Source organism: Amycolatopsis xylanica (assembly GCF_900107045.1).
In the GTDB taxonomy this organism is placed as follows: domain Bacteria; phylum Actinomycetota; class Actinomycetes; order Mycobacteriales; family Pseudonocardiaceae; genus Amycolatopsis; species Amycolatopsis xylanica.
Genome location: NZ_FNON01000001.1, coordinates 745,328 through 860,670, shown reverse-complemented (window position 1 = coordinate 860,670; position 115,343 = coordinate 745,328). Strand labels below are relative to the sequence as shown.

104 protein-coding genes (2 of these 104 running past the window's edge) are annotated in these 115,343 nt (G+C 69.3%); 49 read left to right on the top strand and 55 right to left on the bottom strand.

Annotation, left to right across the window (positions count from 1 at the left end; all coding sequences use genetic code 11):
- Positions 1–840: the 5' portion of a hypothetical protein gene (locus tag BLV57_RS03715; protein ID WP_143046972.1), read on the bottom strand. 486 nt of this gene lie to the left of the window's left edge; the window shows 840 of its 1,326 coding nt (coding positions 1–840); its start codon is at positions 838–840; the stop codon falls past the left edge of the window.
- Between the two features lie 153 nt (positions 841–993).
- Here BLV57_RS03715 and BLV57_RS03710 point away from each other — a divergent pair, with 153 nt between their 5' ends.
- From BLV57_RS03710 to BLV57_RS03700, 3 genes are read left to right on the top strand one after another with little or no spacing between them, the layout of a single operon-like run.
- A complete protein-coding gene (locus BLV57_RS03710; RefSeq protein WP_091286548.1) occupies positions 994–1,533 on the top strand; it encodes a thiamine pyrophosphate-binding protein in 540 nt (179 codons plus the stop codon).
- Positions 1,530–2,123, top strand: a complete 594-nt coding sequence (locus tag BLV57_RS03705; protein ID WP_143046971.1) for a thiamine pyrophosphate-dependent enzyme — start codon at positions 1,530–1,532, stop codon at positions 2,121–2,123. Before BLV57_RS03710 ends, BLV57_RS03705 begins: the two co-directional genes overlap by 4 nt.
- A complete protein-coding gene (locus BLV57_RS03700) occupies positions 2,111–3,457 on the top strand; it encodes a DUF6002 family protein (RefSeq protein WP_091286543.1) in 1,347 nt (448 codons plus the stop codon). Before BLV57_RS03705 ends, BLV57_RS03700 begins: the two co-directional genes overlap by 13 nt.
- Before the next feature lie 3 nt (positions 3,458–3,460).
- On the opposite strand, the gene BLV57_RS03695 is transcribed toward BLV57_RS03700, so the two are convergent.
- Entirely contained in the window at positions 3,461–4,201 is a 741-nt protein-coding gene (locus BLV57_RS03695) for a hypothetical protein (protein WP_091286540.1), read from the bottom strand.
- Between the two features lie 110 nt (positions 4,202–4,311).
- Between BLV57_RS03695 and BLV57_RS03690 the strand changes: the two genes are divergently transcribed.
- The gene (locus BLV57_RS03690) at positions 4,312–4,626 is read left to right on the top strand and encodes a hypothetical protein (protein ID WP_091286538.1); all 315 of its coding nucleotides are present in this window, start codon (positions 4,312–4,314) and stop codon (positions 4,624–4,626) included.
- Positions 4,627–4,702: 76 nt separating this feature from the next.
- Positions 4,703–5,242 carry a GNAT family N-acetyltransferase gene (locus BLV57_RS03685; protein ID WP_091286536.1) on the top strand — a complete coding sequence of 180 codons (540 nt, stop codon included), beginning with the start codon at positions 4,703–4,705 and terminating at the stop codon, positions 5,240–5,242.
- Here BLV57_RS03685 and BLV57_RS03680 read toward each other — a convergent pair.
- The 5 genes from BLV57_RS03680 to BLV57_RS03660 are packed head-to-tail and all read right to left on the bottom strand — an operon-like array spanning position 5,219 to position 9,218.
- The gene (locus tag BLV57_RS03680; RefSeq protein ID WP_091286533.1) at positions 5,219–6,199 is read right to left on the bottom strand and encodes a VOC family protein; all 981 of its coding nucleotides are present in this window, start codon (positions 6,197–6,199) and stop codon (positions 5,219–5,221) included. The genes BLV57_RS03685 and BLV57_RS03680 overlap by 24 nt on opposite strands.
- The gene (locus BLV57_RS03675; protein WP_091286530.1) at positions 6,196–6,408 is read right to left on the bottom strand and encodes a 2-hydroxymuconate tautomerase; all 213 of its coding nucleotides are present in this window, start codon (positions 6,406–6,408) and stop codon (positions 6,196–6,198) included. Before BLV57_RS03675 ends, BLV57_RS03680 begins: the two co-directional genes overlap by 4 nt.
- Positions 6,408–7,157, bottom strand: coding sequence for a 2-keto-4-pentenoate hydratase (locus tag BLV57_RS03670; RefSeq protein WP_091287861.1), 750 nt, complete (start codon positions 7,155–7,157; stop codon positions 6,408–6,410). The genes BLV57_RS03675 and BLV57_RS03670 overlap by 1 nt, the downstream gene beginning before the upstream one ends.
- A gap of 44 nt (positions 7,158–7,201) precedes the next feature.
- Positions 7,202–7,771, bottom strand: a complete 570-nt coding sequence (locus tag BLV57_RS03665; protein WP_091286528.1) for a 2-keto-4-pentenoate hydratase — start codon at positions 7,769–7,771, stop codon at positions 7,202–7,204.
- Complete coding sequence (locus tag BLV57_RS03660) at positions 7,758–9,218, bottom strand: aldehyde dehydrogenase (RefSeq protein WP_091287860.1); 1,461 nt, start codon at positions 9,216–9,218, stop codon at positions 7,758–7,760. The genes BLV57_RS03665 and BLV57_RS03660 overlap by 14 nt, the downstream gene beginning before the upstream one ends.
- 288 nt (positions 9,219–9,506) lie before the next feature.
- Between BLV57_RS03660 and BLV57_RS03655 the strand changes: the two genes are divergently transcribed.
- Genes BLV57_RS03655 through BLV57_RS03635 form a run of 5 tightly spaced genes read left to right on the top strand, consistent with a single transcriptional unit; the run spans position 9,507 to position 14,939 of the window.
- The gene (locus BLV57_RS03655) at positions 9,507–11,042 is read left to right on the top strand and encodes an FAD/NAD(P)-binding protein (RefSeq protein WP_176968483.1); all 1,536 of its coding nucleotides are present in this window, start codon (positions 9,507–9,509) and stop codon (positions 11,040–11,042) included.
- Between the two features lie 13 nt (positions 11,043–11,055).
- A complete protein-coding gene (locus BLV57_RS03650; protein WP_176968482.1) occupies positions 11,056–12,585 on the top strand; it encodes a 4-hydroxyphenylacetate 3-hydroxylase N-terminal domain-containing protein in 1,530 nt (509 codons plus the stop codon).
- A gap of 12 nt (positions 12,586–12,597) precedes the next feature.
- On the top strand, positions 12,598–13,062 hold the full coding sequence (locus BLV57_RS03645) for a flavin reductase family protein (protein WP_091287858.1): 465 nt from the start codon (positions 12,598–12,600) through the stop codon (positions 13,060–13,062).
- Between the two features lie 12 nt (positions 13,063–13,074).
- Positions 13,075–14,265, top strand: a complete 1,191-nt coding sequence (locus BLV57_RS03640) for an aminotransferase-like domain-containing protein (RefSeq protein WP_091286524.1) — start codon at positions 13,075–13,077, stop codon at positions 14,263–14,265.
- The gene (locus BLV57_RS03635) at positions 14,265–14,939 is read left to right on the top strand and encodes an RraA family protein (RefSeq protein ID WP_091286522.1); all 675 of its coding nucleotides are present in this window, start codon (positions 14,265–14,267) and stop codon (positions 14,937–14,939) included. The genes BLV57_RS03640 and BLV57_RS03635 overlap by 1 nt, the downstream gene beginning before the upstream one ends.
- Positions 14,940–14,986: 47 nt before the next feature.
- Here the strand turns inward: BLV57_RS03635 and ahcY are convergent, their stop codons facing one another.
- Positions 14,987–16,447, bottom strand: a complete 1,461-nt coding sequence (gene ahcY / locus BLV57_RS03630) for an adenosylhomocysteinase (RefSeq protein WP_091287857.1) — start codon at positions 16,445–16,447, stop codon at positions 14,987–14,989.
- A gap of 109 nt (positions 16,448–16,556) precedes the next feature.
- Here ahcY and BLV57_RS03625 point away from each other — a divergent pair, with 109 nt between their 5' ends.
- Entirely contained in the window at positions 16,557–17,852 is a 1,296-nt protein-coding gene (locus tag BLV57_RS03625; RefSeq protein WP_091286520.1) for an ATP-grasp domain-containing protein, read from the top strand.
- Positions 17,849–19,075 carry an MFS transporter gene (locus tag BLV57_RS03620; protein ID WP_091286517.1) on the top strand — a complete coding sequence of 409 codons (1,227 nt, stop codon included), beginning with the start codon at positions 17,849–17,851 and terminating at the stop codon, positions 19,073–19,075. Before BLV57_RS03625 ends, BLV57_RS03620 begins: the two co-directional genes overlap by 4 nt.
- A gap of 41 nt (positions 19,076–19,116) precedes the next feature.
- Here the strand turns inward: BLV57_RS03620 and BLV57_RS03615 are convergent, their stop codons facing one another.
- Together BLV57_RS03615 and BLV57_RS03610 are read right to left on the bottom strand one after the other, a co-directional pair.
- Positions 19,117–20,130, bottom strand: a complete 1,014-nt coding sequence (locus tag BLV57_RS03615) for a right-handed parallel beta-helix repeat-containing protein (RefSeq protein WP_218134580.1) — start codon at positions 20,128–20,130, stop codon at positions 19,117–19,119.
- A gap of 22 nt (positions 20,131–20,152) precedes the next feature.
- Positions 20,153–22,063: a glycoside hydrolase family 55 protein gene (locus BLV57_RS03610; protein ID WP_245757137.1), complete on the bottom strand. Its 1,911-nt coding sequence runs from the start codon at positions 22,061–22,063 to the stop codon at positions 20,153–20,155.
- 591 nt (positions 22,064–22,654) lie between these two features.
- Here BLV57_RS03610 and BLV57_RS03605 point away from each other — a divergent pair.
- Genes BLV57_RS03605 through BLV57_RS03570 form a run of 8 tightly spaced genes read left to right on the top strand, consistent with a single transcriptional unit; the run spans position 22,655 to position 33,061 of the window.
- Positions 22,655–24,763, top strand: coding sequence for a HAMP domain-containing protein (locus tag BLV57_RS03605; protein WP_143046970.1), 2,109 nt, complete (start codon positions 22,655–22,657; stop codon positions 24,761–24,763).
- Between the two features lies 1 nt (position 24,764).
- Complete coding sequence (pgsB, locus tag BLV57_RS03600; RefSeq protein WP_091286513.1) at positions 24,765–25,952, top strand: poly-gamma-glutamate synthase PgsB; 1,188 nt, start codon at positions 24,765–24,767, stop codon at positions 25,950–25,952.
- The gene (locus BLV57_RS03595; RefSeq protein ID WP_091286510.1) at positions 25,949–26,431 is read left to right on the top strand and encodes a poly-gamma-glutamate biosynthesis protein PgsC/CapC; all 483 of its coding nucleotides are present in this window, start codon (positions 25,949–25,951) and stop codon (positions 26,429–26,431) included. Before pgsB ends, BLV57_RS03595 begins: the two co-directional genes overlap by 4 nt.
- Before the next feature lie 12 nt (positions 26,432–26,443).
- Entirely contained in the window at positions 26,444–27,322 is an 879-nt protein-coding gene (locus BLV57_RS03590; protein ID WP_091286508.1) for an NlpC/P60 family protein, read from the top strand.
- Positions 27,319–28,152 carry a hypothetical protein gene (locus tag BLV57_RS03585; protein ID WP_245757136.1) on the top strand — a complete coding sequence of 278 codons (834 nt, stop codon included), beginning with the start codon at positions 27,319–27,321 and terminating at the stop codon, positions 28,150–28,152. The genes BLV57_RS03590 and BLV57_RS03585 overlap by 4 nt, the downstream gene beginning before the upstream one ends.
- An 11-nt stretch (positions 28,153–28,163) precedes the next feature.
- Entirely contained in the window at positions 28,164–30,428 is a 2,265-nt protein-coding gene (locus BLV57_RS03580; protein WP_143046969.1) for a CapA family protein, read from the top strand.
- Positions 30,425–31,378 (top strand): NlpC/P60 family protein, encoded by a 954-nt coding sequence (locus BLV57_RS03575; protein ID WP_143046968.1) that lies wholly within the window; start codon positions 30,425–30,427, stop codon positions 31,376–31,378. The genes BLV57_RS03580 and BLV57_RS03575 overlap by 4 nt, the downstream gene beginning before the upstream one ends.
- Positions 31,379–31,393: 15 nt before the next feature.
- Positions 31,394–33,061, top strand: a complete 1,668-nt coding sequence (locus tag BLV57_RS03570) for a S53 family peptidase (protein ID WP_091286503.1) — start codon at positions 31,394–31,396, stop codon at positions 33,059–33,061.
- 32 nt (positions 33,062–33,093) lie between these two features.
- On the opposite strand, the gene BLV57_RS03565 is transcribed toward BLV57_RS03570, so the two are convergent.
- Positions 33,094–33,699 carry a YdcF family protein gene (locus BLV57_RS03565; RefSeq protein WP_091286501.1) on the bottom strand — a complete coding sequence of 202 codons (606 nt, stop codon included), beginning with the start codon at positions 33,697–33,699 and terminating at the stop codon, positions 33,094–33,096.
- 100 nt (positions 33,700–33,799) lie between these two features.
- On the opposite strand from BLV57_RS03565, the gene BLV57_RS03560 reads away from it, so the two are divergent.
- The 3 genes from BLV57_RS03560 (at position 33,800) to BLV57_RS03550 (ending at position 37,898) form a co-directional block, all read left to right on the top strand.
- Complete coding sequence (locus BLV57_RS03560) at positions 33,800–34,375, top strand: TetR/AcrR family transcriptional regulator (protein ID WP_091286499.1); 576 nt, start codon at positions 33,800–33,802, stop codon at positions 34,373–34,375.
- A gap of 107 nt (positions 34,376–34,482) precedes the next feature.
- Positions 34,483–36,627: an RICIN domain-containing protein gene (locus tag BLV57_RS03555; RefSeq protein WP_091286496.1), complete on the top strand. Its 2,145-nt coding sequence runs from the start codon at positions 34,483–34,485 to the stop codon at positions 36,625–36,627.
- A gap of 104 nt (positions 36,628–36,731) precedes the next feature.
- A complete protein-coding gene (locus BLV57_RS03550; RefSeq protein ID WP_091286494.1) occupies positions 36,732–37,898 on the top strand; it encodes a glycoside hydrolase family 64 protein in 1,167 nt (388 codons plus the stop codon).
- A gap of 607 nt (positions 37,899–38,505) precedes the next feature.
- Here BLV57_RS03550 and BLV57_RS03545 read toward each other — a convergent pair.
- Together BLV57_RS03545 and BLV57_RS43160 are read right to left on the bottom strand one after the other, a co-directional pair.
- Positions 38,506–39,765 carry an HNH endonuclease signature motif containing protein gene (locus tag BLV57_RS03545; RefSeq protein ID WP_091286492.1) on the bottom strand — a complete coding sequence of 420 codons (1,260 nt, stop codon included), beginning with the start codon at positions 39,763–39,765 and terminating at the stop codon, positions 38,506–38,508.
- A 547-nt stretch (positions 39,766–40,312) separates the two neighbouring features.
- Positions 40,313–40,465 carry a hypothetical protein gene (locus tag BLV57_RS43160; protein ID WP_176968481.1) on the bottom strand — a complete coding sequence of 51 codons (153 nt, stop codon included), beginning with the start codon at positions 40,463–40,465 and terminating at the stop codon, positions 40,313–40,315.
- Positions 40,466–40,770: 305 nt separating this feature from the next.
- Between BLV57_RS43160 and BLV57_RS03540 the strand changes: the two genes are divergently transcribed.
- Positions 40,771–41,385, top strand: coding sequence for an ATP-dependent Clp protease proteolytic subunit (locus tag BLV57_RS03540; protein ID WP_245757135.1), 615 nt, complete (start codon positions 40,771–40,773; stop codon positions 41,383–41,385).
- On the opposite strand, the gene dapA is transcribed toward BLV57_RS03540, so the two are convergent.
- Positions 41,367–42,215 (bottom strand): 4-hydroxy-tetrahydrodipicolinate synthase, encoded by an 849-nt coding sequence (dapA, locus tag BLV57_RS03535; RefSeq protein WP_091287852.1) that lies wholly within the window; start codon positions 42,213–42,215, stop codon positions 41,367–41,369. The genes BLV57_RS03540 and dapA overlap by 19 nt on opposite strands.
- 73 nt (positions 42,216–42,288) lie before the next feature.
- On the opposite strand from dapA, the gene BLV57_RS03530 reads away from it, so the two are divergent.
- From BLV57_RS03530 to BLV57_RS03515, 4 genes are all read left to right on the top strand, one after another.
- Positions 42,289–43,188 carry a LysR family transcriptional regulator gene (locus BLV57_RS03530; protein ID WP_091286488.1) on the top strand — a complete coding sequence of 300 codons (900 nt, stop codon included), beginning with the start codon at positions 42,289–42,291 and terminating at the stop codon, positions 43,186–43,188.
- A gap of 5 nt (positions 43,189–43,193) precedes the next feature.
- Positions 43,194–43,550 (top strand): hypothetical protein, encoded by a 357-nt coding sequence (locus tag BLV57_RS03525; protein WP_143046967.1) that lies wholly within the window; start codon positions 43,194–43,196, stop codon positions 43,548–43,550.
- A gap of 70 nt (positions 43,551–43,620) precedes the next feature.
- A complete protein-coding gene (gene secD / locus BLV57_RS03520; protein ID WP_342741156.1) occupies positions 43,621–45,798 on the top strand; it encodes a protein translocase subunit SecD in 2,178 nt (725 codons plus the stop codon).
- A gap of 171 nt (positions 45,799–45,969) precedes the next feature.
- A complete protein-coding gene (locus BLV57_RS03515) occupies positions 45,970–46,893 on the top strand; it encodes an MEDS domain-containing protein (protein ID WP_091286482.1) in 924 nt (307 codons plus the stop codon).
- Positions 46,894–46,909: 16 nt separating this feature from the next.
- Here BLV57_RS03515 and BLV57_RS03510 read toward each other — a convergent pair whose 3' ends face one another.
- A complete protein-coding gene (locus BLV57_RS03510; protein ID WP_091286481.1) occupies positions 46,910–47,413 on the bottom strand; it encodes a helix-turn-helix domain-containing protein in 504 nt (167 codons plus the stop codon).
- 83 nt (positions 47,414–47,496) lie between these two features.
- Between BLV57_RS03510 and BLV57_RS03505 the strand changes: the two genes are divergently transcribed.
- From BLV57_RS03505 to BLV57_RS03495, 3 genes are read left to right on the top strand one after another with little or no spacing between them, the layout of a single operon-like run.
- Positions 47,497–48,519, top strand: coding sequence for an NADH-quinone oxidoreductase subunit B family protein (locus BLV57_RS03505; protein WP_091286478.1), 1,023 nt, complete (start codon positions 47,497–47,499; stop codon positions 48,517–48,519).
- 5 nt (positions 48,520–48,524) lie between these two features.
- Complete coding sequence (locus BLV57_RS03500; RefSeq protein WP_091287851.1) at positions 48,525–48,992, top strand: hypothetical protein; 468 nt, start codon at positions 48,525–48,527, stop codon at positions 48,990–48,992.
- A complete protein-coding gene (locus tag BLV57_RS03495) occupies positions 48,989–49,531 on the top strand; it encodes a DUF5947 family protein (protein ID WP_091286476.1) in 543 nt (180 codons plus the stop codon). The genes BLV57_RS03500 and BLV57_RS03495 overlap by 4 nt, the downstream gene beginning before the upstream one ends.
- Here the strand turns inward: BLV57_RS03495 and BLV57_RS03490 are convergent.
- Genes BLV57_RS03490 through BLV57_RS03460 form a run of 7 tightly spaced genes read right to left on the bottom strand, consistent with a single transcriptional unit; the run spans position 49,506 to position 59,170 of the window.
- Positions 49,506–50,843, bottom strand: a complete 1,338-nt coding sequence (locus tag BLV57_RS03490; protein ID WP_218134579.1) for an MFS transporter — start codon at positions 50,841–50,843, stop codon at positions 49,506–49,508. The genes BLV57_RS03495 and BLV57_RS03490 overlap by 26 nt on opposite strands.
- Positions 50,840–52,876: a molybdopterin-containing oxidoreductase family protein gene (locus BLV57_RS03485; protein ID WP_091286474.1), complete on the bottom strand. Its 2,037-nt coding sequence runs from the start codon at positions 52,874–52,876 to the stop codon at positions 50,840–50,842. Before BLV57_RS03485 ends, BLV57_RS03490 begins: the two co-directional genes overlap by 4 nt.
- A complete protein-coding gene (locus tag BLV57_RS03480) occupies positions 52,866–53,861 on the bottom strand; it encodes a hypothetical protein (RefSeq protein ID WP_143046966.1) in 996 nt (331 codons plus the stop codon). The genes BLV57_RS03485 and BLV57_RS03480 overlap by 11 nt, the downstream gene beginning before the upstream one ends.
- Before the next feature lie 5 nt (positions 53,862–53,866).
- On the bottom strand, positions 53,867–55,213 hold the full coding sequence (locus BLV57_RS03475; protein ID WP_091286469.1) for a DUF6002 family protein: 1,347 nt from the start codon (positions 55,211–55,213) through the stop codon (positions 53,867–53,869).
- Positions 55,210–57,150 (bottom strand): FAD/NAD(P)-binding protein, encoded by a 1,941-nt coding sequence (locus BLV57_RS03470; RefSeq protein ID WP_091286466.1) that lies wholly within the window; start codon positions 57,148–57,150, stop codon positions 55,210–55,212. Before BLV57_RS03470 ends, BLV57_RS03475 begins: the two co-directional genes overlap by 4 nt.
- The gene (aepY, locus tag BLV57_RS03465; RefSeq protein WP_091286463.1) at positions 57,147–58,274 is read right to left on the bottom strand and encodes a phosphonopyruvate decarboxylase; all 1,128 of its coding nucleotides are present in this window, start codon (positions 58,272–58,274) and stop codon (positions 57,147–57,149) included. The genes BLV57_RS03470 and aepY overlap by 4 nt, the downstream gene beginning before the upstream one ends.
- On the bottom strand, positions 58,274–59,170 hold the full coding sequence (locus BLV57_RS03460) for an isocitrate lyase/phosphoenolpyruvate mutase family protein (RefSeq protein ID WP_091286460.1): 897 nt from the start codon (positions 59,168–59,170) through the stop codon (positions 58,274–58,276). The genes aepY and BLV57_RS03460 overlap by 1 nt, the downstream gene beginning before the upstream one ends.
- 159 nt (positions 59,171–59,329) lie before the next feature.
- On the opposite strand from BLV57_RS03460, the gene BLV57_RS03455 reads away from it, so the two are divergent.
- Genes BLV57_RS03455 through BLV57_RS03445 form a run of 3 tightly spaced genes read left to right on the top strand, consistent with a single transcriptional unit; the run spans position 59,330 to position 61,390 of the window.
- The gene (locus BLV57_RS03455; protein ID WP_091286457.1) at positions 59,330–60,211 is read left to right on the top strand and encodes an NAD(P)H-binding protein; all 882 of its coding nucleotides are present in this window, start codon (positions 59,330–59,332) and stop codon (positions 60,209–60,211) included.
- Positions 60,208–60,804, top strand: a complete 597-nt coding sequence (locus tag BLV57_RS03450; protein WP_091286454.1) for a CPBP family intramembrane glutamic endopeptidase — start codon at positions 60,208–60,210, stop codon at positions 60,802–60,804. Before BLV57_RS03455 ends, BLV57_RS03450 begins: the two co-directional genes overlap by 4 nt.
- 58 nt (positions 60,805–60,862) lie before the next feature.
- Positions 60,863–61,390 (top strand): phosphotransferase-like protein, encoded by a 528-nt coding sequence (locus BLV57_RS03445; RefSeq protein ID WP_091286452.1) that lies wholly within the window; start codon positions 60,863–60,865, stop codon positions 61,388–61,390.
- Between the two features lie 1,176 nt (positions 61,391–62,566).
- On the opposite strand, the gene BLV57_RS03440 is transcribed toward BLV57_RS03445, so the two are convergent.
- From BLV57_RS03440 to BLV57_RS03400, 9 genes are all read right to left on the bottom strand, one after another.
- Positions 62,567–63,064 (bottom strand): hypothetical protein, encoded by a 498-nt coding sequence (locus BLV57_RS03440; protein WP_218134574.1) that lies wholly within the window; start codon positions 63,062–63,064, stop codon positions 62,567–62,569.
- A 90-nt stretch (positions 63,065–63,154) separates the two neighbouring features.
- Entirely contained in the window at positions 63,155–63,985 is an 831-nt protein-coding gene (locus BLV57_RS03435) for a dioxygenase family protein (RefSeq protein WP_091286450.1), read from the bottom strand.
- Between the two features lie 71 nt (positions 63,986–64,056).
- Complete coding sequence (locus BLV57_RS03430) at positions 64,057–64,965, bottom strand: helix-turn-helix transcriptional regulator (protein WP_176968480.1); 909 nt, start codon at positions 64,963–64,965, stop codon at positions 64,057–64,059.
- A 37-nt stretch (positions 64,966–65,002) separates the two neighbouring features.
- On the bottom strand, positions 65,003–65,425 hold the full coding sequence (locus BLV57_RS03425; protein WP_091286447.1) for a hypothetical protein: 423 nt from the start codon (positions 65,423–65,425) through the stop codon (positions 65,003–65,005).
- A gap of 34 nt (positions 65,426–65,459) precedes the next feature.
- Positions 65,460–66,371: a MarR family transcriptional regulator gene (locus BLV57_RS03420; protein ID WP_143046965.1), complete on the bottom strand. Its 912-nt coding sequence runs from the start codon at positions 66,369–66,371 to the stop codon at positions 65,460–65,462.
- 342 nt (positions 66,372–66,713) lie between these two features.
- Entirely contained in the window at positions 66,714–68,069 is a 1,356-nt protein-coding gene (locus tag BLV57_RS03415) for a GH1 family beta-glucosidase (protein WP_176968479.1), read from the bottom strand.
- A gap of 2 nt (positions 68,070–68,071) precedes the next feature.
- A complete protein-coding gene (locus BLV57_RS03410) occupies positions 68,072–68,887 on the bottom strand; it encodes a carbohydrate ABC transporter permease (protein WP_091286443.1) in 816 nt (271 codons plus the stop codon).
- Positions 68,884–69,852 (bottom strand): carbohydrate ABC transporter permease, encoded by a 969-nt coding sequence (locus BLV57_RS03405; RefSeq protein ID WP_091286440.1) that lies wholly within the window; start codon positions 69,850–69,852, stop codon positions 68,884–68,886. Before BLV57_RS03405 ends, BLV57_RS03410 begins: the two co-directional genes overlap by 4 nt.
- 4 nt (positions 69,853–69,856) lie before the next feature.
- Positions 69,857–71,161 carry an ABC transporter substrate-binding protein gene (locus tag BLV57_RS03400; protein ID WP_091287846.1) on the bottom strand — a complete coding sequence of 435 codons (1,305 nt, stop codon included), beginning with the start codon at positions 71,159–71,161 and terminating at the stop codon, positions 69,857–69,859.
- A 126-nt stretch (positions 71,162–71,287) separates the two neighbouring features.
- Between BLV57_RS03400 and BLV57_RS03395 the strand changes: the two genes are divergently transcribed.
- Entirely contained in the window at positions 71,288–72,307 is a 1,020-nt protein-coding gene (locus BLV57_RS03395; RefSeq protein WP_281244381.1) for a LacI family DNA-binding transcriptional regulator, read from the top strand.
- A gap of 284 nt (positions 72,308–72,591) precedes the next feature.
- On the opposite strand, the gene BLV57_RS03390 is transcribed toward BLV57_RS03395, so the two are convergent.
- Together BLV57_RS03390 and BLV57_RS03385 are read right to left on the bottom strand one after the other, a co-directional pair.
- Positions 72,592–73,038, bottom strand: a complete 447-nt coding sequence (locus BLV57_RS03390; protein WP_143046964.1) for a hypothetical protein — start codon at positions 73,036–73,038, stop codon at positions 72,592–72,594.
- A gap of 453 nt (positions 73,039–73,491) precedes the next feature.
- A complete protein-coding gene (locus BLV57_RS03385; RefSeq protein ID WP_091286435.1) occupies positions 73,492–74,499 on the bottom strand; it encodes a hydroxyacid dehydrogenase in 1,008 nt (335 codons plus the stop codon).
- A gap of 182 nt (positions 74,500–74,681) precedes the next feature.
- Here BLV57_RS03385 and BLV57_RS03380 point away from each other — a divergent pair, with 182 nt between their 5' ends.
- From BLV57_RS03380 to BLV57_RS03330, 11 genes are all read left to right on the top strand, one after another.
- Positions 74,682–76,010, top strand: a complete 1,329-nt coding sequence (locus tag BLV57_RS03380; protein WP_091286432.1) for an ABC transporter substrate-binding protein — start codon at positions 74,682–74,684, stop codon at positions 76,008–76,010.
- Positions 76,007–76,966 (top strand): carbohydrate ABC transporter permease, encoded by a 960-nt coding sequence (locus BLV57_RS03375; RefSeq protein WP_091286429.1) that lies wholly within the window; start codon positions 76,007–76,009, stop codon positions 76,964–76,966. The genes BLV57_RS03380 and BLV57_RS03375 overlap by 4 nt, the downstream gene beginning before the upstream one ends.
- Complete coding sequence (locus BLV57_RS03370; RefSeq protein ID WP_091286427.1) at positions 76,963–77,829, top strand: carbohydrate ABC transporter permease; 867 nt, start codon at positions 76,963–76,965, stop codon at positions 77,827–77,829. The genes BLV57_RS03375 and BLV57_RS03370 overlap by 4 nt, the downstream gene beginning before the upstream one ends.
- 25 nt (positions 77,830–77,854) lie before the next feature.
- Entirely contained in the window at positions 77,855–79,138 is a 1,284-nt protein-coding gene (locus tag BLV57_RS03365) for an alpha-L-fucosidase (protein WP_091286425.1), read from the top strand.
- Between the two features lie 13 nt (positions 79,139–79,151).
- Complete coding sequence (locus BLV57_RS03360; RefSeq protein ID WP_091286422.1) at positions 79,152–80,594, top strand: polysaccharide lyase 6 family protein; 1,443 nt, start codon at positions 79,152–79,154, stop codon at positions 80,592–80,594.
- A gap of 26 nt (positions 80,595–80,620) precedes the next feature.
- A complete protein-coding gene (locus BLV57_RS03355; protein WP_091286420.1) occupies positions 80,621–81,649 on the top strand; it encodes a LacI family DNA-binding transcriptional regulator in 1,029 nt (342 codons plus the stop codon).
- A gap of 66 nt (positions 81,650–81,715) precedes the next feature.
- Positions 81,716–82,858, top strand: a complete 1,143-nt coding sequence (locus BLV57_RS03350; RefSeq protein ID WP_091286417.1) for a Gfo/Idh/MocA family protein — start codon at positions 81,716–81,718, stop codon at positions 82,856–82,858.
- Complete coding sequence (locus BLV57_RS03345; protein ID WP_245757134.1) at positions 82,855–83,616, top strand: sugar phosphate isomerase/epimerase family protein; 762 nt, start codon at positions 82,855–82,857, stop codon at positions 83,614–83,616. The genes BLV57_RS03350 and BLV57_RS03345 overlap by 4 nt, the downstream gene beginning before the upstream one ends.
- Positions 83,613–84,308: an SGNH/GDSL hydrolase family protein gene (locus BLV57_RS03340; RefSeq protein ID WP_091286415.1), complete on the top strand. Its 696-nt coding sequence runs from the start codon at positions 83,613–83,615 to the stop codon at positions 84,306–84,308. The genes BLV57_RS03345 and BLV57_RS03340 overlap by 4 nt, the downstream gene beginning before the upstream one ends.
- A 476-nt stretch (positions 84,309–84,784) precedes the next feature.
- The gene (locus tag BLV57_RS03335; RefSeq protein ID WP_245757133.1) at positions 84,785–85,930 is read left to right on the top strand and encodes a PucR family transcriptional regulator; all 1,146 of its coding nucleotides are present in this window, start codon (positions 84,785–84,787) and stop codon (positions 85,928–85,930) included.
- A 21-nt stretch (positions 85,931–85,951) separates the two neighbouring features.
- Positions 85,952–86,656, top strand: a complete 705-nt coding sequence (locus BLV57_RS03330) for a class I SAM-dependent methyltransferase (protein WP_091286411.1) — start codon at positions 85,952–85,954, stop codon at positions 86,654–86,656.
- On the opposite strand, the gene BLV57_RS03325 is transcribed toward BLV57_RS03330, so the two are convergent.
- From BLV57_RS03325 to BLV57_RS03300, 6 genes are read right to left on the bottom strand one after another with little or no spacing between them, the layout of a single operon-like run.
- Complete coding sequence (locus tag BLV57_RS03325) at positions 86,657–87,487, bottom strand: DUF3592 domain-containing protein (RefSeq protein WP_245757132.1); 831 nt, start codon at positions 87,485–87,487, stop codon at positions 86,657–86,659.
- 20 nt (positions 87,488–87,507) lie between these two features.
- Positions 87,508–88,035: a hypothetical protein gene (locus BLV57_RS03320; protein WP_091286407.1), complete on the bottom strand. Its 528-nt coding sequence runs from the start codon at positions 88,033–88,035 to the stop codon at positions 87,508–87,510.
- Between the two features lie 58 nt (positions 88,036–88,093).
- Positions 88,094–91,102 (bottom strand): hypothetical protein, encoded by a 3,009-nt coding sequence (locus BLV57_RS03315; RefSeq protein ID WP_245757131.1) that lies wholly within the window; start codon positions 91,100–91,102, stop codon positions 88,094–88,096.
- Complete coding sequence (locus BLV57_RS03310) at positions 91,089–92,132, bottom strand: hypothetical protein (RefSeq protein WP_091286401.1); 1,044 nt, start codon at positions 92,130–92,132, stop codon at positions 91,089–91,091. The genes BLV57_RS03315 and BLV57_RS03310 overlap by 14 nt, the downstream gene beginning before the upstream one ends.
- Complete coding sequence (locus BLV57_RS03305; protein WP_091286399.1) at positions 92,129–93,421, bottom strand: hypothetical protein; 1,293 nt, start codon at positions 93,419–93,421, stop codon at positions 92,129–92,131. The genes BLV57_RS03310 and BLV57_RS03305 overlap by 4 nt, the downstream gene beginning before the upstream one ends.
- A gap of 45 nt (positions 93,422–93,466) precedes the next feature.
- Positions 93,467–94,225 (bottom strand): hypothetical protein, encoded by a 759-nt coding sequence (locus BLV57_RS03300; RefSeq protein WP_143046963.1) that lies wholly within the window; start codon positions 94,223–94,225, stop codon positions 93,467–93,469.
- A gap of 147 nt (positions 94,226–94,372) precedes the next feature.
- On the opposite strand from BLV57_RS03300, the gene BLV57_RS03295 reads away from it, so the two are divergent.
- The gene (locus BLV57_RS03295; protein ID WP_091286396.1) at positions 94,373–94,717 is read left to right on the top strand and encodes a hypothetical protein; all 345 of its coding nucleotides are present in this window, start codon (positions 94,373–94,375) and stop codon (positions 94,715–94,717) included.
- 86 nt (positions 94,718–94,803) lie between these two features.
- Entirely contained in the window at positions 94,804–95,265 is a 462-nt protein-coding gene (locus BLV57_RS03290; RefSeq protein WP_091286393.1) for a group II truncated hemoglobin, read from the top strand.
- A 21-nt stretch (positions 95,266–95,286) separates the two neighbouring features.
- Here the strand turns inward: BLV57_RS03290 and BLV57_RS03285 are convergent, their stop codons facing one another.
- The 5 genes from BLV57_RS03285 to BLV57_RS03265 form a co-directional block, all read right to left on the bottom strand.
- Positions 95,287–96,267, bottom strand: a complete 981-nt coding sequence (locus BLV57_RS03285; protein ID WP_091286391.1) for a VWA domain-containing protein — start codon at positions 96,265–96,267, stop codon at positions 95,287–95,289.
- Positions 96,264–97,202 carry a DUF58 domain-containing protein gene (locus BLV57_RS03280; protein WP_091286389.1) on the bottom strand — a complete coding sequence of 313 codons (939 nt, stop codon included), beginning with the start codon at positions 97,200–97,202 and terminating at the stop codon, positions 96,264–96,266. The genes BLV57_RS03285 and BLV57_RS03280 overlap by 4 nt, the downstream gene beginning before the upstream one ends.
- Positions 97,202–98,263 carry an AAA family ATPase gene (locus BLV57_RS03275; RefSeq protein ID WP_091286386.1) on the bottom strand — a complete coding sequence of 354 codons (1,062 nt, stop codon included), beginning with the start codon at positions 98,261–98,263 and terminating at the stop codon, positions 97,202–97,204. Before BLV57_RS03275 ends, BLV57_RS03280 begins: the two co-directional genes overlap by 1 nt.
- Before the next feature lie 117 nt (positions 98,264–98,380).
- Positions 98,381–98,929, bottom strand: coding sequence for a molybdenum cofactor guanylyltransferase (gene mobA / locus BLV57_RS03270; protein ID WP_091286383.1), 549 nt, complete (start codon positions 98,927–98,929; stop codon positions 98,381–98,383).
- The gene (locus BLV57_RS03265; protein WP_091286381.1) at positions 98,926–100,251 is read right to left on the bottom strand and encodes a C40 family peptidase; all 1,326 of its coding nucleotides are present in this window, start codon (positions 100,249–100,251) and stop codon (positions 98,926–98,928) included. Before BLV57_RS03265 ends, mobA begins: the two co-directional genes overlap by 4 nt.
- Before the next feature lie 321 nt (positions 100,252–100,572).
- Between BLV57_RS03265 and acnA the strand changes: the two genes are divergently transcribed.
- The gene (gene acnA / locus BLV57_RS03260) at positions 100,573–103,383 is read left to right on the top strand and encodes an aconitate hydratase AcnA (protein WP_091286378.1); all 2,811 of its coding nucleotides are present in this window, start codon (positions 100,573–100,575) and stop codon (positions 103,381–103,383) included.
- A 65-nt stretch (positions 103,384–103,448) separates the two neighbouring features.
- Here acnA and BLV57_RS03255 read toward each other — a convergent pair whose 3' ends face one another.
- The 11 genes from BLV57_RS03255 to BLV57_RS03205 all read right to left on the bottom strand — a co-directional run.
- Positions 103,449–103,901: an MgtC/SapB family protein gene (locus BLV57_RS03255; RefSeq protein WP_091286377.1), complete on the bottom strand. Its 453-nt coding sequence runs from the start codon at positions 103,899–103,901 to the stop codon at positions 103,449–103,451.
- Positions 103,902–104,147: 246 nt separating this feature from the next.
- Entirely contained in the window at positions 104,148–105,140 is a 993-nt protein-coding gene (locus tag BLV57_RS03250; protein ID WP_245757130.1) for a cytochrome P450, read from the bottom strand.
- Positions 105,141–105,496: 356 nt separating this feature from the next.
- On the bottom strand, positions 105,497–107,092 hold the full coding sequence (locus BLV57_RS03245; protein ID WP_091286373.1) for a phospholipase C: 1,596 nt from the start codon (positions 107,090–107,092) through the stop codon (positions 105,497–105,499).
- 11 nt (positions 107,093–107,103) lie between these two features.
- Positions 107,104–108,249 carry a Dyp-type peroxidase gene (locus BLV57_RS03240; protein ID WP_091286370.1) on the bottom strand — a complete coding sequence of 382 codons (1,146 nt, stop codon included), beginning with the start codon at positions 108,247–108,249 and terminating at the stop codon, positions 107,104–107,106.
- A complete protein-coding gene (locus tag BLV57_RS03235; RefSeq protein ID WP_245757129.1) occupies positions 108,246–109,373 on the bottom strand; it encodes an EfeM/EfeO family lipoprotein in 1,128 nt (375 codons plus the stop codon). Before BLV57_RS03235 ends, BLV57_RS03240 begins: the two co-directional genes overlap by 4 nt.
- 148 nt (positions 109,374–109,521) lie before the next feature.
- On the bottom strand, positions 109,522–111,156 hold the full coding sequence (locus tag BLV57_RS03230; RefSeq protein WP_091286367.1) for an alpha/beta hydrolase: 1,635 nt from the start codon (positions 111,154–111,156) through the stop codon (positions 109,522–109,524).
- A 129-nt stretch (positions 111,157–111,285) separates the two neighbouring features.
- The gene (locus tag BLV57_RS03225; RefSeq protein ID WP_245757128.1) at positions 111,286–111,759 is read right to left on the bottom strand and encodes a nitroreductase family deazaflavin-dependent oxidoreductase; all 474 of its coding nucleotides are present in this window, start codon (positions 111,757–111,759) and stop codon (positions 111,286–111,288) included.
- A 113-nt stretch (positions 111,760–111,872) separates the two neighbouring features.
- On the bottom strand, positions 111,873–112,847 hold the full coding sequence (egtD, locus tag BLV57_RS03220) for an L-histidine N(alpha)-methyltransferase (RefSeq protein ID WP_091286364.1): 975 nt from the start codon (positions 112,845–112,847) through the stop codon (positions 111,873–111,875).
- Positions 112,847–113,614 (bottom strand): ergothioneine biosynthesis protein EgtC, encoded by a 768-nt coding sequence (gene egtC / locus BLV57_RS03215; RefSeq protein WP_091286361.1) that lies wholly within the window; start codon positions 113,612–113,614, stop codon positions 112,847–112,849. Before egtC ends, egtD begins: the two co-directional genes overlap by 1 nt.
- A gap of 3 nt (positions 113,615–113,617) precedes the next feature.
- Complete coding sequence (gene egtB, locus BLV57_RS03210; protein WP_091286359.1) at positions 113,618–114,958, bottom strand: ergothioneine biosynthesis protein EgtB; 1,341 nt, start codon at positions 114,956–114,958, stop codon at positions 113,618–113,620.
- Between the two features lie 13 nt (positions 114,959–114,971).
- A protein-coding gene (locus BLV57_RS03205; protein WP_091287841.1) for a glutamate-cysteine ligase family protein crosses the window boundary here: on the bottom strand, positions 114,972–115,343 show its 3' end. 879 nt of this gene lie beyond the right edge of the window; 372 of the gene's 1,251 nt are visible here — the last part of the coding sequence; its start codon lies beyond the right edge, outside the window; it ends in the stop codon at positions 114,972–114,974.

Below are 115,343 nucleotides of genomic sequence, written 5' to 3'. Positions count from 1 at the left end.
CAGCGCGAGCACCTTCTTGGTGTCCAGCAGCCGCGCGGTCTGCGACGGCACGGCGGTCAGGCCGGCGCCCATCGCCGAGGCCAAAGGTGAGATGTCCCAGCCGAATCTGGCGGCCTCGCCCTCGCTGAACTGGACGACGCCGAGCACGTTCCCCAGGTCTTCCACCCGGCCGAGGTCCCGCAGTTCGGTGAAGCGCGCGTGGACACCGTGCTCGCGCAGCAGGCCGAGCTGGGCGTCGACGTAGGCGCTGGTCGTCTGGAGGTCGTCGGAAGTGTCGATCAGCAGCACCTCGGGCCCGACCCCGAGCTCCTTGCAGCTGCGCTTGAGGACTTCCGCCAGCGGCGCGTAGAGGTCGGTGCCGGTCAGCACCGGCTTCCCGGCTTCGGACGCGAGGTCGCGCCAAGCCCGCCGCAGCCGCTCGAACTGCGCCATGCAGCCGACGCTCGCGCCGACGTTGAACTCGAGGAACCGCGGGCCGTCCGCGCCGATCATCACGTCGGCACGGGCCACGTCCGTGGCGTGGCCGAGCTCGAACGCCTCGTCGGCGGTGAATCTCGGGAACAGCGCGGGATCGGCCTTGAGCGCCGTCATCCTGCCCGCCGTGTCCGGCGCGAGGTTCGCCACGGCGACGCGATGCAGTTCCAGCAGTCGCGCGGTCGCGTCGAGCAGGCTCCGATACGACTCCCTCGGCACCACGACGGGCTCGGCCGCGAGCGGGAATTGGCCGCCGGGACTGATGCGCATGGCCTCGCCGAGCATTTCGGCCACCCGCTCCGGGGAATGCCCGCTCTCGTAGGGCTGATATGGGCCGAACCACGAATGAAGTGCGGTGGATGTCATCGGCAGTGACTCTCCCGGAAAGGCGGCGCTGTCAATTCCCACAGTGCGGCGCCGGCATCTCCGGAAACAAGGGAGTCGATTCCCGGAATATCGGGAAGATCTCCCGCCCGGCTCCCATTGTCAGCACGCGGGCCACACCGTGAAACTGAACCAATGAGCGAAGAGGAGCCTCTGCCGACTCCCTCGTATGCCACCACCGTTCTCGGCCCGGAACGCGTCGTCGCCGACGCGTTCGCGGCACGGGATCTCGGGCCGTATCTGGCGACGCCGTGCGGCGTGCTCGCGCCGTTGCTGCGAGAACTCGGCCAGAGCGTGATCACGGTACCCAGGGAGGAAACGGCGGTCGGCCTGGCGGCCGGGGCCGCGCTGGGTGGCCGGCGGCCCGTCGTGCTCATGCAGAACTCGGGCTTCGGGGCCAGCGTGAACGGGATCGCCTCACTGATCCGGCCGTACGAGATCCCGATCCTGCTGGTCATCAGCCTGCGCGGCGTCGCGCCGGATCACACCAGCGAGAACCTGGTGATGGGCAAGGCGACGGAGCCCATCCTGGACCTGCTCGGCGTGCCGCACCGGACGCTGCGGCAGGACCGGCTCGCCGAGCACCTCGGCTGGGCCGCCGACACCTTGGCCACGCGCCGCGGCGCCGTCGCGCTGCTCGTCCCGCCGGATCTCTTCGGGTGGTCGCCGGCATGACCGCCAAACCGGCCGCGATCCAGGCCGTGATCACCGCGGCGGCGCGGGTGCCGATCGTGTTCACCACCGGCTACACCAGCCGCATCGCCTGCGGGCTCGCCGACCGGCCGAACCACTTCTACATGACCGGTTCCATGGGACTGTGCGCGTCCGTCGCGAGTGGACTGTCGCTGGCCACGGGCCAGCCGGTGGTCGCCGCCGACGGCGACGGCAGCCTGCTGATGAATCCGTCCACTTTGGTCATGGCGGGCTCACTCGCCCCGCTCCCGCTGGTGCACGTGCTGCTCGACGACGACGCCTACGACTCCACCGGCGGCCAGCTCAGCGGCTCCGGTGACGTCGATCTGTGCGCCTGGGCACTGGCTTGCGGCTATCGGACGGCACGCACCGTGCCGACCGCGGCCGCTCTCGGCGACGCCGTCGCCGCGCACATCGCCGACGGGCAAGGCCCCGTCTTCCTCCGCTGCCCGCTACGCACCGAGGCGACGTCCGTTCCCGGCCGGGTCACCGACGACCTCGCGGGCCACGCCAGGCGGTTCGCCGCCCAGGTCGCCACCCTCCAACCCAAGGACCCACGATGCATCAGCTGACGGCGCACGCCCGCTCCACCCGTTCGCGGGTGGCCGGCAGTACCAACGTGCTCATCCGGTACTACGAGGAGATCACCGGCGCCCAGCCGATCCCACCGGGCGAAGGCTTCGAACCGGGGTTCGCGTTCCCCGCGCTCGACGACCGGGTCGCCGCCTTCCTGGAGCCCGCGACGGTCACCCACCACGTGCTGGACGAGATCGCCGGCGTCCGCCTGCGGCTGCTCGACCTCCGCCGCAACCCCGCGACCCAGACGACGAAGACCCTCGCCTCGCTCCTGCTGGTGGCGCGCGCCGTCGAGCACATCCGGCGCACCGGCGAGCCGATCCTGATCTTCTCCCCCTCGTCAGGCAACAAGGCGGTGGCACTGCGCGACGCCGTGGAACGGGCGCTCAGTAACGGCCTCGCCGAACCACATCAGCTGCGGATCGTCACGCTCACCCCGGCTTCGACGACGGCGAAACTGCGTGCCTCCCGGCTTTCCGACGACCCGGAACTGCGCCGCCTCAACCCGGTCGTCGTGCTGCGCGGCAGCCCGCCGGAGGCGGTCAAGGCGATCGGCGCGGAATTCGTGCGCGAGTACCGCCGCGGCGCACAGCGGGCTGGTCAGGTGTGGGCGACCCTGCGGCTGGACAACTACCAGCAGGCGGACGTGGTCCGCGCGTTCACCGACCACGAGTTCGGCGCGACCGGACCCCGCGTGATCCACGCGCACGCGGTCTCCAGCGCGTACGGCCTGCTCGGCTACCAAGCCGGTCTGGACCGCCTGCGCGCCACCGGGGCCGACGTCGACCAGCCCGGCTATCTGCTGGTCCAGCACCTGGCCACCTGCGACATGGTCCTGCACAGCCTCTTCGGCGACCACGACCGCGCCCGCATCCCCCGCTATCACCTCGACAAGGGCCTGTGGCGCCAGCACGAGTCACCGCATTTCCCGGCCACCACCTGGTCCCCCGCCGAAACGCTGGAAGAGACGTTCTACACCCGCGAACCGGTCACCTCCGCCGCGATGAGCGGCCTGATCGCGCGCCACGGCGGCTCCGGCCTCGCGGTGTCGCTGCACGAGTGCCTCCAGCGGTACGCCGAGTGCCGGGATCTGCTGCGGGACACCGACATCACGTTGCCCGACGACCCCAGGGACCTGCGCGAATGGTCGCTCGTGATGGCGCTGACCGGCGTACTCACCGCACTCGACCGCGACCTCGTCCCGAACACGGACGAACTGGTCGTGCACGCGTCCGGCAGCTACGGCGTCGGCGACTACACCCCGCTGCCGCCGGAGCACATCGTCACCGTCGAAGACGCGGCCGGTCTGGCGGCCACGCTCGGCGAGTAGCGCTCACGCCCCGGCTTCGTGGACCATCCAGACGTTGGGTCCCCAGTACTCACCGGTGTCGGCCGCGCGGTCGATCCACACCGGAGCGAGCCCTTCGGGGAAGATGTAGTAGCCCGAGTCCGGGAACGCCATGCCCGTCCACGACTCCCATTCCGCCACGGTCCCGGTGACCCGGAACGACCGGGCGACGGGCGCGCCGGCGCGGCCGCCCAGGCGTTCGTGGACCCGCATCCACGGGTCGAGGAACAGCCCGTCCTCGCGTCGCCAGTGGACATAACGCTCGATCGGCGTCAGCGGATAGCGTGCCTTCCACGAAGGACGCACCGGGACGACGACGTGGCCGAACCCATGCCTCGCGGCGAGCGAGCGCATGCCCGACATGATCAGCGCCGCCAAGCCGTTCCCCCGTTCCGCGCGCGGGATCTCCGCCGCCAGCGCGCACAACGCGGTCGCACCCGCTCCCCCTTCACAGAAGACGCGTTCGATGGCCGCGTCGAACCCCGCGGGCAGTGACTTTTCGTCGCCGTCCCAAGCGAGCGGGCCCGCGTAGCCCTGGGCGACCACCCGGTCCGTCTCGTCGTCGTGCAGCACGAACTGGAAGTCGGCGAACTCCTCGTCCAGCAGGCTCCACCACCGCTGGACGGCCTCGCCGCGGGTCTGGTATTCGGGCCACACGTCCACGGCCCTGATCCGGTGCTCCCAGAGATCGGGCCGCTCGGCGGCGGTGTGCGTGCTGATCGCCATCCACCCATCCAACACGCCCGCTTTTCCCCGCGATCCGGGAATTCTTCCCGATCGCCCGGGACGCGGCGGCCGCCGGTGATCTTGTCACCCGATGCGGTTAACTGTCCGCCATGTCACACCCGGAAGTCCCCGAACCGTCCCTACCGCAGACCACGCAGCCCCGGCAAGGCCACGGCCTGCTGAGCTTCGCGATCCTCGTCGCCGGACTCGGCGGCGGCCTGCTGGCCTGGCACCCATGGGTCACGCCCCCGGCGCCGGAACCGCCCAAAGACCCGCACCACATCACCATCCAGCACATCGGCGACCAGGAGGACGTGACCAACTCCAGCGCCTCCCAGCCGGTCTACTGCATGACCAACGAGACCGGCGGCCTGTACTGCATGGTCATGCCCAACCACAACACCGACATCCGGGAACGCAAATGACCCGGGTCGTGAGTGGTATGGCCGGTTCTAACCGGTCACGCCACTCACGACCCGGCGATTGTGGAAGCATTGGCGCATGGTCGAGTTCAGGGACGCGAAGCTCGCCGACGCTCGTGGCATCGGCGAGCTCCTCGTCCGATCCTGGCGAGCCGTCTATCGGGGGCTGATGCCCGACGAGGTGCTGGCGGGGCTGTCCGTCGACGACCGGGAGAAGTTCTGGGCTGGTGTGCTCACGAACCGCCCGCCGCGCACCGACATGGTCGTGGCGACGAGTGCGGGAGCGGTCGTCGGGTTCGCCGCGACCGGGCCCCCGCTCGTGGCCGCCGATGGCGACGATCCCACGCTCGGTGATCTCTATGCGCTCTACCTCGATCCGAAGATCTGGCGGCTCGGTGTCGGCACCGACCTGCACTCCGTCGCGCTCGACAGGCTGAGGTCCCGTGGGTTCGCCCACGCGGGCCTGTGGGTGCTCGGCACCAACGAGCGCGCGCTGGGCTTCTATGCGAGCGCCGGGTGGACCGACACCGGGCGGACCCAGGTGGACACTCGGATCGAAGGTGTCGAGCTGCACGAACGGCGGCTTCACCGCGACCTAGGCGGCGGCCTGCTCGGGTGAGTCGAGGGGCGGGGTTCCGTAGGTGAAATAGGTCTCCTGGGGCAGGGTCGTGCCGCCGATGGCGGTGACCACGTCGATGTTGTCCATCGTCCACGTCTTGGTCTCGAAGTCCGGCTCCAGCTCGAGGAAACCGCAGTCCCCGAACAACTCCACGCGGTTGCCGCCCGGCTCGAACACGTAAAGGAACGCGCCCTGGCTGAGGCCGTGGCGGTCCGGGCCCGCCTCGATCACGATGTCGTACTCGCGGAACATCTCGGCCGCGTCGACGTTGTGCTGGGGATTGCCGTAGTAGAACGCGATGTGGTGTAACCGGCCACGGGCGCCGAGTGCGTCGCGCATGATCGCGACCTCGTGGCCGAGGATGTTGCTGCTGAGCCAGGCGCCCGCCTCGACGTCGCCGTCGACCAGGCGCTCGCGGGTCTGCATGCCGAGGTGGCGCTCGAAGGAGCGCTTGACCGGGGTGACGTCGCTGGCCAGCAGGTTGAGATGGTCGATGCGCTTGACCGGGATGCCCCGCAACGGCTTCTTCGACGCCCTGGTCAGGATCTTGCTCTTCAACTCCTCGGGCGCGCGGTACTTCTCGGCCTCCCACAGCAGGCGCACGTCGTGGCCGTCCGGGGTGGTGAACTCGTAGGTCTTGCCGTAGCCGAACTCGCCGTCGGTCCACTTGCCCTCGAGATTGCCGTCCTTGAGGGACTTGGCGCGGCGCTCGAGCGCTTCCGGGGAGGAGGTGCGCAGTGCGGCGTGGTCCATCCTCGCGACCGGGCCTTCGGTGACCTTGAGGCTCCACTGGTACGGGTCCTCGTACCCGCGCAGGTAGACCGACTGGCCCTCTCGCCGGGTCTCGTACATGCCGAGGAGGTCCTTGAAGAACCACAGCGTGCCGTCGGGGTCGGGGGTGTGGATCTCCACGCGCGCGAGGTGCGCTATCTCGTGGCGGATGTCGTGCCGCGTCATGGCTTCTCTCTTTCGGTGGACGCCTGCCGCTCCGCGATGGTCACGCCGCCTGCCGCCCAGAGGTTCGGGTCGACCTCCCTGACGATGACGCGGATGTTCGCCAGCGGGGCGCCGATGGCGTGGTGGGTCGCTTCGGTCAGCTCGGTGATCAGCCGCCGGATCTGCTCCGGGGTGCGGCCACTGCCGAGGCTCACGTCGATCAACGGCATTACTCGCCTCCGGGGATCGTGATGCTGCCGAGGTTCGAAAAGTGCGCGGCGACGCGGGCGCCGGGCCGCACGTGGACCGCGTCGGTCATCCCGCCGGTCAGCACGATCCAGCCCGCTTCGATGGCCAGGCCACGTGCGCCGAGGTGGTTGGCGGCCAGCGCGAGCGCCTCCGCGGGGTGGCCCTGGACGGCCGCGCCGGTGGCCGCGTCGACGATCTCGCCGTCGACTTCGAGCAGGCAGGCCTCGTGCGACAGGTCCAGGTCGAGGGCACTCTTGCCGACGGGGCCCTGTACGAACAGGCCGGACGAGCTGTTGTCGGCCACCGCGTCCGCCAGGGTGAACTTGAAGTCCTGGAACCGGCTGTCGATGATCTCGACCCCGCCGTAGACGCGGTCGACGGCCTTCAAAGCCGTTGACGCCGTCACGCCGGGACCGGCGAGCCGCTCCCCCATGACGAAGACGATCTCCGGTTCGGCACGCGGGTGGATGAGCCGCTCCCGCGGCAACGGCTCGCCGGCGGGCAGCACCATGGCGTCGGTCAGCCAGGCCAGCGACGGCGAGTCGATGCCCATCCGGATCTGCTTGGCGCGCGACGTGAGGCCGAGCTTCACGCCGATCAGCGTCTCGCCTCGGCGCTGCCGCTGACGCAGCGCCTCATACTGCACGGCGTACGCGGTGTCGAGGTCGAGATCGGGCCACTGCTCGGTGATCGGGCCGCGCGCGGTCACGCCGGCCTCCGCGGCCAGCATGACCTCGGCGGCGCGTTTCAGGTCGCCGGAACGGATCTCAAGGCTCATGACTGCTCTCCCGAAAGGACCGCGGTGACACTGCCGAGGCCCGCGACACTCGCCAGCACACTGTCGCCCGGCACCACCTCGACCGGCGGGGTCAACGCGCCGGACAGCACGATCTGACCGGGTTCTAGCGCGCCGACGGTGTTGGCGAGACAGACCAACGCGTTCAACGGCGACCCGAGCACCACGCCGCCCGCCCCGGTCGCGGCGACCGAACCTCGGTGGTACAGCACGCACCCCGCCAGCCGTAGGTCCACAGTGGACAGGCTCGCCGGAGTCGCGCCGAGCACCACGGCGCCCGCGATCTCCAGCGCGGGCAGCACGAGGTCCACGGCCCGCAGGGCGTCCGCCACGGTGGCGCCCGGGCCCGCCAACCGCGAACCGAGCACGAAGGCGATCCCGGCTTCGGCCGTGGGCTTCTCAGTGTCGACAGGGATCGGGAAACCCTCCGTGCGGAATGTATCCGCGGACAATGTTGCGAACGAAGGCTCTGTCAGCCCCAGCTCGCGGCGTGACGCGACCGACCCGCCCACGAGCCGCCAGCCGTGGACGGCCTCAGTTTGTTCCATGATTTCCCCTTCTCAGCCGCAAGGTGACGGCGCGTGGCTCGGTGAAGAACTCGCGCGAGAACCGCCCGCCCTCGCGGCCGAGGCCGCTGCTGCCCTCGCCGCCGAACGGCAGCCGCAGGTCGCGCACGAGATAGCAGTTGACCCAGACGGTGCCCGCCTTCCAGCGCGCGGCCATCCGGTGAGCGCGATCGAGGCTGGTGGTGAACAGCAGCCCGGACAGGCCGTACGGGTTCGCGTTCGCCAGCCGCAGCGCCTCGTCCTCGGTGTCGAACGGGATGACCGTCTCGACCGGGCCGAAGATCTCCTCTCGCGCGGTCCGGGAATCGTTGCCCAGCCCGGAAATCACGGTCGGCGGGTAGTGGAACCCGGCGCCACCGAGCGGTGCGCCGCCGGTCAGCACCGTGCCGCCTTCGCGCTGGGCGAGTTCGACGTACCCGTGGACCTTGTCGAGATGCCGCCGCTCGATCAGCGGGCCCAGCTCCGTGGCGGGGTCCTTCGGATCACCGACCACCAGCTTCTCGGCCGCTTCGGTGAAGCGCGTGAGGAACTCGGGCAGGATTCCGCGCTGTACCAGCAAACGGGAACCCGCGAAGCACATCTGCCCGTTGCCCGCGAAGATCCCCCTGATCGACTCGGGCACCGCCACGTCCAGGTCGGCGTCGTCGAACACGATGTTCGCCGACTTGCCGCCGAGCTCGGCCGAGACGGGCGTCAGGTTCGGCGCCGCCGCCTGCAGGATACGGACGCCCGTCGCGGTCGAGCCGGTGAACGTGATCCGATCGACCCTCGGGTCGGTGGTCAACGGCCCCGCGACCTCGTCGCCGCCGAAGCCGTGCACGATGTTCAGCACGCCCTCCGGCAGGCCCGCTTCCAAAGCCAGTTCGCCGAAACGGGCCGCGGTCAGCGGTGTCTGCGGCGCTGGCTTGAGGATCGCGGTGTTCCCGAAAGCCAGCGCCGGGGCGAGCTTCCAGCTGGCGAGCATGAGCGGGGCGTTCCAGGGGCTGATCGCCGTGACCACCCCGGCGGGCGGATAAAGCGTGTAGGACAGCAGATCGCCGTCGGGATAGGCCTCGTTGCCCGCCATCGCGGCGTAGTCGGCGAAGAACCTCAGGTTGTGCGCGGTCCGCGGGATGTCGGCGTGCCGCGACTGGGTGATGATCTTCCCGCTGTCGCGGGTCTCCAGCATCGCCAGCTCTTCGAGGTTGTCCTCGACGGCGTCGGCGACCGCGTGAAGGATCTTATGCCTTTCCTTGGGTGACATGCGCGGCCATGGGCCTTCGTCGAAAGCCGAGCGCGCGCTTTCGATCGCGCGCTCGGCGTCGGCCGGTCCGCCGCGCGCCACGGTGCCCAGCAGGGAGCCGTCGTGCGGGTCCCTGGTCTCGAAGGTCTCGCCACTGAAGGATTCGGCCGGATGGCCGCCGATGAGATGCCGAATATCAATGCTCATGCGGGGAATCTCCCAATTCGAGCAGAGCAGAACGTGCACAGTAAACGTGGGCGGCTCAGATCAGGTCAAGCCGTCTTAAGGAACCCTTTAGCGCTTTCCAACTTTCCCCGATCTCTTCAAATCTGCGCTCCGGCAACGACGGCCTGTCGAGCGGCCGCGCGGGCGCGGTACCGTCGGTCGAGGGCGAACAAACGGGGGTTCACCCGGCGAAGCCGCCGGATTTCCGGCGTTCTGGGATTTCTTTTTATTCGACAATGGCGCATTTCGCCGGAGACGATGAGAGACTCGATGAGATACCCACGAGCAACCGGCACGTCCACGCTCGACCAGGGCCGCCAGATCGCCGTCGTCGGCGGCGGCGTCTCGGCCGTCTGCCTGCTCGACGCGCTGGCCGAGTCCGGCGGGGAACCGGGCGGCATCACGGTGTTCGAGACGTCGTGCCAGCTGTGGCGCGGCCGGGCGTTCCAGCTGGACCTGGAGACCGTGCGGGTCAACATCCCGCCGGAGGGGATGTCGCTGCGGTTCGGCGACACGACCGTGTTCCGCGAGTGGCTGTCGGACCGGGGCGGTGGCCAGGACTACCTGGATCCCTTCTGTGGCATCAGGTTCGTCCCGCGCGGCCTGTTCGGCGACTACCTCGCCGAGTCCGCGATGGCGATACTCGCCAAGCTGCGCCAGCAGGGCTGGCGGATCCACGTGGTCAGGGAATCCGTGCTCTCCGCCGAGCGGCTGGGCGACGGGCTGGTGCTGGAAACCGAGTTCGGCAACCAGTTCCAGGCCGACCACACCGTGCTCTGCGTCGGGCGCGGCAAGCCCACCGACATCTACGGACTGGGCGACGCGCCGGGATTCGTCCCCGAGCCCTATCCGCTCAGCCGGACGCTGGCGAGCATTCCGACCGACGCCGAGGTCGCCGTGATCGGCAGCGGGCTGACCGGTATCGACGTCGTGCTCGGCCTGGCCCAGCGTTCGCACCAGGGCCGCATCCGGCTGCTCTCGCGCAGCGGCGTGCTGCCGATGGTCCGCCAGCGCCCGTTCTCCTACGAACTCAAGCACTTCACGCCGGAGACGTTCCGCGCCATCGCCGCGCGCGGCGAGCGGATCGGGATGGACGACGTCATCGCGGTGATGCGCGCCGAATTCGCCGCCGCGGGCGAGGATCTCGATGCCATCGTCGGCGAGATCCTGCGGCAGGAGCACGAAGATCCGGTGGCACTACTGCGGCGGCACTTGGCGGAGGTCGACTCGTCGAGCCTCGGCCTGCGCATCCTGCAGCGTGTGGTCCCGGTGACCGGGCCGGACGTCTGGCCGGTGCTCACCGAGCGGGACAAGAACAAGCTCATCCGCGAGCACTACCGCGCGGTGATGAGCGTGTGCTGCCCGATGCCCCCGACCACCGGCAACAAGCTGCTCGGCCTCATCGACTCCGGGCAGCTCAAGGTCGGCGCCGGGCTGCGCGACGTCGAAGCCGCGCCCGGTGGCGGGTTCGCGATCACCACCGACACCGGGCCGCTCCATGCCGATTACGTGATCAACGCGGTCAACGTGCCCGCCGACAAGATCCCGGCGAAGGCCGAACCCCTGATCAGCTCGCTGCGTGACGCGGGGCTCGCCGAGCAGCACCCGCGCGGCGGCGTCCACGTCGAGCGCGCCACCAGCCGCCTGACCGTGAACGGCGTCCCGGACCCGCGCCTGTACGCGCTCGGCGACCTCGCCTCGGGCAGCCTCTTCTTCACCTTCGGGCTGCCCTCACTCGTGGACCGCGCCTACGACATCGCGGGCGCCGTCACCCAGGAATCCCCCGCTTTGCGCAACGTCGCCTGACTGGAGCGAAACCATGACCACGAACGCCATCCGGCCGATGACCGGAGCCGAGTACCTCGAGTCGCTGCGCGACGACCGCGAAGTCCACCTCTTCGGCGAGCGGGTCAAGGACGTCACCACCCACCCCGGCTTCCGCAACAGCGCCCGCTCGATCGCGCGGCTCTACGACGCGCTACACGCGCCGGAAGCCGAAGGCGTCCTACGCGTGCCCACCGACACGGGCAACGGCGGGTTCACGCACCCGTTCTTCAAGACGGCGCGCTCGTCGGAAGACCTCGTCACCGCCAGGGACGCGATCGCGGCTTGGCAGCGGCAGGTGTACGGCTGGATGGGCCGCACCCCGGACTACAAGGCCTGCCTGCTCGGCACCCTCGGCGCGAACTCGGGGTTCTACGGCGAATACGAGCCGAACGCGCTGCGCTGGTACAAGGAAGCGCAGGAGCGGGTGCTGTACTTCAACCACGCGCTCGTCCACCCGCCGATCGACCGTGCCAAGCCCGCCGACGAGGTCGCGGACGTGTGCATCCACGTCGAGAAGGAGACCGACTCCGGCCTCATCGTCTCCGGCGCGAAGGTGGTCGCGACCGGCTCGGCGCTGACGAACGCGAACTTCGTCGCGCACCACGGGCTTCCGGTCAAGGACAAGCGGTTCGGCCTGGTGTTCACCGTGCCGATGAGCGCGCCGGGCATGAAACTGTTCTGCCGCACGTCCTACGAGATGGCCGCGGCCGCGATGGGCAGCCCGTTCGACTACCCGCTCTCGAGCCGCTTCGACGAGAACGACGCCATCATGGTGCTCGACAAGGTGCTGGTGCCCTGGGAGAACGTCTTCATGTACGACGCGGAGGCGGCCAGCGGCTTCACCAGTGGCTCGGGTTTCCTGGAGCGGTTCACCTTCCACGGCTGTACCCGGCTCGCGGTCAAGCTCGACTTCATCGCAGGCTGCGCGCTGAAGGCCGTCGAGATGACCGGGACCTCGGGTTTCCGTGGCGTGCAGGCGCAGATCGGCGAGATCCTCAACTGGCGTGACCTGTTCTGGGGCCTGTCCGACGCGATGGCCAAGTCGCCGAACGCCTGGATCGGCGACGCCGTCCAGCCGAACCTGAACTACGGGCTGGCGTACCGGACGTTCATGGGCACCGGCTACCCGCGCATCAAGGAGATCCTGCAGCAGACGCTCGGCAGTGGCCTGATCTACCTGAACTCGCACGCGAGCGACTGGAAGAACCCCGAGATCCGGCCGTACCTGGACAAGTACGTGCGCGGCTCCGGCGGGATCCAGGCGATCGACCGGGTGAAGCTGCTCAAGCTGCTCTGGGACGCGGTCGGCACCGAATTCGGTGGCAGGCATGAGCTTTACGAGCGGAACTACGCGGGCGACCACGAGACGATCCGCCTGCACACGCTGATCGCGTACCAGCAGACCGGCCAGGCCGACCCGCTCAAGGGCTTCGCCGACCAGTGCATGGCCGAATACGACATCGACGGCTGGACCAGGCCGGACCTGATCAACGCCGACGATCTCAAACTCGTGCGGGAGTGAGCCGTGGACACCATGAGCGTGCGCAAGACGCTGGGCCGATTCGCCAGCGGGGTCACCGTGGTGACGACCGCGCGGGGCACGACCGGTGAGGTCCACGGCATGACGGCCAACGCGTTCACGTCCGTGTCGCTGGATCCGCCGCTGGTGCTCATCTCCGTGTCCACTTCGGCCAAAATGGACAGACGCATCGAGGAGACCGGCCGGTACGGCATCTCGGTGCTCAGCGGCGAGCAGAAGCCGTTGTCACTGCACTTCGCTGGCGCGGCGCACGAACCCGACCTCGTCGATTTCGTGTGGCGCGACGATTTGCCGCTGCTCGATGGCGCGCTCGCGCACCTGACCTGCTCGGTGCGCGCGTCCTATCCCGCGGGTGATCACACGCTGCACATCGGGGAGATCGATGGGCTGTGGCACCGCGACGGCGATCCGCTCGTCTTCTTCAGCGGTGAGTTGCGCTCACTCGTCAGTTCGCGTTGAGAGGGGTGTCCCGTGTGGCAGGACCTGTTCGCCCGGAGTGTCGCGAGCGGCGCGGGCAACGAGATCACCGCGATCCTCAGCCAGGCCGGTGACGACCGGATCATCGCGTTCTCCGGCGGTTACCCGCATCCCGACACATTCCCGCGAAAAGCTTTGGAGCAAAGCTTTTCGCGCGTCGTCGCCGACCCGGCCGCGCTGCAGTACGCGCCGACCGCCGGGCTGCCGGGGCTGCGTGACTGGTTCACCGGCTGGCTCGGCGAGCACGACGGCCTGCGCCCCGCCGAGGACGAGTTCATCATCACCAGCGGCGGTATGGAGGGTTTGAAGCTGCTGACCGCTTGCCTGCTCGATCCGGGCGACCGGGTGCTGGTGGAGGGCCCGACGTTCATGGGCGCGATCATGGCCATCCAGAGCGCGATGGGCGTGATCGAGGCCGTGCCGATGGACTCCGGCGGGCTCGACGTCGACGCGCTGGAGCGAGTACTTTCGTCGTCTCCCAGTGCGAAATTCCTTTATGTCATCCCGGATTACCAGAACCCGATGGGCGTCAGTCTCTCGGCCGAGCGGCGGCACGCACTGATCGCGCTGGCCAGGCGGCACGGCCTCCTGATCATCGAGGACGTCGCCTACCGCGAACTCGGGTACGACGGTGACCGGCGGCCGAGCCTGCGGACGCTCGGCCCGGACGTGGTGGCCCAGCTCGGCACGTTCTCCAAGACGTTCTCCCCCGGCCTGCGGATGGGCTGGATCTCGGCGCCCGCTCCCCTGGTCGCGGCGTTGTCCGGCGCCAAGCAGTTCACCGACCAGTGCACCGGCGCGCTCGGGCAGCTGCTGCTCGAGGACTACGGGCGCTCCGGCGGGTTCGACGACGGCATCGCCGCGTCCCGCGCGTTCTACCGCCGCCGTCGTGAAGCGATGCTGAGCGCGCTCGACGCGCATCTGCCGGAGTGGGTGCGGTTCACCCGGCCGGAAGGCGGGTTCTTCAGCTGGCTGACCGTGCCGGACGCCATCGACACGCTCACGCTCGCGGAACGGGCGCTGGCCGACGGGATCACCTTCGTCCCCGGCGGGATCTTCTATCCCGGCGACCGCGGCGCCCACGAGCTTCGGCTGGCGTTCAGCAAGGTGCCCGAGGAGAAGATCGACGAGGGCATCGTCCGGCTCGGGAAGATCCTCAGCAACTTCGACCGGAAAGGACAGTGATGAAGACCGTCCACAATGAACTCGTCCGGCCACCGCAGGAGCTCGTCGACGCCTTCGTGGCGATGACCCGCGAGTACAGCCCGAGCTGTCTCGTGGCCGACTCGACCGCGCGCGTCGGCGTGATCGGCGGGCTGCGGCCGGTCAAGCGGGAGCACAAGATCGCCGGCCCGGCGCTGACCGTCCAGCTGCAGGCGGACGAGCTGGTCGACTGCCTGCCGGTACTCGGCACGGCGAAACCCGGCGACATCATCGTGGTCGCCTGCCAGCGGTCGCCGCGGCTGGCGATGTGGGGCGGGCTGATGTCCACGCTGTCGCGGATGGCGGGGATCGCGGGCGCGATCATCGACGGGATGGTCCGCGACGTCGACGAGGTGCGGGACCTGGACTTCCCGGTGTGGTACCACGGGACGCTGCCCCGGCGGTGCCCGGCGATCACGCACGATGGCACGGAACCCTTGCAGACCAACGTTCCCGTGGTGATCGAGGGCCAGGTCATCGAGCCGGGCGACATCATCGTGGCCGACGAGAACGGTCTCGGCATCGTGACGCCGTCGGTCGCGCAGACCGTGCTCGACGACACCCGCGAACTGCTGGGCCGCGAGAACGTTATCCGCGACAAGATCATCGCGGGCGCCACGCTGCACGAGCTGCTGGCCGAGTTCGGTGCGCTCTGATGGTCCGCCATCTGCCGGCAGATGGCGGACCATCCGGGGAGCCTCGGTCAGTAGCGGTAGTGGTCGAGCTTGTACGGGCCGTCGACGTCGACGCCGATGTAGTCGGCCTGCTCCTTGGTCAGCTTGGTCAGCTTCACGCCGAGCGCGTCCAGGTGCAGCCTGGCGACCTTCTCGTCGAGGTGCTTGGGGAGCCGGTAGACCTCTTTGCCGTACTCACCGGGCTTGGTGTGCAACTCCAGCTGGGCGATCGTCTGGTTGGTGAACGAGTTCGACATGACGAAACTCGGGTGCCCGGTCGCGTTGCCGAGGTTCATCAGCCTGCCCTCGGACAGCACGATCAGCGAGTGGCCATCGGGGAACTGCCACTCGTGGACCTGCGGCTTGATCTCGACCTTCTTGATGCCGGGGATCTTCGCCAGCCCGGCCATGTCGATCTCGTTGTCGAAGTGGCCGACGTTGCCGACGATCGCGTTGTGCTTCATCTTGGCCATCTGGCCGGCCATGATGATGTTGAAGTTGCCGGTGGTGGTGATGAAGATGTCGCCGTCGGCGAGGACGTCGTTCAGGTCGACGACCGGCAGGCCCTCCATCGCCGCCTGCAGCGCGCAGATCGGGTCGACCTCGGTGACCACGACGCGCGCGCCCTGGCCGCGCAGCGACTCGGCCGCGCCCTTGCCGACGTCGCCGTAGCCGCAGATCACGGCGAGCTTGCCGGCGATCATCACGTCGGTGCCGCGGTTGAGACCGTCGATCAGCGAGTGGCGGATGCCGTACTTGTTGTCGAACTTCGACTTGGTCACCGAGTCGTTCACGTTGATCCCGGCGAACAGCAGCTCGCCGTCGGTGGCAAGCTTGTAGAGCCGCTTCACGCCGTTGGTCGTCTCCTCGGTGACACCGAGGATCTCCTTCGCCATCCGGGTGAACCGCTGCCCGTCCTTGGCGATCGACTCGGCCAGCGTGCGCAGGACCAGCCGGTACTCCTCCGGGTCGTTCTCGCCCGGCGCCGGGACGGCGCCCGCCGCCTCGAACTCGACGCCCTTGTGCACGAGCAGGGTCGCGTCGCCGCCGTCGTCGAGGATCGCGGTCGGCCCCTGCCCGCCCTCGAAGCGGAACAGCTGGTCGGTGCACCACCAGTACTCCTCCAGCGTTTCACCCTTCCAGGCGAACACCGGGGTGCCCTCGGGCTTGTCCGGGGTACCGTGCGGGCCGACCACGACCGCCGAGGCCGCCTCGTCCTGCGTGGAGAAGATGTTGCAGGACACCCAGCGCACCGAGGCGCCCAGCTCGACCAGCGTCTCGATCAAGACCGCCGTCTGCACGGTCATGTGCAGCGATCCGGCGATCCGCGCGCCTTTGAGCGGCTTGGCCACGCCGAATTCACGGCGGGTCGCCATCAGGCCCGGCATTTCCTGTTCGGCCAGCCGGATCTGGTGCCTGCCGGATTCGGCCAAGGACAGATCCGCCACGGCGAATTCGACACCGTTGATCTTGCGCAACTGGGAATTCATCATTTCCTCTCCTTGACACCCCGACCGGACAAGAATCGTACCACCGGGCGTAAAAACACTATTCACGTCGAAACCATGACGGATTCATATCCGCGGCAAAGGAAATCTCATGTTCAATCAGCGTAACGCGAATGACGACCGCTACCTGCTCGTGCTCGGCGCCGACATCCTCCTGCGTGAACGCGCGATCGTCTCGGCGTTGCGCACCTATCCCGGGCAGGTGCTGGGCATGGCCCCGACACCGGACGGCCAGAACCGCTTCTTCGACGACGTGCTGCGCGCCGACTACTACAACGCCGAGGACGCGCTCGCCGCCGTCAAGCGCTACGAACTCGAAACCGGCCTCCGGCCCGCGGCGGTGGTGCCCATCATCGAGATGACCGTGCACGTCTCCGTCGCCATCTCTCAGCATTACGGCCTGCCGAGCCTTTCCGAAGAAGCGGTGGGTCTCTCCCGCGACAAGCACACGATGAAGGCCGCGTTCGAAGCGGCCGGAGTGCCGTGCGCGCGGCACCGCACTTTCTCCACTCTTGCCGACTTGCGAGAGGTTTCCGAGGAATTGACGTTCCCGCTGGTGCTCAAGCCCCGCGACTTCGCGGGCAACACCGGCACGATCAAGGTGGACTCCCCCGACGGCCTGCCCGCCGCCTACGACCACTGCCGCGACGAACTCCTCGCGATCGCCCCGCTGTACGACTTCAGCGACGGCCGGTTCCAGGCCGAGGAGTTCGTGCGCTCGACGCACGAGGTCTCGGTCGAGGTCCTCAACTACGGCGACCAGCGCGCGGTGCTGGCGGTGACCGACAAGTCCAAGCTCCCGGCGCCCCACTTCACCGAGATCGGCCAGCTCGTCCCGAGCCGCGAGAGCGACAACGACGCCGTGCGCGACCTGGGCATCAAGGCCTGCGAGGCGCTCGGGATCACCCGCGGCATCGCGCACGTCGAAATCCTGGTCAACGGCGCGGACCTGAGCGTGGTCGAGGTGGCCGCCCGGCCCGGCGGCGACGGGATCATGGACCTGATCGACCGCGTGTACGGCTTCAGCCCGTACGACCTGCACTACGCGTCCTACCTGAACACACTCGACGAACTCCCGAAGATCCCCCGCGAACCGCGCGGCATCGGCGCCATCCGCTTCCTCAAGGCGCCGGTCGGCACGATCACCGCCGTCAACGCGGTCGAGCAGTTCACCGACGAAGAACTCGCGTTGTACGTCACCGCCAAGGCGGGCGACCGCTCGCACACCGCTTCTTCATATCTGACCCGTGACGGCGTCATGGAATTCTTCCGGCCTGGTGCGAAGGCGGCCGCCGACCCCGTAGCGTTCCAGAAGGCGGTGGCCGAGCTCGCCGCCTTCAGGACCAAGGCGGTGTTCACCGTCGCCGAGGAAGGGGACTCGCGGTGATCGGCACGACCTTGCGCACCGTCGCCGGCCTTAACCGTGAGCTGCGCACGCTCTTCACGGTGACGCTCCTGTTCCGCGCCGGGCTGATGGCTTTTCCCTTCCTGTCGGCCTATCTGCTCATCGGCGGCGCGTACAGCCCGGTCGACGTCGGCTTGATCATCGGCGCTTTCGGGCTGGGCGCGCTGCTCGCCGACATCTCGGCGAGCGTGCTGCTCGGCCGGATCCCCGCCCGCACGGTGATGGTCACCGGCCTGCTGCTCCACACGCTCGTGCTGGCGCTCGTCCCGGCACTGCACGGCGTCGGCGTGCTCGCGGCGGCGACCTTCGCGTGGGGCTTCACGTTCGAGATCTACACGCCCGCCTCGTATTCCCAGATCATCGACCGCTCCTCCCCCGAGGAGCGCAAGGTGGCGTTCGCCTGCAACCGGCTGGCGATCAACGTCGGCATGGGCATCGGCCCCGTGCTCGGCGGCCTGATCTTCGCACTCGCCCCGGTTTCGCTGTTCTGGATCAACGCGGCCTGTGTACTCGGCGCGACGGCGTACCTCCTGGCAGGCACCCGCCGGGGCGGCGTGGCCGAGGCCGCCGCGCGGTCCCCGCGCCGGATGATCGCGTCCACCGTCCGCGAGGAGACCCGGTTCTGGACGATCTTCGGCCTGTCCCTGCCGATCCACCTCGCGTACGCGTTGCCACCGGTGCTGGTCAGCGCGTACCTGATCCAGGGGCTGGGCCTGCCGAGCTACTGGGTGAGCGTGGTGTTCGTGGTCAACGCGGGCATCGTGATCCTGTTCGAGGTCCCGCTGAACAAGGCGATGGACTCGCTCTCGCACTCGCGTTCACTGCTGATCGGCTACGCGGCCGCGGGCACGGGTTTCGCCGCGATGGGCCTCTCGTCGTCGCCCGCGGTCATCGTGGGCGCGACCGTGCTGTGGACGGTCGGCGAGATGATCGTGTTCCCCAGCCTCCTGAGCTACGTGAGCGACCTGTCGGGCCGGGACATCGCGGACCGGAACATGAGCCTGTACTCGGGCGGGGTGAGCATCGGCGTGATCGCGGCTCCCGCGGCCAGCCTCGCACTGACCACCCACGGCGGCCCCGCGACACCGTGGCTGGTCATCGGCGCCATCGTCCTGGCCGCCTTCGCCCTCCTGGCCGCCGCCCGCCTCAGCACCTACACCTGGCGCACCCCCGCCGAAGACCCCGCACCCGCGCTGGGGTCGTGAGTGTTGCGGGCGGTTAGAACCGCCCGCAACGCTCACGAGCCCTAGGTGCCTGGGGTGACGGGGGTCTTGGAGACGCCCTTGCCGCCGGTCGCGGTGTTGGAGGCGCCGATGACGTTGGGCGACTTCTGCGAGACGCAGGAACTCTGGTTGGTGGCGTTGACGCCGTAGCCGTTCGAGTTCGTCAGCGTGAAGGTGTTGTTCTTGAAGACGTTGCCGCAGCCCGTCTTGCCCCACACGTTGTGCACCTGGAAGCCGTCCAGGTACGGGTGGGTCACCTTGTTGCCGGTGATCGTGTACTTGTCGCCCTTGACGTCGATGGTCGAGTCGCCGGAGTTCTGGTTCTTCTCGCCGGTGCCGTCGAGGGTGTTGCCGGAGATGACGCCGTCGTGCGTGCCCTCCTTGATGTCGATGCCCTCGGCCGCCACGTTCGGGCCGATCTTGTTGTCGAGCGCCTGGCCGTAGTCGCTGGCGTCGGGGCCCTTGCCGCCGTTGGTGCCGAAGCAGGCCCAGTTGCTGTTCGCCGACCCGAAGTAGACGCCCTCGCCGTAGCCGGGCTGCTCCTTGCCGGTGTTGTAGATCGTGGAGTTCTTGATGACGCCGTACGCGCTGCTCTTGCGGAAATGCACCGCCTCGGCGCCGACGTCGTGCACGGTCACGCCGTCGATCGTGACGTGGGAGGCGCCGTCGAGGACGATGCCCTTCTTGGAGTCCTTGACCGAGATTCCCTTGATGTTCCAGTAACTCGCGCCCTGCAGCCACAGGCCGTAGCCGGTCTGGCCGGACGGGCAGTCGGTGTCGCCCGGCTTGAACAGCGGGTCGTGGAGCACGGCCTTCGCGCTGCCGGTGAGGGTGATCGGGGCCGAGGCGGTGCCGGGTTTGGCCGCGACGAACTGGCCGCTGTAGTCGCCGTCCGCCAGTGCGATCGTGACGCCGGGTTTCGCCGCGGCGAGCGCCGCGGTCAGCTCGGCGGCGGTCTTGACGTTGACCGTGTCGGCGGCGGGCTGTGCGACGAGCTGGCCTGCCATCGCAACGGCCGTGAGGGTCTTGATGATCACGTGGAATGTCCTTTCAGGACGGTCAGTTCTTGAGGAACAACGACTTGGCCTGGCTCGTCTTCGACGCGTCGACGCCGTGACCACCGGTGTAGTCGGCCTGTTCGTTGTGCGCCCAGTCGGCGATCGGCTTGCCGCCGATGTCGAGGTGGTGATACGCCGCGCCGTCCGAGCCGAACACGTAGATCTTGTGGTGGTCCGGGTAATACGGCGTGTACGCGGCGCCCGAAGTGACCTGTTTGGACATCGAGTTGTTGAAGAAGACGTTGCGGTAGCCCGAAGAGCCGGACCACTTGACCGCCTTCTGGCCCGTCGACCAGTAGATCGGGAACCACGTCGAGTCGTCGGGGCCGCTGTTGCCCTCGTCGCCGCAGTGCGCCGTGCAGGAACCGGAACGGTGGTTGTAGGCGACCTTGTTCGTGTTCTGCTCGAACAGGTTGTTGCGCTCGTAGCCACCGTGGATGTTGAAGTCCGAGTCGATGTCGTTGCCGATCACCACGTTGCCCGAAGCCGACCACTGGAACGTGAAGTGCCGCAGATTCCGCGTGGTGTTACCGGCGTAGAGCGAGTCCCACACCCGCGAGCCGCGGAAATACCCGTTGCCACCCTTGCCCTTGTTCCACGAGCCGTCCAGCTCGTTGTTCACGAACTGCAGGTTCTTGGCCTCCTCGGTGACGATCGGGTGCGACCCGGTCATCATCGAGTGGATCCCCCGCACCCAGGAGTTCGCCGCCCACTTGAACACGATGCCCTGCATCGCCTGCGAGGGCGCCAGGTTGCCGTAGTTGTTCTTGGCCTGCTCCGGGGTGAGGCCGTCAATGGCCTGCGTGAACGAGAAGTCCTCGAAGCCGACGCCGACGATCGGGTCCACGATGGGCGAAGCCTTCGAAGCGTAGGCGGTGCCGTCGATCGGCTGCGAACCGTCCGAAGTGGAGTCGACCGGCACGTCGTACTCGAGTGGCTTGTCGATCGACACCGTGTGCTTCGCGGCGTCCACCGCGGTGATCGTGAACCATTGCTGGCGCATGTGCAGGTTCTGCAACGGCCAGGTCGTCGGCACCGCGTTCATCGACTGGTAGAACTTCATGCTGTTGGCCGCGCGGATGTTGATGAACCCGCCGACCTTCATGTTCGTGGTCTTCGCGCCGCTGGCCAGATAGACCGTCTTGTCGCCGGTGCGGGCCGCGAAGCCTTTGTCGCCAGGCTTTTCCGCCAGTTTCGCGCCCACCTTCCAGTGCACGTTGACGGTGCCCTCGAAGATGTCCTTGCGGTTCGCCGGCGCGCTCTTGTACTGGCTGGCGTAGCTGGGATCCACGCCTCGCGACTGCACCCGGAACAGCCCGCGACCCGGCCACAGCCACCCGCCCGAGCCGTCCTCGTAGTTCATCTCGTGCTGATCCCACTGGTCGCCGTCGGGCGTCACCACGTCGTATTCGGTGTTCTTGTCCGGCTTGTAGACGAACTTCGTCTTGTCCATGCCCGCGCCGCGCAGGATCAGGTAGTTCGCGTCGACGTGGATCTCATGCGTGACGTTCAGCGTGCCCGCCGGGAAGGTGATCAGGCTCAGCTTGTCGTAGCTCGCCGAAGGTGAGCAGGTTTGGTGGATCTTGTCGATCGCGGCCTGGATACCGGCCGTGTCGTCGGCGCCGTCATCCGGCTTTACCCGGTATGTGGAGGCGAGCTGGGCCGCAGTGATCTGGCACGCCGCGCTCGGATTGACGGCGCTCGCGCCGGGGATGTTCTGCCCGCCGCGGAAACCCGCCTTGCTCCAATCGTAAAGACCTGGAACCGGCGTCGCGCGGTTTCCCGCCGAAGTGTCCAAAGTGGTCAGTGCGCCCGGGCCGGGCGCCGCCGCGCCGGTCGGGCTCAGGCCGGTCAGCCCGGCCGTGACGCACGCGGCCGTGGCCAGCAGGGCGGCCATTTTTCTGCGTGACAAGGAAACCTCCGAGAAGGGGATGAAATCGGGCACCGTGGACGAAAACGGGCCCGCGAAGAGGGAGCGCGCCGAAACCTCAGCCGAAGCGAGGACAGCGCGGAGAAATACTGCTCAGTACGAGCAGCCGGCGGCTCTTCCGGTCGCGAATGGTCGCGGCACCGCGAAGCGGGCGCGCGGTTCGGCAGGGGCCGGCGAGGCGATCGCCTGTCTGGTCAACGGTTCCTCCGTAGCTGACTGGTTCGCACCAGGACTGCATGAAGGCGGCGGATGCGTCGGACGATACCGCTGACCGGATCATTAGTAAAGAAGGCTTCCAAACTTGGTCGGGAAATAACCAATATCAACATCGACGGCTACCGAGGGGGTTGACACGCTCACCGGGACAGGATCATCCTGGTGGCCCGTTAGGAAAGAAACTTTCCAAACAAAGACCGCATCCGACCACCAGCGTCCGGCCCACCACGCCGGGGGCCTGGTGAGCCGCGCTCTGCGTCTCCCCTCCCCGTCACCGTGGACGGCCGTCGGCCGCCCGCTCTAGGAGCGTGCATGCGCACCTGCGGCACAAACCCTTCCCCGAGGCCGAATCCCGGCGTGGACAGAGCCGGTGGCCGGACCGAAAAACTCTCCGACCAGCTGCCCGAGGCCGGTTTTCCCCGTGGCGCGGGTGTCGCCTCGGCGGCCGGGCTCGCACTGCTGGTCCTCACAGCCCTTTTCTGCCTACTGGGCCTCACCACGGCGGGCCCGATAGCCGCACTGTTCGATGACACCAAGCCGGTCGTGCCGTCCGGGGTCGCCACGGCACAGCGCCGCGACGCGGAGGCGTTCGCCAAGACAGTCGGCGCTTCCGCCACCTCAGCGGCGCACGATCTGCAAGCCGTCGCGGACTCGCATATGCTCGACGACGGCCGATCACTGGGCACGCTGAGCGCGGTTTACCCGTCCTGGCGCGGAATCGCGCTGCTCGAAGCCGCCTCCCGCACACTGATCGACGCGCACGGTGAACCCGTCCAGGCCGACGCGCTCGCCGGCGCCGACCTCGGCCGCCCCACCGTGCGCCCGTACACACCGCCCGGTGGCGTGCCGCTGATGCTCAGCACGGTCCCCTTGCCCGGCGGCCGCGTGCTCGTGGCGTCCACCGCGCTGAAGATCGCGTTGCCACCGCCGGGCGGAGCGCTGCGTCAGCATCTCCGGCTCGTGTCCGACGATGGCACCATTCTCGGCAATGTAGGCGCGGACGTCTCCGCCGACGCCGAAACACGCGATCTGCTCGGCACCGCCGCGAGCGCGGCCCGCGCCGGTTCCGGAGTGCTCACCGGAGCCGCGGCGACCGGCTCCGTCCCGTTCGCGGCGGTCGTCGCCTACGCCCCGGTCACCACCGGCGCCGGCGCGCTCGGCCTCTCGGTGGTCACGGCCACCTGGCTGCCCGCCGACACCGCACCGGCGCGCTGGCCCGGCCTGGTTCCGGCGCTCGCGCTGCTGGTGCTCGCCCTCGCCGGCACCATCCTGCTGCGCCGCGGGCTGGTGTCCCCGATCCGGCGGCTGCGGGACGACGCGCTCGCCGTCGCCTCCGGCACCGCCACCGGCCCGGTCCGCCAGGCCGGAACCATCGAGGTCAGCCGGATCGCCGCGGCGCTCGAACGGTGCCGTCTCCGGCTGCGCGACGACGAACTCGAGCCCCGGAAGCCGCGAGGCATACCCGCGCGCCTGCTGATCGGCCTGGTTATGGTGTCGCTGCTGAGCTGGTCGGCCGCGGTGTTCTTCACGCTCGGCCAGCACTCGGCCCAAGTCCCCGCGACGCTCGTGACCGAACAAGGGCTGCGCCTCGCCCGGTCCGCCGACGCACTCCGCTCGGCGGTCACCAGCGGCCTCACCGGACTGCGCGCGGCGGCCCGGCTGAACGCGGGCAAGCTCATGATCGACCGGCTGGCCGGCGACCCGGCGTTCCGCAGTGTGTACGTCCTCGACCCCGCCGGCGCGGTGTCGCAACGCGCGGGCAAGCCGCCGTTGCGCGACGGCCCGTTGCCGGCGGACTCCCCCACCGAGGGCCTGCACCAGCACAACACCAGTGGACGGCTGCCCGTGGTGTACGCCCATGTCCGGCTCGGCGACGGCCGGGCGCTCGTCGCCGAGTTCGACATCACCCGGCTCACCCAGCCACTCCAGTCGGCGGGCGCGCGCGTGCGCGTGGTCGACGAGGCCGACCGCACGATCGTCGACACCCACGGCTACCTGGCTTTCACGCCGCTGGCCGACCCGGCGCTCAAGGCGGCGGCCGCCGCCGCGCGCACCGGGCGGCCGGCGGGCCAGGTCGACGACGACACCATCCTCGCCGCCCGCTGGGTCGCGTCACGGGGTCCCGCGACGGCGCTGCGCTGGACGGTCGTGGCGGAACAGCCGATCGGCGCGCTCGGCGTCGCCGACGACACCCTCCGCGACCGAGCCAGGGCCGCCGCGCTGCTCACGGTGGTGCTCGCCGTGCTGCTCGGCGGCTGGCACGAGCTCGTGGTGGTGCGCCCGCTGCGCCGGGTCGCCGCGGCGGCGGAGCGGGTCGCGGCAGGCGAGCTCACCGAAACCGTGTACCCGCAACGGCAAGACGAGATCGGCACCGTGGCGTCCTGTGTGGACATGTGCCGCCAGGCACTCGTCGCCCGGCCACCCGCGCCCGTGGCGGAGCGGCGGCTCACCGGAAGCAGGTCTTGAGATGGTGTTCCTCTACGGTGTTCTCCTGCTGGGCGCGGGAGCACTGCTCACCGGCGGGATACTGGAACAACGCAAGCACTACGCCAGGCTGCTCGGCATCCCGAAACGCGTGCTGGTCAACGGAATCCGCGGCAAGTCGTCGATCACCCGCCTCTGCGCGGGCGCGCTGCGCGGCGGCGGGCTCGTCACCACGGCGAAGACCACCGGCACGGCCGCCCGGTTCATCCACCCCGACGGCAGCGAGGAGCCGGTCTACCGCAAGTTCGGCATCGCCAACATCGTCGAGCAGATCGGCATCGTCCGCCGCGCCGCCGCGTACCGCCCGGACGCGCTGGTGATGGAGTGCATGGCCGTGCTGCCCGATCTGCAGGAGATCAACCAGAGCAAGCTCATCCGGTCCACCATCGGTGTGCTGTGCAACGTCCGCGAAGACCATCTCACCGAGATGGGCCCGACACTCGACGACGTCGCGCGGTCGCTGTCCCGCTCGATGCCCGAGGGCGGAATCTGTGTCACCGCCGAACAAGAGCGGCTCGAAATCCTGCGGGAGGAGGCGGCCAGGCGGGACTGCGAACTCATCGCGGTCGACCCCGAGTCCGTCACCGACGAGGAGATGCGCGGCTTCGGCTGGATCACCTTCAAGGAGAACGTCGCGATCGCGCTGGCCGTCGCCGACCTGCTCAACGTCAACCGGCAGCTCGCGCTCGAAGGCATGTGGGCGGCGCCGCCGGATCCCGGCGTACTGCAGGTCCACCGCTATCAAGCCGGACGGACGCGGCTGCGGTTCGCGAACGTCTTCGCCGCCAACGACCCCGAATCGACGCTGATGAACATCGAGCAGCTGCGCGGCCAGGGCGCGATCGGCTCCCCGCTGCACGTGGTGATCAACTGCAGGCCGGACCGGATCGAGCGCAACGGCCAGATGGGCGCGCTCGTCCCCCGCGTCGCGCCGGACCGCGTGGTGCTCATCGGCGAGCCGACCCGCAGCGCCCGCGCCGCCGTCCCCACCGAGTGGCAGGACCGGGTGCTCGACCTCGGCGGCAAGCGGACCGCCGAGGACCTGGTCAAGGACCTGCTCACCGGTCATGACGGCGACGAGCTTTCGGTGGTCGCCATCGGCAACATCCACGGCCAGGGCGAGCTGCTCATCGAAGAGCTCGCGAAACTCCAGCTCGAGCAGCTCCGGTGAACGCCGCCGAGCTGGCCCCGGAGGTCGCGACCATCGGCCTCGCCATCGGCCTGCTGCTCTCCCTCGTCTGTTATCTGACCACCAACCTGTCGCCCGGCGGCATGATCACCCCTGGCTGGATCGCGCTCACCCTGATCGAGGACTACCGCCGCGCGGCGATCATCGTGTTCATGACCGCGCTGACCTATGGCGGCACGAAACTGTTGCAGCGCTTGGTGATCCTCTACGGCAAGCGGCTGTTCGCCGCGGTCGTGCTGCTCGGTGTGGTGCTGCAGACGACGTTGCTGCTCTTCCTGCAGGCCGATCTGCCGCTGTTGTTCGTGCACCAGACGCTCGGGTTCGTCGTGCCGGGACTCATCGCCTACCAGCTGGTCCGCCAGCCTCCCGGCCCGACGCTGCTGGCCACCGGCGGCGTCAGCCTGGTCAGTTACGCCACGCTCGCCAGTGGCGTCCTCATTGGACTCGTCCCGTCTCTCTGAAAGGAAACCTGCATGCGTGGCAAGGCTTTCGTGCTGGCAACGGTCCTGACGGTGTCGGGGACCGCGGCGGTGTACTACGCCGCGCAAGGTCGGGACGGCATGAGGCTAGCGCCCGCCGCCGCGGTGGCGGCGCCGCGCGGTGGCGAGAAGTTCACCCGGCTCACCGACCCGCCGCGGACGGTCGTCACCACGGCGAACGGCGCGGTGGTGGCGACGCTGACGGACGGGTCGCGCACGGTCGTGCTGACCGGGCCGGCGCGCACCTTCTCGGAACTCCGCTCCGCCCAGGCCACGGTGACGACCACGGCCTGGGTCCGCCTCGCACCCGAGCCCTGGTCGCCGGGCACCGAGCGCGCGCCCTGGTTCAAGCCATGGCTGACGGCCGCCTCGGCCGACACCACGCCCGACGTGCTCGCGGTCGGCAGCCAGTACCTCGACGGCGCCCCTGCCGTCCGTGACCAGGCCGGCCGGCGCATCGCGGGCGACGCGGCTTTCGGCCGGGACGCGGACTACGACGACTACCTCGGCACCGGCGCGCTGGACAGCGCGGGCTTCGTCCGGCTGGTGTACGGCTACCGCGAAGGATATCCGTTGCGGGACAACGGCTTGCCCCGCACGGCGGCGGCGATGGCCGGACCGGGCCCTGGCACCCCGGTCGTGCCCGACTCCGGCAGGCACGCCACCGACTACTCCCATCTCCAGCCGGGAGACCTGCTGTTCTTCACCAAGGCACCCGCAGCCGGTGAGGTCACCCGCGTCGGCATCTACCTGGGCTTGGACGACGACGGCCACCGCCGGGTGCTGGCCAGCTCCGCCGACACCGGCGGTCCGTCGTTCTTGGACACCGGCGCCGACTACGCGCGGACGTTCCGTTCGGCGAAGCGCCTGTGACCGGCACCGGGCTGCGCGTGCTGACCTGCGCCGTCGTGGTCACCGCGCTGATCGTCGCCGTCGACGCGCCGCCCGAGACCGGGCTGGACACCGTGGTCTCCGACTTCACCGCGGGCCTGTCCCCGCGCCAGGTGTACCACCGGCCGCAGCCGGGCGACCTCACCGCGGCCGCGACCGGGTTCGCCGCGACACTCGACCGCCGTCGCACGACGGACTTCACCAAGCTGGGCTTTTCGGTGCGCGACGGGACCGATCCGGCGACCGGGCGGCCGTACACGATCGCGGTGAACGAGCGGGCGTGGGGGATGTACGTGATCGACCGCTCGGCGCCGCCGTCGGTGGCCGTCGAGGTGCCGCATCCGGCCTCCGACCTGCGGACCGAACTCATCGGCGTCGACCTGTTCCGGCGCGAGCCCGGCGCGGTGCTGCTGGTCGCGGGCACGCACCGGAAGGCGGCGGACGTCGCGCACGAGCCGGAGTCGGTGTTCCACACGGTCGCGACCGTGCTGGCCCGGCGAGGGCTGGCTCAAGTCCAGTTGCACGGCTTCGACGACCAGAACCTGCCCGCGACGGACATCGTGCTGTCGTCCGGGATCGGCGTCGCGGGCGAGACCGCCTGGAAGACGGCGAACCGGCTGGCGGCGGGCGGGTTCGCCGTGTGCCGCGCCTGGCGCGAGGGGTGCGATGGGCTGGAGGGCATGACGAACATGCAAGGAGAGATGGCCGCGGCGGCCGGGACGGTGTTCCTGCACGTCGAGATGAGCCGGACGGTACGGGAATCCCCCGCGCGGCGGGCGGACGCCGTCCGGGCGCTGAGCGAAGCCGAGTAGGAGGCAGGTTCGTGAAAAGGCCGTACGTGCTGGCAGCAGGCACGCTCGTCGTGGTCGGCACGACCGTCGCCGTGGCGTGGCCGGGTCCCGACGCCGGGGGCACGACCGCCGCTCCGCCGACGGTGTCGCTCTCGGTCGTCGACGAGGCAGGCGCCCCGGTTCCGGCCACAGTGGACATCGGTGACGGCGCGAAACCCGTTGCCGCGCGGGTGGAGTTGCGCTCGGGTCCCGTGCTCGCGACCGTGTCCGCGCCGGGCCATCTCGCGGAACCGGTGCCGCTCGGGCTCGAGGACGCGGGCAAGACCGTCCCCGTGCGCCTGCTCTCCGACCATGGCGGGAAGCGGTATGTCCTGCATTCCGCGGGTGACGTCATGTTCGGCCGCCGCTATCAGGACGCCCCGGAGCCGCTGGTCCCGCGCACCGACGCCGGGCGCGGCGCCGAGTCGGTCGTCGACGCGATCGCGCCCGCGTTCCGGCTGGCCGATCTGCGCACGGTCAACCTGGAGTCGGTGATCAGCGCCGCGCCACGCGAAGCCGCGTATCCGAGCAAGCGGTTCATCCTGGAGTCGCCGCCCGCCACGACCGACGGTCTCAAGAAGCTCGGCGTCGACGTGCCCTCGCTCGCCAACAACCACACCCGCGACTTCCAGGACGCCGGGCTGGCGGACACGACGACGGCACTCACCGCGGCCGGGTTCCCGATCGTCGGGCTGGCCGACGGCGACCGGCCGCAACCGGCCTACCACAAGCAGATCCGCGGGAACGAGGTCACGATGCTGGCCTACACCAGCGTCGACGGCAGCTTCGTCAACGACAGCTACGCGCGTTCCCCCGAGGGCGAGGCGTGGCAGAACGAACGCCGCCACTGGCAGTTCGGTACGCGGGTGCCCGACGCCGCCAGGACGATCGGCGAGGCTTGGCAGATCTTCGACCGGCTCGAAGCCAAGCTGCCACCGTCCGAAGTGGCCGCGCTCTGGACGTCGATCACGCAGGTCTACCCGGAACTCCAGGACTGGGTCGCGCGCCGGGGGCACGGCGGCGCGGCGCCGTGGAACCCGAAGACCTCGCCCGCCGAGATCTCCGCCGCGAAGAAGGGCCTCACGGTCGTCCAGCTGCATTCGGGCTTCCAGTTCCAGACCGCGTCCGGCAAGAGCACCCGGGAGATGGCGCGGGCCGCGATCGACGCGGGCGCGGACCTCGTCATCGCGCATCATCCCCATGTGCTGCAAGGCATGGAGTGGTACAAAGGGCACCTGATCGCCTACAGCATGGGCAACTTCGTGTTCGACCAGGACTTCCTGGCCACGTTCTCCAGCGCGTTCCTGCGCACGGTCTGGGAAGGTGATCAGCTCGTCGAGGCGCGGGTCGTGCCGGTCGAGATCGACGGCTACCGCCCGGCGGCCGCCACCGGCGGCGCGGCCCGGCGCACGCTGAACGGCATGTGGGCCAACGGTCTTCGCGACGTCCAGGCCCAGCGTGAGCCCGACCAGAGTGTGTCGACGACCCCGTTCGTCCGCGATCAGTACTCACGCCCGGCGCAGTTCCGGTTCGAGCACGGCACGGCCCGCCTCACCGCCGACGCCCCGCCGGAAAGCCCGGTGCCGGTCACCGTCCCGCCGCATAGTGACGCCGTAATCCCGTTCGACGGCCTCATCCGGCCGGAGGGTCCGCTCTCCGTGGGCCGCGATCTGTTCGGCTGGGGCCATTTCGAGGACGACACCGCCGACGGCGACCCCGACGCGGCGACGCACTGGCCGCCGAGCACCGGTCCGCTCATCGGCGGCGGCGCGCTCGGCGACGCCGGTTATCTCCAGCTCAGCGGCAATCCCACAGGGAAGCTCGCGCGCCCGGTCGCCCGGATCGCGCTGCCCCGGCAGCCCGAGGCCGCCTACACCGTCCGTGCCAAGGTGCGCGTGTCACCCGGCGCGACGCCGCTGCTGCGGGTCACGTCGTATCACTTCGACGACAGTGATCCGACGGAAGATCCGGATTCCCGGCTGCTGCGGGACATCGACCGCACCACCCAGGTCCCGTCCGACGGTGCCTGGCACGAGATCTCCTTCGACCTCACACCGGCCGAACTCGGCGAGGGCGGCAACATGGTGCTCCTCTACGCCGGGGTCCGGGGCGACTCGGCGATGGACACCGTCGACCTCGACGACCTGGAGTTCGTCGAATGGCGTCCGGCTACCGGCGACTGGGCAGGCTACGACTACGTCCGCAACCACGGCGACACCGCGGTGACCGCCACCTTCCACGGCATGGGAAGTCGATGAAACCGTCCACTGTGCTCACCTTGGCCATCCTGACCGTCCTCTTCGGACCTTCGGTGCCCGCCTCGGCCGCCGGGCCACCGCGTTACCACTACGAGCGAGCCGAAAACCCGGGCCGCACCCTGGTCGTCACCGAGTCCGGGACCACCGTCGCCACCCTGACCGACGGGTCGCGGACCGGCGTCTTCCGTGGTCCCTCCCGGACCTTCGCCGAGCCGGAGGTGACCAGCGCGACGGTCACCACCCGGGACTGGGTCCGCGTCGCGCCGCTGCCGTGGCGGCTGGGCGGCGAGCACGACGCGGCGCTGGGCCGGTGGCTCACGACCATGCTGACCGACCGCTCCCCCGACGTGCTGGCGATCGCGATGCAGTACCGCCGGGGCACCGAGAACCTCTTCGACCCGCGCGGAGTCCGCTATGCGGGCCGGGCGTTCTTCGGCCCGATGGTCGACGGCGAGCGGGTGACCGACTCCGACTTCACCGACTACCTCGGCGTGCCCTGGACCTATGTGGACGGTACTGTGCGGCGCCCCGATCCGATCCGCAAGGATTCCCTGGACTGCAGTGGTTTCCTGCGCATGATTTACGGCTACCGCGCGGGCTATCCACTCGGCTGGACACCGTCGGACGGCCGGTTGCCCCGGCAGACCAACGACATCGCCACCGTGGGCCCCGGCACGCTGATCGTCCCGAACTCCGGCGCCCAGCCCCCGCCGGAGTCGCTCGCGCGGCTGCGTGCCGGTGACCTGCTGCTGTTCGACCTCGACCCCGAGGACGGCCCGCTGATCGACCACTCCGCGATCTATCTCGGCCTCGATTCGGCCGGGCAGCCGCGGTTCATCTCCAGCCGCAAGCGCTACAACGGCCCGACCATGGGCGACCGCAACGGCGCCTCGGTGCTGACCGGTGACGGCGTGTTCGCCCACGTATTCCGGGTGGCCCGCCGCATCTGACCCGAAAGGAACCCCATGCGACTGCGCAGCACCAGTCTCCTGCTCGCGTTCGGCCTGTCGCTGACCGCCGCGCCCGCGCTCGCCGCTCCCCCGCCGCCGAAGTCCTTCACAGTCGTGCTCAAGCTCCGCGACGGCGCCGAGCGGTTCGCCCTCGACGTGTCCACCCCCGGGAATCCGCTCTACGGCAAGTTCCTTAGCCCCGCCGAGTTCACCGCCCGCTACGCCCCGACCGCCGACCAGGTCACCCGCGTCCGGGCGCTCTTGGCCAAGTCGGGGTTCACCGTCGGCGAGACGGCGGAAGGCAACCGGTGGATCTCGGCGACGGCTTCCCCCGCGCGGCTCGCGCGAGCGGCGAGTCCGGACATCCTCGCGATCGCCGAGAACACCCCGTCGGTGGTGTCCACTTCGGACGCTCCCCGCAGCGCTGGCTGCTCGGGTTTCTGGGGTCAGCAGCACCAGGATCTCCCGGCGGCGTACGACCGGACGTCGTTCCCGACCACGCTGTGCGGTTACGGCGCCGATCAGCTGCAGACCGCCTACGACCTCAAGCCGTCTCTCGTCGCCGGGCGCGACGGCCACGGCGTCACCGTCGCGGTCATCGGCGTCTTCGACTCACCCACGGGGTTCAAGGACGCCAACGCCCACGCGACGGCCTACGGCCAGCCGCCGTTCGCCTCCGGCCAGTACACCCGCAAGCTGTTCAAGCCCTTCAGCCCGAGCGCGCCGTGCGGCGGCCGCAGCGCTTGGTACCGGTCGCAAACCCGTGACGTCGAAGCCGTCCACGCGGTCGCGCCGGGCGCCAAGGTGCTGTACGTCGGCGCGCGGGACTGCGCCGAGGGCATCGACGAGGCGCTCAACTGGGTGGTCCAGAACAAGCCCGCGACCATCGTGAGCAATTCCTACGTCTACCGCGGCGAGAACCTTCCGGCCGCCCAAATCCAGAAGACCCACTCACTGCTGGTCCAGGCGGCGGCCGAGGGAATCGGGTTCGTCTACGCCTCGGGTGACTCCGGCGACGAGACGATCAACGGCCTCCCCGCGCAGCCGGACTATCCGGCGTCGGATCCGCTGGTCACCGCGGTCGGCGGCACCAGCCTGGCGATCGACCAAGCGGGCAGGCGCCAGTTCGAGACCGGCTGGGGCACCGCGCTCAACCGCGTCGTCGCCGGCGCCTACCCGCTGCCCCAGCCGGGAACGTTCACGGCGGGTTCGGGCGGCGGCACGAGCACCCTGTTCGCCCAGCCCGACTACCAGCGCCGCAAGGTCCCGGCCGCGCTGTCACGCCGCTACGGCAGCGCTCCGATGCGCGTGACCCCGGACGTCGCGGCGGTCGCCGACCCGTACACCGGGTTCGTCATGGGCCAGACCGTCGGCGGCCAATTCGGGCTCTCCACGACGGGTGGAACCGAACTCGCCAGCTCGCTCTTCGCGGGGATCTTGGCACTGGCCAGCACGGACCGGCCGACGCCGATCGGCTTCGCCAACCCGTTGCTGTACAGCCTGAAAGCCGCTTCGTTCCACGACATCCTGCCCGACCGGGTCCCGCTCGGAGCGTCCACACCGGACGGATCCGCGCTCGTGACGTTCGACCGCGACTCCTCACTGAGCACCGGTTACGGATACGACGCGGTGACCGGCCTCGGCACCCCCGACGCCGGGTTCGTCACGGCGCTGGGGTCGTGAGTGTTCCGGCCGGTTAGAACCGGCCGGAACACTCACGAGGCTTCACCCCGTGAGGCGAGCTTGCGCTGGGTACGCGCAAGATCCCGAAGGCCGTAGAGCGCGAACAGCGGCTTGAGCGGCCACGCCTCCCCGAGCCGGTAGTCGGCGGCCCGCACCAGGCGTCCGGCGAGATCGGGACGCAGCTCACGCAGGTAGAGACGCGCCTTCTGGGCGTGCAGCGGGTTGGACACGATCTTGATCTGGTCGGCGTGCTCGATCAGCGGGACCACGTTCTCGACGTTCTGCCAGGTACTGCGCGACTCGGTCTCCACCTCGATCTTCCCGGTGAAACCGCACGCCTTGACCGCGTAGTCCGCCATGAGTACCGCCTCGGGCACGGAAGCCGCGCCGCTTCCGCCGGAGAAGATCACGGTCGTGCCCGCCAGCGTGGAGTCGACCGAGCGCAGCGCCGCCCGCACGCGCCACCGGTTCAGCACGTTCGCTTGCTCGCCGGTGTCGCGGTAGCCGAGCACGACCACCGCCTCGGTGCGCGCGGGCAGGCTCGCTCGCGTCAGGGCGCGGCTGGCCCGCCAGTGCACGAACTCACCCCACGCGGCCACGCCGAAAAGCCCCAGAGCCACCAGTGTTTTCCGGTTCATGGCCCGCGATCCTGCCACTCACGCGCTCGCGGCACGTCCACTCTCGTAGACTACTAAGCGGAGCGACGTTCCAAATATCATCGCGAGAGAGGACCACCAGGTGAGCACGCCCAAGCGCGCCGACGCCCGCCGCAACGAGAAGGCACTGCTCGACGCGGCCGCGTCGGTCTTCGTCACCGACGGCGTGGACGCCCCGGTCCGCCGCATCGCCGCCGAGGCGGGCGTCGGGATGGGCACGATCTACCGCCACTTCCCCACCCGCGCCGACCTCGTCGTCGCCGTCTACCGTCACCAGGTCGACGCCTGCGCCGAGGCGGGCCCCACCCTGCTCACGGAGGCGGCCTCCCCGTTCGCCGCGCTGGGTCAATGGGTGAGCCTCTTCGTGGACTTCCTGGTGACCAAACACGGCCTCGCCGCCGCGATGCGCGACGACCCCGACGGCTTCGCCACCCTCCACACGGTGTTCCTCGACCGCCTGGTCCCCGTGCTCGCGGACCTGCTCTCCGCCGCCCGCGACGCCGGGGAGGTCACGGCGGACATCACCGCTTACCAACTCCTTCGCGCGATCGGCGACATCTGCGCAGGCGCCGAGCGCGTCGACCCGGATTACGACGCGCGCGTGACCATCGATCTGCTCCTCAAGGGACTCTGCCCGAGCACATCGAACGTCGGTTGACAGCCAAGCGAACAAACCTCATCATGTTCGCACACTAGCGTGCTCGAAGTTGCTCGATTGTGCATCATTGCGCGCAGCTTCGATCATCCAGCCGAGGGAGTCCCACCATGCGTCCTGTCTTGGCCTTGACCGCCGCCGTGGCATTGCTCGGGGGTGGGCTCACCGCCGCCACCGCCGATCCACCGGCGAGCGGCTACACCGTGACCGTCGGGGCGAAGGGAAGCTGGACGCATCCGACCGACGCGCCCGCCGCGCCCTACCTCGACAAGGACGGCACCTTCTACTTCCAGCAGTCCGCCGCCCTCTACGGCGCGAACGACGTGCGGGAATGGGAGTTCTACACCGGCACGAACTTCGACGACGCCACGCGCTCCGCCGCGATCAGCGACGCGGTGAACCCGGCCAACAGCAAGGACCGCAACAACGACACCACCTGGCGCTGCAACAACAGCCCGACCGGCAAGGAGTCCACCGACCCGCCCGCGGGCTCGCGCTACTCGCAGAAGAACTTCTGCGACCTGGTCGGCACCTGGGTGGATCCGGACACCGGCGACTGGTATGGCTTGGTGCACAACGAATTCACGCCGCAGCCCTTCGGCGACGGCCTGCACTACGACGCGATCGACTACGCCGTGTCCAAGGACCAGGGCCGCACCTGGACGATCAAGGACCACGTGCTGACCTCCCCGTTCAGCACCCAACGCGGTGACACGGCGGCGTTCCCGAACCAGACCTACTACTACGGCGACGGCGACCAGCGGCTCTATGCCGACGTCGCGTCCGGCTACTTCTACGTCTTCTACGGCTCACGCGTGGTCGACAAGAGCGGGAGCTGGAAGGCGTTCTACGGCCATGTGGCGCGCTCGCCGATGTCGGCCAAGATGGCGCCGGGCTCCTGGCGGAAGTGGTACGACGGCGCGTGGTCGCAGCCCGGCGTCGGCGGCAAGGAGAGCAACCAGGTCCCGGTCGACGCGAACAACGCCACCGGCTACACCCCGCCCGCCAAGGAATACGACCCGGCGAACACCGGCAAGGCCGACGAGCAGATCGCGGCGGGCAAGATGCCGGCGACCTCACCGCTGTTCGTCATGGACATCACCTACAACGCCTACCTCGGGCTCTACCTCGGCGAACCGCAGGCGGTCGACCAGAGCGGCAACGCGCCGCAGCAGATCTATGCCACCGACGACCTCGCCTCCCAGAAGTGGCGCCTGATCGGCGACACCGGCGCCTACCACACGGCGTCGTGGTACCGCTGGTTCGTCGACAGCGCGAACAAGACGAGCTCCACCATCGTCGGCAAGAACTTCCGCGCCTACTGTTCCTTCGGCTGCTCCGGAAACTCCTCGGCGGAGTACATCAACCTCAGCGTGGACAACGCGACCCGGCCGCCCGCCCCGTTCGACCCGGCCAAGACCTACCGCATCGCCAGCGGTGACGGCCGGGTGCTCGCCCAGGTCTCCGGCAGCGAAGCGACCACCTCGGCGACGGGCTCCGGTTCCCCGTCGCAGTCGTGGACGTTCACCGGCAACGGCGACGGCTCGTACCGCATCACCAACGCCGCGTCCGGCGGATCGCTGGGTGTCGGCTCGTCCGGACCGGCCACCAGGGCCTGGGGCACCGCGCCGACGGTGACCTCGGGCAGCGCGGGCGTCGGGCAGCAGTGGTTCGTCATCCGCGGCGCGGGCGACACGTACCGCCTGGTCAACCGGTACAGCGGGCTCGTGCTCGGCCTGACCGGCACGGCCGCCGAAACGACCCCGGTCCGGCACTGGACCGGCGACGGCCGCACCGCCGCCCAGCAGACCCTGAGCGTCACGGCGACCGGCGACGCGGATCTCAGCGGCACGCGTGCCATCGCGACAGGCGGCAAGGCACTCGACGTCCCCGGGCACAGCACGACCGCGGGCACGAAGCTCATCACCTGGGCCACGAACGGCGGCGCCAACCAGCGCTGGCAGTTCACCCGCCAGGCGGACGGCTCCTACGAGCTGCGCAACATCGAATCCGGGCTGTGCGCGGACGTCGAAGGCGGCGCCACCACCGCGGGCGCGGCGATCATCCAGTGGACATGCACCGGCGGAACCAATCAGCACTGGATCGCCACCAAACAGTCCACTGGCGACTACACGTTCAAGTCCGTCAAGAGCACCCTGCTGCTGACCACCGCGTCGACCGCCAACGGCGCCGCGGTCACCCAGCAGGCCGACACCGGTTCGGCACTGCAACGCTGGTCGAGCCTCGCCGGCTGAGCGTGGCCCGGTCGTCTTGCCCGATCGGGCAAGACGACCGGGCGATCGGGAAGACCATGTTTGACCGCGGATGCCACCGCCCACCTCCCGGGTGGATCACTGGCATGAGAGGCGAAACAATGACGTTTTCCCGAATACTGCTCACCGCCGTCACCGTGGCCGCCGGGCTGGTCGCCGTGAGCCCGGCCGCCTCCGGCGTGCCAGAGACCATTCCCTTGCGGATCACCAACAATTCCGCCCGCGGCGACCAGGTCTACCTCTACGACATCGGCACCAGGCCAGACGGCCAGCAGGGCTGGGCCGACGCGGACGGCACCTTCCACGCCTGGCCAGCGGGCGGCAACCCGCCCATCCCCGCACCCGACGCGTCGATTCCCGGCCCGGCGGCAGGTCAGTCGATGACCATCCGGATGCCCAAGTTCTCCGGCCGCGTCTACTTCTCCTACGGCCGGAAGCTCTCCTTCAGCCTGGCCACCGGCGGCCTGGTCCAGCCCGCGGTCCAGAACCCGAGCGACCCGAACTCCGACATACTCTTCAATTGGACCGAGTACACCCTCAACGACGGCGGGCTGTACATCAACAGCACCCAGGTCGACATGTTCTCGGTGCCCTACGCGGTCGGAGTCCGCGCGGGCGACGGGTCCACCAGGACCACTGGGCACCTGAAGCCGGGCGGCTACCGCGGTTTCTTCGACGGCCTGCAAGGTGAGTGGCGCACACTGATCCAGACCCGTTCCGACGGCACGGTCCTGCGCGCACTCGCCCCCGGCAACGGCGCGCTGCCAGCCTCCATAATGGACGATTACGTGAACCGCGTCTGGTCGAAATACGCCGGTTCGGCACTGACCGTGACCCCGTTCGCCGACCGCCCCGACACCAAGTTCACCGGCAAGGTCTCCGGCGACACCATGGACTTCACCGACGGCTCCGGCGCGGTCGTCACCAGCTTCCGCAAGCCCGACTCCGACAGCATCTTCGGCTGCCACAAGCTCTTGGACGCCCCGAACGACCAGGTCCGCGGCCCGATCTCGCGGACACTGTGCGCGGGCTACAACCGCTCGACGCTCCTGACCAACCCGAACCAGCCGGACGCCGACGACTCGGGCTTCTACCGGGACGCCGTGACCAACCAGTACTCGCGCGACATCCACGCGCGGATGGTCGACGGCAAGGCCTACGGATTCGCTTTCGACGACGTCGGTCACCACGAATCGCTGGTCACTGATGGGAACCCGCAGGAAGCTTCGATCACGCTCGATCCGCTGGACTGATCCGGGCTCGGCGGCTTGCTCTGGGTTTGGGGTCTGTTGGGGTCAGATCTAGGGCGGTCCCGTATGGACATTTCCGCTCGTGGGGTCAGGTGGTGCTTGGGGTCGCTGCGGAAATATCCATACGGACCGGGGCACGGTGGTCAGATTTCGTTGTGGCTCACGAGAAATCCCGGCTGGTACTTGCTGCCCGCCTGCGTGGTGGGTCGGGCTGCCTTGGTCGTGGTGTGCGATGGCGGCGGTGAAGGTGATCGGTGGCGTGGTGGTCGGCGGCGTGATGGTGGCGGGGAGAGTGGTCGGCGATGTGGTGGTCGGCCGAGGTTTCTGAGTGGTCAGCCGGGGTCCCGGCGACTGCCCGAGTTTTGGTGGGCTCGCCCCGAGTTTGGTTGTCACCGGGGGTGCTTCGGTTGTTGTGCAGGCTTTTCGGCCGCTGGGTGGCCGAAAAGCCTGCGCAAGGGGCGGCCGGTCGGATCGCAGCGCTCCGCGCCCGTGCCTGGGTGGTGCTCTCAGGCCGCGGTGGTGCTCGCTGCGCACGCAACGGCCTAAGACACGACGCCGGAGGCGATGAAGCAGACCCCGCCAGCTGACCCGCGATGTGCTCCCTCGTGGGTCAGGTTCTGGTGGTATGGAGGTTGTTGCGGCGGGGTGTGCGTGCGGGGTCGATGAACGCCGGCGGGATGAACTCGGGATACCCGTCGCTGGCGATCCGCACCTCCCAGTCACTGTTGTGGATCAAACGGTGATGCTTGCCGCATACCAGCACGAGATTATCGATCCGGGTTTCCCCATGATGAGCCCAAAAAACAATATGGTGCGCCGTACATTGCTGCGGCGGCGCGTCGCAGCCCGGGAACGCGCACCCGCCGTCGCGGATCGCCAGCGCCCGCCGTTGCGCCGGTGTGGCGAGGCGCTGCGCCCTGCCCACATCGAGCGGTTCCCCATGCGAGCCCAGAGTCACCGGGATGACCTTGCAGTCACAGGCGAGCAGGCGCGCGTCGCTGGCGCTGATGTCCCCGACCAAATCCAGGCAGGCGCGCCCGATCCCGGTCTTGAGTTCGTCGAGGCCGACGGTGACCACGACGTGCACGCTGTCCCCAGCCTGACTCGGGATGTCCGGGTTGCCCATGCCGATCCGAACAAAGGTGGCGAACGCGTCCCCGAGCCGTTCCCACTGCGACCGCGTGTCGCGGCCTTCTTCTTCAGACGCGGGGCGGGGTTTGGCGAGTGGGTCCAGGGTTGCTTTGAGTCGGGCGATGGTTTCGGCGTCGGTTTTGATTTTTATGCCGTGGGTGCCGTCGCGGTGGCTCACGAACCCGAGTTCATGGCGCGGCTCGGCTGGGTCGGGATCTTTGGGTTCGCAGCCGTCGGGGTCGAGCCGGTCGCGCAGGTTCTTCGCGGCGTGGCTGATCTGGCGGGGTCCTGCCGTCCGGGCCAGGTTCACCAAAATCTGCTCCCCGGTCTCCCGATCTTCTGCTGAGACTGTGGGCGGGAGTGCACCCAGGGCGGCGATGATCGGATCCAGCTGCGCCGCTCCCAGATCCCCATTCAGCGCTGCCGCGGCGGCATGTGGCGCCAGCGCGGGAATCCGGGTGCCGCCGTCTTGGCGTGGGTTGAGGGCGCGGGCTCGGTCGACGCGGGCTTTGGCCTCGGAGTGCTTGATCTGCACCCAGTCCACCAGCATCCCCGGCACCGTCGCGTAGCCGGTTACCTCCTTCACGCCGCGGGATTCGATTTCGGTGAGGATTTGTCCTTGCTCGGCCTCCAGTCGTCGTCTTTCTCGTTCTCGGGCGACGTAGGCGAGCAGCAGCGTGTCTTTGTCGCAGCGCCACCACTCCGGTGCTGCGGTGTCAGGACTTTCGGTGCTGATCATGCATCCCACACTACGCGTGTTCAGAGTCATATGCCACTAGACACGCCGAGCTGGCCGACCCAGCGCCCAGGCGCGCAGCAAGTACCAGCCGGGGTTTCCGGTGAGCCACAACGAAAACCGACCACCGTGCCCTCGGTCCGTATGGATATTTCCGCGGCAACCCCAAACACCACCCGACCCCGGGAGCGGAAATGTCCATACGGGATGTCTTTAGATCCGACCCCCGACAGACCCACACCCCAGAGCAAGAAGCCGTCCCAACGCATCCGGCGAACGGATGCCCCCGGTTAGCCCGGGCGCCGCAATCGCAGAGCGTCTCAAGGATCCCGTGGTACTGATGTGCCCAAATCCACAGAGGAGGAATCCTTGCCCCACATCAACATCAAGTCCCCCGCCCCCGGCATCCGCGGCCTGTCCGAGTTCCGCCCAGAGACCGCCGGACCACTCGGCCTCCTCACCGAGACCCTCCTGCGCGGCAACGACTGCACCTTCTGCTCACTGAGCCACGGCGCCGCCGCGGCCACCGCACTCGACGACGGCACACACGTCATCGAGGCAACCCGGCGCAGCGTTGCCCCTGCCCCGCTTCCAGGCGCCGTTTCTCTCGTTCGCGGGCGACGTAGGCGAGCAGCAGCGTGTCTTTGTCGCAGCGCCACCACTCGGGTGGTGCTGCGGTGTCAGGACTTTCGGTGCTGATCATGCATTCCACACTACGCCCATCAAGAGTCATATGCCACTAGACGCGCCGGGCTGGCCGACCCCACGCCCAGGCGGTCCGCAAGTACCGGCCGGGGCTTCCGTTGAGCCACAACGAAATCCGACCACCGTGCCCCGATCCGTATGGATATTTCCGCAGCGACCCCAAACGCCACCCGACCCCGGGAGCGGAAATGTCCATACGGGATGTCTTTAGATCCGACCCAGCCTGATCTTTCGCCATGCGTGAACAAACGCCTTCAAGAGCCAGTTTTCCGTTAGGTTCAAACCGAACCAAAGGAGGCATTGGTGATCGAGATCCCCCGGGCGAGGCACATCCTGCCGACCTACACCGAGCGCACCAGTTACGGCGTCGCGGAGACGAATCCGTACAACAAGCTTTACGAGGAACGGATCGTCTTCCTAGGAGTCCAGGTCGACGATGCCTCGGCCAGCGACATCATGGCCCAGCTCCTTCACCTCGAGGGCGAGGATCCGGACCGCGACATCGAGTTGTACATCAACTCACCCGGCGGTTCGCTCACCGCGATGATGGCCATCTACGACACGATGCAGTACATCCGGCCGAAAATCCGGACCGTGTGCCTCGGGCAGGCGGCGCTGGCGGCCGCGCTGCTGCTGGCCGCCGGGGAGCCGGGGATGCGGACTTGCCTGCCCAATGCGCGGGCGCTCATTCAGCAGCCGACGAGTGAACCGTTGCACGGGCATATCTCGGACATGGAAATCCAAGCGGCCGAAATGCTGCGGACGCGGCGGCGGATGGAAACGACGCTCGCCAAGCATACCGGGAATTCCGCGGAGCGGATTCATGCCGATATCGAGCGGGCGAAGATTCTCACCGCGGACGAAATGAAGGACTATGGCATCGTCGATGAGGTGGTCGCCTATCGTAAGGCGAATTGAGCCTCGAGCAGTGGCAGCCGGACCGAGGCGTGCGGGATGATGCCGCGCTCGGCCAGTGCCGCCTTGGCCATGATGGCTCCCTGGGACGTGCGCATGATGGTTTCCACCAGCGGGATCAGCTCGGTCTGGAGCACCTGGGCCGACTTGAGGTCGCCGTCCCGGACCGCTTGGATCAGCTGGGCGTTGCGGTCGGCGACGATGTTGCCCACCACGCTGACGACGCCCGTCGCGCCGCACGCCAGATACGGCAGGTTGAGTTCGTCGATGCCGCAGTAGTAGGCCAGCGGGCCGGTGGCCATCACGGACATTGCTTCGAAGAGGTCGCCCTTGGCGTCCTTGACCGCGCGGATCCGAGGGTGGCGTGCGAGTTCGAGCAAGGTCGACGGTTCCATCGCGAGCCCGGTGCGGGCGGGGACGTCGTAGAGCATCACGGGTAACTCGGTCGCGTCGGCGACCGCCGTGCAGTGCGCGATCACTCCGGCCTGGGTCGGGCGGGAGTAGTACGGGCAGACGAGCAGCAGACCATCGGCGCCCGCGGCCTCGGCTTCGCGGGCGCGGCGGACACTGGTGACCGTGTCGTAGGTGCCGACGCCCGCGATCACCTTGGCGCGGCCGGCAGCCAGACCGGCGACCGTGCGGATGAGGTCGGACGACTCGGTGTCGGTCAGGGTGGGTGACTCGCCGGTGGTGCCCGCGACGACGATGCCGTCGCAGCCGGTGGCGAGCAGATGGTCGACGAGGGCGGTGACACCCGGCCAGCAGACGGCGCCGCCGGGTTCCATCGGCGTCACCATGGCGACGAGGTTGGTGCCGAAGAGCAGATCGGTCATGAACAAGACCCTGCCCGGCTTGATACCTGTGGTCCAGCGATGCTTTTTTGACGATATTGCGTAGCCTGGCTTCATGATCGATGTCGGGGCGCTCAGAGCTTTGCGGTCGGTGGCGGCGCTGGGGACGCTGGCGCGCGCCGCCGAGGAGCTGGGGTTCACTGCGTCGGCGGTGTCGCAGCAGATCAAGCGGCTGGAACGCGAAGTCGGCGTGCCGCTGCTCGCGCAGGCCGGGCGCGGGGTCGTGCTGACCCCGGCCGGGCAGTCACTCGCCGACTCGGCGCCCGAGGTGTTCCAGGCGCTCGAACGCTGCGCCGAGGCCGCCCGGTCCGTTTCCGCAGGCGCGCCGCGCGGGGTGCTCCGGGTGGCCGCGTTCTCGACCGCGATCCGGGGCTTGCTCGCGCCCGCCATGCCAAGCCTTGCGAAACAGAACCCGGACCTGCGGCTGACCATCACCGAGCAGGATCCCGATCAGGCCTTGCACAGCGTCGACGCCGGGACGGCCGATCTCGCGCTCGTCCACGACGCCGATGGCCTGCCCGCTCCCCTGCCGCCTTCGCTCACCCAGCGGCGGCTGCACACCGATGTCGGCGATGTCGTCATGAGCCGAGCGCATCCGTTGGCCCAGGCGGACCGGCCGCTCACCGGCGCCGACCTGGCGGGCCAGGTGTGGGTGACGAGCCCGCCCGGCACGGTCTGCCACCAGTGGTTCCGGCGGCTGTTCGCGGACGCGCGCGAGGAGCCCGACGTGCGGCACCTGGTCGACGATTTCGCCACCCAGCTGTCGCTGGTGGCCGGCGGTGAGGTGATCGCGCTGATCCCCCGCCTCGCCAGGCCGCCGCTGGGCGCCGGGCTCGTCGCCCGTCCGCTGCGCAGGCAGCCGAAACGCGAGGTCCGCGCGGCGTGGCGGCTCAGCGCCGACGCCAGTCCCGCGATCCAAGCCGTGCTCGCCCACCTGGAAGATCGGCTAGGGTGAATCGGGTGAGCGGCGGGACGAAGCAGGGGCGGCTGTCGCCGTACCGGTCCGCGCTGCTCGTTCTCCTGCAGGTGCTGGCCGCTTTCGTGGTCGCCACCCCGGCCGCCTCCCCGGCGCCCGTACGCGGCATCACGGCGGGCACGGTCGCGAAGGCCGAAGCGCCGGGATTCGTCACCCGCTTCACCGCCACCGCCCAGGCCGACCAGCCGGGCCACACCCCGATCGACCTCCCGCCCGGCACCGCGCGGGCCGATCAGCGAGGCCACGCGGAACCCGCCGCGCTGGCACCACACCGTGAGCCGGCGACCACCGGCGAAGGCCCGGTCGGCGGGCGCGCACCTCCCAGCGGCAACGGAATCTGACGACACCGTTCACTCCGTTTCGCTGGAGGTTTTCCCTATGCCGCGCCCTTCCGCGCGGCGAGGTCTGCTGGTGAGGGGCTTACTGTCCCTTGCCGTACTCGCCGCGTCCGCTTTTCTCCTGCTCACCAGCCAGCCCCGCCTCGGACTCGATCTCAAGGGCGGCACCCAGATCGTCCTGGAAACCCACGACTCCCCGACCATGAAGGCCGACGCCAAGGCCACCGACGACGCGATGGAGGTGATCCGCCGCCGCGTCGACGCGCTGGGCGTGGCCGAGCCGGTGCTCGCCAGATCGGGCGACAACCGCATCCTCGTGGAACTGCCGGGTGTCCAAGATCCCCAGGAGGCCATCGACATCCTCGGCCGCACCGCCCAGCTTTCGATGCGGCCGGTGCTCGGCACCCCGGGCCAGACCGTCCAAGATGGACAGAAAGTGCTCACCGACGAGGCCGGGCAACCGCTGCTGCTCGGCCCGATCGCGCTCACCGGCCAAGGCGTCAAGAACGCGCAGGCGGTGAACGATTCGACCACCGGACGCTGGGTCGTTTCGATGACCTTGCAGGACACGTCCGCGTGGCAGAAGCTCACGGCCGACGCGGCGTGCGCGCCGTCCGGGGCGCCCGCGCGCCGGGTCGCCATCGTGGTGGACGACAAGATCGTGTCCGCGCCGCAGATGGATCAGTCGATCCGCTGCGGGGCCGGGATCATCGGCGACACCACGCAGATCACCGGTGACTTCACGCGCGCCGAAGCGCAGGAGCTCGCGCTGGTGATCCGCTCGGGCGCGCTGCCGGTGCCGGTCGAGGTCGCCGAGCAGCGAGTGGTCGGGCCGACGCTCGGCGCCGAGGCGATCAAGAGCAGCGCGATCGCCGCGCTTGCCGGGCTCACGCTCACCGCGGCGTTCCTGCTGCTCGCCTACCGGCTGGCGGGGTTGCTCGCGATCCTGGCACTGCTCGGCTACGCGGCCGTTTCGTACTCCGTGCTCCTGGCGCTCGGGGCGACTTTGACGCTCCCGGGGCTCGCGGGATTCGTGCTCGCGATCGGGATGGCCATCGACGCCAACATCCTGATCTTCGAACGGGCACGGGAGGAATACACGACACCGAGACGGCTGCCTCGCGCGGCGAGCGTGGGGTTCCGGCGCGCGCTCACGGCCATCACCGACACCAACATCACCACGGTCATCGCGGCCGGGTTGCTGTTCTGGCTCGCCGCCGGGCCGGTGAAGGGCTTCGGCGTGACGCTGGTGATCGGCGTGCTGTCGTCGTTGTTCAGCGCGCTCGTCCTCGGCCAGGTCCTGCTGGAATTGGCCGCACGGAACGGTTTCGTCCAAAAGCATCCGGGGATGACCGGGCTGGCCAGGTTCAGCCGCGTGCGGATCTGGCTCACCACCAAGGTTCCGCAGCTGTTCCGCAGGCCACGGCGCTGGCTCGCCGCCGGGCTGCTGCTGGTCGCGGTGTGCGCGGCCGGGGTCGCGACGCACGGGCTCAACCTCGGCGTCGAGTTCACCGGCGGGCGGATGATCGAGTACACCGCCCAGCATCCGGTGGATCCCGGCCAGGTGCGGGCCGCGCTGACCGAGGCCGGGTTCGACCGCGCGGTGGTGGCCTCGTCCGGGGACAGCACGGTCACCGTGCGCACCGAGCCGATCGACGAGGCCACCGCCGGGAAGATCAAGGCGGTGGTGGACGGCGCGACCGGCGGCGCGCAACAGACCCGCGACGACCAGATCGGCCCGAGTGTCGGCGCCGAACTGCGCACCAAGGCGGTGCTCGCGCTGGGACTCGCGGTCGCGGCGCAGCTGGGCTATTTGGCGGTGCGGTTCGATTGGCGGCTCGGACTGGCGACCGTGGCCTCGCTGGTCGCGGACGTCGTGGTGGTCGTCGGCGCGTTCGCCTGGCTGGGAAAACCGGTCGACGGCGTGTTCCTCGCGGCGCTGCTCACCGTGATCGGGCTTTCGGTCAACGACTCGGTGGTGGTGTTCGACCGGCTCCGCGAACTGCGTGCCGCGCGGCCGAAGGACGGTTTCGCCTCGGTGATGAGCGCGGCGGTGCTGCAAACGTTGCCGCGCACGGTGAACACCTGCCTCGGCGTGCTGTTCATGCTGCTCGCACTGCTGGTGCTCGGTGACGGTTCGCTCGCCGATTTCGCGGTGGCGCTGCTGATCGGGCTGGTGGCGGGCACGGCATCGACCGTGCTCACCGCGGCGCCGGTCGCGATCATGCTCGACGCGCGGCGGGGCGCATAAAACCCGGTGGGCCGGAAAGGAATTTCCGGCCCACCGGACAGTACTGTCCGCAAAAAGATTTTCCGGGACATAAATGGCTTTCCACCATACCGATGAAATGGCCCGGTGAACCAATACCAAATTGGCCTTTGCGCGGGTAGTCTCCGTTCGTCCCACAAGCTGGAGGTCTGAATGGACTCAGGTTTTCGACACCAGGGCTGCGTCTACGGCAGTGACGCTGAGTTCCTCGCGATGGCCGTTCCCTTCGCCGAGGACGGCCTGCGGGACGAAGAACCGGTGCTCGTCGCCACCACGGCCGCGAACGTGGCCCTGCTCCGCGCCGCGCTGGGCGCCGGCGCGGACCGGCTCGACTACGCCGAACGCCCGGACGCGGTGCGGCGCTACTGGTCCCGGCGCGGGCCCGCCGTGCCCGGCGCCCGCGTGCGCATCCTTTCCGAGCAGACCTGGACCGGCCGCTCCCGCCGCAAGGTGATCGCCTCGCAGCGCTGGGAAGCCAAGCTCAACGTGCTGCTGGCAGGCACCAGGATCTGGATGATCTGCCCGTATGACACCAGGGTCGTCGAACCCGGCATCGTCGAAGGCGCCCGCCGCACCCATCCCGAATGCGTGGTCGGCCGCCGCACCGAGCCGTCGGCGCAGTTCATCGCGCCCGAGGAGTTCGCCAGGTCCCAGACCTCGCCGCCGGCACCGGGCAGCGCCGCCGACCTGTTCCGGTTCGAGGGCGACCTCGTCGCCGTGCGGCGGCATGTGCTCGAGAAGGCCACACCGATCCTGGTCGCGGAGAACACGGTCGCGATGTTCGACATCGCCGTCGGCGAAGTGCTCGCCAAGCTGGTCGAGCGGGGCGTCGGCCGGGTGACCGTCTGGGTGCGCGCCGCCGCCGGGCGGGTCGTCTGCACGCTGCACACCGATCAGCCGCTGCGGCCGCCCGCGCTGCACCAGGCCGACGCCGGACTGTGGATGTCCAACCAGATCTGCGAGTGGCTCGACATCAGCTCCGACGCCGACGGCTGCACCATCGAGCTCGCCATGCCCGGCCGCGCCGCACTGGACACCAGCCCCGCCAAGCGGGAAGACCTCGGCTTCGGCGTCTGAGCCGGACACAACTGGCTCACTGCAGCCGGACGTCGCCGAACCTTTCCTGGATGCGGCGCAGCTCGCGCAGCCGGGGCTCGGTCTGCCCGCCGAGCCAGCGGCCGACCGTCTTCGGTGACACACCGAGCTGGTCGGCCGCCATCTCCCTGGTGATCCCCTTGCCGCGCAAGGTTTCCGCCATCCATTCGGCGAACGTCGCGGTGGGCTCCGGCCCCTCGGGCTCGGGCGGCGCCTGCCGCGGTGTCTCCGCAGGGAGCACATCGAATTCGACACGATTCGGATAACGACGGCAGGAAACCTGGATCATGCCCGACCCCGCCGCCTCGAGAAGCGCGCTGTAGATCGTTTTCCCGACTTCGCGGCTGTCGACCTCGGTGAGCGGGGAATCCGAAAGGCAACGGCGGAGAAAGCTCTGTATTTCCGGGACCGACGACGGCCTGGCGGGGAAAACGCTGGTCGTGATCACCACCGGCAGCACCTCGATCGACTCCCCGCGCGACGGCCCGGCCGATTCGATCACGCCCTCAGCATACCTTGCCGACGTCGGCACACAGGACTACGGTGAGCGACTTCCGAGAATTGAATCGCCAGGGAAGGTGTTCCATGGTCACGGCCCAGCGCGGCAATTTCCCACCGCCCATCCATATATTGTGGATGAATGGTGGCCTGAGCTGCGACGGTGACTCGGTGGCATTGACCGCGGCGACCCAGCCCAGCATCGAAGAGATCATTCTCGGCGGAATGCCGGGGCTGCCCAAGGTCGAATTGCACTGGCCTTTCCTTGATTATCAATGCGGCCCCGACGGCAGTACCGGCAGTTTCCTCGAGTGGTGGCACCGGGCGGACCGCGGCGAGCTGGACCCGTTCATCCTGGTGGTCGAGGGATCCATCCCCGACGAGACCAACAAGCCGGACGGGTATTGGTGCGCCTTCGGCAACGACCCCGAGACCGGGCAGCCGATGACCACCAACACCTGGCTGGACCGGTTGGCACCCCAGGCTTTGGCGATCTTGGCGGTCGGCACCTGCGCCAGCTACGGCGGCGTGCACGCCATGGCCGGTAACCCGACCGGTGCCATGGGCGTGCCCGATTATCTCGGCTGGGACTGGAAGTCCAAGGCGGGCCTGCCCGTCATCTGCCTGCCCGGCTGCCCCGTGCAGCCGGACAACCTCACGGAAACCTTGCTGCAGCTGCTCTTCCAGGCTTCCGGGCCGGCGCCGCAGCTCGCGCTCGACGAGGCGTTGCGCCCGAAATGGCTATTCGGGAACACCGTCCACGAGGGCTGCGACCGCGCGGGCTACTACGAGCAGGAAGAGTTCGCCGACCGCTACGACTCGCCGAAATGCCTGGTCAAACTCGGCTGCTGGGGTCAGGTGGTCAAATGCAACGTGCCCAAACGCGGCTGGATCAACGGGGTCGGCGGCTGCCCGAACGTCGGCGGCATCTGCATCGGCTGCACCATGCCCGGCTTCCCCGACAAGTTCATGCCGTTCATGGAGGACCCGGCGGGCATCGCCGCGCCCAGCGCGGTGAGCACCGTGTCCGGCTCCGCCATCCGCATCCTGCGTGAGATCAGGATGAACGCTCCTTCGCAAGGCAGGACCGGTTACTCGACCCATTGGTGAGCACCATGACGCGCCCCGTAGGCGAACGCATCGAGGAACTGCTGAGCGGCTTGCGCTCCGGACCGGCCCGTGAACAGGCCGAGGAGATCGTGCGGCTGCTCATGGGTTTGTACGGCGACGGGCTCACCCGTCTGCTCGCGATACTCCGCGAGCGCGACCCGACGCTGATCGACGCCTTGGTGCGGGACGAGCTTCTCGAAGACCTCCTGCTACTCCACGATCTGCACCCGCTCGACGCCGACGCCCGGATCCGCGCGCTGGTCGAGCGGGTCGCCGGGGTCGGCTACGACGGCATCGGCCCCGACGGCGTGGTGCGGCTGCGGGTCGACCTCGACGGCTGCCCGGCCACGACCGTCCCGGTCCGCAAGCGGCTCGAAGCCGCCATCCGCGACGCCGCGCCGGAGGTCACCGCGGTCGAGTTCACCGGCAGGCCGTCCGGGCTGCTGCATATCGGCATGGGGCCGCCGTCGTGATCGAGATCTGCGAACTCTGCGGCACCCCGGTCGGTGCCAAGCACGCGCACGTCGCCGACACCGGCGGGCGCCGCCTGCTGTGCGCCTGCCGCGCCTGCTTCCTCGCGTTCACCCACGACTCCCGCTATCGCGCGGTCCCCGAGCGCTACCTGTGGGATCCCGGCCGCCCGATCACCGGCATCGATTGGGAGCTGCTCGACACCCCGGCGGCGTCCGCGTTCTTCCTGCGCCGCGGCTTTCAGGTCACCGGCTTCTACCCGAGCCCGGCAGGCGCGACCGAATGCCTGCTGAGTCCCGGGTTCTGGGGCAGGCTGACCGTCCGGCACCCACTGGTGACCGCGGCCGAACCGGACGTCGAGGCGATACTCCTGCACAAGACCGCGCGCGGCACCGACTGCTTCCTGGTGCCCATCGACATGTGCTACCGGCTGGTCGGAACTGTCCGGCGGCACTGGACGGGCCTCGACGGCGGCCGCCGCATGCGTGCGCGGGTCGACGAGCTGTTCGCCGAGATCAAGGGCCGGGCACGCCCGGTGTGATGTTCCGGAACGCCGCGACGGCCGCCGCACCCAGCAGAGCGGCGGCCAGCCCGGCCGAAACCCGGAAGCCCGTCTCGAACCCGGTCGCCGAGACCAGCACCCCGAAGACCGCGACACCGAGCACGCCGCCCGCCTGCCTGCACGAACTCAGCAGGCCGGACACCACGCCCGCCCGCTCGGCGGCGACCGATTCGAGCAGCGCGGTCATCATGGGCGGCGAGGCGAGGCCGCCACCGACACCGATCGGCACCATCGCCAGCAGGAGCAGCCAGGTCGGCCCGTGCGCCCCGACCAGCAGGACGCCCAGGAACCCCGTCGCTTCGAGCAGCTGGGCGCCCGCCATCGGCAGGCGCGGCCCGATCAGCGCGGTGAGCTTGCCGCCGGCGATGTTCGACGCGAGCACCACGGCCGTCAGCGGCAGGAACGACAGCCCGGTCATCAGCGGTGACCAGCCGCGTTCCTGCTGGAAGACGATCGAGAAGACGAACATGATGCCGTAGTAGGCGAAGTTCAGCGCGAAGCCGGTCGACAGGCACGAGACGAACACGCGCGACCGCAGCTCACGCAGGTCGACCCGGGTGAACCACAGCGCGGCGGCGACCGCCACGAGCAGCGGGACGTACACCGCGGGCGAGGTCAGGCCCATCGGCGCGATCTCGATGACAGCGAACGTGAACGCGGTGAGCGCGACGACGGCCGCGATCTGCCCGCGCAGATCGATCGGCGAGCGCTGCCGGGTGGACCGGTCCGCCCGCGAGAGCCCCAAGATCGCCAGCAACGCGAACGGGACGTTGACGAAGAAGATCGCCTCCCAGCCGAACCGCGCGGTCAGGAAACCGCCCGCGAGGGGACCTGCCGCGACGGCCGCGCCACCACCCGCGGCCCAGATGGCGATCGCCTTGGCGCGGGCGGCGGGATCCGGCAGTGACTGGCGCAGCAACGCGAGCGAGGCGGGCAGTACCGCAGCGGCCGCCGCGCCCTGCAGCACCCGCGCGACGATCAGGAATCCGGTGTCAGAAGCGAACCCGCAGGCCGCCGAGGCGGCCGAGAACGCCAGCAGGCCGTAGCCGAACACACGGGTCGCGCCGACGCGGTCGGAGACGGAACCCGCCGTGAGCAGCAGGCCCGCGAACGCGAGCGTGTACCCGGCCACCACCCATTGCAGGCCGGACACGCCCGCGCCCAGCCGCTCGCCGATCACCGGCAGCGCGACGGTCACGATGGTCGCGTCCAGGTTGATCAGGAAGAAGCCGAGACAGGACGCCAGCACGACGATCCTCGACCGGCGCGTGTCCGTGACGACTGTGGTCATGGCGGCCACCCCTCGATCTCGACCCGGTTGTCGTGGAAGACCGCGCCACGCCCCAAATCGGCGTCGCGTTCGTCCACAGTGGAATTGACGGTCGCGCCGCCGGTCAGCTTCGACCAGTGCCCCTTGGTCGTGGCCGCGACGCCGGGCCGCACCACGTCGGTGACGCGGACCAGCGCGGCGAAGGAACCGCGGTCGTTGAACACCCGCGCTCGCTGACCGTCGGCGAGCCCGCGAGCGGCGGCGTCCTCGGGGTGCAGGGCGACGCTCGGCGGGCCCGCGCGGCGGGCCAGCGCGGGGCGGTTGGCGAAGATCGTGTTCATGAAATAGTGCGACGCCGTCGACACGAGGACGAGCGGAAACCGCCGTGCCAGCTCTGGGTCTTCGACTTCCTTAGCCGGGGTGTACCCCGCCACCTGGCCGTCGGAGACGAACTCCAGACGGCCCGATGGTGTCGGAAAGCCTTGGCGGAAGCGGATTTCATCGGCCGGGTAGTTCAGCCGAACCCAGCCCTCCGCACGCAGCCGGTCGAGCGTGATGCCGGACAACGACGGATGTCCGGAGCCCAGCAGTTGCGCGGCGAGTTCCTCGTCGGAGTCGTACAGGCTCGGCTCGGTCAGTCCCATCCGGCGGGCGAGCCTGCGGAACAGCTCGGTCGCGGACACGCACTCGCCCGGCGGTGGCACGGCCGGTTCGTTCCAGCCGAGGTAGAGGTGGCCGTAGCCGGTGTGCACGTCCAGGTGCTCGGTCTGCATGGTCGACGGGAGCACAATGTCCGCGTAGTCGGCGGTGTCGGTCGGGAATTGGTCGAACACCACGGTGAACAGGTCCTCGCGGGCCAGGCCGCGCCGCACGGCGTTCTGGTCCGGCGCGCTCGCCGCCGGGTTCGCGCCGTAGACGAACAGGCACTTCACCGGCGGGTCGGCAACGTCGAGCAGGCCTTCGGCAAGGCGGGTCATCGCCAGGCGGCGCGCCGGTTCCGGCCGCAGGTCGTCGCGGCGCAGCGCCGCGAAGTCGCCGCCGAAGGAGCCGCCGGTCGAGTACGACAGTCCGCCGCCGAGGTACTGCCAGTCCCCCGTCACCCCGGCCATACAGGCGAGCAACCGCAACGCCGCGCCGCCGCCCGCGTGCCGCTGCATTCCCATCCCCGCGCGGATCGCGGTCGGCCGGGTGCGGGCCAGGCGCTCGCCCAGCGCGAGAAGCTGCCACTCGGGCACCCCGGTGATGGCCGCCGCCTTGTCCGGCGGGAATTCCAGGATCCGCTGCCGGAATTCGTCCCAGCCCAAGGTGTGTTCAGCGAGGTAAGCGCGGTCCTCCAGGCCGAGCGTGAGCACGACGTGGAGCAGGCCCAACGCCAGCGCGCCATCGGTGCCCGGGATCAGCGCGCAGTGCTCGTCGGCCTGCTTGGCGGTCCTCGTCAGCACGGGGTCGATCGCGACGACGTGAGCGCCGCTCTCCTGCGCCTGCTTGATGAAACGCCAGAGGTGATGCCCGGTCGAGAGCGTGTTCGCGCCCCACAGCAGGATCAGTTTCGCGTGCGCGAGCGACTCGGGGTCGATCCCCTGTTTCGCGCCGGTGGCGAGCCGTACGCCGCCCGTGCCCGCGACCGAGCAGATCGACATGAGTTGCTCGGACGCGCCCAGCACGTTCCACAGCCGGGCGCCCGCCGGTCCGCGCATGCCTTGCAGGTGACCGAGGTTCCCGGTGCCCCAGTACGGCCAGATCGCTTCTCCGCCCCAGGTCGCGCGGATGGCGCCGAGGCGCTCGGCGATCTCGCCGAGCGCCTCGTCCCAGGTGACGCGTTCGAAGGCGCCCGAGCCCTTGGGGCCGGTCCGGCGCAGCGGATACAGCAGGCGGTCCGGCGCTCGGGTGTGGTCGAGGTACTGGTTCACCTTGACGCACAGCGTGCCGTGGGTGAACGGGTGATCCCGGCGGCCCCGAAGCCGCGTGGCGACGCCGTTCTCGACGGTCACCGTCCAGCTGCAGCCGTCCGGGCAGTCCAGCGGGCACACCCCGGGTACCGTCTCAGTATTCATTGCCGCGTAACCGTTTCCGAACGAGGTCAAGTTCTTCGGCGAACGCGATCGTCTCTGCTGGTTCCATTGTGGACGGAAGTTTCACGTACCGCTCGGCGGCTTCGAGCACGTGGTCGGAGTACGTCGCGCGACCACGGCGGTCGACGGCCACGCCGTCCAGCGCGCCCCAGGTCAGCTGCCACGCGACGGCGTCCGCCTCACTCACGCCGGGCGGAAGGTCCAGCTCGATCCGGCCCTGCTCCAGCAGCACCGGATAACCGCCGGGCAGCCCCAGCGGTCCGGGCACGTGTGTCCTTATTGGACCTTCGCGTAGCAGATCCCTGACGAGCAGTGCGGCAGTGTGCCCGGTCAGATCGTTGAGCATCGGCCGTTCACAGGCTCGCAAGGGAGCGAGACGGTCCCGCACGTCGGTGACTTCGTCCGCCCCGATCCACATCCGCGCCTCGTCCCGGGGTGGTGTCGACAGGTGGTAGTGGTGCGCGAGCATCCTGATGTCCCCGCCTGCGGACGCGGCCAGGGTGGCGATATTCCCGGCGCCGCAATGGATCGGCAGGCTGAGCGCGGCCAGCACCGGGTTCACCGCGTCCGGGAAGGCCGCGTTCACGAACAGCGCGTCGCCGGCGATACGGGACATCCGCGCGGCGAAAGCGGCGTGGAACGGCAGCGCCAGCGCGATCCCGCAGGCCTTGATCAGGTCGGTCCACGCGGACGGGCGGACACGCGCCTCCGCCGACGAATGCGTCGACGAGCAGTTGAGCACGACCTCGGCGCCCGCCACCACCGTGTCCAGCGGGTGCGCGGTGAACCGCGCCTGCCCGCCGAGCAGCGCGGACCGGCGGGTCGCGATGTGCGCCATGGTCGCCAGCGGCCCGGAGGACCTGGCGAGCAGGTGCACGTCGACCGGCTCGGTGAGGACGTCGGCGAGCGAGTACACGACGGCCCGCGCCAGCGACCCGCTCCCGATGACGGCCACGGTCCTCGGCACCGGCCTCACCCGGCTTCGGCCGCGTGACGCACCACTTGGTAGAAGTCCTCGACCCCGTCGATCCGCACGCTGTCGGCCGGGCTCAGCACCCGGTAGTCGTCCTCGCCGTAGCTGCCCGACGCGTGCACGAGGATCTCGCGATCGGCGACGACACCCCGCTCGATGCCGTTCAGCACCCCGGTCAGCGCCATGACCAGGCTCCACTCCCGCAGCCTGCGCGGATCGGCTGGCAGCGAGACGGAAGTCGCGAGCAGGTCCCGGATCTGGTTGTACCGCTGGAGACACTCGTACAGCGAGACGACGATCCCGCCACCGCCGTTCTCCCTGATGACCTTGTTGATCCGCGGCGAGGTGACCGGCGTGCGCGAGTAGAACGTGGCGTCGAGGTGCTCCTCGGGGTCGAACGTGACCGCGGGGAAGTGCGGGTCCTCGTCCTGCCGGTAGAGCCCGTCGGCACCCCGCCGGTACTTCGGCACCAGGTCCATGTCGAACGAGTCGTGGTAGAGCCCGAGCACCATGTCCGGCGTGCCGAGGTGCTGGACCAGCAGCAGCTGCAGCGCGGGCAGCTCGACGCCCGCCTTGGCCAATTCGCGGTGCCCGAACTGCAGCCCGAGCAGGCCGAGCGCGCTGGACACGGCGTGCGCGTGCAGCCGTCCCCGGCCGGTCGCGGGCATCAGGTCGTGCTCGGCGAGCGCCCTGACCATGTCCGCGACCATGTAGTTGCGCAGTTCGAGCGTGTGCCAGAGCCGAATTCCGTAGCGCTCATGGAACTCGTCGGTGTGCCGCGCCATGAACTCCGCGATCATGAGCTTCACGTGCACCGGGACCTCACACGGCAGCACGGCCATCGGGTTGAGCTCCCGCAGCCGCGGATCGTCGCTGAGCCCGGACGACCACAGCTTGTGCCGTGACGCCTCGGGGACCGCGGTCGCGATCTGCAGCTCGGTGTCCCCGACGAGCCCGACCGAAACCGCACGCTCGACGGCGTTGCGCAGCGCCGTCGCCTTGTTGCCCGAGGACGGGCTGATGATGAACACGCGCTCGCCGGTGGTCCGGATGTGGTTGACCGCGCGCGCGACGTTGATCATCGAGCCGAAAGTTTTGGTCGTCCGTGTGCCCGGATTGCTCATCAGGTTGAGCAAATGCAGCGAGCAGCCGCCGTGCTCGCCGAGTTCGGTGATCCCGATCCCGGACGGCTGAAGGAACTTCTCCATGGTCGAGTCGAGCACGGGCAGGTCGAAGTCGGGCAGGAAGTTCTCCGAAGGCACGAACTCGTCCGACCGCTGGTACGCGTTCATGGCGCGCTTAAGAACGTCGTAGTAGTGCGCGAGCGCGTTGTCGAGGTGGGTCACGGAAGCCTCCGGTGGTCGAGCGCGGCCCAGAAACCGTGCAGCCAAGCCACGATCTCCCGCATGACGACGTCGTTGTTGTCCGGGCGCAGCGCCGAGAACTGGTAGGTGCCCCGGGCGGCGGCCGCCGGTCCGAGCACGGTGATGCTGCCGTGGCCGACCGGCCGCGACCGCTCGTCGAGGTCGAGGAAGCCGGGCACGAAGTCCGCCTGGCCCGGCGTCGTGTTGCGCCACAGGCGGACCACGTCGCGGCCGATGAGGTTGCGGTAGAGTGGCCGGATGTCCCGCGCCGGGTCGAAGGCGTGCACGCGGGCGTCGAGCAGCACGTCGAGTTCGGCGTTCAGGCCGGTCACCGGCCCGTGCAGGACGAAACTCCGGTCCGAGAACGCGATCTTCGCGCGCGGTCCGGCTGAGAGGTCCAGCACGCCGTGTTCGGCCAGCGCGAGGATCTTCGCCATGACCTCCGGCGCGGCGCCGCCGGAGACCTTGTTCTGGCACCGCCGGTGATACTCGAGGAACCGCCGATGTGAGTCGGCGGTCAGGCCGCCGCCGTCGACCGCGTGGCTGAGGACGCCGCGCAGGTCGCGCCAGACCCCGTCCACACTGGCCTTGAACGAGTTCGCGACGTTGCCCTGCACCGCCCAGTCCAGATCACGGCGCAGGAAATCCAGGTAGGTCAAGCGAAACTCGGACCGGGTCATCCCGGCCGAGGTGTCGATCGGGGCGAGAATCGTCCGCCAGTCGAACCGCTTGAGCATCGGCTCGGGGACCAGTTGCTTCGGCAGCGTCGCGACGACCGCCTCGACCCCCGGCAGCAGGCGCTCGACCTCGCCGGGCTCGATCGGCAGCGTGAGGAAACGTTCGTAGTCTTCGTGAACGCTCTCGACGATCAAGTCGCCCGCCACGGGCCCGAACAGCGTGCGGTAGTGCAGGTACGCCATCTCGAGCAGGATCAGCGGCATCACGTGAGCGTCGAAGTCCAGGCGCGGGCGGTCGTCCCCGGCGTCGGTGCCCGAGGACTTCCTGATCTTGTCGATCGCGGTCTTGGTCAGGAAGCGGCCCTGATGCGGCCGGTCCTTGCGGTTGATCGGCCTGGTGTAAGGGAAAACGCCGCTCGGGCTGAACGCGAGGATCATCGCGGGCTCCGAGCCGCTCGCCTGGTAGCGCAGGCGGTCGTCGTCGAGGAGGAACTGGCCGCCGCGGCCCTCGGTCAGGTAGAGGATCTGGTCGATCGCCGTCAGCCCGAGCCCGGCGCAGCCGACCGTCGAGCCGGGGCGGGGGTCCTCCAGGGAAAGGGCTTCCTGCAACGGATACGCGCTCGGCATGTACACCGCGCCGGTGCGCCTGGCGAAGGCCAGGTACTCCCCCGGCCCGTCCTCGTCCGAGTAGTCGTTGCTGGAGTGCCCGGTGATCAGCAGCACCTGATCGGCCGTGTGGTGCGAGCCCGAGGCCGACACGACCTCCCAGCGGCCGTCGGCCGGAACGAGGTCGGTGACCTCCTCGGCGTGCAGCACCACGCTGACGCCCTTGCCGCGAAGTTCGCCGGCGTAGGCGTCGAACATCTCGCGCAGCGCTTGCCCGTGCTGATGCCTTTTCGGCGCGTCGGCCGGTTCCAGGTCGAACGTCGTGTCGCCGGTCGTGGCGAACCGCTCCCGGCACCAGTCGTACAGCGTCGGGCGGTCGTCCCGGATCGGCTCGGCGTCGGTCACCGACGGGTCGGCCGCGAAGCCGACCTGATGCGCGGCGCGGTTGAGGTAGCTCGTGAATGGCTGGCTCGCGCTGTGCACCTGCCCGGCGCCGAAGTCCCCGCCGTCGTCGTACACGTGGACGGCGAGCCGGCGGCCGCCGAGCCGGTCGATGGTCGCGGACAACCGTTCCAGCGCGTAGGTCGACCGGGGCCCGCCGCCCACGATGGCCAGGCAGAACTCGCCCGCCGTCATGCCCGTGCCGCTCTGGCGAACCGCGCGGCGGCCTCGGGCGGGGTGAGCGCGGGACGGCCCAGCTTCGGGTCGGAGCCCGGCCGGATCCGCACCCGGATGAAATGCGGGCCCGGATCCGCCTGCGCGCGCCGCACCGCCGCGCCCAGCTCGGCCATACCGCTGACGTCGACGTGGCTGCGGTACCCGCACGCGGCGGCGATCCCGGCGAAGTCCACCCCGGCCGAGTGTGTGAGCTGCCCACCGGTTGATTCGTAGGCTTCGTTGTCCAGCACCACATGGGTGAACCGCGTCGCCGCGCTGCGCCCGATGGTCGCCATGGCTTCCATGCGCATCAGCACGGCGCCGTCGCCGTCGATCACCGTCACGAAGCGGTCCGGCGCGTTCAGGGCGACGCCCAGCCCGACGCTGGCGGCGCAGCCCATCGAGCCGACCACGTACAGGTTCCCGTCGCGGTCCCAGTCCCGTTCCAGTTCACGCGCGGTCTTGCCGGTGGTCGCGACCAGCAGCGTGGCGGGGTCAGAGGCCTGGACGGTCGCGGCGATCGCTTCGGCACGCAGCGCGAGGCCGTCGTCGGCGCGCGGCTCAGCAGGCAGCGGCGCCAGCGTTCCCTTGGGGACGATGAAAGCGAACGACTTTCCGGTTTTCAGGTGCTCAGCCGATGTGGACAACGCGGCGGGTAGGTCGGCGAGGTTCGCGGGGAACAGCTCGGACCGGATCTCCATGGCCGCCAGCAGGTCCGGGGTGATCCGGCCCATCAGCTCGTGCTGCGGTTCGTCCGGGTGACCCGGCCTGCCCCGCCAGGTGATCAGCAGCAGCACCGGGATCCGCAACGTGTGGCACAGCGAGGTGAGCGGGTTCACCCCGTTGCCCAGCCCCGAATTCTGCAAGATCACCACGGGCAGCCGACCGGCAAGCCGGGCACCGGCCGCCAGCGCGACGGCCTCGCCCTCATTGCCCGCGGCCTGGTACAGCCCGGGATGCTGGTCCTGGAGGACCTGGATCAGCGGCCCGAGGAACGAGCAGGGAACGCCGTAGAACGGCCCGAATCCGGCCCCTAGCAGCGCGTCCGCGACCGCGACCGCCGCGAGGGGCTCGGCGGGCGCGCGCAGTGTCGCCGAGGTCATCAAGCCACCCCCTCGACCGGACCCCGCTCCGCCACGAACCGGCGCTCGGCCTCGATGAACTGCCGCATGCCCTGCAGGTCGAAAACGGTGCTGAGCGGCGAAATCCGGTCCTCGATCCCGGTGGTGCGGCCGTCGCGGAGGATGGTGTCGAACGCCGAGGTGATCGCGGTGATCGCGGCGCGCAGGCCGTGGTTGGCGTAGATGACCAGCTTGGCGCCCGCGTCGGACAGCTCGTCCGCGGTGACCGTGTGATAGGTCGTCGGGACCACGGCGACCGGGACCGGCCGTCGCCACCGCTGCAGGAACTCCAGCACCGGCTGCGGCGACTTGCCCTTGTCGTGGATCAGCACCATGTCGGCGCCCGCCTCCGCGTAGGCCTCGCCGCGGCGCAACGCCTCGTCCAGGCCCCAGCCCGCGACCAGCGCCTCCAGTCGGGCGATCACGACCAGGTCGGGCCGTGACTGCGCGGCCTTCGCGGCGGCGATCTTGTTGCAGAAGTCCTCGGCCGGGAGCAGCGTCTGCCTGCCGGGGACGAAGCTGTTGACCTTCGGGAAGGTCTTGTCCTCGATGCAGACCGCGGCGACGCCCGCCGCCTCGTACCGGCGGACCAGGTGCATCACGTTGCTGGCGTTGCCATAGCCCGCGTCGCAGTCGGCGATCACCGGCACCGAGACGGCCGCGGCCATCGACTGGGCCACCGCGAGCAGCTCGGTCATCGTGAGGATGTCGGCATCCGGAAGCCCCTGCGACGCCGAGATCTCCAAGCCGCTCGACCAGACCGCGTCGAACCCCGCGCGCTCGGCCAGCCGGGCCCCCAGCGGGTTGTGCGCGCCGGCGGCCCGCACCGGACCCGGCCGGTCGAGCAGCTCACGCAACGCAGGTGAGAAAGCGTCCATCGCGCAGATTCCTTCCACAGAGCCGTGAAAGGAAATCCTCCTGTGACCGCGTGCGGGCAGCCAGTCACCGTTTCCGGATCTTGGGTGTGTGTTTCACATGCCCCGCGGGTGATCAGGTCGCGTTCTGCGCACCGGGCCCGCTCCGGTTACGGTCTGATCATGCGAGTACTCGTAGCCGGCGCCTCGGGTTTCGTGGGCGGCAGGCTCTGTCCCGCGCTGGAAGAGGCCGGCCACGAAGTCCTCGCGATGACCCGCAACCCCGGCCGCTACACGGGCGCGGGCCAGGCCGTCCACGGCGACGTCTCGGACCCCGCCTCGCTGCGCGCGGCTTTCGCGGACGCCGACGCGGCCTACTACCTGGTCCATTCACTCGACAGCACTGACTTCCAGCGCCGCGACGCCGAAGCGGCCCGAGCCTTCGCGGGCGCGGCCGCCGAAGCGGGCCTCTCGCAGATCATCTACCTCGGCGGACTCGGCGACGACACCGACGAACTGTCCGACCACCTGGCGAGCCGCCGCGAAGTCGAGCGGATCCTCGCCTCGACCAGCGTGCCGGTCACGGTGCTCCGCGCGGGCATCATCATCGGCCACGGCGGCATTTCCTGGGAGCTGACCCGCCAGCTCGTCGAGCACCTCCCCGCGATGATCACCCCGCGCTGGGTCTCCACCCGCACCCAGCCGATCGCCGTCGCGGACGTGATCCGCTACCTGGTCGGAGTACTCGGCCACCCCGAAGCCACCGGCCGCACCTTCGACATCGGCGGCCCCGAGGTGCTCGCCTACCGCGACATGCTCCAGCGCGTCGCCGACCTCGAGGGCAGGCACCTCCTGATCGTCGGCGTCCCGCTGCTCTCCCCCAGGCTGTCGTCGTACTGGCTCGCGCTGGTCACCGACATCGACACCCGCACCGGCCGCGCGCTCATCGACTCGATGACCAACGAGGTCGTCGTCCGCGACGCCTCCATCCGCTCCCTGATCGAGTTCGACCCCATGGGCTACGACGACGCCGTCCTCCAAGCACTCGCCGAACGGTCCGCATGAAGCGCGGCCTCCTGGCGGGCGTGACCGTGACCGGCGCGCTCCTGCTCGGCAAATCCCTCGCGAGCAAACCCGCCTCACCCCAGTTCTACGGCCTCACCGGCGCGGTCGCGGCCACCTGGCTGGCGGGCGCGTCCGCGGCGGGCCCGATCCCCCGCGGACAACGTGGCATTCTTGCGCCCGCTGTGACAGGCGCGGGCGCGTTCGCGGTCTTCTACGGCGGCGCGCTCGTGGCCCGGCGCATCCCCGTGCTGCGCCGGGCGATCGCGGGGGTGCTCAGCTACGCCCACCGGGGTTCCACGGCCTCGGTCGTCCTGACGACCCTGGCCAACGGCGCGGCCGAGGAGATCTTCTTCCGCGGCGCGCTGTACTCGGCGGCGGGCGCTCACCCGGTCCGCACGTCGACCGCGATCTACGTGCTGACCACGACGGCGACCCGGAACCCGGCGCTGGTGCTCGCCTCGGCCGTGATGGGGACCCTGTTCGGGGTGCAGCGGCGACGTTCGGGCGGCGTCCAGGCGCCACTGGTGACGCACGTGGTCTGGTCTTCGCTGATGCTCGCCTTCATGCCCCGCCTTTTCGTCGAGGAGTCGTGAGTGTTCCGGCCGGTTCTAACCGGCCTAAACACTCACGACCCCTGGCACACTCGCTGCCATGAACGGCGAAGTGATCATCTTGACCGGCCCACCCGCCTCCGGAAAGACCACGGTTGCGGACCTGCTGGCATCGACCGCCAGTACCCCGACGGTCCACCTCACAACGGACCAGTTCTACCGCGCGATCAAGACCGGCTTCATACCCCCGTACCTGCCGGAGTCACAGCAGCAGAACGAGGTCGTAGTCGACGCGATCGTCGCGACCGTCAGCACCTTCTCTCGCGGAGGCTACGACGTCGTGGTCGATGGCATCGTCGGCCCGTGGTTCCTGCCGCCGTTTCGCAAGGCCTTGGAGAACCTCTCGTACGTCGTGCTCCGCCCCTCGCTCCCGACCACGCTGGCACGCGCGAAGGAGCGCGTCGGCGACGAACTCAAGGACGTCGACGCGATCACCGGTTTGCACGGCGCGTTCGCCGACCTCGGCGATTTCGAACCCCACGCCATCGACACCGGTCATCTCGACGCGGAGCAGACGGCCGCCGAAGTCCGGTGCCTCCTGGCAGCCGGTGACCATCGGCTCGACTGAGCGGCCAAACCGTCCCGCAGCGCGGGGGGAATCCAGCCGCCCAAAGCCCAGATACCCCGTTCGCCGGTCGGTCTTGCTCCGCCCCAGCGTGTTACGCATGTGAAAAATCGGGTTTAGGCCGTTGCATAGCCAAAAGATCGCCCCTGGCCAACGGCCGCAACCTGAGCCAGCCTTGGTGAAGGCCCCCTTACAAGCCTTGTTGGCGCATAGCTCTATCAGCGCTTGCGTGTACCCGGTGCGTACTGGTATCGCTCGAAAGCCCCCGCATTCGCGACGGGGCCCCTTTCGCCAAACCCTGACCCAAACGTGGCAGCCCATACGTCCCAGATCACTTTATGTGTGTCTCTTGACGTGAGACACACACAGAGCACCCGACCGCAGTTACAAGTGGTGCACACCCCGCCCCGGCTGGTAGCCTCGTGGGGGCTGGGTGGACCCGATTTGCGAGTGCCACTTAATCCGACAGCCAGGTGTTTTGATGTGCTTGGCGCTACGCGGCTCCACGAATTGGAGTCCTCCCAAGGGGTGGCGCGGCAGGGTAGGTGTGTCTGTGTTGCGCTTGCGCTCAACCTGATTGGCAGTCACACCTTGGGATGACACGCCGGACAGGTATGCGCACCTTGGTTGCTGTCATCAGCAGTTCTTTGTCAGGCGCACCATGGCTTGTGTTGCCAATGATTGCGCTACTATTTGCGTTCATTCTGCGTCTCGTCCGCCTTGTTCTGACTAAGCGACGCCCCGGCGAGGATCTCGTCATCCGACTTCCGTTCGTGCGGATTGAGTCACGGGGCGGGCTACCTAAGCCAGCGAGGGAACACCGCGATCCTTCGGATGGCACCTTGCCAAAGCAGGATTAGCAGCCTCGATAGCTGCTGCCCGGGCGCCTACCGAGCGCACCGGGCACGCTGCTTTGAAGCCGTAGCGACCACAGGCTTGGCGCATGGGTTTGCACGTGTTCGATGGACGGGGTAACGCGCAGGGCGTCGATGTTCGTACTTAAGGCGGCACAGATAGTGCCGCCAATGCTGGAAGATCAGCCGATCGTACCCATCTTCGGTCTTGGTTCGGTGGCACAGCACAGAGCACCTGCCCAGCACTTCGCGTCCACGCTGCTCGAAGGCAGTCCAACGTGTCGTGGCGTTTCCATGAAACATGGTCCGCGACAGAGAAGGTCGTTCACCAAGGATCCGGATCCGGGCGAGCATCGCGCCAAGCGGTCTCGAAGACGGCCGCCTCCATCTCCATGGCAGCATACTGCGGGTCGTACAGATCGAAAGGCGGATTGAACGGCCAGTCCTCGGTTTTGAGCGCCGGGCCATCGGCGGGCACCTCGATCTGGCGGAGTCGCCGCCCGTCCGCGCCGAGCTCCATCAGCCAAGTGCCGTCCTCATCGGCCATCCGGAGGTAAATCGGGCTCCGCCCCGCGGTCGCCCCGAAATCCGGGTGCTTGCGTTGCTCGACGCGCTCATCGCGCATCCTGTCGAGCGGCGCGGGCAGTGGCCCGCTCAGGTCGACCTCCTCGAGATTCCAGCCGTCCGCTCGCTGGAGCAGCTCGGCGTCGGACACCACCTCGACGTCGGACAAGGTCAGCGTGATCTCCTCGGGTGATCCCGCGGTGATCCACCACCACAGGCCGCCCATCCCGTAGTCGTGCGAGACCAGGTAGCGAGTCATGCACGACAGGGTAGGGGCGGGCGGGTCCCGTACGCCTGGCGGCGCATCCGGCGGGACCCGCCCGCGTTTTCCTCCCTCAGCGACGGCCCGTCACGCCGCGCGCCACAGCGCGGGGACGGCGGGCGGTTCCCATCCCGGCTGGGCGGTGTGCCCCTGCAGGCACACGTAACCGCGGCCGTCGTAAGTGACCTGGGCGCCGGCGGCGTAATTGGTGCCCACCGTCCAGGTCGTCCCCCCGGGCGGGGTGGAGGTCGTGGGCCTCGTGGTGGTCGAACTGGGCGGGGCGGTGGTGGTCGTCGGGGTCTGCGGGACGTTGAGCACGAAGTCGAACGCGGCTTCGCGGGTGCCGCCCGAGTCACGGACCGTCATCAGCAGGCGGGGGTCGAAGATCGTGTCGGTGTTGTTGCGCGGCTCGTTGGGGAAGTACAGCTGCGTGGTGAGGATCGGCCGCCCCGGCGCCTGGACCTTCACGTGGATGTGGCGGGTGCGGCCCGGGTACAGGCCGGGCACGATCGTCGTCAGCTTGAAGGCGCCGTTGGCGTCGGTGTACTGGTGACCGCGGAAGGTGTAGCCGACGTTGTCGTACGCGCCGTTGACGTCGGCCTGCCAGAAGTCGAGGAGCGCCCGTGCCACCGGGCGGCAGGCGAGCCCGAAGACGTAGCCGCTCACGACCAGGCGGGTGCCCGGGCCGGTGAGCGTGGTGCGCTCGGGGGAATTCGGCTTGAAATAAGGACCTTCGGTCTGGGCGATCGTCGGCTCGTCGCCATCGTGGCATTCCGGGGTGAGCTCGGGGACCTGCCCGCTCGCGACGGTGGTGCGAGCGAGCGCGGGCCCGCCGAGCAGGGCGACCGGGGCCGCGACACCGGCGGCCAGCGCGGCGCGCAGCAGTGTCTTGCGGCTGAGCTTGCTGTCTTCGTCCATTTGTCTGCTCCTCGTGGGGGATGCAGTCGACGTTAGGGACAAGATCAGCCACCGGCGATGGACTCAGCCCGTCATTCGTGGTGAAACTCTGGGGTCACGTCACCGGTCCGGCGAAAGTCGCCCGGGCTCAATCCGGTCTCCCGCCGGAAGAACCGGCAGAAGTACGCCGGGTCCGCGAAACCGACCCGGCTCGCCACCTGCCGGACGGTCAGATCCGTGCCCAGCAGGAACCGTTTCGCCTCGCGCGTGCGCGCCTCCCTGACCAAATGCGCGGCCGTCCGGCCGGTCGCGGCCTTCACCGCTTCGGCCAGATAGCCGGGACTGACGCCGATGCGTTCGGCGTGCGCGCGCACCGACCACAAGCCCAGGTCGGACCTGGCGGCCAGCCGCGCGAACTCCGCCGCCACCGCGTTCGCCCGTGCGGGCGGACGCGGCTCCGGCGTTCCCGGCTGCCTGCCCGCCCGCACGATCAGCACGTGCAACAACGAGCGCACCACCGATTCCGAACCTGGCCCGCCGAGCCGGAACTCCTCTTCCAGCTCGGCGATCAGGCGTGCGGTGCGCTCGTACGATCGGTCGTCGAGCGGCTGGCACGGCCGTTCGCTCAGCCGCCGCAGCAACTCCCGGTCGGCCGGATGGTCGAGCAGGAAGTCGTCGGTGAACAGCAGCACCGACCCGGTCAGCTGAAGCACGTCCCAGTGGTGCACCTGGCCGGGCGCGATCACCGCCAGCTGCGGCGGCCGCAGCTCCCAGCGGGTGAAGTCGACGACGTGCGCGCCGGTGCCACCGGTGACGAACACGATCTCGTGGAACGTGTGCCGGTGCGGGAACGTGGCCCGCGACAGCGGCCCGATCGCGTCGAACGTGCCGACCGCGAACGGCAGCGCGTCCTGGGCCGTCAGCTCCAGCCGGTGCAAGGGCAGCTCCCCCGGCTTCGACACCTCGCAAGCCGTTCCCGGCAACACCGTGGTACCGCGCATGAAAGAAAAGTCTAGACCAATATGCGCGGTCGTGCGGTCACAGCGCCTGGCTCTTGACCACCCGTCTCGCCGCCGCGAACAGCATGCCGATGTTCACCGATTTGGGGCATACCACGACGACCACCACATCCGCGTTATGGTTGTTACGGATGAACAAGTGCGTCAAATTGGCACTGTTGACCAAAATCTCCTGGAAATAGTGCTCGGCGCTGCTGATGCCCCGGCGCTCCTTGAAGATGTTCTCGATCATCACCACCGTGCGCCCCTGGAACAGGTCGAGGGTCGCGCCGGCGAGCAGGTCGAGCACCTCCGTCGGATGGTTGTCGGTCGTTTCGACGGCCAGCAGCATGCCGGTCGCCAGGTCGACCACGCCCGACGCCAGGCAGTCGGGCACCTCCTGCCGCATCTGCTTGACCATGACGGTCATCTGGTCCGACATGTTCTGGCTCTTGCCCAGCATGTCCATGCTCCTTCTTTCCGATCTTCGGTGGTGGTCAGTCGGGTTCCCGCGCCTCGTCTTCCGGTCCGGCGCGGATGCGATTGAGCAGCCGGGGCAGCACTTGCCAGCCGTACGCGCGAGCCGCACGCGGCACCGGCGACGGACGGGGTTCACGCCGAGGCAACGGTTTCGCCGGCTCATCGCCGGCGCCGGGCTCGGCGGCGGGCGCCAGCGGCCGCAAGGACGCGTCCGGGTGCGCCGTGACGACCGGCCGTTTGGCGACGACCTCGATCAGCCCGTCACCGATCATCCTCGCGACCTCGACCACCACCGGGAACACGTTGCGCCCCATCCGGAACGCGATGTCCCTGGCACACCGCCTGCCGTCGGCATTGGTGAAGATGTCGCGCCGGGCGGCGCTCGGCATGTCCTCCGCCGCCGCGCCCGCCACCCGCGCGAGCTGGTCGCGGTGCGGCGAAACCGGGGCCTCCAGCGAAGCGAGCGCCGCCTCTCTCCGCGCGGTCTCGCTCAGCAGCTCGTCGGTCTCCAGCCCGGAAGCGATCGGAAGCAGCACGTCGAACGGGTTCCGGTCGAGCGCGTACTCCTCGATGGTGCCCGCCACGATGACGAAGGCGCTGTCCTGGGTGGCCATCGTGGCGACCAGCTGCAGTTCGGCGCAGCCGACCCCGGAGCGGATGAGCAGCTCGTCGCTCGGGTACGGACCGCTGGGACCGACCCGCAGCGCGGCCGACCAGTCCTCTTCGCTCAACCGGCCGGAGCGCAGCAGCAGCACGTCGAGTCCTGGCGCGCCAGGACTTTCGACCGCCACCACCAGCCCGTCGCGCAGGTGCACCACGCCACCGGGACTGCCCGCCAGATAGAGCGCACCGGTGACCTGGTGGTCCCGGCACTCGGTCAAAGCCTGCGCGAGCACGTCGAAAGAAGATCCCGCACGGGTACCGCTCACTGCTCTCCCTGGCTGTCCCGAAAGGCCGAAGACGGTCGATGATCGCCGTTCCGTGTTCGTGAAGGCGCCGACTCTATGGCATCGGGACGGGCATTCCCAGGCGTGTCCCCCATTTCCCGCAGTACTCGAAAGTCAGGAACGAACAGTGGGCCGCTGTCGTCACCAGCGGCCGTTTTCCCGCTAGTGTCCTGTGATCCTGCTGCCTTGCGGCGCTGTGGATCCACGTGGTTCCTGGCGGTGCCGGGGAAAATCCCTCGTACCGGGTTGTACTCGGGGTTTTCCCCGGTGCCGCCAGGGGCCGCGTGGGCCGCAGCGGCGTAAGGCAAGTGGGATCACAGGACACTAGGCCAAGCTGTTGGAGCTGATCACTCCGGCGTACCAGTGCGCGCTCCGCTTCGGCGTCCGGCGTTGTGTCGGATAGTCGACATGGATCAAGCCGAAACGCTTGGCATATCCTTCTGCCCATTCGAAATTGTCGAGAAGTGACCAATAGAAATAACCGCGCAGATCGGCGCCCGCTCGAATGGCCTCGTGCGCGGCACGCAGATGCGCCTCGAGGAACGCGACGCGGTCACTGTCCACAACGGCCCCGTCCACACCGACGACGTCCGGATACGCCGCGCCGTTTTCGGTGATATAGAGCGGAATCGGCCGGTAATCACGGCGAACCCGCAGCAGCGCATCGGTCAGCCCGGCCGGCTGCACCTCCCAGCCGGAGTCCGTGCGCGCGGCGGCCGGATCGGGCACGAAGTGCACATCCCGCGCGCCGACCCATTCCGGCCCGGCCGGTTCGCTGCCCGCGACCGGTGTGGCCGAGACCCGGTAGTCGCGGTAGTAGTTCACGCCCAGCCAGTCGATGGGCGCCCCGATGACCGCCTCGTCGCCGTCACGCACGACGTCGTCCAGCGCGAGGTCGGCGACCAGGTCCTTCGGGTACCGGCCGCGCAGCACCGGATCGAGGAACAGCCGGTTCTGCAGGCCGTCCACCCGGCGTGCCGCGTCGGCGTCGGCCACGGGGTCGTGTGCGGTGACCGGATACAGGTTGAGTGTGACACCGGCCGGAGTGTCCACTGTGTACTTACGGATCACCTCCATCGCGAGCCCGTGCCCCAGCAGGAGATGATGCGCGGCGGCGACGGCGGCCGCGTGGTCGGTCCGGCCGGGCGCGTGCACCCCGCCCGCGTAGCCGAGCATCGCGGCGCACCACGGCTCGTTCAGCGTCGACCAGCTGGCCACGCGGTCGCCGAGCCGTTCGAGCACGGTCTCGGTGTACTCGGCGAACCGGAACGCGGTGTCCCGCGCCACCCAGCCGCCGTCGTCCTCCAGCGCCTGCGGCAGATCCCAGTGGTACAGCGTCGCCCACGGCTGGATCCCGGCTTCGAGCAGACGGTCGACCAGACGGTCGTAGAACGCCAGCCCCGCCGGGTTCGGGCGGCCGCCGCTCGGCCGGATCCGGGGCCATGCCAAGGAAAACCGGTACGCACCAAGACCGAGATGGCGCATCAGCTCCACGTCTTCGCCGTAGCGGCGGTAATGGTCGGCCGCCGGGTCGCCGGTGTCCCCGCCGACGACCGCGCCGGGGCGGCGGGCGAACACGTCCCACACCGAGTCGGTGCGGCCGTCGAGGCTGGTGGCACCTTCCACCTGGAACGCCGCGGTGGCGGCGCCCCAGACGAAACCGGGCGGAAACTCCAACATGGTCACCCTTTCACGGCACCTTGCATGATCCCGGCCACGATCTGGCGGCCGAGCAGGACGAAGACGATGAGGATCGGGATGGTCGCCAGCGTCGTGCCGGCGAGCACCAGTGAGTAGTCGACGTAGTAGCCGCTCTGCAGCTTTTCCAGCGCCACCTGCACGGTCGGGTTGCCCGCGTCGAGCACGACCAGCGGCCACAGGAAGTCGTTCCACGAGGTCATGAACGTGAACATGGCGAGGATCGCGGCGGCCGGGCGCACCGCGGGCAGGCAGACGTTCCAGAAGATCCGGATCATGCTGCAGCCGTCCATCCGCGCCGCCTCGATCAGCTCGTACGGCAGCGCGTCCACTGTGTACTGACGCATCCAGAACACGCCGAACGCCGTCACCAGGTTGGGCACGATCACCGCCTGCAGCCCGCCCGCCCAGCCGAGCTCCGACATCGCGATGAACAACGGGATGATGCCCAGCTGGGTCGGCACGGCCAGCGTCACCACGATGAACACGAACAGCCCGTTCCGGCCGCGGAACCTGAGCTTGGCGAACGCGAACCCGGCCAGCGACGAGAACAGCACGGTGGTGAGCGTGACCGTGCCGGACACCAGCAGGCTGTTGCCCAGCGCCTTCCAGAACGGCACGGTGTCGAACACCCGCGCCGCGTTGGCGAAGAAGTTGCCGCCCGGCAGGAACGGCGGGACGCGTTCGGTGAGCATCCCGTTGTCGCGGCTCGCGACCAGGAACGACCAGTAGAACGGGAACAGCGAACCGAGCACGAAGATCGCGAGCACCCAGTACGTGGCCTTGCGTGGCTTGGTCATTTCCCCTTCACCCCCGCGATCCGGCCGGTGAGGAAGAAGTTCCCCAGCGCGATGACCACGATCAGCACGAACAGCACCCAGGCGATCGCCGAGGCGTAGCCGAGGTCGTAGTTCTCGAACGCGGACTGGTAGAGATACAGCGTCACCGTCTGGAACTGGTTCGTGGAGCCGCCGTTGTTCGAGCCGGGCATGGCGTCGAACAACTTGGGCTCGGTGAAGATCTGCAGCCCGCCGATCGTCGAGGTGATGGTGACGAAGATCAGCGTCGGCTTCAGCAGCGGCAGCGTGACGCTGGTGAACCGCCGCCAGGTCCCGGCGCCGTCGATCAGCGCGGCCTCGTGCAGCTCGCGCGGTATGGCCTGCATCGCGGCCAGCACGATCAGCGCGTTGTAGCCGGTCCAGCGCCAGTTCACCATGATCGCGATCGCGACATGGCTGCCGAACCGGCTCGCCTGCCAGTCGACCGGATCCAGGCCTATGGTCTGCAGCAGCCCGTTGACCAGGCCGTACTTCGGGCCGAACAGGTTCGCGAAGATGATCCCGATGGCGACCAGGCCCGCCGCGTACGGCAGCAGGATGCCGATCCGCCAGCCGGTCGCGCCGCGCAGCCTGCCGCCGAGCAGCGCGGCCAGCCCCGTCGCGATGATCAGCTGCGGGACGCTGGAGAGCAGGAAGATGCTGCCCGTGTTCCCCAGCGCGTTCCAGAACTGGCCGTCGGCGAAGAGCTCCTTGTAGTTGTCCAAGCCGATGAAGTCGGGATGGTCGCCGCCCGCCTCCCATTTGAACAGCGACACGTAAGCCGTGTACAGCAACGGGAACAGCCCGACGAGTCCGAAAAGGACGAAGAACGGCGCGATGTAGAGATACGGCGAGACCTTCACGTCCCACCGGCTCAGCCGCTGCCGGAAGGTGAGCCGGGGAGACACCCGCTCCCCGGCCCGCACGGCGTTGTCGATGACCGCCATCGGCTCAGCGCGTGATCTTCTTCGCGGCGTCGACCAGCTGCTGCCAGCCGTCGGCGGCGGGCTTGCCCTGCTCGACCGCCTGCAGCGCCGGGCTGGACGCGTTCTCCTGGATCTGGCCGTCGCCTGGGCCCTTGTACTGCGGCTTGTTGACCTTCTTCGCCTGCTCGGCGAACAGCGCGCCGATCTTCGCGTCACCGAAGTAGGCGTCGGTCTGGCTCAGCAGCGCCGGGTCGGTCAGCGCCTGGACCTGGCTCGGGAAGTTGCCCTTGGCCTGGAACGCCTTGATCTGCTGTTCGGGCGCGGTCAGCCAGGCGGCGAGTTCGGCGGCCTCCTTCGGGTGCTTCGACTGCGTCGGCACCGTCAGATACGAGCCACCCCAGTTGCCGCCCCCGCCGGGGAAGGCCGCGGTGACGGCCCACTTGCCCGCGTTCTCCGGGCCCGCGTGCTCCTTGATCACGCCGAGCATCCAGGCCGGGCACACCTTCGTCGCGAACGCGCCCTGCTTGAAGCCGGAATTCCACTCGTTGCTGAACGCCGTCAGCTTGGCCGACTGGCCCTTGGCGACCGCGGCGGTGACCTTCGCCCACGCGTCCCTGATGCCCTGGTTGCCTTCGACCGCCAGCTTGTCATCCTTGCCGATATAGCCGTCCGGCAGCTGGTTGACCATGGCGTTGAAGTTCTGCGCGGCCGAGTCGAACCACGCCTTCCCGCCGCTCTTCGACACGTACTGCGCGCCAGCCTCGAAGTAGCTGTCCCAGGTCGCGAAGAGCGGCTTGACCGCTTCAGGGTCGGACGGGAGGCCCGCCGCCGCGAGCAGGTCCTTGCGGTAGCACATGGCGAGCGGGCCGATGTCGGTCCCGTAGCCGATGACCTTGCCGTCCTTGGTCTTGGCGGCGTCGTACTTCCACGGCAGCCAGCGGTCGGCCGACGCGCTCGCGGGCCCGATCTTGGTCAGGTCGTTGAACTTCGAGCCCTTGTCGAGCACGTCGGAGAGGTGCCCCTCCTCGACCGCGGTGACGTCGGCCAGGCCGGAGCCCGCGGCCAGCTTGGTGATCAGGTCCTGGTGGTACGGGCCGCCCTGGCCGGTCTTGCGATGGGTGATCCTGATGTTCGGGTGGAGCTTCTGGTACTCCTCGACGAGCGCCTCGTAGCCGAACTCGGTGAACGTCGCCAGCGTCAGCTCGACCTGCTCACCCGGCCCGGCCGCGGCGGGCGTGTCCTGCTTGCCGTCGCCGCCGCAGGCCGAGGCGGTGATCGCCGTCAGCGCGATGCCCACTGCCAACACCAGGCCGTTCCGGATGGTTCTCACGTATTCCAACCCCTTTGCCGGAAATCGTTTCTGGGAGCGCTCCCAGATGCGGAGAGTCTGATTGCGGACCACCCCGGTGTCAAGAGGCAGGGAGCGCTCCCGGCTTCGGCGGCTAAGCTGAGAAGCGTGAGAGAACAGGACCGGCCGACGCTCGAAGACGTGGCCGCCTTCGCGGGCGTGTCCCGGTCGACGGCGTCGCGCGCGCTGAACGACGACGCCTATGTCAGCGCGGCCGCCCGCGAGAAGGTCCAGGCCGCCGCCCGCGACCTCGGCTACTCCCCCAACCAGGCGGCCCGTTCGCTGGTCACGCGCCGGACCGGCGCGATCGCGGTGGTCCTGTCGGAGCCCGAGGCCCGGCTGCTCGACGACCCGTACCGCACGGCCGTGATGCGCGCGGGGTACCGCGAGCTGGCCGATGTCGATCGTCAGATGGTCCTGATCTTCAGCGACACCCGCGAAGACCTCGGCCGCACGGTCCGTTTCCTCGAAGGCGGCCACGTCGACGGCGCGCTGGTCTTCGCGCCCCACCGGGCCGATCCGCTGCCGAAAGCGTTGCGGCTGCTGCGAATCCCGGTCGTCTTCGGCGGCCAGGCGGCGGGCATCAAGCGCGGCGTGCACGTGGTCGACTTCGACAACGAGGGCGGCGCCCGCCTGGCGGTCGAGCACCTGATCGCGGCCGGGCGGACCCGCATCGCCACGATCGCCGGGCCTCAGGACCAGAGCGCCGCGATCGACCGCCTGTCCGGCTGGCGCAAGACACTGCTCGACGCCGGCCTCGACCCGGCGGAGCTGTCCGAAGAAGCCGACTTCACCCTCTCCGGCGGCGCCCACGCGATGACGGCGCTGCTGGCGCGCCGCCCGGACCTCGACGCGGTCTTCGTCGCCAGCGACATGATGGCGGTCGGCGCACTCCGCACCCTCCACGCGGCGGGCCGCCGTATCCCGGCCGAGGTCGCGGTCGTCAGCTTCGACGACAACGCGACCCTCGCGCCCGCGATGGAGCCCCCGCTCACCTCGGTCCACCAAGACCCGCGCGAGCAGGTGCACGCCATGGTCGAGACCCTGCTGCGGCTGCTGGACGACCCCGACGTCAAGCCGGCCCAGCGCATACTGCCGGTCTCCCTCACCCTCCGCTCATCCAGCTGACCCAGGCTCGTGAGTGGTACGGCCGGTTCTAACCGGCCAAAACACTCACGACCCCCGGTTCGCCCAGCTAAAGGATCATGGGTGCTCGGCGCGCCTCCGGGGCAGCGGCTTTCGCGACAGGAGGCGGCGGACCACAAGCCGCCCGACGGAAGCCGCAGGTCAAGGGGACTCGTGCGCGTTGCGGGCGGTTCTAACCGCCCGCAACGCGCACGACCCAGATCCGCCCAAGCCAAGGGTCGTGAGTGGCACGGCCGGTTCTAACCGGCCAGAACACTCACGAGCCCTCAGCAGTGGCCGTAGGGCTTGTTGACCTCGACCTTGAAGCCGTCGATGCCGGTCACGGAGCCACCCCAGCGCACACAGCCCGGCGACTTCAGCGGGTGCGTTTCGGCCAGGTAGCGGAAGCTGCCCTTGTCGATGCTGCACACCTCTTTGCCGCCGGTCTTCGTGCACACGTAGGCACTGGTGGGTGTGGCCACGCCGTAGGCCGCGCTCTTGAACGTCGCCACGCAGTTCATCTGGTACGTGCCGTTCCAGTACAGGACGACCGTGCCGATCAGGCTGTGGAAGGAATTCCGGAGTTCATGCCGTTCCACCTCCACGAAGCCCTTGCACCGGCCCGACTCCGCCGCGGGCCCCTGCGTCGACGCCTGCGCGCCGACCGTCACGGAACCCAGCAAGGCGCCCGCCACGGCCGCGGTCGTCAGGCATCGAGTCACCCATGCGCGCATTTCGTTTCCCCTCATCCGAGTTTCGGTGAGAAGCCTGCCGAACAGCGCGCCCAGATCCCGCCCAGGCGAAAGGGTCGTGAGTGGTACGGCCGGTTAGAACCGGCCGCAACACTCACGACCCCCTTGCGCTGGGCGGGATAAAGCGGGCTTTATCCCGGATGCCGGCCGCGCGAGTCGCTTGCTCGGCCTCGGTGGGCAGGCCCTGGGGCGAAGTCGGCCTTGATCGCACGAAAGCGGCGTATGTGACGGTCAGCGTCACAGACGCCACTTTCATGTGGCTTGGTCAAGCGGGTTGACTGAGGGGGAATCAGGTCGTTCAACGCCGCAAACCGCACTCACCGGCCCTGCGGCAGCGGGATAAAGCGGGCTTTATCCCGCCCGCGCACGCCTGACACGCGCGGGGGTCGTGAGTGGTACGGCCGGTTCTAACCGGCCAAAACACTCACGAGCCCGTTAGGCGCGGAGGTGGGCGGCGGCGGGTGCGACCGCGTGCTGCAAGGGGTGACCCAGGATCAGCCTGCGCAGTTCGGCGGTGACCAGCTCGCCCATCCGGCCACGCTCGGCGCTCAACGCCCCGGCCAGATGCGGCGTCAGTACGACGTTCGGCAGGGTGTACAGCAGCGAGCCCGCGACCGGCGGCTCCGGGAACGTGACGTCCAGGATGGCCGTCAGGTCCTGGCGCTCGGCCAGCACCGGGAGCACCGACGGCTCGTCGACGACCGCGCCGCGGGCGGTGTTGATCAGGGTCGCGCCGGGCTCCAGTGTGGCCACGAGGTCGCCGTTGACCAGGCCTTCGGTCTCCGGGAGCAGGGGCGCGTGCAGGCTGACGACCGAGCAGGACGCGAACAGCTCGCCGAGGTCGACCAGGCGCACGCCCAGGTCGGCGGCCGTCGCGGCGTCCACCACCGGGTCGGTCGCCAGCACCTCGACGTCGAAGTTGCGCAGGTGGGAGGCGACGAGCGCGCCGATCTCGCCCAAGCCGAGCAGGCCGACCTTCGAACGGTAGCCGCCGGGCACCGGGGGATCCGGCGGATACGCCTGGCGCTCGCGCAGCTCGCGGGCGATGCGGTGCACCTGCTTCAGGCCCAGCAGGATCTGCGCGAGGGTGAACTCCGCGACCGGGATCGCGTTCGCCGAGGCCGCCGACACGATCGGGATCTCGCGCGCCCAGAACTCCGGGGTGGTCAGCGGGCGGACGGAGCCCGCCGCGACCAGCACCGCGCGCAGGCTCGTCGCGTGTCCTAACAGGACCGAATCGAGCACCGGAGCGCCCCAGCCGGACAGCAGCACCTCGACACCGTCCAAAGCGGACGGATCCGCCGCGAGCTGCTCACGGGTGAGCGGCTCGCGCCAGCGCGTCAGGCTTTCGAGTTCCTCGCGCACCACCTTCGGGTACACCTCGTCACGGCGCCGTTCCTCCATCACGAGCAGGGTCACCGGCCGGTGCTGTTCAAGCGTCATTTTCGCCTCCGGAACGCACCATACATCCGATCCCTGTACCCAGAGTAACCCGACTCGTCCCCCTGATCGGGTAATTCTCCTTACTAATGATTCGTAATCATCGGACCATTGACCGGTGGGCGGGAAAGCGCTTACCGTCCCTCCGCAGTAGACAGCGCGGTCCACATGGAACGGGAGAAGCGATGCGCAAATCGCGACGGATCGGCGCCGGACTCATCGTCTCGGCTCTGGTCCTCACAGGCTGCTCCGGCGGCCCGGCGGGAACGAACGTCGCGCAGGACAGCAAGGCGCCACTGGAACTGTGGACCCGCACGACCCCCGGCCAGGCCGGTGAAGCGGCCACCAAGCGGCTCGCGGAGGCCTTCGAGAAGGCGACCGGTTTCAAGGTGCAGGTCACCGCGATCTTCGACGACTTCGAGACGAAGCTCGCCCAGCGCGCCGCCCAGCGCGACCTGCCCGACATCGTGATGAACGACGTCGCGCAGCTGGGCACCATGAAGAGCCAGGGACTGCTGCGCGAGGTCGACCTGACCAAGCTCAAGAACGCCCCCGACGTCATCGAGCAGGGCCTCAACGCGACGAAGACGCCGGACGGCAAGCAGTACGGCCTGCCGTTCTCCGCGCAGGCGGCCGCGCTGCTGATCCGCAAGGACTGGCGCGAGAAGCTCGGCCTGCCGGTTCCGCAGGACTGGGCCGGGATCGCCAGCCTCGCCAAGGCGTTCACCACGCAGGACCCGGACGGCAATGGCAAGAACGACACCGCGGGCCTGGTCGCCACCATGTCGACCAAGCGCGGCTACGCCTCCTGGTACTTCTCGAACTTCCTGTGGGCGGCGGGCGGCGACTTCATCAGCAAGCAGGGCGACGGCAAGTACAAGCCCGCGATGAGCACCCCCGAGTCGGCGGCGGCCGTGCAGTGGTTCCGCGACCTCGGGTGCAAGGACAACGTGCTGCAGCCCGGTTCGGTCTCCATGGCCACCCCGGCGACCAACGACCTGTTCGAGGCGGGCAAGGGCGGCATGTACGTCGTCGCCTCCTACCTGCTTTCCCGGTTCGACAAGTCGCTGGGCAAGGACAAGTACGAGGTCGTCCCGATGCCGAAGGGCGCGAAGAACGCCGACGTGCTCGCCGAGGGCAACGGCACCTACCTGATGGCCGGTTCGCCGAACCAGGCGGGCCAGGACGCCTTCGCCGACTTCTCCATCTCCCCGGAGGGCCAGAAGATCGGCATGGAGGGTGACGCGGGCCCGATCGTGCAGCTGCCGGTCAACAAGAAGGTCGACATCGCCCAGCAGCGTCCCGACGCGCGCTGGAAGACCTACAACGACATCTACACGACCTCCGGCCACTACGTCCCGTCGATCCCGAACTGGACCCCGGTCCGGCAGGACACCGCCGACACCATCAGCTCGCTGATCGCCGACTGCAAGCTCGACACCAAGGCCGAGCTGTCCAAACTGGACACCAAGCTGGCGGAGACGCTGCGGCAGCAGGGAATCGGCGCCTCATGACGATCGACCACGCGCGACCGCTGACCGACGGCACCCGCCGTCCCGTCGGTCACCGGCCCGCGGCCCCGAAGGCTCGCAAGAAGAACACCGGCAGGGACGGCCACTGGTGGACACCGTGGCTGTTCCTGGCTCCCGCGCTGATCCTCTTCGTGTACTTCAAGTTCATCCCGATGATCACCGCGGTGGTGATGTCCTTCCAGGACGTCCAGCCGTACCTGGGCAACCAGTGGGTCGGGACCCAGAACTACGAGTACGTGCTCGGCGACCAGGCGTTCCACGACGCCATCTGGCACACCGTGGTGATCGCGATCGGCCAGACGGCCGGTTCGATGATCCTCGGCCTGGCGCTGGCGCTGCTGATGGAGGGCCAGAGCAAGCGGCTGAAGTTCCTGCGCTCCGCGGCGTTCCTCCCGGTGGTCGTGCCGATCGCCGTGGTCGCCGAGCTGTGGCGGATCATGTATCACCCGACCGAGGACGGGATGCTCAACTCCATCCTCGGCCTGGTCGGGCTCGGGCCGTCGGGGTTCATCAACGACCCCGGCACCTCGATGATCTCGGTGATCATCACCGGCATCTGGCGTGGCGCGCCCTACGACATGATGATCTTCCTGGCCGGGCTGGCCGGGATCGACCGCGGGCTCTACGAGGCCGCGACCGTCGACGGCGCGTCCCGCTGGCGCAAGATCCTGCACGTCACGCTGCCGGGCCTGCGCTCGGTGTTCTCGATCCTCTTCGTGCTCGCCGCCATCCGCGGCCTGCGTGTGTTCACCGAGGTCTTCCTGCTCACCAACGGCGGGCCGAACGGCTCGACGGAAGTGGCGATGACGTTGATCTACAAACTCGGCCTGGAACAGAACCGGCTGGGCGTCGGCGCGGCGGGAGCGGTGCTGCTGTTCCTCGCGACGCTCGTGCTGACCCTGTTCGTCCAGATCATCCGGCGGAGGCGAGACGCATGACCTCGACCCATGACAGCGCACTCGGCCTCGAGGCCGTCAAGTCCCCGGCCGGGCGGGTGCTGAAGTTCGTCCTGTACACGATCCTGATGCTGGTCTTCGCCGGTCCGCTGCTGGCACTGCTGGTCAGCGCGTTCAACAACGTCACCGACCCGACCGCGCTCAGCGTGATCCCGTCGAGCCCGACGGTGGACAACTTCGGCATCGCCTGGAACCTGGGCGTCGGCAAGTACCTGCTGAACTCCTTCCTCATCGTCGGGTTCGGCCTGCTGCTGCAGGTGGCGGTCTCGGTAATGGCGGGCTATGCCTTGGCGCGCAAGAAGTTCCGGTTCATGTCACTGGTGCTGGTCGCCATCCTCGCGACGCTCATGCTGCCGGAGGAGATCCTCGCGATCCCGCTCTCGCTGATCCTGGCCGACGTCCCGGTGCTGCACCTCAACCTGATCGGCAGCCTCGCGGGCGTCATCGTGCCGCTGGGCGCGTGGGCGTTCTCGATCCTGGTCATGACCGAGTTCATGAAGGACGTGCCGCGCGAGCTCGAAGAGGCCGCCCGCATCGACGGCGCCGGTGACCTGCGGATCTTCGCACAGATCATCCTGCCGATGTGCAGGCCCGCGCTCGGCGTGATCGGCGTCTTCGGCTTCACCATGATCTGGGACCAGTACCTGCTGCCGCTGCTGGTCTCGACCGACTCGTCGACCTACACGCTGCCGCTCGCCCTGCGCACGCTGCGCGTCGACCCGAACGTCACACCCGGCGTGATCATGGCGGCGTCACTGCTGGCGCTGCTGCCGTCGGTCGCCGCGTTCCTGTTCTTCCAGCGCTCGTTCGTCCGCGGCCTCGCCTCGGGCGCGCTCAAGGGCTGAGTATCCACAAAGGAGCACAACTGGCGTGAGTTCCACCGACACCACCTGGTTCACCCACGACCGATTCGGCATGTTCGTCCACTGGGGACTGTACTCATTGGCCGCGCGGCACGAATGGGTCCAGAACCGCGAGAAGCTGACAGACGAGCAGTACCGCGTCTACTTCGACCACTTCGAGCCCGACAAGTACGACCCGCGCGAGTGGGCGCGTGCCGCGAAGACCGCCGGGATGCGCTACGTCGTGCTCACCACCAAGCACCACGACGGATTCTGCTTGTGGGACAGCGATCTCACCGACTTCTCGGTCAAGAACACCCCGTACGGCAAGGATCTGCTGGGACCGTTCGTCGAGGCCTGCCGCGACGAGGGCCTCAAGGTCGGCTTCTACCACTCGCTGATCGACTGGCACCACCCGTCGTTCCCGATCGACGGCACGCACCCTCGCCGCGACGACGCCGAGTACATCGCGGCTAACAAAGACCGCGACATCGCCGAGTACCAGAAGTACCTGCACGGCCAGGTCCGCGAGCTGCTCACCCGCTACGGCACGATCGACTACCTGTTCTTCGACTTCTCCTACGAGGGCCGCGAGGAATGGTGGGGCGGCAAGGGCGCGGACGCCTGGGCGGCGCCGGAACTGCTCAAGCTGGTCCGCGAACTCCAGCCCGGCATCCTGGTCAACGACCGCACCGGCATCCCCGGCGACTTCATCACCCCCGAGCAGTACCAGCCGTCCGGGCCGATGAAGCGCGACGGCGTGCCGGTGATCTGGGAGGCCTGCCAGACGCTCAACGGCAGCTGGGGCTACGACCGCGACAACCTCGACTGGAAGAGCCCCGAGCTGCTCATCCGGATGCTCGTCGACGGCGTGTCGAAGGGCGGCAACCTGCTGCTCAACGTCGGCCCGAACGGCCGGGGCGAGATCGACCCCGACGCGCGCGCGGTGCTCGCCGAGCTGGGCCGCTGGATGGACCGCCACGATCGCGCCATCCACGGCTGTGGCCCGTCCGAATTCACCGCCCCCTCAGACACCCGGTTCACCCAGCGAGGTGACCGGCTTTACCTCCACCTGTTCGCCTGGCCGCTGCATCACGTGCACCTGCCGGGGCTGGCCGGGCGCGTGCGCTACGCCCAGCTGCTGAACGACGCCTCGGAGATCGAGCAGGTCCGGATCGACCCGGACCGGCCAGCCCAGAACACCCGGATGGGCGGGCAGCCCGAGGGCACGCTCACCCTCCGGCTGCCGACGCGCCGTCCGAACACCCCTGTCCCCGTCGTCGAACTGTTTCTCATCCCCTCCGCTGATTGACATTGGAGTCATCATGGACCGCAGAACGTTCCTCAACACCGCCGCGCTCGGCGCGGTGGTGGCCACAGTGCCGTGGTTGACGACCACGCCGGCGTCCGCCACCACCCAGGGTGTGACCGTCAATTCGATCGCCGCGCTGCAGAACGCGATCAACTCGGCGACGCCGGGCACCGTGATCACGCTGGCGAACGGTGACTACACCGTGCCCGCGGGCAGCCAGATCACCATCGCCAACAAGAACGGCGAAGAAGACTTCCCGATCACCATCGTCTCGCAGTCGCGCGGGGGCGCGATCCTGCGCGGCGAGAACAGCTTCGTTATCAGCAACTCGTCGTGGATCACCATCAGCGGCTTCGCGCTGCGGCAGAGCACCACGCTCGACCTCGCGCCGTCGAACTCGCACATCCGGCTGACCCGCAACGACCTGCAGTTCGCCGACATCGAGGGCCTGCACTGGGTGATGGTCCGCGCGAACGACACCAAGGTCGACCGCAACCACTTCCACCACAAGACCACCCTCGGCGTCATGCTCTGCGTCGAAGGCGACAACGACACGGACATGGCCCAGGGTGTCCAGATCTACCGCAACTACTTCTCCGACCACAGCTACGCAGGCGACAACGGCGGCGAGCCGATCCGCCTCGGCATCAGCAAGCGCGCGCTGAGCGTCGCGGGCGCCAAGGTCGAGTACAACCTGTTCGAGCGGGCCAACGGCGACCCCGAGGCGATCTCGGTCAAGTCGTCGGGCAACACCATCCGGAACAACACGATCCGCAACAGCGTCGGCGGCATCGTGCTGCGCCACGGCAACGGCACCCGCGTCGAGTCGAACTACATCCTGAACGGCAAAGAGGGCATCCGGATCTACGGCAACGACCACGTCATCGTCAACAACTACGTGTCAGGCCTCTTGGACCCCAAGAGCCGCGCGCTGGTGGTCGGCAGCGGGTCCGAACGCGACCACCTCCCCGGGGAGTCCGAGACCGCGCGGCGTGGCAACGACGCGGCCGACCGCGTGCTGATCGCGCACAACACGCTGCTGAACAACACCAGCACGCTGTCCGGCGAGACCACCCGCCCGTTCGAGCCGACCGACTGCAAGATCGTGGACAACCTGTTCGTCGGCGACACCGGCGACCTGGTGGCGATGGGCAACACCACGAACTTCACCTGGTCCGGCAACATCCTCTACGGCGCCGCCGGCAACGGTAACGTCCCCGCCGGTACCTTCACCAGGGCGAACCCGCTGCTGGTGGCGGGCTCCGACGGGGTCTCGCGGCTTTCGGCCGGCAGCCCGGCGATCAACGCGGCGACCTACTCCCCCGCGCCGGTCACCACGGACATCGACGGCCAGGCCCGCGGTGCCCAGCGCGACGTCGGCGCCGACGAGTACAGCACCTGCGGCCCGTGCGCGCACCCGCTCACCACCGCGGACGTCGGGCCCAACGCACCGTAGGCCCCCGGGCCGATCGAGGAGGAAGCATGGCGCAGCGCGTCGCGGGTTCGGCGACTCTGGCAGACGTCGCCCGTGAGGCAGGCGTTTCGCTGGCGACGGCGTCACGCGTGCTCAACGGCGGCAACCGCCAGGTCGGCGGTGAGCTGCGCAAGTCCGTGCTGCAGGCGGCGAGACGGCTGCAGTACACCGCGAACGGGCCGGCGCAGGCGATGGCGCGCGGGCGTGGCACCGTGGTCGGGCTGCTGGTGCACGACATCGTCGACCCGTATTTCTCCTCGATCGCCGCCGGTGTCATGCGGGTGGCCGCACGGCACCGGCTGACGGTGACCATCGCCAGCACCGCGAACCATCCCGAGAACGAGCTGGAGTACGTCTCGACGCTGCGCGGGCAGCGGGCCAGGGCGGTCATCCTGGCCGGTTCGCGGGTGGAAAACCGTTCGCTGCAACGGCGGCTGACCGACGAGCTGCGCGCCTTCGAAGCTGCCGAGGGCCGCGCGGTGGTGATCGGCCAGCGGAAGCTGCCGTTCGACACGGTGCTGCTCGAGAACCGGCGGGGCGCGGCCGATCTGGCCAAGGGCCTCGCCGGTCTCGGGCATCGCTCGTTCGCGGTGCTCGCCGGGCCGCCGGAGCTGCTGACCTCGCGGGACCGGGTGACCGGGTTCCGCGAGGCGCTCGCCCACCAAGGTGTCGCGCTGCCGCCGAAACGGGTGCTGCACACCGTGTTCACCCGCGACGGCGGCTACCAGGCCATGGTGCGGCTGCTCGACGACGGTTTCCGCGACGGCTGTGTCTTCGCGGTGAACGACGTGATGGCCGTCGGCGCGATGGCCGCGTGCCGTGACCGTGGCCTGCGCGTGCCGCAGGACATCGCGGTGGCGGGGTTCGACGACATCATCACGTTGCGGGACATCAGGCCCTCGCTCACGACGGTGCGCGTGCCGATCGAGTCGATGGGTGAGCAGGCCTTCGAATTCGCGCTCTCCGACCGGCTCGGAGAGCCGAGGATCCATCAGGTGACCGGCGAGGTCGTACTACGGGAGAGCACCGCGCGCTGAGGACGCGGTGCTCGGGTGAAACCTGCGCCGACCTACCATGGGAAAGCGCTTTCAGAAGGAGGACGAATGAAGCTCGGCGTGGTCATGAACGGCGTGACCGGACGGATGGGATACCGCCAGCACCTGGTGCGCTCGGTGCTCGCGATCCGCGAGCAGGGCGGGGTCGAACTCGCCGACGGCACCCGGGTCGAGCTGGAGCCGATGCTCGTCGGCCGCAACGCCGACAAGCTGCGCGACATCGCGCGGCGGCACGGGCTGGAGAACTGGACGACCGATCTCGATACGGCGCTATCGGACAGTGATTATCCGGTCTACTTCGACGCCCAGCTCACCCAGGCGCGCGAGAAGTCGCTCATCGCGGCCATGGACGCCGAGCGCCACGTCTACACCGAGAAGCCGACCGCCGAGACCCTCGAAGGCGCGCTCGACCTCGCCAGGCGCGCCGAGGCCGCCGGTGTTAAGAACGGTGTCGTGCATGACAAGCTTTACCTGCCGGGCCTGCTCAAGCTGAAGCGCCTCATCGACTCCGGCTTCTTCGGCCGGATCCTCTCGGTGCGCGGCGAGTTCGGCTACTGGGTGTTCGAGGGCGACTGGCAGTCCGCGCAGCGCCCCAGCTGGAACTACCGCGCCGAAGACGGCGGCGGCATCGTGCTCGACATGTTCTGCCACTGGAGCTATGTGCTGGAGAACCTCTTCGGCCGCGTCGAATCCGTCACCGCCAAGGCGGTCACGCACGTGCCGGAGCGCTACGACGAGCGCGGCGAGAAGTACGCCGCCACCGCCGACGACTCCGCGTACGGCATCTTCGAGCTGGCGGGCGGGATCATCGCGCAGATCAACTCCTCGTGGTGCGTGCGCGTCAACCGCGACGAGCTGGTCGAGTTCCAGGTCGACGGCACGCACGGCAGCGCGGTCGCCGGGCTGCACGGCTGCAAGATCCAGCCGCGCGTCGCCACGCCCAAGCCGGTCTGGAACCCGGACCTCGCGCAGAACGAGCCGTTCCGCGAGCAGTGGCAGGAGGTGCCCGACAACGCGGAGTTCGACAACGGGTTCAAGGCCCAGTGGGAGCAGTTCATCCGCCACGTGGTCGACGACGAGCCCAACCACTACGACTTCATGGCGGGCGCGCGCGGCCTGCGTGTCGCGGAGGCCGGTCTCCAGTCCTCGCGGGAAGGCCGCCGCATCGAGCTCGGGGAGCTGACGCTGTGATCCGCCCCGGACTGTGCTCGGTGACCTTGCGCCGCCTCGACGTCGACGACGTCGCCGAGCGGGCTGCCACGGCCGGCCTGAAAGTGATCGAATGGGGCGCGGACGTCCACGTCCGTCCCGGTGACGACTGGGGACTCGGCCGCGCCCGCGAAGCCATGGCCCGCCACGAGCTCACCTGCGGTTCGTACGGCTCGTATTTCCGTGCCACGCATGGCGAAGCCGGGCAGTTCAAGGAGATCGCCGCGACCGCGGAGCAGATCGGCGCGCCCCGCATCCGCGTGTGGGCGGGCAAATCCGGCTCGGCCGACGTCGAGCCGGACGAGCGCGAGCAGGTGGTCGCCGGGCTGCGCGAGGCCGCCGACATCGCGGCTGACCACGGCATCGAGGTCGCGCTCGAGTTCCACGGCGGCACGCTCACCGACACCGCCGAGTCGACCGTCCAGCTGCTGGAGGAGGTCGGCCGCGCCAACCTCGGCACTTACTGGCAGCCGCCCCAGGATCTCCCGGACGAGCCCGCCTTGGCGGGCCTGCGGCTGGTACTCGACCACCTGCGCGCCGTCCACGTCTTCTCCTGGTGGCCCGCCAACGAGCGCCGGCTCCTCACCGCGCGGGCTCCCTTGTGGACAGAGGTGTTCAAGGTGCTGGAGTCGCTGGACCGCCCGCTCGACGCACTGCTCGAATTCGTGCCAGGCAACGATCCCGAGCTGCTCACCGGCGAGGCCCAGTCGCTGCGAGAGCTGATCGGCTCGGAGACATGACCGGCCCGTTCACCGCGCACGACCGGCTGCTCTTCATCGGCGACTCGATCACCGACTCGGGCCGCGACCGCTCGGATCCCCGGTCACTCGGCACCGGCTACGTCCGCCGGATCGCGGCCCGCCTGACGGCGCCGACCGTGCTCAACAAAGGCCTCAACGGCAACCGCGTCTATGACATGGAGGCCCGCTGGGCCACCGACGTCCTCGCCGAGCGCCCGACGGTCGTCACGGTCAAGATCGGCATCAACGACACCTGGCGCACCTTCGACCGTGGCCTCCCCAGCCCGATCGACCGCTTCCGCGCGGCGTACACCAGCGTCCTCGCCCAGACCCGCGGCCACCTCCCGGCGGACCTGTTCGTCATCACGCCATTCCTCCTGCCGGTCAAAGCCGAGCAGCACAGCTGGATGGACGACCTCGCACCCCGCGTCGAGGTCGCCCGCGAAGTGGCGGCCGAGTTCGGCGCCCGCCTGGTCCGTGCGGACCTGGTGATGCCCCGCGCGGCCGCCGACCACGGCGCGGCCACCCTCGCCCCGGACGGCGTCCACCCGAGCGCGCTCGGCCACCGCATCCTGGCCGAAGCCTGGCTCGACGCGGCGGGCGTGCCCCCACCCCACTCGTGGGCGCACGCCGACGAGCCGGGCCCGGACCACCAGGTCCGGGCCCGCCCCGCGTCCGGCCCGCTTCCCTGACCGGGCGCGTCGTCCATCCGCGTACGCGTGTCGTCCATCCGCGTACGCGAAACCCGAGTTTTGGCCAGTGAATGGCCCAAACTCGGGTTTCGCGAAGATCAAGCCGACCGCACGGAGAGAAGGGCCCGGCCCCCACGCCCGGGCCCTTCCGCTCAGCGCCCCGCGTCCGTCACCGACAAGTCGGCGTACCGCAGCTCACTCGAAGCGACGGCGCGAGCACGCAGGCCGTGCCGATGGTCGCTGTTCTTCGCATGAAGCTCTTCATCGAACCTCCCCGGAAAGTGGTTTCGACCCCCGAAACCGGATGCTCATACTGCTGAGCCCGGCACCGGCGAAACCAGACGGCCACCCGGCCAGATTCACCCGCTCTTCCTTGCCGGGTTCCGGCAAAGATCATCAGAGGTACTCGCGCTCTCGGCTATCGTCGCGCCAGACTCGCTGCCTGATCCAGGCAAACGATCATCGAGGGGGCCTGAGTGGCGACGGGACGGGAACGGCATCGGCGGGACGTCACCGCCCGAGCCGCGCGCGACGCGGGTGTAGCAGCGGATTTCCTCGACGGATGGGTCGACATGCTCGACGTGGTCAGCGCGACGGGCCGCCGTCTCGCGCACCGCGAACTCGACTCGCGGCGCGCGCTCGGCGCCGCCGCGGCCGAGCAGGACGTCCCGCTGCGCGCGCTCATCGACCTCTACCTCAGCGCGAGCTGGATGACCTGGCGCACATTGCCCGCGATCACCGCCGCGCGCGGAAAAGACCAGGTGATCACGATCGCCGAGGCCGTGCTGCGCGCCGCCGACGACGCGGTCGTCGCGCTCGCCGACGGCTATGACGGCGCGCGCCGCCTGGTGCTGCGGCGCGAAGGCGCCGACCGCCGTGAGTTCATCGACGACCTGCTGTACGGCCGCGCCGATCTCGGCCGTCTCGCCGAGCGGGCCGAACGCTTCGGCTTCCGCCTCGCCGCCGGCTACGTCGTCGCGGCCGTCCGGGCAGGCGTCCCCTTCGCCGACGACGACACGACGACCGTGCACATCGAGTCCGCGCTGCTGGGCCGATTCGACACCCACGACGTCCTGATCACCACCAAGGACGGGCTCCTGCTCTGCATCGCGCCCGGCACGGACACCCGCGTGCCCGACGAGTTCGCCAAGCAGATCGAGAAGACGCTTACCGGCGCCTGGCAGATCGGCGTCGGCCGCGCGCACCCCGGCCCCAGCGGGGTCGTCCGGTCCTACGAGGAGGCCCGCACCGCGCTCGAGCTGGCCACCTCACTCGGCTTGGCCACCCGCGTCCTCAATGCCAGCGAGCTGCTCGTCTACCAGGTGCTCTTCCGCGACCGCGCCGCGCTCGTCGACCTGGTCACTACCGTGCTCGACCCGCTGAACCAGACCAGGGGCGGCGCCCGGCCACTGCTCGACACTCTCACCGGCTACTTCGCGTCCAGCGGCATCGCCGCCGAAACGGCACGGCGGCTGTTCCTCAGCGTCCGGACCATCACCTACCGGCTCGACCGCATCCAGCAGCTCACCGGGTACGACCCCCGCGACCCCGCGCACCGCTTCACCCTCGAAGCCGCGGTGCTGGGCGCCCGCCTGCTCAACTGGCCCACGCAGGATCGCTGAGCTGTGCCACTATCGAGTGGCATGACGAACAGCTACGACACTCTCGCCGAGGCCTACTCGGCCGTGAACGAGACAAGCCTTAACAACGCTTACTACGAGCGCCCCGCGATGCTCGAACTCGCCGGAGACGTCACCGGCAGGCACATCCTCGACGCGGGCTGCGGGTCCGGCCCGCTGTTCGAAACGCTCCGCGACCGCGGCGCCACCGTGAGCGGCTTCGACGCGAGCGCCGGCATGATCGACATGGCCCGCCGCAGACTCGGCGACGAGGCGGACCTGCGGGTCCACGACCTCACCGACCCGCTCCCCTACCCCGACGCCGCCTTCGACGACGTCGTCTCGTCGCTGGTCCTGCACTACCTGCGCGACTGGGACGCCCCGCTCGCGGAGCTGCGCCGGGTACTGAAGCCCGGCGGCAGGCTCATCGTCTCGGTCGACCATCCCATGGCGAACCATCTCATCCACCGGATGTCCGGGCGCAGGCCCGACTACTTCGCACCGTCCAAACGCGACGAGGAATGGGACATGGGCGGCCACACCGCCCAGCTGAGCTTCTGGGAACGGCCGCTGGGCGCGATGACCGAGGCCTTCACGGCGGCGGGCTTCCGGATCTCCGTGATCCGCGAACCACTTCCGGTGCCCGCCGCGCGCGAGGCGTACCCCGACGACTTCCACCTGCTCAACACCTTCCCGGTCTTCCTGTTCTTCGTGCTGCACGCCGCCTGATCACCACTGCGGCGGCACGAAACCACCCGGGTTCCGCCCGGCCGACCGGTCCTGGGGGTCAGGCTCCACCAGCACCGAGTCCGGGTCCTGCGGGTCGTACCGGACCTTGACGGTCGAGCCCCGCGACGGCGCCTGGAACGCGGACGTGATCATCGTCGTGACCACGGTGCGTTCCCCGGTCTCACCCGGGTACGTCACGTGCACCTTGAACTGCGGGTTCCCCATCACCCAGACGTTGGTGAACTCGACGTGCGTGACGTACCCGGTCACCAGCCTGCCGCGCTGCTGCAACGCCTCCGCGCGGTCGTCCGCCGCCGAAACGGCGAGGAAGTCCTTCAGCAGCAACAAGATCAGCACGAGCGCGATCACCCCGGCGATTCCCGGCACCAGGTACGGCTCGTAGTAGACGATCCAGTCCACTTGGGACCATTCCTGCGCCGGGCCGTCGAGGAAGCCCAGCCGTTTGCCGACCGCCTCCGGCTCCGTCCACGATGGACTCGCGAGCCCGCCGCCGATCGCGATCCCCAGCGCGGCCGCCAGCGAGCTCGCCCGGAATCCCATGCCCATCCGGCTCAGCGAGAAGCCGGAGGACCACAGCATCGCGAACCCCAGCGAAGACGCCACCGTGATCGCGACGCTGAAGAACAGCACCAGTGACACCGCCGGTCCCCCGTCGGCCCCCCACGAGCCGACGCGGTTCAGCGACATCAACCGGAAGTTGTCCAGCAGTCCCAGCGTGCCGGTCCAGCCGACCACCGCCCACGCGAGCGTCGTGGGCACCCCGAGCCACAGCAGCCGCTTGCCGGGACGGCGCGGGCTGTCCAGTCCCATTGCGAACATCATGGCTCCCCTCAGGCGATCGGGCCGAAGACGCCGACCTTGGCCGGGTCCGTCGGGTCGACGCGCGCCTCGTGCTTCGTGCCGGGCGCGTACTGCTGGATGGTCGCCAGCGGCGCGATCAGCTCGATCACCGTCCGGTAACTCGCACCGCCCTGGACGGTCACCTCGAGCGTCGCGCTGTACTGCGCCTGCCCGGCGATGGTCCGGCCGGTCGGCTCCAGCGCCTCGATCACCAGCGTCGCGTGCTCACAGGTGTCGTAGAGCCGCCGCAGCTCGGTGCCGTAAGCCTGCAGTTCCTGCTGCTGGCGCAGCTGTTCCTCCATCGGCAGCGCCAGGAACTCGGCCATCGCCGGGTCGGCCTGCATGTTCTGGTAAGCCTGCGCGGCCAGCTGCGGCGTCGGCAGCTGCGGCACGATGTGGTGCCCCTGCGCGGCGGCCGCCTGCTGGAACTGGGCCGCGTGCCGCTGGAAGTCCTGCGCGCCCCTGGCCATACCCTGCTGGGTCGCCTCGTTGACCTTGTCGCGGATCTTCTTGAACATCTCGTCCTGCCTCTCGCTGGTGCGTCTGTGTTGCACACAGCTTCGGCGGACGTGGCTGCTACCGAACCCAGGTTTGGGCGTCGAGGCAGGTCAGGCCCGCCCAGAAGACCGGCGAGACCTCCGGCCCGCCGCCCGCCCGCCACCGCGCGAGACGGTCGCGTTGCCAGTCGCACAGCGAGCCGACCGGGTCGGCTCCGGCCAGCGCGGTGTCGGCGGCGATGATCAGGTCGGCCATCGGGTCACCCGACGCCGCCGCGGCCGAGGTCGGCAGCGCCCACACCGTCGCGGCGACCACGCTCGCCCCGGCGGCGACGGCGGCCAGCAGCATCCCGAATGGCTCAGCCAAGCCGAAATCGCTCGCGCTGGCGCAGCCGATCAGCGCGACCCTCGCGGGCATGGTGTCCACTTCGGACAGTGCGAGATCGGCGGCGGTGAACGGCCGGTGCGCCCCGATCGGCGCGGCGGTGCCCGGCAGGCCGGCCGGGCACGACAGGTGCAGGGCGGTCTGCGCGCCATGCGCGCCCGAGACGACGCTGACGTGACCGGCGAACACCAGCCGTGAGCACGGCTCCTTCAGCAGGTCCGCCAGCAGCCGCCGGTCGGTGTCGGTCCGGCGCACCAGGTCCAGCCCCCGCGTCACCTCGGGCCGGACCGGCCCCTCGGCCAGCCGGGCGTCGAGATGCCGGATCAGCGGCGACGACACGTCCTGCTTGCCCAGCACCGAGCCCAGTTCCCCGAACGCGCTCTGCCCTGGGATCCGGGGATCGAGCAGATACACCGGCGGGCCGTCGGAGGCGGGCGAAACCCGCGCGATCCCGGCGGGCGCGAGCAGCGAAACGTCGGCGATGTCGAGAATCCGCTCGTCGCCGTCGAAACAGCCGCCCTCTTCACCCGGCGACAGCACCCGGTCGGGACGCCGGTCCGGCAACGCCAGCAGTCCCCAAGGCACGGCCGCGAGGCTCGGCGACGGCTGCACGCGCAGCAACGGCCGACGGCCGGTCGACGAGGCTGCCCGCAACCGCGTGATCAGGTCAGCCGGAAGCAGGTTGAGCGCGAGACTCCGCGCCAAACGTTGTTCCCCGGCTGGACTGAACGCGGCGAACGCTCGGCCGACCGCGTCGGCGACGCTCTCGCCTTCGTGCGGCGTCGGCGAGGCTTCGGCCAGGAACTCACGGGCCGTACCGACCAGCCGCGCGTCGATCGGGTGACTGTGGACGGTGTCGGGATCCGCACTGCTGCGCCAGCTCAGATAGGTGTGCCCGGCATCGGCGTACCGCAGCACGAACGTCTCGCGGCCGTCCTCGGCGACAGGCCAGGTCGGCACCGGCTCGGCCGGCTCGCGCCGCAGGCCGTACCGCTCGGCGGCGAGCGCCAGCCAGCGATCGAGTTCCATCGCCGAGGACGGTGACCAGCGCAGATCCGGCGGCGGCGCGAGCCGCAACGGCAGCGACGCGGTCACCGCGCCCAGCGCCGCCAGCGGCAGCCGCTCCCCCGCCGCGGGCTCCGTCATGGACAAGCTCGGCACGACGCCGCTGAGGTCGATCGAGGCCCCGCTGAACGACCCGACCGCGCAGGTCCGTTCGATCATCTCGGCGATCAGCCGCTTCTCGCCGAGCTGCGTCAGCAGGCCCATCAGCAGCGCGTTCGCCGGGCCGGAGACACCGCTCGCCCATGCCGTGCGCGCGGCGGCCGAGTCGAAACGGAAGCGGTAATCCTCCGCCGCCAGCGCCACCGGCAGCAGCAGATCCAGCACCGCGGGCAGATCCTGGCCGTGCGCGTACCGGACGGTCGCCGCCAGGAAGTCGGCACGCAGGCATTCGAGCCGTTCCCCCGACGCGGCGGCCGATTCCCGCGCCCGCGCGGTGTGGGCGTACGCCGACTCCCAGCGTTCCTCGGCCGCGTCACACCTGGCCAGCGCGACATCGAGACGCCGCAGCCCCGCCGTGTCCCCGTTGGCCTTCCACAACTGTCCCGCGTGGACGAACTGCTCGCGTGCCTGCGGGACGTGTCCGTGCAGCAGCAACAGGAAGCCGAGCGCGTGACTCGCGTCGGCGACGTCACCGCTGAGCCCCGCCGCACCGAGCCGATCGCGGGCGGCGACGATCGCTTCGATCGCGCCGGGGAGATCACCGCTCACCGCCCGCGCTTCGGCGACCTCGATGTCGAACTTGGCCGCGGCCGGGCCGTCGTGCCTGGCACTCAGGCGCAGGAAGTCGGCGTCGGCGTCCTCACCGCCCGCCCGGCGGATGCGGCCGCGCTCGGCCAGCGCCATCGCTTCGAGCCCGGCCACCTGATCGCGGATCCCGCCGATGCCCGCGAGCCGCGACAACGCGTCCAGTATCGAGTCGAGCGCGGTCCGCGCAGCGGACAGCTCACCGTCGGCGATCAGCACCCGCACGTCGAGAATGCGCAGCTCAAGCTCATCGGCGCCATGCGGATCGAGCAACTCCGGCGGGTACTGCCCCGGCTCGGCCGCCTTCCGGAACGCGGCCCTCGCACGCTGCCCGGCGATGAGTTCACGGGCTCGCGCGGTGTTTCCCTCCTCGATACTCAGGTTGACGAGCACGCGGTCGGCGACCTCACGTGAACCCTCGATCATCCGCAGCTCGGCATACTGTCCGAAGTGGACGATCGCGGCGACGGTGATCTCGAACGCCTTCAGCACGGCCTCGGCACACTGCCGCGCGTTGCGCAGGTCACCCGCCGCGTAGCAGACGACCGCCAGATCACTCAGCGCGGCCAGCTCGAGATCGGTCCGGTCCAGCTCCCGCGCGATCTCCCGCATCCGCCCGTACGCGCGGTGCGCGCCCACGGCGTCGCGCTGGGCGGAGAGCTGTTTGGCCTGGTCCTGAACCTGACTCGCCTCGATGAGGAGCTGCCGGTATTCCCCCTCGCTCAACGCGCAGGCGGGCACTTCGCCATAGGAAGCCGGATCCAGGCCGAAATGCCGCGCGACACAGCGGCAGTTGTAGCCATGTGAACAGGAGCCCGCCAGTTCCCCCGGCAGCGGCCGGTCCGGCGGCTCCGACGGCGCGGGCAGGCCGACGAGCATGTCAGAACTCCTCATCGGCGGCCCCGGCCGCCGCCCGCTCGGCCACGGTCCTCACGGACAGCGGCAAGCCCTCGCGCGCCCGCACGAGCGCCACCACGGCGGCCCGATCATCAGGCGTGGTAATGAAAACCGGCTCCGCGCCGATCTCGACTCCAATGTGGACATCCCGCTCCGCCACGAGCCGCGCCGACCGCTCGTCCAGCTCAACCGAGCCCGCGAAACCGCCCACGCCGAGCGCGAGCGGCACCTCCGCGAACACCTCGCCGTCGCGCGTCGCGAACGCCGTCAGCGCCGCGTCGGCGAACGCACCGGCCACCTCGACCCGCAGCCGCGCGGCACCTTCCGCCGTCACGATCCGCCACGCGACGGTGTCGTCCGCGGCGTCGAGCACACCCGGCGGAACCCTCGCCCAGTCAACGCTCGCGCGCCCCTCGGCGAGCACTCCGGCCCCGGCCGCAGCCTGCGGCGTCCCCGCGGCCAAAGCGTAAGAACGTTGTGACGGCGCAAGGCTTTCCAGCCGTCCGGCCAGTTCGGCGGCGGCTTCGGCCCGCACGACGTCGTCGCGCTCGTCGAACCACACCGCCAAGCGCTCACAGAGTCCCCGGACCTCCCCGGCGACCGGCCCGGCGGCCGCGAGCAGCGCATCGGCCGCCGAGTCGAACAGCTCACCGGGCGTCGCCTCGAACCCGTCGAGCATGCCCTCGGCCACGTCTTCGACCGCCGCGGTCGCGACGGCCGCTTCGACATCCAGGAGCGCCGGATCGAGCGAGACGATCCCGAGCACCGCGCTCGCGGGCCACCACCGCCGCGCCCACAGCAGCAACGCCAGCCCGGCCAGCTCCGGCACGACCGGAACGGCGACCTCGCCGTCGAGCGCGGCCAACGCGTTTTCGGGGCCACACAAGCGAGTCAGCCACGGTTCGGCCGACGCGTCGGTGACTTCGATCCGCATCGACGTGACGGTCCCGCTCAGCAACTCGGCCAAGTCGAACCGGACCAGCCCGCCATCGGCCGCGACGACCGGCGTGCGCACGGGATGCGTCACGACGCCACCTCCAGCTCCGGCAGCCGGGCCATCAGCGAGCGCCGCACCTTCGTCCGCAGATCCAGCGACGCCGACCGCACGACCCCGGTGACGAGGGCGCGGACCTCGGCCGCGTCCGACGGCCACTCCCCGCGCACATCGAACCCGTGCAGCCGGATCCACAGCCTGCCCAGGAACTGCTTGGCGAACTCCCGCAGCTCCCGCACCACATGGTCGTCAGGCCGCGGCGTGAGCGGCGTGCTCCCGGCCAGCGCCCGCCGGGCGTGCAGCACGTACCCCTCCCGCGCGACCTGCGCGTTGAGCCGCCGCGCGAACTCGGGCACCCCGTCCGGCGAGGCGCCGTCGAGCGGCCGCAACGCCGGCGCGAGCACGACCCCGAGTGCGAAACACGTGGCGAGCACGGACTCCCCCAGCCCGAACCCGGCCACGCACCGGCTCAGCTCCTCATCGACCAGCCCGGCCACCGGCTGGTCCCGCTCGTCGGCGGGCAGCCGCCGCACCGTCGCCCGCACCCGCCGTTCGACACTGCGTTCCAGCAGCTCGGCCCCGATTTCCCCGCCCCGGTCCAGCGGCGGGATCGTGGTCACCTCGCCGCGCTGCAACCCCAGCTCCGGCGTGTCCATCCCGCAGATCTCGTGGATCACGCGCTCGAGTTCGCCAACGCCACCAGCCCGCCGCAGCGACACGCCGAGCGCATGCCCCGCGCCGGAGTCGGCCAGCTTTCGCCACGCCGCGTCGGTCAAAGTTTCGACGAACTCCGCCAGCGCGGCGGGATCCCCGGCGGGCTCGCCGACCGCGAGCCACCGTTCCCGCAACTCAGCGGTCAATTCGGCGGCCACCTGCTGATCCGCGAGATAGGCGGCGAGCCGGTCGACGGCCGCGTCACCCGCCTCGCCATGCAGATCACGCAAAGCGTCCGCGGCCGTCTGATCGGCGTCCGCCCCCGGCATGCCGAACCCAGTGGCCAGCTCGTACGCCAGCGGGAAGCAAACATCCTGAACATCCCCGGCGGTGATCCGCAACGCCCGCCGCTGCCGCTTCAACCGCGTGAACCAAGCCGCGGTCGCCCGCAGCCGCTCGGCATCCGCGACGACCAACGCGGTCAGCTCGGCGGCTTCCTCCGCGTCGAGCACGGGCTTGCCGAGCCTCGCACGCACCGAAGTCCGGACGACAAGCGGGTCGATGATCTTCTTGATCGTCCGCGTGAGCGGCCCGCCATCGCGGCCCGAAAGCACCTCGACACCGGGAAGGCGCGCCCAAGCCCGCGCGAGCACCACCGACCGCAGCATCGTCCTCCCCCTCTGAAACCGACCCCCTCTGAAACCGACCGGACTCTAACCGACTCGGCGGCCCGCCAAAGCGGCCTCCGCACCGCAGGGGAATTCCTGTTCTCGCGCACCGAGCGACCACACGCTGACCTCGCCGGCGGCCCGCCGTCCCATCAGACACTGCGTGTCTTTGATCCCCGTGTGCGCGTAGAGGGCGACACCCACATCGGCGCCCCTGACCTGAACGAAAACCTCGGGCGGCACGGCCGCGAGCCGGGTCTCGGGATCCACCGGCGGCACGAGCCCGGCCGCCACGGCGCCGCGCACCTCGGCTTCGGACGGCGCCGGGGGCAGCTTGCCGAGCAGCGCCTCCAACGCGGGCGCGAAGGTTTCCGGGATGTCCCGCCTCGGCACCGGCGGCGGCGTGATCGGCACGGCGTGCTCCGGGCAGGTGACCCGTTCGGGCGCCGAGGTGAGTCCGTGGTACCCGAATTCCGCGCGGTAGCAAGCATCCAGCGCCGAGCTCCGCGACCAGTCCGTGTCCGACACGTCTTCGTGGATGCGCCAGACCAGGCGTACGGCCGGGTCTTTCACATCCTTGTGTGCCAAGTCCTCGGCCACCAGCACGCTGAAGGCCGCGGACTTGCCCAAGTTCGTGGCCAGCGCGGCCCGCACGTACGCGGCGGCGTCGACCTGACTCGGGTCACTGATCGCTTCGGCCAGCGTCGTGGCCTGCCGATCCGTTCGCGCGTCACCATCAGCGGAACCGCACGCCGTCAGCGACAGGGCGACGGCGGCAGCGACCACGAGCCGTATCCGCATCACACTGGCCACAATACTGATCTCCGGGACCAGAGGTGACTGCTGAACTACCCACATGCCGGACCGCCTGATACGCACAACTACGTATGGCCCGGCGCCCCGGCCGGGTGATCTGCTGAGGTCTCCACACCGATCATGGGGAGTGATCCAATGCGGAACACCGTCACCGCGCCGAACATCCAGCGCCTCGGGGACACCTTCGTGTGCTCCGGCATCGAGCCGACCTTCGTCCCGGCGGGCGGCGCCCACGTGCGCCAGGCGTTCGTCAAGCTGCCGGTCCGCTTCGCGGGCCGCCCGGTCGTCACCGCGGTCGTCCACCCGCGCGAAGCACCGGCCTCGGCGGGCGTGGCGTTCGTGATCTTCAACATCACGGTCACCCCGATCGGCGAGACCGGCACCCAGATCAAGATCTCGGCCACCAACAACGCGGTCGGCGTCCCGGTCGAAGGCCTCTTCGAGTGCGACTACATCATCACCGGCAAAGGCCTCTTCTAACCAAGGTCGTGAGTGTTTTGGCCGGTTAGAACCGGCCGGAACACTCACGACCCCCGAGCGGCCACGAGCCCTGGTTTACTGACGCGATGAGCCGTCCCACGCTGTTCGAGTTCGCCGGGGGCGAGCGGGCCTTCCTCAGGCTCGCAACCGCGCATCACGCCCGGTGCCTCGCCGATCCCGAGCTCAACCACCCGTTCTCCCACGAGGACCAGCATCCGCAGCACGTCGAGCGCCTGGCCGCCTATTGGGCCGAGGTCATGGGCGGACCGCCCCGCTACTCGGCGGAGTGCGGCGACCACTCCGCCATGCTCACCATGCACGCGGGCAACGGCGACATGAGCGACCTGGGCCGTCGCTTCGTCGACTGCTTCATCAAAGCCGCCGACGACGCGGACCTGCCCAACGATCCCGAGTTCCGCACAGCGCTCGAGAACTACATGCGCTGGGCCGTGGCCGAAGTCCTGTCCTATCCGGACCCGACCGTGCCCAAGGACCTCACCATGCCGCGCTGGGACTGGAAAGGGCTCGTGAGTGGTACGGCCGGTTAGAACCGGCCGTACCACTCACGACTAAGGAAGCCGCTGGCCGAGGAACAACGCGCCGCCCGCCGCGATCATCAGCAGCAATGTGCCCACGATGACCCACGGCCTGCTCGCGTCGGTGTTCTTCAGCTCGTAACCGATCTGCTCGCCGAGGTCCGCGTACACACGCTTGATCTCCTCGGCCGTCGCCGCCTTGTAGAACTCGCCGCCCGAAAGCTTGGCGACCTCCTTGAGCGACTGGTCGTCGACCTCGACGCCGACCGTCTTGCCCTCGATCTCGACCGTGCCGTGCGAAGTGCCGAACGAGATCGACGAGATCGGGATCTGGGCCTGCTTCGCCGCTTGAGAAGCCGTGTAAGCGCCACGCGGCGCGTACAAGTCCTCGGGCACGGTCTGCTTGCCGTCGCTCATCAGCACGATGCGGGCGGGCGGCGGGCCGTCGACGCCGCCGACGACCGCCGAGAAGCTCTCGATCGACTGCAGTGCCGCGAAAATGCCTTCGCCGGTCGCGGTCGACTGGGCCAGCTTCAGGTTCTTGATGCCGTTGACGACGCCTCGGCGGTCCGTCGTCGGCGCGACCAGGACCGTGGCCGTGCCCGCGAACGAGATCAGCCCGAGGTTGACGCCCGGCGTGAGCTTCTCGGCGAAGTCCGTCGCCGCGTCCTGGGCCGCCTTGAGCCGGTTCGGCGCGACGTCCGTCGCCTCCATCGACAGCGAGACGTCCACGACCAGCATCACGGTCGCGCGGTTGCGCGGGACCTTCTGCTCGGCGGTCGGGCCGGCCAGCGCCACCGTCAGCACCAGCAGCGACAGCACGATCAGCACCGCTGGCACGTGCCGGATCCAGCCCTGGCTGCGCGGCGCGACCTTCTCGAGCAGCTCCAGGTTGGCGAACCGCAGTGTCCGCTTGCGACGGACGCGCTGCGAGACGACGTACCCGGCGGCCACCGCGATGACCGCGAGCAGCAGCAGGAACCACCACGGCGCCGCGAATCCGGTGATGCTCATGCCACGCCCCCAGACCAACGCCGCTTACGGGCCACCACGAACCGCACCATGTCGGCGATCCAGTCGGAGTCGGTGCGCAACGTCAGATGCGCCGCGCCCGCCCGCCGCAGCGCCGCCGCGACCTCCTGCCGGTGCGCGTGCGCGGCAGCGCCGAATTCCTTGCGCAGCAACGGGGTCGCGTGCACCTCGCGCTGACGGCCGCTCTCCGGGTCGGCCAGCACGACCGTGCCCACCTCCGGCAGGTCCACGTCACGCGGGTCGACGATCTCGATGCCGATCAGCTCATGCCTCGCCGAAAGCGCCCGCAACGGCCGCTGCCATTCCGTCCCGCCGAGGAAGTCCGAAATCACCACGGCCAGCCCGCGACGACGCGGCGGCCGTCGCAGCTGCTCGACGGCGGCGGCGAGGTCACCGCGCACCCCTTCCGGCGCGCGCGGCGTGTCGGCGACACGGCGCACCAGTCCCCTGGCGTGCGGCAGGCCGCCGCGCGCGGGGATCCGGGTGACGTCGGAGCCGTTGGTGATCAACGCGCCCAGCCGGTTGCCCCCGCCTCCGGTGAGATGCGCGACCGCGGCCATCGCGCAGACGACCAGGTCCCGCTTCTCGCACAGCGCGGTGCCGAAGTCCAGGCTCGCCGACAGGTCGGCGACCACCCAGGTCTCCAGCTCACGGTCGGCGACCGTCTCGCGGATGTGCGGCGTCGTGGTGCGCGCGGTGACCGCCCAGTCCATCCGGCGCACGTCGTCGCCCGGCTGATACGGCCGCGCCTCGCCGGGCTCGGACCCCGGCCCCGGCACCAGGCCGAGGTGGTTGCCCTGCAGCAGCCCGTCGAGCCTGCGCCGCACCTCGAGTTCGAGTGTCTTGAGCCCGGCTTCCAGCCGCTCCCCCCGCAGCACCGGGGGTGCCCACGACGGACGGCCCTTCTCGGTCTTCACTAGCGGCCCGGCACTCCAGCCGGGACCGGCTGCCCGCCACCGGGCTGCGGCCTGGCCGAGACCTGCGGCAGCGGCACCGTCTGCAGCACGCGCGTGATGATGTGGTCGATCGGCACCCCGTCGGCGAGCGCGTCGTAGGACAGCACCAGCCGGTGGCGCAGCACGTCCGGCACGACGTCGACGACGTCCTGCGGCAGCACGTAGTCACGCCCGCGCACCAGCGCGAGCGCGCGCGAGGCCGCGATGATGCCGAGGCTCGCACGCGGCGAAGCGCCGTAGGAGACCCAGCCCGCGACATCGGTCAGGCCGTGCTCGGCCGGGGTGCGCGTGGTCAGCACCAGCCGGACCACGTAGTCGACGAGCGCGTGGTGCACGAACACCTGCGAAGCCACGTTCTGCAGCCGGACCAGCTCGCTCGGGCTCAGCACCTCGTGCGGCTGCGGCGGCGTCACGCCCATCCGGTAGACGATCTCGCGCTCTTCCTCCGCCGTCGGGTACTCGACGAGGATCTTGAACAGGAACCGGTCGCGCTGCGCTTCCGGGAGCGGGTAGACGCCCTCGTTCTCGATCGGGTTCTGCGTGGCGAGCACCAGGAACGGGTCGGGCATCGGGAAGGTCTTGCCGCCGATGGACACGTGCCGCTCGGCCATCACCTCGAGCATCGCCGACTGCACCTTGGCCGGCGCGCGGTTGATCTCGTCGGCGAGCACGAAGTTCGCCACCACCGGGCCGAGCTCGACGTCGAACTTCTCGGCGCCCTGGCGGTAGATCCGGGTGCCGAGGATGTCGGCGGGCACCAGGTCGGGGGTGAACTGGACCCGCGAGAACGAGCCACCGACCACGCGAGCGAAGGTCTCCACCGCGAGGGTCTTCGCCACGCCGGGCACACCCTCCAGCAGCAGGTGCCCCTTGGCGAGCAGCCCGACGAGCATGCGCTCGACCAGCCGGTCCTGCCCGACGATGATCCGCTTGACCTCGAACACCGTCCGCTCCAGCAACTGGGCGTCCCGCGCCGGTGTGCCGGGCTGCTGGGCCCCCTCGGCGTAGCCGGGCTCGGTCACTCGTGCCTCCTGCGAAAAGATCTTTTGGCCGATTGCGGTGCGACCGTACCCGTTCGAGAGCAGGAAGGTGCGCCAGTCAAGCCAACCGGATCACCGGTATGACGGCTGTGAAGGGCCTTACTCCGAGAAGCCGTCCAAGTCCTCGGGCGTGTCGATGTCGGCGCTCTCCCCCGGTTCTGAGGGCACCCCGACCATCCGAAGCCCGCCGAAAACGGCGCGCAGCGACGCACCGCCGGTCAATTCGGGCAAAGCGGACCGCACGGCGGCGACCCGCCACACGCCGATCAGCCACTGCAACCGCCCGTCCGGATCGACGAGCACGGCGCCGTCGTCGCCCCCGATCGCCGCCCGCAGTCTGTCCACAGTGGACGTCGTGACCGCGGCGAGATCACCGGCGAGCACGACCACGAACTCCGCGTCGCCCACGCGCGCGAGCCCGGCCTCCAGCGCGGCCACCGGACCGGCGCCACGTTCGGCCTCGACCGTCCACACGACCTCGGGGTAACCCTCACGCTCAGGCCCGACCACGACGATCGGCGAGACACCGGCCAGCGCGTCGACAGCCCGGCGCAGCAACGCCTTCCCACCGACCACCAGTTGCGGTTTGTCCACTCCGGACAGGCGGCGGGCGCCGCCGCCGGCGAGGACGATCCCGGCCGTCGTCACCCGATCAGGCGGGTCGCGTACGGCATGATCCCGCCGTAGCGCACGGCCGAGACCTTGACGTACGAACCGGACTGCGGCGCCTCGACCATCTGCCCGCCGCCGAGATAGAGCGCGACGTGGTGGATACCGCCGCCCCCGCCCCAGAAGAGCATGTCGCCGCGGCGCATCTGCGAAAGCGGGACCTGCCGCCCCGACGTGTACTGGTAGCCGCTGTAGTGCGGCAGCGACCGGACACCCGCGAACGCGAAGATCATCAGGCCCGAGCAGTCGAAGCCGATCTTGTTGTAGTCGCCGAACCGGTCGGCGACGCCGCCGTCGCGGATACCGCGCGTCGGGCCGCTGGCGTTGCCGCCACCCCACGCGTACGGGCGGCCGAGCTGCGACATCGCCCGCGCGATGACGGCCTCGACGTTGCCGGAAGCGGGCGGGACGTTCCCGCCGCGCGGCGGCTGCGGTGAGCCGCCACCGCCCTTGTTCGCCGCGAGCGCGGCCTGCCTGGCGCGCTCCTCGTCCTCGCGCTGCTTCTGCGCGAGCCAGTCCTGGTAACGCTGACGCTGCCCCTGCAGGCCGGTGACCTTGGACTGCGCCTCGAACAGCTTCTGCTCGACGCTCTGCTTGTCGGCTTCGAGCGCGGAGTTCTGGTTCTCCTGGATGTTCTGCGCGTGCTCGGCGTTGGCCTTCGCGGCGTCGGCGTTGTGCTTGGCGCGCTGGGCGGCGTCCTGCTTGGCCTGTGCGACCTCCAGCGCCTTGCGCGCGGCGGAGTCCTTGTTGCCCTTCTCCGTCTGCGCCCGGCGCATCTCGTCGAGCGCCTTGAGCTGCCCACCGCCGACGGAGTTCAGCAGCGAAGCGCGGGCGAGCAGGTCCTTCGGGCTGTCGGCGCCGATGTAGGCCGAGATCGAACCGATCGTGCTGCCCTGCTGATAACTGCTGGCCACGAACTTGTCGAGATCGGTGCGCACCCGCTCGATCTCGGCGGCGGCCGCGTCGGACTCCTTGCGCGCCGCCTGGGCCTCGCGGTCGGCCTGGTCCGCCTCGTCCTGCGCGTACTGCATGTCGACGAGCGCCTTGTTCGCCTGCTCCATCTTGAGCTCGACGTCGTCCTGCAGCGCCGCCAGCCGCTGCTCGGCCTGCGCCAGCTGGTTGGTGAGCTTGCCCACTTCGCCTGCCTTGGCGGTGGCGTCGGCCTTGCTGGAGTTGATTTCCGCGTCGCTCGGATTGGGCGGCGGGGGCGGGACGGCCGCCGCCAGGCCGGGCACGCCCAGTGACAGGACCAGACCCAGGCAGATCCCCGCCAGTGTCAGTCCCCGCTGGTCATGCCCCATTCGCGGCAACAACCCTCCACCTCCTATTGAGACTTTCGGAGCAAGAGATTGCCACGAACGTCCCATCATTACCAGACGTAACAGCCGAAACTCGCGCACCGTGAGCCTCAATACCCCCATCAGGGGGACACTTGAACTCCAAAAAGTACAGGCGTACTGTTTGGGACGTGACGAGGTGTGCCATCCCGCATCCGGTCCTACGGTGGGGGTACGCAACACTCGGTCACGGCCGACCCGACGGCCTGCACCGAACCAAGACGGCTTTAGACCCAGACAACCGAACTGACCTCGGCCATCGCCTGGCCACCACTGGAGTTAGACGTGACTGCACCCGCCAGCAAGGACAGCTTCGGCGCACGAGACACGCTGAAGGTCGGTGACGCCTCGTACGAGGTGTTCCGGCTGAACAAGGTCGAGGGCGCCGAGCGCCTTCCCTACAGTCTCAAGATCCTGCTCGAGAACCTGCTGCGTACCGAGGACGGCGCGAACATCACCGCCGACCACATCCGCGCGCTCGGCAACTGGGACCCCAAGGCCGATCCGTCGATCGAGATCCAGTTCACCCCGGCGCGCGTGATCATGCAGGACTTCACCGGTGTCCCCTGCGTCGTGGACCTGGCGACCATGCGCGAGGCCGTCACCGACCTCGGCGGTGACCCCGACAAGGTCAACCCGCTGGCGCCCGCCGAGCTGGTCATCGACCACTCGGTGATCATCGACGTGTTCGGCCGCGCCGACGCGTTCGAGCGCAACGTCGAGATCGAGTACGAGCGCAACCGCGAGCGCTACCAGTTCCTCCGCTGGGGCCAGGGCGCCTTCGACGAGTTCAAGGTCGTCCCGCCGGGCACCGGCATCGTGCACCAGGTCAACATCGAGCACCTCGCGCGCACGGTCATGGCGCGTAACGGCCAGGCGTACCCCGACTCCTGCGTCGGCACCGACTCGCACACCACCATGGTCAACGGCCTGGGCGTGCTGGGCTGGGGCGTCGGCGGCATCGAGGCCGAGGCCGCGATGCTCGGCCAGCCGGTCTCCATGCTCATCCCGCGCGTCGTCGGCTTCAAGCTGACCGGCGAGATCCCCACCGGCGTCACCGCGACCGACGTCGTGCTGACCATCACCGAGATGCTGCGCAAGCACGGTGTCGTGTCGAAGTTCGTCGAGTTCTACGGCGAGAGCGTCGGCGCGGTGCCGCTGGCCAACCGCGCCACCATCGGCAACATGAGCCCGGAATTCGGCTCCACCGCGGCGATCTTCCCGATCGACGAGGAGACCGTCCGCTACCTCAAGCTCACCGGCCGCTCGGAAGAGCAGGTCGCGCTGGTCGAGGCGTACGCCAAGGAGCAGGGCCTCTGGCACGACCCGGCCCGCGAGCCGGAGTTCTCCGAGTATCTCGAGCTGGACCTGTCGACGGTCGTCCCGTCGATCGCGGGCCCGAAGCGCCCGCAGGACCGCATCGAGCTGACCGACGCGAAGTCCTCGTTCCGCAAGTCGATCCACGACTACGTCGGTGACGAGCAGCCCGCCCCGCACACCAACGTGGACGAGGCCGTCGAGGAGAGCTTCCCGGCCAGCGACCCCGCCGCGCTCTCGTTCGCGGACGAGGACGCCGTCGAGCTGCAGTCCGCGGCGAACGGCCACACCGGCCGCCCGAGCAAGCCGGTCAAGGTCAGCTCGGCCGACCGCGGCGAGTTCATCCTCGACCACGGTGCCGTGGTGATCGCCTCGATCACCTCCTGCACCAACACCTCGAACCCGTCGGTCATGCTCGGCGCCGCGCTGCTCGCGCGCAACGCCGTCGACAAGGGCCTGTCGGTCAAGCCGTGGGTCAAGACCTCGATGGCGCCGGGTTCGCAGGTCGTCACCGACTACTACACCAAGGCCAACCTGTGGCCGTACCTGGAGAAGCTCGGTTACCACCTGGTCGGCTACGGCTGCACCACGTGTATCGGCAACTCCGGCCCGCTCTCGGACGAGATCTCCGCGGCGATCCAGGAGAACGACCTCACCGCCGTCTCGGTGCTCTCGGGCAACCGTAACTTCGAGGGTCGCATCAACCCCGACGTGAAGATGAACTACCTCGCGTCGCCGCCGCTGGTCATCGCGTACGCGCTCGCGGGCACGATGGACTTCGACTTCGAGAACCAGCCGCTGGGCCAGGACACCGACGGCAACGACGTCTTCCTCAAGGACATCTGGCCGTCGGCGCAGGAGATCCAGGAGACCATCGACTACGCGATCACGCAGGAGATGTTCACCAAGGACTACGCCGACGTCTTCGACGGCGGCGAGCGCTGGAAGTCGCTGCCCACCCCCGAGGGCAAGACCTTCGAGTGGGACACCGAGTCCACCTACGTCCGGAAGCCGCCGTACTTCGACGGCATGAAGGCGGAGCCGTCGCCGGTCACCGACATCTCCGGCGCGCGCGTGCTGGCGAAGCTGGGCGACTCGGTCACCACCGACCACATCTCCCCCGCGGGCGCGATCAAGCCGGGCACCCCGGCCGCGCAGTACCTCACCGAGCACGGCGTGGAGAAGAAGGACTTCAACTCCTACGGTTCCCGTCGTGGCAACCACGAGGTGATGATCCGCGGCACCTTCGCGAACATCCGGCTGCGCAACCAGCTGCTGGACGACGTGCAGGGCGGCTACACCCGCGACTTCACCCAGGACGGCGCCCCGCAGGCGTTCATCTACGACGCCGCGCAGAACTACGCCGCCGCCGGCACGCCGCTGGTCGTATTGGGCGGCAAGGAGTACGGCTCCGGTTCGTCGCGTGACTGGGCGGCCAAGGGCACCTCGCTGCTCGGCGTCCGCGCGGTCATCACCGAGTCGTTCGAGCGCATCCACCGCTCGAACCTGATCGGCATGGGCGTCATCCCGCTGCAGTTCCCGGCTGGCGAGTCCGCCTCGTCGCTCGGCCTCGACGGCACCGAGACGTTCGACATCTCGGGCATCACCGCGCTCAACGAGGGCACCACCCCGCGCACGGTGCACGTCACCGCGACGAAGTCCGACGGCACCAAGGTCGAGTTCGACGCCGACGTCCGCATCGACACCCCGGGCGAGGCCGACTACTACCGCAACGGCGGCATCCTGCAGTACGTCCTCCGCAAGATGACCAACGCCTAAAGATCACGATAAAGCGGGCTTTATCCCGGGTGCTTTTCCCGGGATAAAGCCCGCTTTATCCCGTTTCACTCAGCGCAGGACTCGTCGCCGGGCTTCCGGTCGACCTTGCGCCCCAGCGCACGCAGGCCGACGTTGACCCCGACGATCACCGCGGTCCCGGTGGCCGCGATCGCGTAAAGTCCCGCTCCCGCAAGGGCTCCGACGGCGGCGGCGCACCACAGCGTGGCCGCCGTGTTGAGGCCGCGGACGTTCATGCCGTCGCGGATGATCACACCGGCGCCGAGGAACCCGATCCCGGACACGATCTGCGCCGCGACCCGCGTCGGGTCGGCGCTGCCCTGGCCGGTCACGTCGCCGAAACCGTGTGCGGACAGCAAAACGAACAGCGTCGCGCCGACGGCGACGAGCGCGTTGGTGCGCAGCCCGGCGATCTTCGCGCGGAATTGGCGCTCGAAGCCGATCACGGTGCCCAGGCCGACTCCGGTGGCCACGCGCAGCAGCATTTCAAAGGTGTTCATGGCGAATCTCGCTTTTCTGGCGTGCGGACAGCCAGACAGGACGAAGACCGCCTAGCGTACGAACCTCGCGAGGGCGGTCTTCCCAGAACTGTCTTCCGGCATGTGCCGCTCACCTCGCTCTCTGGTCTCGTACTAGATCAACTCGAGTCACGATACATGCCACGCGCCCGCCCTCGCCGTAAACCCCGCGCTAAAAACGTCCGGCTGTGGCGCTCCGCACTTGAACCGCGCCACAGCCGGACGCCACTACCAGGTCACCGGCATCACTTTCGGCGCGCGCACCATCATTCCCTTCTTCCAGACGAGCTCACCCGCCAGCCGCAGCTTGGGCATCTTGACGGTGAGCGCGCGCAGCGCCTCCTGCAGCTCGCACCGGGCGAGCGCGGCTCCCGGGCAATGATGTGGCCCGTGGCCGTACCCGAGGTGCTGGACCTGCTTGCGGTCGAGGCGCAACTCCCCGGGCTCGTCGAACTGCGCCGGGTCGAGATTGGCCGCGCCGATCGAAACGAGCACCGGTTCGCCGCGTTTGACCAGCACATCCCCGATTCGGACGTCTTCGGTGGCGTACCGCGCGAAACTGGCTCCGGTGCCGAGCGGAACGAATCTCGTCAATTCCTCGATCGCGTTGGGAATCAGGCCGGGATCGTCGATCAGCCGTTGCCATTCCTCCGGGTTTTCCAGCAGGAGCAAGGTGAAATTCGGGATCTGCGAAGCGACGGTCTCATAACCGCCGAACAGTAATCCCAGCGACGAGGCCACCAGCTCGAACTCACTGAGTTTGTCCTGCTCATCGCGGGCCTCGATCAGCCCGCTCAGCAAATCATCGGTGGGCCGTTCCCGGCGTTCGGCGATCGCCCGCATCATGTACTCGTACTGGGTCGCCCGGTATTCCGCGGCCTGCTCGGTGGTCAGGCCTTCAGACGAGACCGTGGCGTTGCTCCATTTGATGAAGTCGCCATGGTCGCTTTTCGGAACGCCGAACAGCTCGCAGATGACCGCGCCGGGCAAGGCCAGCCCGTACTCGACCGCCAGCTCGGCGGTGTCACCCTTCGCCATCAGCCCGTCGAGCAAACCCTCAGCGAGTGACCGGATCCACGGCCGCAGCTGCTCCACCCGGCGAGCCGTCAGCGCCTTGGCCACCAAGCCGCGTAGTCGGGTGTTCTCGGGTGGGTCCATCGACATGAGGCCTTCGTCGAGCGTTTCCGGCACCTGGCGTGGCTGGTCCCGCTCCAGGGCCATCGACCTTGAGAATCGATTATCGCCATAGACGAAACGGGCGTCGGCATAACGGGTCACCAGCCAGGCGGGTTCGCCGTAAGCCAATTGAACGCGGAGCAAGGTTCCCGACTCACGCGCTTTCGCGTAAATGTCGGATATTTCCAGTCCCTCGGAGTTGTTGAACGGATAGGCGGCGGGCTCGCAACTCACGGTTCCTCCCTTGTCCTGCTGGGGGTGAGCGGCGGCCCACCCCCAGCAAAACTGGCACGAAACGCTGTTACCCGTGACTCATCGGGAATGGTAGGACGTTGGGTCCGCCGTCACTTTGTCACCTGAGCGCGTGCGCGATGAAGTTTTCTATGACACCCATCAATAAATCAAGGTGCGACCGCGCCGGTTTTGGGGTCGAGTTTCAGCGGTTTCGCGGCAGCGGCGCCGAAATCGAACATAGACCGCATATCGCCCGCCAGTTCGTCGTACGAGGCGTCGCCGATCTTCCCGGTCGACCAGTTCTCCTCGATGAAGCGCAGCACCGAGGTCTGGTCGGTCAGCGTGTGGTCGACGTGGTTCACCTTGCTGTACGGCGAAATCACCAGCAGCGGCAGGCGCGGGCCGTAACCGCAGCGGTCGGCGTGACCACCGAGCTTGACCGGCTGGGCGGTGCAGATCGCCGAGTCCTGCTTCGCGTCATTCGAGCCGTTGACGACCGGGCCGGCGACGTGGTCGTACCAGCCGTCGGAGTCGTCGTAGGCGAGCACGATCGCGGTCGACGCCCACTGCGGCGACTGCTGGATCTTGTTGACCTGGTTGACCACGAACTCCTGCTCGTCGAGCGGGTCCGAGTAGCCTGCGTGCCCGTCCTGGTACGAGCCCGCCTTGAGGTAGCTCACCGAAGGCAGGTTCCCCGCACCGAGCGCGGTGTCGAAGTCGGCCAGGTCGTACTGGTGGTTGGCCTGATCGGTCTTGCCGATCGCGGCGGGCGAGCTCGGCGGCAGGTGCTTCGGGTTGGCCGTGGACTTGTAGTACTGGAACGGTTCGTGGTGCGGGCTGTAGTCCACAACGGACTGCCCGCCGACGTTCTTGTGCGACTGCCCGCAGACCGCGTAGTGCCCGCTCTCGCCGCCGCCGGGCGTGGTCGGCCGGAAGCCGCCCTGGAACCAGCCCCAGGTGACCTTCTTGTCGTTGAGCAGGTCGCCGATGTTGCGGCCCTTCATGACCGCCAGATTGTCCTTGGCCGTGTGGTTCTTGTCCGAGCAGTCGTCGAACGCCGGGTCCGGGTCCTCGATGATCGTGCCGACCTTGGCCGCGTCGGGCGAGACGGCCGCCTTCGGGTCGTCCTTGGGCTCGCCGGTGACCGAGTCGACGGCCTGGACGCCGTGCGTCTGCCCGGAGATCAGGTTGATCGCGCCGGGCGTCGACGGGCCGAACACGGTGTCGAACGAGTTGTCGCTCAGCGCGTAGTGCTGCGCGTAGTTCCACATCCCGGTGACGGTGTTGCCGTCGTAGTAGTCCATGACCAGGCCGGGCTCGCCGAAGAGCACCGGCTGGCCGGTGCACTTGTCCTTTTCGGTGTTCTCGACGAACTTGTCCATCTTGCCGCCGTTGTACGCGGCCTGTTCCTTCTTGTAGTCGTGGTCCTGGTCGCAGGTCATCGCCTGCTCGTGGGTCAGCCGCTTGGGCTGGTAGGCGTTGGGGTTGTGCGTGAGCAGCTCCGGGGTCAGCCCGTTGACCTGCGGCGTCCCGGCCGCGGCCGTGAACTGCGTGCCGTCGGTGTTGGCCGCGTTCGGATACGTGCCGAAGTAGTGGTCGAACGCGATGTTCTCGCCGAAGATGACCACCACGTGCTTGATCGGCGTGGCCGTCTGCACGTCGCCCTGTCCTTGCGACGGCGGCGCGGGCTGGTCTCCCCCGCTGCCGCATCCGGCGGCCAGCACGGCGGCGGACGCCAGCGCCACCAGCACCTTCTTGTCCACTGTGGATCCTCCTAAAGGGCCAGCGAGGCGCGGCCGTAGTAGTCGTCGGTGCCGGTGACACCCGGAAGCGCGTAGAAGTACCCGCCGCCGAACGGCGAGATGTAGTCGGTCAGCGGCTCGCCGTCGAGCCGCTTCTGCACGGTCTCGAACTGGGCTTCGAGGTCACGCTGATAACAGGTGAAGATCAGCCCCATGTCGAGGTTGCCGTTCGCGTCGACCCCGCGGTCGTAGTTGAACCCGCGCCGCAGCAGCCTGCTGCCGTCGGTATCCTCGGTGCGCGGGTTCGCGAGGCGGATGTGGCTGGTCAGCGGGATCACCGTGCCGACCGGGTCGTCGCCGAATCGCGGCACGTCGGTCTCGCGCGCGCCGTCGAGCGGGGCGCCGGTGTCGCGCCGCCTGCCGATCATGTTCTCCTGCTCCGGCAGCGAGACCCGGTCCCAGAACTCGACGAGCATCCTGATCAGCCGGATCACCTGGTAGCTGCCGCCGTCCGGCGTCCACACCAGACGGTCCATTTCGGACTCTGCGGGGTTGACCGTGCCGTCCTTGAAGCCGAGCAGGTTACGCGGGGCGCCGTCGGGCCTGGCTGGCGAGCTGAACCCGGTCAGCTTCCAGCGCACCTGCATCCCGCCCCGGGTGGCGCGCGCGAGGTCGCGCAACGCGTGCAGCACGGTGTCGGCATGCTCGGCGGTGAGCACCAGGCTGAGGTCGCCGTGGCACTGCTTCTCGTCGAGCGCGTCATCGGGGAACGCGGGCATCGGCTTGAGCTTGGCCGGCTTGCGCGCGGCGAGCCCGAACCGGTCGTCGAACAGCGACGCGCCGACGCCGAGCACCACGCCCAGGTCGCCGCGCGGCACCTCGGGCCCGAGCACCCCCGAGTCCGACGGTGGCGCGGTGATCCCCAGCGCGGCGGGCGCGCCGCCCGCGACCAGCAACCTGGCCCGGTCGGTGATGGCCCGCAGCAGGTCCGTCAGCTCGGCCCGGTTCTCGGCGATCACGTCGAACGCCACGACGACGCTCTGGCGGGCCGGCTCGCGCAGGATCGCCTGCTGCCGCGGGCCGTGGAACGCGGGCTGGGCGTGGGCACTGGCGGACAGCCCGGCGATGCCGACGCCCGCGACCGCGCCACGCAGGAAGGTGCGGCGTGCCAGGTTCACGACACCCTCCTCGGTTCGGCGATCGCGGCGATCGGCGCGAGCTGCTCGGTCAGCTCGGCGACCGAGCCGTTGATCTTCTGCCGCAGCGCCGGATCCAGCCCCGCGAGCGGCGTCCAGGAGCCGTCGGGCCGCCGCGCGGCCGAAACCGCCGTCCGTGTCCGGTTCATCCACTTGTCCACTGTGGAGAGACCGGGGAAACGCGGCGTCAGCACCGGCCGCAGCACTTCGAGCACGGCGCTGGTCCCGTCCACATTGGCCAGAACGGTCGCCAGGTTAGTCCCGCTGCCCGCGTCGGTCTTGCCGGTCAGCTCGAACTGCAGTGAGTTCTCCATGATTTCATGCGCCCGCAACCCAAGATCGTTTTGGTCGATTTGGGCGCTGGCGAACGATTCGCGCAATCCATGCACGTCGGTTTCGAGCTGCTCGGCGACTCCCGCGAGCTTGACCGGATCATCACCACGCCACAGCCCGGCTTCAAGCCCATGGAACCCGGTCTCGTTGATCGCCGCGTCCGCGTCGCCGAACGCGTCGTACGCGGCTCCGAGCCGCTCGTAGGTCAGGTGCGCGGTCAGCCAGGCGGCCTGGCTCGCGGTCCGATTTCCGCTCAGCAGCGCGGCTTTCAGCGCGGCAGTCTGCTCCGAAAGCGCTCCGAGTCCGTTTTGGACATACTCGTGATAAGCCTTGACCGGCCCGAGCAGATCGGCGTTGGTCACCGGGACAACGGCCGGTCCCCGGCGGTCGGAACCGCCCGAAACACGCGCCTTCGGCCCCACGAAGGGCGCGTCACCTTCGGGCAGGCACCGGAAAGCGTACTCACCATTGCCCAAATCGACCGGTAAAGCCCGGATCGTCCCGGCGCCGAGCCCGTCGATTTCGCCGTACACCATTCCGGTGTCCGGATCGATCAGCTCGACCTCGGCCGTCACCGCGCCCGCGTTGCGCACCTGGAGCGTCTGCGGACCCGGCTTGGCGTTCCAGCCCTCGCCACACGAAGATCGCGAAACGGAGATTTCGGACTCTGCAAGGGATTCCGAGCTTCGAGGCCACTCCAAGGCGACCACGACACCCGCGAGCACGACGACCGCGGCCACGATCGCCCAGCGGGCGCGAAGGAAGCGCGACACGCACAACCCCCACCATCGGTGAATGATTCACCGTCACCTTAAACCAAAGGGGTCGTGAGTGTTCCCGACGGTTCTAACCGTCGGCAACGCTCACGACCCCACAACGCTGGGCCCGGGATAAAGCGGGCTTTATCCCGGGCCGAGCGGACTAGCTCTGGCCTGCGGCCGCCGCGGCCGAGGTGAACGGCTGGACGTTCGGCTGGAAGACCTGGCCCGCGGCGGGCACCTTGAGGTCGACCAGGTACTCGGCGGTGGCCTTGTCCACGCCGAGCGCGTCACCGAGGATGCAGTGCCCGAACGCGTCGACGGTCAGGAGGCGGGCGTTGCCCAGCTCGCCGGCCATCCGCTGCGCGAACTTGTACTGCGTCGCCGGGTCGTAGTAGTTGCCGATGACCAGCACCGGGGTGTCGGTCTCGACCCGCCACGGGCCGCGGTAGACGTCCGGCTTCTTGACCGGCCACACCGGGCAGCCGGCGGTGTCCGAGAACGCCTGGTAGCGGCCGAAGGTGGGCGACTCCTGCTCCCACTTCGCGGCGATCGCGGGAACGCTCTCCTGCTTCACGCCCTTGAACTGCTTGTCCGAGCAGTTCACGCCGAAGTACGAGTCGTCACCGGTGTACGGCGAGTCGCCGCGCCCGTCGTGACGGCCGGTGGCGCCGCTGTTCAGCACCTTCAGCTCCGCGGCCGCGAACGACTGCGCCTGCGCGCCGGCGGGCGGGAACGCGGTGTTGTAGAACAGCTGCAGGTCGGAGGCGAGCCCGCTGAACGCGGCGGGGTCGTACAGCGCGCCCGACACGGCGCCGGTGAACTTGTTGATGTCGTAGGGCTTGCCGTCGGGCCCGGTGATCGGCTTCGACCGCAGGTAGGTGCGGAGCTGGTCGAACTTCTCCCGCGGCTGGCCCGCGCTGAACGCGCAGTCCTTGCCGACCTGCTGGCAGCGCTTGAGGAACGCGTCGAGCGCGATCTCGAAGCCGGTGGCCCGCTCGCGGTCGTACTGGACGCCGTCCGAGGTGCGCAGCTGCGGGTCGACGTTGCCGTCGATCACGATCGCGCGGGACTGCTTCGGGAACATCGCGGCGTAGGTCGACCCGATCAGGGTGCCGTACGAGAAGCCGACATAGGTGAGCTTCTGGTCGCCGACCGCGGCACGCAGCACGTCGAGGTCACGCACCACGTCCTTCGTGGACATGTGGTTAAGCAGCGCGCCGGCGTTGTTCTTGCAGAACTGGCCGTAGTCGCGGTACGCGGCGAGCGTTCCGGAGATCTCCGCGCGGCTGAGCGGCACGGCGATCTGCGCGTTGAACACCTCGTCGGCGTCCTCCTGCGTGGTGAAGCACTTCAGCGGGTTGCTGATGCCGACGCCGCGCGGGTCGAAGCCGATCAGGTCGAACTTGTCGACGACCGACGGCTGCAGGAACCGCGTGCCCGAGATGGCCATCCGGCGGCCGGGGCCACCGGGACCGCCCGGGTTGAGGAACAGCGACCCGATCTTCTTGTCCGGGGTGTTCGCCGAGTGCTTGAGCAGGCCGATGTCGATGGTGCCCAGGTACGCGTTGTCGTGGTCGATCGGCATGCGGTAGCTGCCGCAGCTGTATTCCTTCAGCTTGTCGGCCGGGACACCGCTGAGCGTGCCCGCCGGGCAGGGAATTCCCCACTTCACCGGCGGCGTGGCGCCGACGGGCGCGGGGAAGACCTTCCCGCCGTCCTCCGTGGCTCCGGCCGTCGTCGCTCCCGCCAGCACCGTCCCGGCTACCAGCGCCCCCACCAGTGCGAAGACCCGCACCGGCTTCCTCGTGGATCTCGGCAAGACTTCTCCTCCCACAAGTCACCGCGTGTCACGGTGAGTCACGGGTCCCGACCTTTCCACAGTCAGGTGACCGCCGTCACCGGCCGAAAGGATGGAGCAAACCCGTCAAATGGACCGGGAGAGTGAGAAAATCGGTAACCGCCTGCCCGCGGCCGTACGCTCCATGGCGTAACCCGGCCAGAAGTCGAGCAGCCGCCGCCACATCACGTCGTACTCGTCGTCGAGCAGCTCGCGCGCGACGACCGCGATCTCGCGGCCCTTGATCGCGATCGTCGCCTCGGGCTTGGCCCGCAGGTTGAACGTCCACGCCGGGTCGCTCGGCTTTCCCCAGTTCGACCCGGTGAGCACGAACCCGTCGCCGTCGGGGAAGTACAGCAGGTTGTTGCTCCTGGCCAGGCCGGACTTGCGGCCGGTGGTGGTCAGCCGCAGCGACGGCAGCCCGGCCATGGCCACCAGGCTGAAGCGGCCGGACGAGGCCCGGTGCAGCTTCTGGTCGGCCCAGATGATCCCCGGGGCCAGGCTCATCAGCCACGGCCTGGTCCCCAGCGCCCGTGCCACTGCCACAAGAGGGTTACGCACCGCCTCATCCTTCCCCGCCCAGGCCTCAGCGCCCACGCCGGGTCACACCCTCACCCCGGGATAAAGCGGGCTTTATCCCGGGGTGGCGTAAAGCCCGCTTTATCCCGGTCTTGTCAGCCGATCGAGCGAGCCAGGCTCAGGCCGAACCGCTCCTCGCCGTCGGTCCACCAGTGGTCGAGGTCGAACCCGGCCGCCGCCAGCTCGGCCTCGACGCCGGCGCGCCGGAACTTGGCCGAGATCTCCGTGCGGATGTACTCGCCCGCCGCGAAGGGGACTTCGAGGTCGGCGCCGGGCACGCGCACGGTGACGGCCTCGCGGGCGCGCAGGCGCATCTCGATCCACTCGGCCTCGGTGTCCCAGAACGACTCGTGTGCGAAGGCGTCCGGGTCGAAGTCGGCGCCGAGCTGGGCGTTGATCACGCGCAGGACGTTGCGGTTGAAGTCGGCGGTGACCCCGGCCGCGTCGTCGTAGGCGCGTTCGAGTGTCGCGGGGTCCTTGACGAGGTCGGTGCCGAGCAGCAGCCACTCCCCCGGCGCCAGCACCTCGCGCACGGAGCTGAGGAACTTCGCGCGCTCGGCCGGGAGGAAGTTGCCGAGCGTGCCGCCGAGGAAGGCGACCACCCGGGGCTGCTCGCCCGGCAGCAGGTCCAGGTGCTGGGTGAAGTCGCCGACGACCCCGCGCACGTCGAGCTTCGGGTAGTCGGCCGCGATGGCGGTGGTGGCTTCGGCGAGCGCGGACGCCGAGACGTCCAGCGGGACGAAGCTTTCGAGCGTGCCGTGCGCGGTCAGCGCGTCGAGCAGCAGCCGGGTCTTCTCGCTGGAGCCGGAGCCCAGCTCGACCAGCGTGTGCGCGGAGGTGAGCCGGGCGATCTCACCGGCCTCGCGGCGCAGGATCTCCCGTTCGGCCCTGGTCGGGTAGTACTCGGGCAGCGCGGTGATCGCTTCGAACAGCTCACTGCCGCGGGCGTCGTAGAACCACTTGGCGGGCAACCACTTCTGGGTGGCCGTCAGTCCTTCGCGGACGTCGGCGCGTAACGCGCCCGCCGCGGACTCGGCACTGTGGTGCACTTCGAGGTCGGCTTCGGTCATCAGGGTCGAGCACTCCGATCTGGTTCTTGGCCGATCTGGATCATCTTGGCCGTCGCGCGGTCAGCGCGCACGGCGTGTCCCTCGGGTACCGGGGTCCAGCCGGGATTCCCGTCGAACGGCTCGGAGGCGACGTACACGGCGTCGCCTTGCCGCAGCAGGGACAGCGAATGCGTCCAGGCGGTGGCGATGAGCTGCTCCCCATCGGTGAGCAGGAAGTTCAGCCGGGATCCCGGCGCCGCCGCTTCGACGGCGAGCACGAGCCCGGTGACCGCTTCGAGCGGATCGGCGCCGTCACGCAGCCGCTCACGCAGCAAAGTCCACAGCAGCGCCGAATCGGTCGGCGCTTCGACCGTGAACAGGTCCGTGACCGGCAGTTTCTCCGCCAGCGGGGCCATCGAGCCAGGCCAGCCGGTGACGAGTCCATTGTGGCTGAACAGCCACCTGCCGTCGGTGAACGGGCTGCACGCGGCCTCGGTCACCGGCATCCCGGTGGTGCCGTTGCGCACGGCCGCGACGAAAGCGCCGGTGCGCAGAGACCCCGCGAGCGGGGGCAGCGACTCGTCCGCCCACAGTGGACTGACCCGCCGGTACCGCAGCGTCTCACCGGACGCGCCGTACCAGCCGAGCCCGAAACCGTCGGCGTTGACCGTGCCGCCGCCGCGCATGTCCGCGGGCGCGTACGACTGGCGCAGCAGCGAGTGCGGCGCCGTGAAGATCGTTTCACCCGGCGCGCAGGGCGGCCCGAGGTACCCCAAATGCCTGCACATAGCTCAGTCGATCTCCCCCGGTCCGGCATCCCTGGCGCACCGGAAGCCGGAGAAGATCTGCCGCCGGATCGGGTAGTCCCAGTTGCGGAAGGTGCCCCGGATCGCCGCCGCGTCCGTACCGAAGGAACCACCGCGCAGCACCTTGTATTCCGGCCCGAAGAACACTTCCGAGTACTCCCGGTACGGGAACGCCGCGAAGCCCGGGTAGCCGTGGAAGTCGCTGCTGGTCCACTCCCAGACGTCCCCGATCAGCTGGTGCACGCCCAGCGGCGACGCACCGGCCGGGTACGCACCGACCTCGGCTGGGCGCAGGTGACGCTGGCCGAGGTTGGCGTGCTCCTCGCGGGGCTCGTCGTCGCCCCACGGGAACCGGCGCGACCGGCCACTGGCCGGATCGAACCTGGCGGCCTTCTCCCACTCGGGCTCGGTCGGCAGCCGCCTGCCCGCCCACTTCGCGTAGGCCTCGGCCTCGTAGAACGACACGTGCACGACCGGCTCTGCGGCGGGCACCCGCTCGTAGACGCCGAACCGGGTGCGCCACCAGCCGTCGATCTCACGCTTCCAGAACCGGGGCGCGACGATGCCGTTGTCCTGGCGATACGCCCAGCCGGGCTCGCTCCACCACTGCGGGTCGTCGTAGCCGCCCGAGTCCAGGAACTCGGTGTACGCGCCGTTCGTGACCGGGGTGGTGTCGATGAAGAAGGCCTCGACCACGGTTTCGTGCGCGGGGCGTTCGTTGTCCAGCGCCCACGGCTCGGCCGAGGTGCCCATCTGGAACGGCCCGCCGGGCACCAGTACCTCCGAGGGCAGCGGCCCGGCGGATTTCGGCGGGTTCGGCGCGTGCAGCACCGGGTCGCCCTGGCGCAGCTGATGGGTGGCGAGCATGGTCTCGTCGTGCTGCTGCTCGTGCTGGGTGATCATGCCGAACGCGAACGCGTCCGCCAGCAGCCTTCGGCCACTCAGCGGCACTTTTTCCAGTATTTCCAACGACTTCTCGCGCACCTCGCGCACGTAGCCGCGCGCGTCCTCCGGGCCGAGCATCGGCAGCGACGGCCTGTCCGCGCGCGCGTGCAGGAACGCGTCGTAGATCTCGTCGAGGTCGCCGCGCACCGGCTCTCGGCCGCCGACGTCGCGGACCAGCCAGAGCTCTTCCTGGCTGCCGATGTGCGCGAGGTCCCACACCAGCGGGGACATCAGTTTCGAGTGCTGCGTGGTCAGGGTCTCGTCGTCGACGTCCGTCAGCACGAGGCTGCGGGCCCTGGCGCGCGTGAGCGCCTCGGCGGCGTGCGCGCGCAGGTCCTGCGGGGACAGTTCGCGGAGCGGGTTCTGTTCTGCTGTGGTCATTTCGGGAAGTCTCCTAAGCGCCGGCGCGTTTCTGCACGGCGTCGGCGATCTCGGCGATCACCGGTCGCGGAAGGTCGGTGCGGCTCAGCGAGGCGCAGCCCAGATCGGCCACTTTCCTTGCCACCGCGGCGATTCCGGCGTCCGCGAGGCCGAACCTCGCGGCGCTTTCCCACTGGTCGAGCACCGGCGCGCACAGGTCGAGCACGGCGTCCACTGTGGACTCGTCGGCCAGCAGCGCGGTGAACAGCGCGACCGGCGCCAGCCAGCCGTCACCGGGTTGCGCGTCGAGATAGCGGACCTCGAGATACCCCTGTGGACGGACGGGGGTGAACATCGTGCTCAGGTGGTACGCCAGATCGGCCTCGGTCGGCTTCGGCAGCAGGCG

Coding starts and splice junctions, on each gene's coding strand:
- BLV57_RS03710 (WP_091286548.1), top strand. CDS start 994: ATGAGCGAAGAGGAGCCTCTGCCGACTCCCTCGTATGCCACCACCGTT.
- BLV57_RS03705 (WP_143046971.1), top strand. CDS start 1,530: ATGACCGCCAAACCGGCCGCGATCCAGGCCGTGATCACCGCGGCGGCG.
- BLV57_RS03700 (WP_091286543.1), top strand. CDS start 2,111: ATGCATCAGCTGACGGCGCACGCCCGCTCCACCCGTTCGCGGGTGGCC.
- BLV57_RS03695 (WP_091286540.1), bottom strand. CDS start 4,201: ATGGCGATCAGCACGCACACCGCCGCCGAGCGGCCCGATCTCTGGGAG.
- BLV57_RS03690 (WP_091286538.1), top strand. CDS start 4,312: ATGTCACACCCGGAAGTCCCCGAACCGTCCCTACCGCAGACCACGCAG.
- BLV57_RS03685 (WP_091286536.1), top strand. CDS start 4,703: ATGGTCGAGTTCAGGGACGCGAAGCTCGCCGACGCTCGTGGCATCGGC.
- BLV57_RS03680 (WP_091286533.1), bottom strand. CDS start 6,199: ATGACGCGGCACGACATCCGCCACGAGATAGCGCACCTCGCGCGCGTG.
- BLV57_RS03675 (WP_091286530.1), bottom strand. CDS start 6,408: ATGCCGTTGATCGACGTGAGCCTCGGCAGTGGCCGCACCCCGGAGCAG.
- BLV57_RS03670 (WP_091287861.1), bottom strand. CDS start 7,157: ATGCTGGCCGCGGAGGCCGGCGTGACCGCGCGCGGCCCGATCACCGAG.
- BLV57_RS03665 (WP_091286528.1), bottom strand. CDS start 7,771: ATGGAACAAACTGAGGCCGTCCACGGCTGGCGGCTCGTGGGCGGGTCG.
- BLV57_RS03660 (WP_091287860.1), bottom strand. CDS start 9,218: ATGAGCATTGATATTCGGCATCTCATCGGCGGCCATCCGGCCGAATCC.
- BLV57_RS03655 (WP_176968483.1), top strand. CDS start 9,507: ATGAGATACCCACGAGCAACCGGCACGTCCACGCTCGACCAGGGCCGC.
- BLV57_RS03650 (WP_176968482.1), top strand. CDS start 11,056: ATGACCACGAACGCCATCCGGCCGATGACCGGAGCCGAGTACCTCGAG.
- BLV57_RS03645 (WP_091287858.1), top strand. CDS start 12,598: ATGAGCGTGCGCAAGACGCTGGGCCGATTCGCCAGCGGGGTCACCGTG.
- BLV57_RS03635 (WP_091286522.1), top strand. CDS start 14,265: ATGAAGACCGTCCACAATGAACTCGTCCGGCCACCGCAGGAGCTCGTC.
- ahcY (WP_091287857.1), bottom strand. CDS start 16,447: ATGAATTCCCAGTTGCGCAAGATCAACGGTGTCGAATTCGCCGTGGCG.
- BLV57_RS03625 (WP_091286520.1), top strand. CDS start 16,557: ATGTTCAATCAGCGTAACGCGAATGACGACCGCTACCTGCTCGTGCTC.
- pgsB (WP_091286513.1), top strand. CDS start 24,765: ATGGTGTTCCTCTACGGTGTTCTCCTGCTGGGCGCGGGAGCACTGCTC.
- BLV57_RS03590 (WP_091286508.1), top strand. CDS start 26,444: ATGCGTGGCAAGGCTTTCGTGCTGGCAACGGTCCTGACGGTGTCGGGG.
- BLV57_RS03575 (WP_143046968.1), top strand. CDS start 30,425: ATGAAACCGTCCACTGTGCTCACCTTGGCCATCCTGACCGTCCTCTTC.
- BLV57_RS03570 (WP_091286503.1), top strand. CDS start 31,394: ATGCGACTGCGCAGCACCAGTCTCCTGCTCGCGTTCGGCCTGTCGCTG.
- BLV57_RS03565 (WP_091286501.1), bottom strand. CDS start 33,699: ATGAACCGGAAAACACTGGTGGCTCTGGGGCTTTTCGGCGTGGCCGCG.
- BLV57_RS03555 (WP_091286496.1), top strand. CDS start 34,483: ATGCGTCCTGTCTTGGCCTTGACCGCCGCCGTGGCATTGCTCGGGGGT.
- BLV57_RS03550 (WP_091286494.1), top strand. CDS start 36,732: ATGAGAGGCGAAACAATGACGTTTTCCCGAATACTGCTCACCGCCGTC.
- BLV57_RS03545 (WP_091286492.1), bottom strand. CDS start 39,765: ATGATCAGCACCGAAAGTCCTGACACCGCAGCACCGGAGTGGTGGCGC.
- BLV57_RS43160 (WP_176968481.1), bottom strand. CDS start 40,465: ATGATCAGCACCGAAAGTCCTGACACCGCAGCACCACCCGAGTGGTGG.
- dapA (WP_091287852.1), bottom strand. CDS start 42,215: ATGACCGATCTGCTCTTCGGCACCAACCTCGTCGCCATGGTGACGCCG.
- BLV57_RS03530 (WP_091286488.1), top strand. CDS start 42,289: ATGATCGATGTCGGGGCGCTCAGAGCTTTGCGGTCGGTGGCGGCGCTG.
- BLV57_RS03515 (WP_091286482.1), top strand. CDS start 45,970: ATGGACTCAGGTTTTCGACACCAGGGCTGCGTCTACGGCAGTGACGCT.
- BLV57_RS03505 (WP_091286478.1), top strand. CDS start 47,497: ATGGTCACGGCCCAGCGCGGCAATTTCCCACCGCCCATCCATATATTG.
- BLV57_RS03500 (WP_091287851.1), top strand. CDS start 48,525: ATGACGCGCCCCGTAGGCGAACGCATCGAGGAACTGCTGAGCGGCTTG.
- BLV57_RS03490 (WP_218134579.1), bottom strand. CDS start 50,843: ATGACCACAGTCGTCACGGACACGCGCCGGTCGAGGATCGTCGTGCTG.
- BLV57_RS03485 (WP_091286474.1), bottom strand. CDS start 52,876: ATGAATACTGAGACGGTACCCGGGGTGTGCCCGCTGGACTGCCCGGAC.
- BLV57_RS03470 (WP_091286466.1), bottom strand. CDS start 57,150: ATGACGGCGGGCGAGTTCTGCCTGGCCATCGTGGGCGGCGGGCCCCGG.
- aepY (WP_091286463.1), bottom strand. CDS start 58,274: ATGACCTCGGCGACACTGCGCGCGCCCGCCGAGCCCCTCGCGGCGGTC.
- BLV57_RS03460 (WP_091286460.1), bottom strand. CDS start 59,170: ATGGACGCTTTCTCACCTGCGTTGCGTGAGCTGCTCGACCGGCCGGGT.
- BLV57_RS03455 (WP_091286457.1), top strand. CDS start 59,330: ATGCGAGTACTCGTAGCCGGCGCCTCGGGTTTCGTGGGCGGCAGGCTC.
- BLV57_RS03450 (WP_091286454.1), top strand. CDS start 60,208: ATGAAGCGCGGCCTCCTGGCGGGCGTGACCGTGACCGGCGCGCTCCTG.
- BLV57_RS03445 (WP_091286452.1), top strand. CDS start 60,863: ATGAACGGCGAAGTGATCATCTTGACCGGCCCACCCGCCTCCGGAAAG.
- BLV57_RS03440 (WP_218134574.1), bottom strand. CDS start 63,064: ATGACTCGCTACCTGGTCTCGCACGACTACGGGATGGGCGGCCTGTGG.
- BLV57_RS03435 (WP_091286450.1), bottom strand. CDS start 63,985: ATGGACGAAGACAGCAAGCTCAGCCGCAAGACACTGCTGCGCGCCGCG.
- BLV57_RS03430 (WP_176968480.1), bottom strand. CDS start 64,965: ATGCGCGGTACCACGGTGTTGCCGGGAACGGCTTGCGAGGTGTCGAAG.
- BLV57_RS03425 (WP_091286447.1), bottom strand. CDS start 65,425: ATGCTGGGCAAGAGCCAGAACATGTCGGACCAGATGACCGTCATGGTC.
- BLV57_RS03415 (WP_176968479.1), bottom strand. CDS start 68,069: ATGTTGGAGTTTCCGCCCGGTTTCGTCTGGGGCGCCGCCACCGCGGCG.
- BLV57_RS03410 (WP_091286443.1), bottom strand. CDS start 68,887: ATGACCAAGCCACGCAAGGCCACGTACTGGGTGCTCGCGATCTTCGTG.
- BLV57_RS03405 (WP_091286440.1), bottom strand. CDS start 69,852: ATGGCGGTCATCGACAACGCCGTGCGGGCCGGGGAGCGGGTGTCTCCC.
- BLV57_RS03390 (WP_143046964.1), bottom strand. CDS start 73,038: ATGCGCGCATGGGTGACTCGATGCCTGACGACCGCGGCCGTGGCGGGC.
- BLV57_RS03385 (WP_091286435.1), bottom strand. CDS start 74,499: ATGACGCTTGAACAGCACCGGCCGGTGACCCTGCTCGTGATGGAGGAA.
- BLV57_RS03380 (WP_091286432.1), top strand. CDS start 74,682: ATGCGCAAATCGCGACGGATCGGCGCCGGACTCATCGTCTCGGCTCTG.
- BLV57_RS03375 (WP_091286429.1), top strand. CDS start 76,007: ATGACGATCGACCACGCGCGACCGCTGACCGACGGCACCCGCCGTCCC.
- BLV57_RS03370 (WP_091286427.1), top strand. CDS start 76,963: ATGACCTCGACCCATGACAGCGCACTCGGCCTCGAGGCCGTCAAGTCC.
- BLV57_RS03360 (WP_091286422.1), top strand. CDS start 79,152: ATGGACCGCAGAACGTTCCTCAACACCGCCGCGCTCGGCGCGGTGGTG.
- BLV57_RS03355 (WP_091286420.1), top strand. CDS start 80,621: ATGGCGCAGCGCGTCGCGGGTTCGGCGACTCTGGCAGACGTCGCCCGT.
- BLV57_RS03350 (WP_091286417.1), top strand. CDS start 81,716: ATGAAGCTCGGCGTGGTCATGAACGGCGTGACCGGACGGATGGGATAC.
- BLV57_RS03340 (WP_091286415.1), top strand. CDS start 83,613: ATGACCGGCCCGTTCACCGCGCACGACCGGCTGCTCTTCATCGGCGAC.
- BLV57_RS03330 (WP_091286411.1), top strand. CDS start 85,952: ATGACGAACAGCTACGACACTCTCGCCGAGGCCTACTCGGCCGTGAAC.
- BLV57_RS03325 (WP_245757132.1), bottom strand. CDS start 87,487: ATGGGACTGGACAGCCCGCGCCGTCCCGGCAAGCGGCTGCTGTGGCTC.
- BLV57_RS03320 (WP_091286407.1), bottom strand. CDS start 88,035: ATGTTCAAGAAGATCCGCGACAAGGTCAACGAGGCGACCCAGCAGGGT.
- BLV57_RS03315 (WP_245757131.1), bottom strand. CDS start 91,102: ATGAGGAGTTCTGACATGCTCGTCGGCCTGCCCGCGCCGTCGGAGCCG.
- BLV57_RS03305 (WP_091286399.1), bottom strand. CDS start 93,421: ATGCTGCGGTCGGTGGTGCTCGCGCGGGCTTGGGCGCGCCTTCCCGGT.
- BLV57_RS03295 (WP_091286396.1), top strand. CDS start 94,373: ATGCGGAACACCGTCACCGCGCCGAACATCCAGCGCCTCGGGGACACC.
- BLV57_RS03290 (WP_091286393.1), top strand. CDS start 94,804: ATGAGCCGTCCCACGCTGTTCGAGTTCGCCGGGGGCGAGCGGGCCTTC.
- BLV57_RS03285 (WP_091286391.1), bottom strand. CDS start 96,267: ATGAGCATCACCGGATTCGCGGCGCCGTGGTGGTTCCTGCTGCTGCTC.
- BLV57_RS03265 (WP_091286381.1), bottom strand. CDS start 100,251: ATGGGGCATGACCAGCGGGGACTGACACTGGCGGGGATCTGCCTGGGT.
- BLV57_RS03255 (WP_091286377.1), bottom strand. CDS start 103,901: ATGAACACCTTTGAAATGCTGCTGCGCGTGGCCACCGGAGTCGGCCTG.
- BLV57_RS03250 (WP_245757130.1), bottom strand. CDS start 105,140: ATGGCCCTGGAGCGGGACCAGCCACGCCAGGTGCCGGAAACGCTCGAC.
- egtD (WP_091286364.1), bottom strand. CDS start 112,847: ATGACCGAAGCCGACCTCGAAGTGCACCACAGTGCCGAGTCCGCGGCG.
- egtC (WP_091286361.1), bottom strand. CDS start 113,614: ATGTGCAGGCATTTGGGGTACCTCGGGCCGCCCTGCGCGCCGGGTGAA.
- egtB (WP_091286359.1), bottom strand. CDS start 114,958: ATGACCACAGCAGAACAGAACCCGCTCCGCGAACTGTCCCCGCAGGAC.